We start from the raw sequence: 115,343 nt of genomic DNA on the forward strand, positions 1-115,343 counted from the left end.
GGACATGTTCATCTTTTGATATATCTTTATTCATAGTAGTTTTCCCCTTTGAAATGTTAACTTGATGAAATTATTGTAAGTATTCTTATTGTTTATTTCAATACATTTAAATGTATTAGATGATATTTTTATTTGAACATAAATGTTTCCTTAGTGCAAATTATATGTCTTTATACAATGAATGGTGTGGCATTATTAAAAATTGGGAGTTTATGGTGTGATGAGGCGGGGAAACATAATGAATTAAAGGGCTATTTTTGAAATTTATGTGAACATAAAGCCGATAATACAGCATATTAATTGATGGAATTGCATTTGTATGATATATAATATATTGGGATTACAACATAACCACAGTGTTTTGGTGTGTAATCTTGTTTTTTATTTTTGTTAACTGATAGAAAATAGTATAAAGAGAAGGAAATGGGATTCATTTTCTTATTATATATGTTTTGATATGAACGTTAACTTATACATGATTTTAAAAATTAGATAGGTGGTAGAAATACATTGGCAACTACAAAACCATACAGAGTATTACTATATTACATGTACACAACAATTGAAAACCCAGAAGAATTCGCGGCAGAGCATTTAGCATTTTGTAATTCACTTGAATTAAAAGGAAGAATCCTTGTAGCTAAAGAAGGTATTAACGGAACTTGTTCTGGTACTGTAGAACAAACAGAGAAATACATGGAAGCAATGAACAATGATCCACGTTTTGACGGTATCGTATTTAAAATAGATGAAGCTGATGGTCATGCATTCAAGAAAATGCACGTGCGTCCTCGTCCAGAGTTAGTTACACTTCGTCTAGAAGATGACATTAACCCACACGAAATAACTGGGAAGTATTTAGAGCCAAAAGATTTTTATGAAGCAATGAAACAAGAAGATACAGTTATCATTGATGCGCGAAATGATTATGAATTTGATTTAGGTCACTTCAAAGGTGCGATCAAACCTGATATCGAATCATTCCGTGAATTACCAGATTGGATTCGTGAAAATAAAGAAATACTTGAAGGCAAAAAGATTTTAACTTATTGTACAGGTGGAATTCGTTGCGAGAAGTTTTCTGGTTGGTTAGTTCGTGAAGGCTATGAAGATGTAAGTCAGCTTCACGGCGGTATTGTAACGTACGGAAAAGACCCAGAAGTACAAGGTGAGCTTTGGGATGGACAATGTTATGTGTTCGATGAGCGTATCGCTGTACCAGTAAACCAAAAAGAACATGTTATCGTTGGTAAAGACCACTTTACAGGTGAACCTTGTGAGCGCTATGTAAACTGTGCAAATCCAGAATGTAACAAGAAAATTTTATGTTCTGAAGAAAACGAGGCGAAATATTTACGTGCATGTTCTCACGAATGCCGTGTAAGCCCACGTAACCGCTACGTAATACAACATGAATTAACGGAAGAACAAGTAGCTGCTGCATTAGAGAAAATCGAAGCAGAGAAGTAAGAGGGAAAAGGCTAATCTAAATTTTTGGATTAGCCTTTTTTATATTTGATTTTTTGGCGTTTTTTGTCGGTAAGTCGATATATTTAAATAATCGCTGATATATTTTGAGTTGCGCCGATATAATTTGAAAATCGCTGATATATTTCGAGTTGCGCCGATATAATTTGAAAATCGCTGATAAAAATTTCAATTACTGTAGCGTACCACATACTTCAATGTAAAAATACTCTTCTTTACTTCTTATCATCTTTCTCTCTCACAGCAGAAAGTACAGTTTGTTTTACCCATGCTTTTCTTCGTTTATGTTGTAGACTCCATTGGTATAAACTTTGCGCACCTAAAATAAGTGAAATGACTATGCCGCTAATTGCTATTAACAGCGCGAAAAATTCAAGTGGCGATGATATTTTGTTTGAATCGGTGTTTCTTAACAGATCAATCATAGTAAACCCTAACATTTGGCCTACTACAGAGTAGAGCGTTAAAATTAATAGTAAAAGGCTATCTTTTTTTGAAGCAACATTTTCTTGATATTTAAACAAACTATCAAGATTTTGTTTTGCATTCGAGTATAGTATCTCGATGTTAAAAAGCTTTCTTAAGCGGAAGAAAATATCTTCACTCTGTGATTGGGATACTAGCTCTAAAGAAAAGTAATTCGCCGTAAACGAATTGATTGAATAAATTAATTTCTCTATTTCATTTGTATCTTGTTCAATGTTTAATTCAGCATAAGCGTTTGCCATTTTCAATAAAACAATTTTATGAAATAGATTTAATAATAAAGCGTAATAAAACTCCCCATACATTTGACTCGCAAGTTTAGTAAATTCGCGTTCTCCTTCATTTGTTACACATGTGAATATATGTTCTTCCATTATGAAATAGCGATTCGGAGCCCATCTTTGGTAAGCGTGTTGTTTTAAATAATCATGAATATAAGGCAGATTATTTGCACTCACATATGCCTTGCCATCACTTGTTAACCCGGAAAGACTAGAAGTACGATAAACATCCACTTCATTCAGTTCCATATCTTCTTTTATAGATAATAAAGTTTGTACGTACATTCGCTGATCTTCAAAGAAAGGAAAGGTTTGAAAGTAAGAACTTCTTAATCTCTTCTTCTCAAAGAAATCTGTTACGCCATGAAATAAATAACCAAAAATGAATCTTTCCACTTGGGAATACTTTTTTCCATTACATTCAATACAAATAGTCTCGTTTGTATCATTTTTAGTTTCAAGTACACGGAAACGGGCCGCAAATTCAATTGCTTCTGATAATGTTATGTTTGGAGCGGTTTCTACTTCTGTCCGAATTGTTAAGAAGCCAAGCTCATAAGGACAAAGTGTTACGTCAATAGAATGAATGTTGAATGGAACGGAAATAAGATTTGTTGTTAAATGTCCAGTTAAGTTAAGATCTTTAGAATAGCGCTGCAATCCTTTTTGATGCTCTGAGTGAGGAAAGAGTATTTTATTTGTAAATGAAAGATAATATGCTTCCATATTTTGATGTGAAACTTGAAACTTTCCGTAGTATGTATTTTCATTTTCAAGATGATCGAGTCGAAAAGGACGAAAGTCATTTTTCTGTAAGAAAGGGAACATATTTTGTTCATAACCAGTTTTAAAAGAAAACGGGAATATAAATTGAAATATAGCTGTTGTTACATCTTTTTCCTCGATTGTATGTATTGCCTCCATTTACATTGTTTCCTTTCCAAATATGCTATAAAAACAACATGCCCAAATTCATTTGAAAATAACCACTGTTTTATACTTGAGTAAGAATGAAAATTCAGCTTATTTAGTAGGGGACATGTATAATGTTATGTATACTGAATGTTATAAAATTGTATTTTGAAAAGGGGGATGTTGTATGCGTATTTTAGTATTAGGAGCGGGAGGCGTTGGAGGATTTTTTGGGGGACGCTTAGTAGAAAAAGGAGAAGATGTTACTTTTCTTGTTCGTAGTAAACGGAAAAAACAATTGGAGGAAAGGGGACTTGTAATCCGAAGTGTTAACGGAGATTTTTCCTTTCAACCGAAATTAATAACGAAAGAAGATCAAACTGCTCCATTTGATGTGATTCTATTTTCAACAAAAGCGTATCACTTAAACGAGGCAATTCAAGATTTGAAGCCGTTTGTAGGTGAAAGTACTGTAATCATTCCGTTGCTAAATGGTATTGCTCATGTATCGCTATTACAAAAGGAATTCGGTGAGGAAAAAGTAATTGGTGGTTTATGTTTTATCGAGACGACGTTAAACGATCAAGGAGAAATTGTACAAACTAGCGCTGCAAATAGACTTATGTTTGGAGAAATGAAGTCTCAAGATTCAGAGAGAATAAAGCATATTTCTAAAGCATTTGCAGGTACGAAATCTAGTTTTATTTTAAGTGAAAACATTACGCAAGATATGTGGCATAAATATTTATTTATCACTGTAATGTCAGGTGTGACAACATTAATGAGTGCACCGATAGGACCGATTCGTGAAAGCGAAGGTGGACGCGATTTTATCCAAAACTTATTTGAAGAATGTATGGAAATTATGAGATGTGTAGGAGCACCAATTAAAGATAATATTGTCCAAGAACATATGAAAATAATTGATAAAATTTCGTATAATATGAAGTCATCGATGCAGCGTGATATGGAAAAAGGTTCGTCTATTGAAGCGAAGCACTTACAAGGATACTTACTAGATGTAGCGGAACAATTTTCTATAGAAGCACCATTATTAGGAGCAGTATATCAAAATTTGAAAGTGTATGAAGAAATGACCTTTAACAAATCAGCAATACAATTGGATGTATGAAAAAATAAAAAAGAAAGCAATATATAAGTGTATTGCTTTCTTTTTTTATGACAAATCATTTATTTCTTTTTGTTCTATCTGTCAAATTTATTTCCTGTTCACGTTTACCGTATAATTGATTAATTTCATTTGCTAATGCATCTAAATAGGAATCGGAAAAAATAGGCTTCTTTTCTTTAGACATATAGATCTCCTTTATTGATTTTTTAGTATTCATTATGTATATTTACCAGCGGATTATGCGCCATCATTTTAATTTTTTCTTTTTAAAAATTTTTGTTTACATTTTGAAAATAAAGGAGTATTATAATCCACAGTTTCAATTTTCTAAATCGCTGAAACCGCATGGTGCGGGGGACCCGTTCTTATGGATTAGTTCTTAATCCAATGGGGTGAATCCTTGAAAAAGGTAGGGCTACTCATAGGCCCGAATCCGACAGCTAACCTCGTAAGCGTTATATTGAGAAGGAAGGTGGAGCTTGTGCGACAAAAAAAATAATGTCTACAAGTCTATTTCGTTATGGCTTGTAGACATTTTTTGTTTTCTGAAGAAATCGTTTATCCGCTATAACTAGCAGAAAAGTTCGTACAAAATTATTGGAGAGTGGACAGCAGTGGTTTCATCTATTAAAAGATTTTTAATTGGAAGACCGTTAAAATCAACAGAGCTTGGAGAACAGAAGCTTAATAAAACGAAAGCTTTAGCTATTTTATCTTCTGACGCATTGTCATCAGTTGCTTACGGTCCAGAGCAAATTTTAATTGCTTTAGCAGGTGTTGGAGCGATCGCTTATTGGTATTCCATTCCGATCGCTGTTGGGGTATTAGTGTTATTGACGGCCCTTATTTTATCTTATCGTCAAATTATTTTTGCTTATCCGCATGGCGGGGGCGCGTATGTTGTATCAAAAGAAAATTTAGGGATGAATCCAGGCTTAATTGCTGGAGGATCTTTATTAGTTGACTATATTTTAACTGTTGCAGTAAGTGTGTCTGCAGGTACAGATGCGCTCACATCTGCTTTTCCTAGTTTACATGCACATAATGTAATCATTGCGATTATATTTGTTATATTTATTACCATCTTAAATTTAAGAGGTGTAACGGAATCAGCTTCCGTTTTAGCATATCCTGTTTATTTATTCGTTTTGGCACTATTTATATTAATTGGTGTAGGGATATACAATATTTTAACGGGGCACGTTTCGCAGGCTTTACACACGCCGATTGGAACACCAGTTGCAGGGATTAGTTTATTTTTATTACTAAGAGCATTTGCATCAGGTAGTTCTGCTTTAACAGGTGTTGAAGCAATTTCAAATGCAATTCCGAACTTTAAAGATCCTGCGCCAAACAATGCAGCGAAAACATTGCTTGCAATGGGTGCATTACTTGCAGTTTTATTTTCAGGAATTGTGTTCTTAGCTTATTATTACGGAATTTCTCCAAGTAAAGAAGTAACAGTTGTTTCACAAATTGCTGAACAAACATTTGGACGTAATTTCATGTACTATTTCATACAAGGTACAACAGCTTTAATATTAATCCTTGCTGCTAACACAGGATATTCTGCGTTTCCGTTATTAGCAGTAAACCTTGCAAAAGATAAGTTTATACCAAGAATGTTTACGATTAGAGGAGACCGCCTAGGTTACTCAAATGGAATTATTATACTTGGAATCGCATCGATTATTTTAATTGTAGCTTTCCAAGGGCAAACAGAGCATTTAATTCCGTTATATGCAGTAGGTGTATTTATTCCATTTACCCTTTCTCAAAGTGGTATGGTATTAAAATGGCTTCGTGAAAAACCGGAAGGATGGGCTTTACGATTAACGGTCAATTTAATTGGTGCAGTCATTAGTTTTATCGTAATGAGTATGTTCTTTTTAACTAAATTTGCACAAGTTTGGTCAATCCTTATTTTCTTACCTGTAATTATCTTCTTATTCCACCGAATTAAGAAGCATTATGATGCAGTAGGAGACCAACTAAGTTTAAAAACTTGTGAACGGATTGTTCCGATTGAAGGAAATGTAATTGTCGTTCCAGTAGCTGGTATGACACATGTGGTAGAAAACTCATTGAACTATGCAAAGTCTCTTTCAGCAGATCAAGTTATTGCTGTATATGTCGCTTTTGACAGAGAAGAGGAAAAGAAATTTGAAGAGAAATGGAAGAAGTGGCAACCTGAAGTAAGGCTTGTTACTTTACATTCTCATTATAGAAGTATTATTCAACCGCTAACAAAGTTCATTGATACAGTACAGTATAAAGCGAGTGAATCAAATTACCGAGTTACGGTCGTTATACCACAATTCATTCCGAAAAAAGGTTGGCATAACATTCTTCATAATCAGTCTAGTTTACTCATTCGTGCGTATTTACTCTATAAAAGAAATGTTGTTATTACAACAGTACCATATCATTTGAAAAAATAAGAAGGTTTTTTAAGGATAGCTTTACGAAAGTGAAGCTATCCTTTTTGTGTATACGCTATGCATAATTGCATACGAATCCGAAAGATATATTGATATAATTTTTACATCTGTGAGTAAGTAGAGGTTTTTGTTGTGATATATGGATATTTCAATTGAAAAAGTAAAGTGGATTATATTTTAAAATAAAGACATGAAAGCTTGAAAATAAAGGGAATGAAAATACTTCTTTACGTTATATAAATAGCTGTGTTTAAATGACCTTACAGTATAAAACTTATATGAAAACAAAACGGAATTTCATATTTACGTACGTTATTTAGTTTAATATGAATAATATTTTTATGTAATATATTCACTGTGTGAATGTGGAAATTGCTATAAAATAGAAATTTTATACAATGTTATTCATACTAATCACATATGAAAAAATAATAAAATGTTTTGTGAAGATAAGTAAGTACTGTAGCAATACGAGAGAGGTGGTTCATACATGGATTGCGGTGAGAACGTTCTCTATTTTAACCATCTCAAATTATGGGGAAGAAAATAGAATAATAAAATGCGATAGTAATAGTTGCTAATACATAGGAGGAGTTAAAGTGAAAAAGACTTTAATTACAGGGTTATTGGTTACAGCAGTATCTACGAGTTGTTTTATTCCTGTAAGCGCTTACGCTAAGGAGGGGCAAACAGAAGTGAAAACAGTATATGCACAAAATGTAATTGCTCCAAATACATTATCGAATTCAATTAGAATGTTAGGATCACAATCACCACTTATACAAGCATATGGATTAGTTATTTTACAACAGCCAGACATTAAGGTGAACGCGATGAGTAGTTTGACGAATCATCAAAAATTTGCAAAGGCAAATGTAAGAGAGTGGATTGATGAATATAATCCGAAGTTAATCGACTTAAATCAAGAGATGATGAGGTATAGTACTAGATTTAATAGCTATTATAGTAAGCTCTATGAACTAGCAGAAAACGTAAATGAAAATGAACAGGCAAAAGCAGATTTTACAGGCGCATATGGAAAATTACAATTGCAAGTACAAAGCATCCAAGAGAGTATGGAGCAAGATTTATTAGAACTAAATCGATTTAAAGCAGTATTAGACAAAGATAGTAATAACTTATCGATAAAGGCTGATGAAGCAATAAAAACACTACAAGGATCAAGTGGAGATATTGTGAAGTTAAGAGAAGATATTAAAAGAATTCAAGGGGAAATTCAAGCTGAACTAACTACTATATTGAATAGACCTCAAGAAATTATTAAAGGTTCTATTAATATCGGTAAACAAGTATTTACAATTACAAATCAAACTGCACAAACGAAAACAATTGATTTTGTTTCTATCGGTACTTTAAGTAATGAAATTGTAAATGCTGCCGATAGTCAAACGAGGGAAGCGGCTCTTCGTATTCAGCAAAAACAAAAAGAGCTTCTACCACTTATTCAAAAATTATCACAAACTGAAGCAGAGGCGACACAAATTACATTCGTTGAAGATCAAGTAAGTAGCTTTACAGAACTAATTGACCGTCAAATTACAACTTTAGAAACGTTGTTAACGGATTGGAAAGTTTTAAACAATAATATGATCCAAATTCAAAAAAATGTTGAAGAAGGCACATATACAGATAGTAGTTTACTACAAAAACATTTCAACCAAATTAAAAAAGTAAGTGATGAAATGAATAAACAAACGAATCAATTTGAAGATTACGTTACAAACGTTGAAGTACATTAAAAATAAGTAACGATATAGGGAGAGAAGAAAAATGACAAAAAAACCTTATAAAGTAATGGCTCTATCAGCACTTATGGCAGTATTTGCAGCAGGAAACATTATGCCAGCGCATACGTATGCAGCTGAAAGTACAGTGAAACAAGCTCCAGTTCATGCGGTAGCAAAAGCTTATAATGACTATGAGGAATACTCATTAGGACCAGAAGGCCTAAAAGATGCAATGGAAAGAACAGGTTCAAACGCTTTAGTAATGGATCTGTACGCTTTAACAATTATTAAACAAGGTAATGTTAACTTTGGAAATGTATCGTCTGTTGATGCTGCTTTAAAAGGAAAAGTGATTCAGCACCAGGATACAGCTAGAGGAAATGCGAAGCAATGGTTAGATGTATTGAAGCCACAGCTTATTTCAACAAATCAAAATATCATTAATTACAATACGAAATTCCAAAACTATTATGATACTTTAGTTGCTGCGGTTGATGCAAAAGATAAAGCGACGCTTACGAAAGGGTTAACTAGATTATCAAGTAGTATTAATGAAAATAAAGCGCAAGTAGATCAGTTAGTAGAAGACTTAAAGAAATTCCGAAATAAAATGACGTCGGATACGCAAAACTTTAAGGGTGATGCAAATCAAATTACATCTATTTTAGCTAGTCAAGACGCTGGAATTCCGCTATTGCAAAATCAAATTACAACGTACAATGAAGCAATTAGTAAATATAATGCAATTATTATCGGTTCATCAGTTGCGACAGCTCTAGGGCCAATTGCAATTATCGGTGGTGCAGTAGTTATTGCTACAGGTGCAGGAACGCCGTTAGGAGTGGCGTTAATTGCAGGTGGTACAGCAGCTGTAGGCGGTGGTACAGCTGGAATCGTATTAGCAAAAAAGGAGCTTGATAATGCACAAGCTGAAATTCAAAAAATAACAGGACAAGTTACAACTGCTCAATTAGAGGTAGCAGGATTAACAAACATTAAAATACAAACGGAGTATTTAACAAATACAATTGATACTGCAATTACAGCGTTGCAAAACATTTCAAACCAATGGTACACAATGGGGTCAAAATACAATTCTTTACTTCAAAATGTAGATTCAATTAGTCCGAATGACCTTGTTTTTATTAAAGAAGATTTAAACATTGCGAAAGATAGCTGGAAAAACATTAAAGACTATGCAGAAAAGATTTATGCTGAAGACATTAAAGTAGTAGACACAAAAAAAGCATAATCGAATACGAATCGTTAGAGCGTTAAGTGTTGATGAATGATTTGAAGCTCCTGTTCAGTTGTGAGCAGGAGCTTTTTATACTCTTATAAAGAAACTAGGTGAAAAGTATGCAGAAACGATTTTATAAGAAATGTCTTTTAACATTAATGATTGCTGGGGTGGCAACGAGTAACGCATTTCCTTTACATACTTTTGCAGCAGAACAAAACGTAAAAATACAACAAGAAAATGCGAATGATTACTCTCTTGGCCCAGCAGGATTCCAAGATGTAATGGCACAAACAACATCGAGCATATTCGCGATGGATTCATATGCAAAATTAATTCAAAATCAGCAAGAAACGGATTTAAGCAAAATAAGTTCGATTAATGGTGAGCTTAAAGGGAATATGATTCAGCATCAAAGAGATGCAAAAATGAATGCGGCGTATTGGTTAAATAGTATGAAGCCTCAAATTATGAAAACGGATCAAAATATTATTAATTACAATAATACTTTTCAATCGTATTATAATGACATGTTAATAGCGATTGATCAAAAGGATAGCGGAAAATTAAAAGCGGATTTAGAAAAGTTGTATGCGGATATTGTAAAGAATCAAAATGAGGTAGATGGATTATTAGGAAATTTGAAAGCTTTTCGCGATAGAATGGCGAAAGATACAAATAGTTTCAAAGAGGATACAAATCAGTTAACAGCGATATTGGCAAGTACGAATGCAGGTATTCCAGCTCTAGAGCAACAAATAAATACATATAACGATTCGATTAAAAAGAGTAATGATATGGTTATTGCTGGTGGCGTACTTTGCGTAGCTCTAATAACATGTCTTGCTGGCGGACCGATGATTGCCGTCGCGAAAAAAGATATCGCAAATGCAGAACGAGAAATCGCTAATTTAAAAGATAGAATTTCTGGAGCGCAAGCAGAAGTCGCAATTTTGACAGATGTAAAAAATAAAACAACAAATATGACTGAAACGATTGATGCAGCAATTACAGCACTGCAAAACATATCAAATCAATGGTATACAGTAGGGGCAAAATATAATAACTTATTACAAAACGTAAAAGGAATTACTCCTGAAGAGTTTACGTTTATAAAAGAAGATTTACATACAGCAAAAGATAGCTGGAAAGACGTAAAAGATTATACAGAAAAATTACATGAAGGCGTAGCGAAGTAAACAGTGGACTAGTTCTGCTGTTTATTTTTTTATCCTGTTTTTGTGAGAGGTGGACTTGTAATTTGATATATAAATTTCTGATCAAGTCTTTTATATTTAATGTTTTAATGAAAAAAGCTATACTGTAAGCAAAACTAAAAATTGGAAAGGAAATACTAGAACATGGAAAATTATCTATTATTTATCCTTACAGCAATGTTAATCATAATGATGCCTGGTCCTGGTTTTGCACTAGTTACAAAAAATACTATCTCGCATGGTAAAAGTGGTGGGATAAAGACAGTTTTAGGAACGATATCTGGAATGATGATTCATACAATAATGGCTACGTTAGGACTCTCTGCTATTCTAATGAAATTTGCTATGTTATTTACATTTATAAAATGTGCTGGGGCTTTTTATTTAATTTACTTAGCTGTAAAGTCAATTAAAAGTGCCTTACATAAAAAAGAAGATATGTCAGGTCCAATAGAAATGGACTCTAAGAATATTGGGGCAATTAAAAGCTTTAGACAAGGATTTACTACGGCAATTTTAAATCCAAAAACTGCTGTGTTCTTCCTTAGTTTTTTACCTCAATTTATTGTAAGTAATCAAAATCATTTCCTCCAATTTCTTTTATTAGGAGTCACATTTACGACTTTGACCGCAATATGGTATTTGCTTTATATCTCGCTAATACGTCAATTAAGAACTTTTTTAAGAAAAGAACGAGTGAACCGTATAATGGAGGGTATTACGGGCGCAGTATTATTAGTATTTGGGGTTAGATTATTTTTCCAAAAATAAATATGTATATGAAAAGAGAAATAATCAATAGTGGTTATTTCTCTTATTTATTCTAATACTATTTCACACTTACATACTAATTTGAGTTTTAAAAATGAGTTTCTTAATAATCCGACCTGTTTGCTTAATAAAAAGATTCTACATTATGGGAGATAAGTCGCCCGTAAACGCCTAATTTGTGAGGGATGATAATCAGTAGGGGAGGGACAAACTCCCCATTGATTAAATTTCATTGTATATACTAAGCGGAGTAGAAGTTCAGGTATATAAAATTCAGTAGTCGAAATTTCTTGCATAAAGCTGTATAATGCTTGTAACGAAAAGGAAATACAGGAAAGGATTTGTATTGAGTTACTATGGATAAAGATAAACAACAATTAAGTGTTGAAGTTGCAAGATTATATTATCAATCAGATTATAGTCAGCAAGAAATTGCTAACAAATTAAATATTTCAAGACCGACAATTTCTAGACTATTAAAGTACGCGAAAGAAAAAGGATTTGTTCAAATTAGTATAGCCGATCCATTTGCTGATTTAGATAATGTCGGCAATTTACTGAAAGAAAAATATAACTTGTTAGAAGCACATGTTGTATTTTCCCCAGTGCCAGAATATGCAACGATTACAGAGTATATAAGTAAATATGCAGCTGAGTATATGGAAAAGACGGTTAAAAACGGTGATATCGTTGGTGTAAGCTGGGGAATGACGATGTATGAAATCGCTAGAAAAATCGTACCACAACATGTAAAAGGTGTAGAAGTTGTCCAGCTAAAAGGTGGTATTAGCCATTCGAGTGTAAATACATATGCAAATGAAACCATTGCATTATTTGCAGATGCTTTTCAAACGACGCCAAGAAATCTACCTCTTCCAGTTATATTTGATAATGCAGTGACAAAAGAATTAGTAGAGCAGGATCGACATATTCATCACATTATCGAAATGGGGAAACAAGCGAATATTGCAATTTTCACTGTAGGAACAGTGCGAGACGAAGCGCTATTATTCCGATTAGGTTATTTCGATAAGGATGAAACGAGTTTACTCAAAAAACAATCGGTCGGTGACATTTGTTCACGTTTCTTTGATGGAGACGGAAATATTAGTAGTGAAGAAATTAATAAGCGAACCATCGGAATTGAGTTAGAAGAACTAAAATTAAAGAAACGCTCTATTTTAGTTGCAGGTGGTAATAGAAAAATAAAAGCAATTGATGGTGCGTTACGTGGCGGATATGCAAATGTATTAATTATCGATCAGCATACGGCGAAAGAATTGTTACATTATCAAAAAGAAGATTAGAAATAAAAGGCTTTCTCAAGATATTCATTTTGAGAAAGCCTTTTATTTTGTTATGTATGAATTATGGGATTATTTTTGAATACAAATTGCCTTTTTTAAAATAATTATGGATATTGAGATACATACTACCATTGTTAATATAAAAAATTTGAATTTATATATGAAGTATTTCTTAGTTAGAATGCGCTTTATTTACTAGAAGGAAATTCCTTTTTAAAAAGAATGAACAAAATTTCAAAAGTATATTTACATTTGTTCAACTAAGAGTTAGAATGAAGTTGTTAAAAGATATGAGGAGTGAAGATAATGAATATTGCAAAGTTAATTGACCATACAATTTTAAAAGCTAATGCTACAAAAGAAGATGTTATGAAAGTAATCGAAGAAGCAAAGGAATATAAATTCGCTTCTGTTTGTATTAACCCAACATGGGTAAAGCTAGCTGCTGAGGAACTAGCTGGACATGATGTAGATGTTTGTACTGTAATCGGTTTCCCATTAGGAGCAAGCACGACTGAAACAAAAGCATTTGAAACAAAAGATGCTATCGCAAAAGGTGCAACTGAAGTTGACATGGTAATCAACGTAGGCGCTTTAAAAGATGGCGACGACGAACTTGTTGAAAAAGACATTTATGAAGTAGTACAAGCAGCAAAAGGAAAAGCTCTTGTAAAAGTAATCATTGAAACTTGTCTATTAACAGATGAAGAGAAAGTACGCGCTTGTGAATTATCAGTAAAAGCTGGTGCTGACTTCGTAAAAACTTCAACTGGATTCTCAACTGGCGGAGCAACTGCTGAAGATATCGCATTAATGCGTAAAACAGTAGGACCAAACGTTGGTGTAAAAGCATCTGGTGGTGTTCGTACACGTGAAGATGCAGACAAAATGGTAGCTGCTGGAGCTTCTCGTATTGGAGCAAGTGCTAGTGTTGCAATCGTATTAAATGATGCAAAAGGTGCTACAGATAACTACTAATCATTAGTGAAGTCAAGGGCAATAGATACACAAAGTAAAGTGTATCTATTGCTTTAACAATTGAAAGAAATGTAAGCGGATACGAACACGGGAGGAGATGGCTTATGAAATACTTAATCGGTGTTTTTGGCCTCGTATTGATTTTAGGTATCGCTTGGCTTGCTAGTAATGATAGAAAGAAAGTCAAATATCGTCCAATCATAACGATGGTTATATTACAATTCATTTTGGGGTTTCTATTATTAAATACAAGTGTAGGGAATATATTAATTAGCGGAATAGCAGATGGTTTTGGAGAGCTATTAAAATATGCCGCTGACGGTGTAAATTTCGTATTTGGTGGATTAGTAAATCAAAAAGAGTTTTCATTCTTTTTAAGTGTATTAATGCCAATCGTATTTATATCAGCTTTAATCGGTATTTTGCAACATATTAAAGTGTTACCTATTATTGTGAAATCTATCGGTCTAGCATTAAGTAAAGTAAATGGAATGGGGAAACTAGAATCATATAACGCTGTTGCTTCTGCGATTTTAGGACAATCTGAAGTGTTTATTTCAGTTAAGAAACAATTAGGATTATTGCCAGAGAAAAGAATGTACACATTATGTGCATCTGCAATGTCTACCGTTTCCATGTCTATCGTTGGATCGTATATGGTGTTATTAAAACCCCAATATGTTGTAACCGCTTTAGTGCTTAACTTATTCGGGGGCTTTATTATTGCTTCTATTATTAATCCTTATGAAGTTACTGATGAAGAAGATATGTTAGAAGTACAAGAAGAAGAAAAAAAGACTTTCTTTGAAGTATTAGGGGAATACATTATTGATGGATTTAAAGTTGCGATTACAGTAGCAGCTATGTTAATTGGTTTCGTTGCTCTTATCGCATTCATTAATGCAGTATTTAAAGGTGTAATCGGTATTTCATTCCAAGAAATTCTCGGTTATGCATTTGCACCATTTGCATTTATTATGGGTGTACCTTGGCATGAAGCAGTTAATGCCGGAAATATTATGGCAACAAAATTAGTATCAAATGAATTTGTCGCTATGACAGATTTAGCACAAGGAAACTTTAATTTCTCAGATAGAACGACAGCGATTATATCTGTATTCTTAGTTTCATTTGCAAACTTCTCTTCAATTGGAATTATTGCAGGGGCAGTTAAGAGCTTAAATGAAAAGCAAGGGAATGTAGTCGCAAGATTTGGTTTGAAATTACTTTTCGGTGCAACATTAGTAAGCTTCTTATCAGCAACAATCGTAGGCTTATTATTTTAATAGATTCATATCATATAAAAAGGAATGGTGATTGTAATGAGAATGGTAGATATTATTGCGAAAAAACGTGACGGCAAAGAATTAACAACTGAAGAAATCAAATTCTTTATTAATGGTTATACAGACGGAAGTATACCTGATTATCAAGTAAGTGCACTTGCAATGGCAATCTTCTTTAAAGATATGACAGATCGCGAACGTGCAGATTTAACGATGGCAATGGTGGAGTCTGGAGAAACAATCGACTTATCTGCAATTGAAGGAATTAAAGTAGACAAACATTCAACTGGTGGTGTTGGTGATACAACAACATTAGTATTAGGGCCATTAGTAGCTGCTTTAGATGTACCAGTAGCAAAAATGTCTGGTCGTGGTTTAGGACATACGGGCGGAACAATTGATAAATTAGAAGCAGTAGAAGGATTCCACGTTGAAATTACGAAAGAGCAGTTCATTGATATTGTAAACCGTGACAAAGTAGCTGTTATCGGACAAACAGGAAACTTAACACCTGCAGATAAAAAGATTTATGCATTACGCGATGTAACAGGAACTGTTAACTCAATTCCTCTAATTGCAAGTTCAATTATGAGTAAAAAAATTGCAGCTGGAGCTGACGCAATCGTACTTGATGTAAAAACAGGTGCTGGCGCGTTTATGAAAACAGAAGAAGATGCAAAAGAATTAGCACATGCAATGGTACGTATCGGAAATAATGTAGGACGTCAAACAATGGCTGTTATTTCTGATATGTCACAACCACTTGGTTTTGCAATCGGTAATGCTCTAGAAGTGAAAGAAGCAATTGATACATTAAAAGGTGAAGGTCCAGAAGATTTAACAGAATTAGTACTCGTATTAGGAAGTCAGATGGTTGTACTTGCGAAAAAAGCTAATACATTAGAAGAAGCGCGTGAAATGTTAATTGAAGTGATGAAGAACGGAAAAGCAACTGAGAAGTTTAAAGAGTTCTTAAGCAATCAAGGTGGAGATAGCTCGATTGTAGACAATCCAGAAAAAATGCCACAAGCGAAATATGTAATTGATGTACCTGCTAAAACTTCAGGTGTTATTTCTAACATTGTTGCTGATGAAATCGGTATCGCAGCTATGCTACTTGGTGCTGGTCGTGCAACAAAAGAAGATGAAATCGATTTAGCAGTAGGATTAATGTTACGTAAAAAAGTTGGAGATGCAGTAAAAGAAGGCGAGCCATTCGTAACGATTTATGCAAATCGCGAAAATGTAGAAGATGTAAAAGCGAAAATTTATGAGAACATTTCTATCGCTGAAACAGCAGTGGCTCCTAAATTAGTTCATACAGTTATTACTGACTAATCATAATTACACTTACTTTGAGGGGGAAATAATATGGATAAGAAAAAATATATTGAAGAAGCAAATAAGATGTTAGAAAAAGCATATATTCCGTATTCAAAATTTCCTGTTGGGGCAGCATTAGTTACGAAAGAAGGTAAAATTTATACTGGTTGTAATATAGAAAATGCTTCTTATGGTTTATGTAACTGTGCAGAAAGAACAGCAATCTTTAAAGCAGTATCAGAAGGTGAGCGCGACTTTAGTTACTTAGTTATTACAGGAGAAACGGACGGACCAATTTCACCATGTGGTGCTTGTAGACAAGTAATTGCTGAATTTTGTGATCCGAAAATGCCTGTATTACTAACGAATGTAAAAGGCGATGAAAAAGAAGTGACTGTTGAGCAATTACTTCCAGGTGCTTTTACAAATGACGATTTAAAATAAGTTAAAAGCCATTTTGCAATATTAATTGCAAAATGGCTTTTTTGTTTGAAAATTGAATGTAATATTTTGTTCATATTCCGTTCATAAACTTTGCGTAAAATGATTGCAGCGAATATGGAAAGTTTACAGCAGGAGGGATATAATGAAGAAATTCTATAATGGTGCTTGTAGTTACTTATTAATTTATGATTTTGCTCAAAAAGTCATTTAAATAGATAGGAGTGGAAAGTATGATAGCACTTTTATCAAGTATTGTAGCAGTCTGTATGGCTGTTGGTGTCATGTTTCTTCGCTTTAAAGCAGCGAAAAAACCGGTAACGAAAAAGAAAATTATATTGCCCCCATTTTTTATGAGTACTGGTGCTATGATGTACTTCTTACCAGCGTTTCGGTTAACGTCATTAGAAATAGTAGAAGCAATTACTGTAGGACTTATTTTCTCTATATTCCTTATTAAAACAACGAAGTTTGAAATAAGAAATGAACAAATATATATGAAACCGTCAAAAGCATTTATATTTATTTTAGTTGGATTATTAGCAGTGCGAGTAGTAATGAAATCGTATTTAAGTCAATCGATTGACTTAGCAGAGTTAAGTGGAATGTTTTTCTTACTCGCTTTTGCAATGATTGTATCGTGGAGAATTGCTATGTATCGCTCGTATGCTAAATTAGAAAAAACAATAAAAAGAGCTGGAATTTCTAAATAGGAAATCCAGCTCTTTTTATGTTTTATTGAAATTCTTTTGCGCGGAACTCATTTGCTTAATTTTAAACGTATTTGAGCATCTTGTAATGCGGCTGGTGTCACGTTAAGACCATTTTGATCAACAATTTTTGTGTTTAATAAAATGGAATCTAAGCTTCCACGAAATGTTTGTGTATAGTTTTGACGTAGCATTTGTTGTTCTTGTTTTTCATCAACTGTTAATCCAGTTGCTTTTTCTTTTTTTGATAATTCGTTAATACGTAATAAAATGTTTTTCATTTGTTTCACCTCTAATTTAATTTAATTACATTAGTTGCTTACTAATGTATAGTTATTTTAACGTGTAATTTTAATTATGTCAACACCATCAAAAAAGGTTAAAAATTGACGAAAAATTGTAACAATAATAAAATGAATTGATTAGATAATTATTTTTTAATCATACATAGAACGCTAGGGGGATTATTATGAAATCAACATTTTTTGCTCAAAATAGAGAACGATTAGTAAACACATTACCAGATGAATCGATTACAATTTTATTTGCTGGTCAAGCACCTCATATGTCAGCGGATGCACATTATAAGTTTGTGCCGAATCGGAATTTTTATTATGTAACAGGAATCGATGAACCAAATGTTATTTTTATGCTGAAAAAGTTTGGGAATTGTGTAGAAGAGACACTTTTCATTGAAAAATCAGATCCAGTAATGGAAAAATGGGTCGGTAAAACAGTTTCTAAAGAAGAAGCAGAGAAAATTTCTGGTATAAAGAAAGTTGTATATTTAGATAGTTTTGAGAAGACAATGTCAAATATACTCTTCACAGAAAATGTGAAGCATCTATATTTAGATTTAGAGCGTCGTGAGTGGAATGGTACAGAGACAAAAACGCTAGCATTTGCTAAACATGTAAGAGAACAATATCCACACGTAACAATTGGTAATGTATATCCGAATATTTGTGAATTGCGAGTGTTTAAAACAGAAGAAGAAATTGAAATTATGAAAGAAGCGATTGCTGTAACGAAAGACGGTATTTACAATGTACTTAAGCATGCAAAAGCAGACATAATGGAATATGAATTAGAAGCTCAGTTTGATTTCACACTGAAGTCATCTGGCATTAAGCATCATGCGTTCAATACAATTTTGGCAAGTGGGAAAAATGCTACAGTTCTTCATTATGAAGATAATGATGCGCAAATTCAAAATGGTGATTTAGTATTACTAGATTTAGGCGCTCAAAAAGACTACTATAACGCTGATATTAGTTATACATTCCCAGCAAATGGAACATTCTCTAGTCGCCAAAAACAAATTTATAATATCGTATTAAAAGCATTGAAAGAAACAACAGAGATTATTAAGCCAGGCTTAAAGTTCGCTGCATTAAATGAGCATGCTAAAAAAGTACTTGCAGAAGGGTGTAAAGCGGTTGGTTTAATTCAAGAAGATGAAGAGTTATCAAAATATTATTATCATGGTGTCAGCCATTTCCTTGGTTTAGATACGCATGATGTAGGGACATACAAAGATAGAGTATTAGAAGAAGGCATGGTTATTACAATTGAACCTGGTCTTTATATTGAAGAAGAATCGATTGGAATTCGTATTGAAGATGATATTCTTGTAACGAAAGACGGATACGAAAACTTGTCAAAAGATATCATTAGAGAAGTTGAAGAGATTGAAGCGTTTATGAGTGTAAATAATGAACATGTCAAAGGAAAACAAGCTGTAGTTAAATAATAAGAAAGTCATCACTAATTTATTTGAACTTTATCTCGAATCGTGGACAATTAAAAAATCCATGATTCGGGATAGGGTTCTTTTTATCTTCGAAATACTAATCTTTAATTATTAATCCTAATAAAGTCGCAAACTGAACAGCTTGATATGTAGATACTTTACATCCCCTTAAATCGCTCACTGAAACTGTCAGAGTATTAAAATTAGAAGAGCTAATATCGATCCCCTTCAGTGATGTCTGGTCAAAATTAGCTTCGTCAAGGCTACATAATTGGAATTCAACTTTTTTTAGTTTACAGTCAAAAAAATCTGCACTATTTAATGAAGTTTCATTAAATACAATCTTTTCTAGTTTAGAATTTCCAAATGCAGCTAAGTTCAAAATAGAATTCTCAAATTTAACATTTCCTAAGCTAGATTCTGTAAAATTAACCCCGATTAATTTACTGTTTTTAAATTCAACTCTGTGAACAGAAGAATTGCTTAAATTAACATTTGATAAATCACAGTTTTCAAAACAAACATCTGTAATATCAATATTGCTAAAGTCTGTATTCGTGAACTTACAATTCTTTATCACGGCATCATATAATCGTACTCTATCCACAGATTCATTTTCGAAAGTGGAATCGATAATTTCACACATTTCTAGTGTAGGATCTTCTTCATAAAAAATATCTTGAAAATTTTTTGAAGATAACTCTGGTGAAATTTTGGGTCTATCAATTTTCATGGTATATCAATCCTCTTCTATTTGATATATAAGTGTAATTTAGGTTTAGTGAATCCCCGAAAGGAACATTAGTTCTTATTATACACAATCATACGTTTTTTTGTGAAGAGGATTTTGGTTACCTTTTTCTAATTTAATAATCACAGTGTTATTGTTTCTTAAGAAATAAAGCCCTAATAAATAGGAGAACTGCTAATACATTCGTTACAGAGAAATCCTCTTGCATACCTAAAAGTATGGCTTCTTCTAAGGTTTCTGATTTAATAATTTTGTTTTAAGTGTTAGTGCATATGTTGTTTATACTCGTGTGAAGTTGAAGGAGTAAAATCGGGGAATGTTATGAATACCGAAACAATAATTACAACACTAATTGAAAGCAATAACAAAAAGCATCGGTGGATCACAGTAGAAAACCTTTCTGATAAAATTTGAATTATAAATGACATAGTAATCGTTATAGTAAATAAAAGGCTGATAAACAGTATACTATGAGCTTGTTGCGCATTTAGCATTTCTGTAATCATTGCTCCCATCATACTTGCCATTACCCCAGAGAACATTCCTTCTAAAGCAGTATATAGATGAAAACGTAGACCAACTAAAAAGCCGATACAACCACTAATTAAAATCGCAAGCAAAGTAGAATATAGCAATTCTCCTTTAAATAGAATACCTAAATAAAAACCTATACTTAAACCGATACTCATACTAAAAGACATAATAAATACCATATACTCCATTAGGGTACCACTACGTTTCGAAATATATGATGTAATAATAATTGAGATACAGCAAAGCATTAAGGCAGTTAATGTATAAGCAAACATCATGATACCTCCCTGTCCTATCATTCACTTCATCATATGTTCATATAGAGAGTACTTATGCTTATTTATATCTGCATATTATCTGCACAATTTCATAAATGAAAGCAAGGTGGCGTTTGATTTTTTTACGTGTGAACATGTGAAAGAAAGTGTTATATAATGAGTTTCTATTGTGAAGCAATAAAGAATAAGCGTATAATATTATAGTTATCCCATTACTTGGGACAACCCGCGAATGATAAATAAGATTGTTGTTTTATCATCGCTTCTAAACAGATAGACAATGAAAGTAACAGTGGAATACAGATAGGGAGTTATAAAATGAAATTAATTATTGCCGAGAAACCAGATCAAGGTTTGGCTCTTGTTTCACAATTTAAATATCGCCGGAAAGATGGATATTTAGAAGTAGAAGCGAATGAGTTATTTCCAAATGGAGCGTACTGTACATGGGCAATTGGTCATTTGACGCAGTTATGTAATCCAGAACATTATCATGCAGAGTGGAAAAAATGGTCACTTGATACGTTACCGATGATTCCAGAGCGTTTTCAATTTGAAGTAACAAAGTCGAAGTATAAGCAATTTAACGTTGTGAAACAGCTGTTACATAATCCACAGGTAACAGAAATTATTCACGCGGGCGATGCTGGGCGTGAAGGGGAATTGATTGTACGAAATATTATTAACCTTTGCAACGTGCAAAAGCCAATGAAGCGTCTTTGGATTTCCTCTTTAACGAAGCAAGCTATTTACCAAGGATTTAAAAACTTGCTTGATGAATCAGACACGATTAATACGTATTACGAAGCATACACAAGATCTTGTGCTGACTGGGTTGTTGGTATGAATGCATCGCGTGTGTTTAGTATTTTGCTAAAGAAAAAAGGAATGAATGATGTATTTTCAGCTGGTCGTGTACAAACACCGACACTCGCGTTAATCGTAAAGCGTGAAAAGGAAATAGAAAACTTTAAGTCAGAGCCGTTCTGGGAAGTGTTCGCAACCTTTAATATAGAAGGAAAGAAGTATGAGGGGAAATGGGAGAAGGATAGTGAATCCCGCTTAAAAGACCCTGATATGGCGAATAAAATTGCGGCATTTTGCCAAGGTAAAACGGCAGTAGTGAAGGAAATGAAAACGGAGCGTAAAGAATTTCAGCCGCCGCTTTTATTTAACTTATCATCACTGCAAGCAACGGCAAATAAAGCCTTTAAGTTTTCACCGAAAAAGACGCTTGATATAACGCAAGCACTATATCAAAAAGGGATTGTTTCTTATCCTCGTTCGGATTCCAACTATGTTACACAAGGTGAAGCGGCAACATTCCCTGATATTTTACAGAAGTTAAGTCAGTTTGATGAATATAAAGGTTTATTACCAGCTCCGGTTGAATCGATTATGAATAATAAGCGTTATGTGAATGAAAAGAAAGTAACAGATCACTACGCCATTATTCCGACAGAGCAAGTTACAAACCCAAGCAGATTATCAGGTGATGAAAAGAAAATTTACGATATGATCGTAAGAAGGCTTATTGCAGCTCATTATGAAGTTGCAATCTTTGACTATACAACAATTGTAACGCTTGTAGATGAACGTGCTGAATTCATTTCAAAAGGAAAACAGCAAATTCAAGAAGGATGGCGTAAAGTTATTTTCCAAGACGATAAAGATGACGAAACCATTCTTCCAATTGTAGCTGAAGGTGAAGAAGGAAAAGTTGTAAAGGTGAAAGTGAAAGAGGGAAAAACACAACCACCGAAGCGTTATACAGAAGGACAACTTATTACGTTAATGAAAACAGCTGGTAAGTATTTAGAGAATGAAGAGCTGGAGAAAGTATTAAAGAAAACAGAAGGTTTAGGTACAGAAGCGACCCGTGCAGGTATTATTACGATGCTAAAAGACCGTAAATATATAGATGTGAAGAAGAACCAAGTGTATGCGACCGATAAAGGGAAAGTATTAATTACCGCAATCGGTGACAAAATACTAGCTTCACCAGAAATGACCGCAAAATGGGAGCAACGTCTTGCGGAAATTGGGGAAGGTACAGCATCACCAGCAACTTTTATGGAACAAACGAAAAAATTATCAGCTAAAATTATTGAAGATGCGGTTGAAATGTCTGAGAAGTGGGATTTCACTGGATTACATGTTGAATCGATTGAGCGAAAAGGATCGAAATTTACAACAGGTAAAAAGGTTGGTAGCTGTAAAAAATGTGATGGCGATGTAATTGATAAGTCAACGTTTTACGGCTGTTCTAATTACAACACGACACAATGTGACTTTACCATCTCGAAGAAGATATTAAGTAAAACAATTTCGCAAAAGAATATGACAAAGCTCTTAAAAGGTGAGAAAACCGATTTAATTAAAGGCTTTAAAAAGGGCGAGAAAACATTTGATGCGAAATTAGAGTGGAAAGATAATAAGATTAATTTTGTATTTGAGAATTAATTTGTTAAAAGAGCATGACATAAAACTGTCATGCTCTTTTGTTTTTCTTTTATATAAAATTTAACGATAAAAAAAAATCTTTAAATAATAATTTTTTATTGTAAAACGATAAAACTTGTATTAAAATCAAAATCATAATAAATGAGTGAGGTGCTTTTGTTAAAAGGTAACAACCTTATTTTTAAAATTAGAGGAGGTATAACTATGAACATTAACAATTTGATTGTTAAAAATATGGATAACCCCCATGAGTTGGAGAAGATGTATAGAAAAGATCCGAAAGCTTTTAAAAAAGCATTCTCACAAGCATGGGACCAAAACCCTGATTCTCAAGTTCTAGGTGCTTGGTATGAAAGGTTGCATTTCAAGGAGAAAGTAAATAAAGAAAAAACATCTTTGTTTCAAAAAGGTTTCTTATTCATGGGCCTTTTAGCTATTCTGGCCGGCATAAGCACCAGGATCATTTTCCACTTTGTAGAGCAGGAAGCAATTGCTCCAATTAACCTAGCTTTTGGTGTAATTCCCTTTATCGCTGCTTATTTTGTTTACAATAATACCCCGAAAAAAAGTATTATTTATTTCCTTGCAGCGTTGTTCCTAATTGCCGGGTTGTATCTTAATATGTTGCCATTAAATTATAAAGACAGCAGTATCCTTGCGTATTTACATCTTCCTATATTGTTATGGGTCTTATTGGGACTTGCATTTACAGGAAATGAATATTCAAAAGGTAATACAAGATTAGCTTATATTAAATTTAATTTAGAATATGGTCTTCTCTACGCGAGCATGGCAGTGAGTGGAATGATACTAGCAGTATTCACCATGCGATTATTTAGTTTTGTTGACTTGGATATAGGAGAGTTCTATTTTAGTAATGTTGTTTTATTTGGAGCTGCCGCTCTCGCTGTAGTGGCTGCATACTTAGTATCATTGAATCTTAAACTTGCTAAAAATATTACACCATACATATCTAAAATTTTTAGTCCACTTGTCTTGATTACGTTGCTAATCTATCTTATAACGGTTATATGGGTCGGGAAAAATCCTTTCTTGGACCGCAATTTCTTAATGGCCTTCAACGGAATACTCCTTGGCGTGTTGGCCGTTACCATATTTTCTATCGTTGAGAGTGATTCGGATGAGAAAAAGAACATTTCAGATTATATAAATTTTGCCTTAATTGTTCTGGCGCTTATTATTGACACTGTCGCTTTATCAGCCATTGTATTCAGACTTTCTTCTTACGGGATTACACCTAATAGACTTGCTGTTTTAGGGGTAAACATACTGATCTGGGCAAATTTAATTTGGATTATGTTTTCCTATATGCGTTTCTTGCAAAGCAAATCAGGACCGACAGCTATCCAAGATGCCGTTACGAAGTATTTACCAATTTACGGACTTTGGGCAGCTTTCGTTATATTTACGTTTCCTATCATTTTTAATTAGAAAGGTCTTGTTAACGTAACGACAAAATTGTTAAAAGAAGATGATAGATGTCATCTTCTTTTAACTGTATAAAAAAACATATTGAAATTATTTTGATGTAAAATATAATGAATTTAGATAATTAAATAAAAACTTCTTATTAAGAGAGGTGGAGGGACTGGCCCTTCGAAGCCTCAGCAACCTTATGTGATATAAAGGTGCTAAATCCTGTAGGATCTAAAATTCCTAATAGATAAGATGCGGTTATAAGTAAACCTTCTTCTTATTTTGAAGAAGGTTTTTTCTCATTTAAATAGAGGTTTTGAAAGGTGGTGAGGAAGAATTAAAGAAAATATACAAGAGGAAAATGGAGGATGCAGTGAATAATGAAATTGAGGATTTAAAAGAGAATAGCACAAGTATTTGGAGCAATAAAATTTTTTCGTATTTTTTCTTAGCAAGTTGCATTTCTTTAATAGGTAATTCTATGGTTACGCTCGTTTTACCGTTATGGGTAATGAAATTAACGAACTCTCCATTACTTGTTTCTGGAGTAAACGTTGCAATTGCGACGACGGCGATTTTATTTGCACCTGTAACAGGAACGTTAGCAGATCGAATGTCAAGAAGAAAGCTTATGATAATTGCGGATGTTATGAGATGTATCGTCATGATTTTAATTGCAGTTATAGCATTTTATAATAAAATGCTATACATTCCGTTACTAATTTTACTTATAATACGCTCAATTGGGAGTGCTTTATTTACTCCGGCTTCAAATGCAGCATTAGTAACATATGTGGAAGAAAAGCATGTTCAACAGGCGATTACGCTGAGGCAAATATCAATACAAACCATATCGGTAGCCATTCCTTTAATGGCTAGCCTTTTAATTAGTATTTTTAATTTTCATGGAGTATTTTTGTTAGATGCAATTACATTTTTTATATCATTTTTAATTTTAATGAAAATTAAATTTCCACGTGAATTAAAAGTAGAAAAGAAAAAGCCTTTTTACGAAGACTTTAAAGAGGGTTTCTCCATATTTAATAGTAATCAATCATTGAAAACATTGCTTATGAGCGCTGCGCTTATTAATTTACTTGGAGCGGCGTGTATGCTTTCGCTACAAGTAATAGTTGTTAGAGAAATGGACCTTTCTACGGGATGGTATAGTATAGTTTTTGCGGCATCACCGATAGGGATTTTAATAGGAGCATTTATTACGAAAAAGATTCGTACATATAAAACGATTACGACTGCTTTTATATTTACAGCTATTATGGGGGTTTTTAATGCTGCAATGGGTACGACGTTAAATCCGGTATTATTTTCAGTTTATTATTTTCTGTCAGGAATTGCATTTGGGGTAAGTAATATATATTTTGGAGTGTTGTATAGAAAGTTAATTCCAAATGAAGTGCAAGGAAGATTTTTTGGTTTTTTAAATTCGTTATTATTAGTATCAACCCCGGTTGGAATTGCAATAACGGGATATTCCTTAGAGTTAATTTCAGCTTCTATTGTATTTATTATAATTGGTATTATTACGTTTCTAGTTTCGGTTATTTCATTTGTAATGATAAATAAGAAATAAGTGTTGTATGAGATTTTTCAAAAATAAAAAACGTCCTGCTATAGGACGTTTTTTATTATATATATTGCCGTCTTTTCTTAATAAGTAACAACACTTGTGAAACACAAGCAAGTACTGGCAGTTCAATTAACGGTCCAATAACGAGTGCAAGTGCAATAAGAGGCTCGTCAGGGAAAGCAGTCACAGCAATAGCAAGAGCAACAGGTGAGTTTCTTGCTAACGTTGTTAAATTTAGACTTACTGTATCTTTATAAGATAAACGCATAACGCGCCCGATAAATTGTCCTAGTACAAAATTAATGATGAAGAACAATAGAACAGGAATGAGTAATAATAAAACGACACTCATATTTTGTAGTAAATATTTACCTTGTGATGCAAACATCGCTACGATTGCTAAACTTAAAAATACAATTTGGGCAGAGCTGAAAAACGGAATGAGTTTATTCTCGAGCGTTTCAGCTTTTTTCAGTTTATTCATAATGAATTTTGTAGCGTGTGCAAGTAAAAATGGTAAGACGATTACGATAACAATACTTTCTACTAAAACAGAAACCGCTACAGTCTTCATAACACCAGCGAATAAAAATAAATAAATGGGAAGTAGTAGTACTTGCAAAATTAAATTTACTGGTAAAATCGCTGTAGAAAGTGCTACATTACCTTTTGCTATTTCAGTAAAGATTAAGTACCAATCTGTACATGGAGTAACCATTAGCATTATAAATCCAATCCACAGTGCTGGGTGATCTGAAAGAAATAGTGCTCCTAATCCCCAAGCGAGTAAAGGTGTCCATAAAAAGTTAATAGTAAGACTTGTTCCAGCAAATTTTAGATTGTGAAATCCGTTTTTTATTTCTTTTAATGGGATGCTGAGGAATAATCCATATAGCATGAAAAATAAGAAGGGGACAATAAATCGCTCTGAATACATATGTATGAAATTAAATTGCCCGAGTATGATGCCGCATGTAACAGCAAAAAGAATAATAAAAGTTTGAATCTTTTCTATCGTGCTCATGAATGAATCCTTTCTAAATATGAATTTTCCTCTCTAATTTTATTATACAAGTAATAAGGCTGTAATTTGGTGTTCAATTGTATTTTAGTAAATGTTTTTAATTTGAGATTTATTTTTTTATTAAAAGTTACTTGACTAAAGTAAGTGACTATATTACAATCACTTACATAAGGTAATTAAATAACAAAAAGTTTTAATTAACTTTCCTTAAGGTATCAATTGGAACTTTTTATTAGAATAAGAATTTTTATGATGATGAATAATGAATATGATAAGAAAGTTTAGGTGAAGAAAATGGGATTATTTAGCTCGTTATTTGGTAAAAAAGAAGAAAATCAAAAAGTAGAGGAGAATAAAACAATGTCAAAAGTATTATTTGTAAAAGCAAACGATCGCCCAGCGGAGCAAGCAGTTAGTTCAAAAATGTATGAAACATTTGTAAGTACTTATAAAGAAGCAAATCCGAATACAGAAATTACAGAGTTAGATTTATTTGCATTAGATCTTCCTTATTACGGAAATATTGCTATTTCAGGTGGATACAAACGTAGTCAAGGTATGGAATTAACAGCAGAAGAAGAGAAGGCAGTTGCTACAGTAGATCAATATTTAAATCAGTTTTTAGAAGCTGATAAAGTTGTATTTGCATTCCCATTATGGAACTTTACTGTACCAGCACCATTAATCACATATATTTCATATTTATCTCAAGCTGGAAAAACGTTTAAATATACAGCTAATGGTCCAGAAGGCTTAGCTGGTGGTAAAAAAGTAGTTGTGTTAGGTGCTCGTGGTTCAGATTACTCTTCAGAACAAATGGCTCCTATGGAAATGGCAGTTAATTACGTAACAACTGTACTTGGGTTCTGGGGAATTACAAATCCAGAAACTGTTGTAATTGAAGGACACAACCAATATCCAGATCGCTCACAACAAATTGTTGAAGAAGGTTTAGAGAACGTTAAGAAAGTAGCGGCGAAATTTTAATTAATTGATAGTAAAAATGGAAAAACCAACATGGATGACCATGTTGGTTTTTTAGTCTATTTCTATGTTAAAAAATGTATATTTATAAAATGAATGAAAAGTTCGAAAATAGTATTGCAAAATATTATGTATCAAACTATAATGAGTTCAAGAATAGTTGATACTTAAGTTAAATATTCAGAAAATTCAATTAGTTAAAAATGGAAATGACATAGGTTATATTGAATGGAGGTTATATTATGACGAATAAAGTACCGTTTTCGTTCATAGTTGTTATTGGTTTAATGTTATTTGCACTATTTTTCGGGGCAGGAAATTTAATATTCCCAGCAATGCTTGGTCAATCGGCAGGAGAGAATGTATGGATTGCTAACGCTGGATTTTTAGTAACAGGTGTAGGTTTACCGTTGCTAGGGGTATTAGCATTTGGAATTTCAGGTAAAGAAGATTTACAATCGTTAGCAAGTCGTGTACATCCAGTGTTCGGCATTGTATTTACGACAGTTTTATATTTAGCGATTGGTCCACTATTCGCTATTCCGAGAACAGGCAGCGTTTCTTATGAAATTGGTATGAAGCCTTTTGTACCAGAAGCTATGGGTTCTTCAGCACTCATTCTTTTTACAATTATATTCTTTAGCATTACTTGTTTTTTTTCGCTAAATCCCGCGAAAATTGTCGATATTGTAGGAAAAATCTTAACGCCAATTAAATTAACGTTTATTGGGATTTTAGTAGTATTTGCTTTTATTCATCCAATGGGAGAAATGCAAGCACCTGCAGAGGCATATACATCACATGCGTTCTTTAAAGGATTCCAAGAAGGTTACTTAACAATGGATACGTTGGCATCATTCGTATTCGGTATTATCATCATCAATGCGATTAAAGAAAAGGGCGCAAAAACAAAAAAAGACATTATGATTGTTTGTGCAAAAGCAACATTGATTGCTGCATCTATTTTAGCAATGATCTATTCAGCACTTTCATTTATGGGAGCTTCAAGTGTTGCAAAACTTGGTCATTTAGATAATGGTGGTGCAGTATTAGCAAAAGTTTCAAACTATTATTTTGGGTCATACGGCGGAATTATATTAGGGATTATGGTTACAGCAGCATGTTTAACGACTAGTGTAGGACTTGTTTCAGCGTGTTCTTCATTCTTCCATAAACTATTCCCGAATGTTTCGTATAAAAAGATAGCAATCATCTTATCAGTGTTCAGTGCAGTTGTTGCGAACGTAGGTTTAACGCAATTAATTGCAATTTCTGTTCCTGTATTAATCGCGATTTATCCATTAGCAATCGTCTTAATTTTCCTAACGCTCCTTCATCCATTGTTTAAAGGACGAGCAGAGGTGTATCAAGGTAGCTTATTAATTACATTTATTGTAAGTGTGTTCGATGGATTGAATGCAGCTGGTATGAAGTTAGCAGTAGTAAATGATTTTCTTACTAAAATACTTCCAATGCATGAAGTTGGGTTAGGGTGGATTTTACCAGCACTTATTGGCGGATTGATCGGGTATGTCATTAGCATTGTGAAAGCAAAAAATCAAGTTCAACCAGCAGCTAATGTGGATAAGAAAATAGGTTAAATAAAAAAGTTATAGAACTTGTTTCTATAGCTTTTTTTGTTACTATTAATAATGAAAGAAAATAAAGTAGTAGGGGAAATAAAATGAAAAAAACAATTGATCATATCGGCATCGCAGTTCGAGATATAGATAGTACGATACGTTTTTATGAAAAAGTGTTGTCAGGAACTTTAATAGATCGTTACGTAAGTGAAGCGCCTGGTGTTGAAAGTGAAGTAGCCATTCTTGAAGTGGATGGAGATAGAATTGAATTGCTTGCGCCGACAAATAACACCACTTCACCAATTGCCCGATTTATAAAACAAAAAGGTAAAGGTGTTCATCATGTTGCATATCGAGTAGATGATTTAGATGTAGCTTTAGAGGAATTGAAAAAACAAGACATTCGAACGTTAGACCATACGCTTCGAATGAATAAACACGGCAGAAGATTAATCTATCTTAACCCAGCGGATACAGAGGGAACAATTATAGAGTATTGTGATTATCCGGAAGAGAAGTAGAAGAAAGATATTTTTAAGAAGGTATTACGTAATAACGTAATACCTTTTTATTTATGCATTTCACACTTTCTTCACAAATGATTCACGATAACTTTTCCTCTTCAAGAACTTACATAAATATATTTTATGATATAATAACAATCGACTTTAAAAATGTAAGTTATATCTATCAAGGTAGTTACTATTGTATTGGAAGTTTAGAGGTGAGAGAGAAATAAATAGTTATACTGTATAGAAGATTATATTTAATCAGGTTAATATTTCGTCCAAGAATCCAACTCGGGAAGTAAAAATAATGAAAATATAGCGATGAGGAAGAAAGAAGTGAAATGAGTGTGAAAGTAATGAAAAGGTTAGGGACATTGTTATTTATTGTATGTGTGCTTATCGTATTGATACCGAAAAGTGCATCTGCTCATGCATACGTTGTGAAATCAAACCCTACTGAAAATGAAACATTGAAGAAAGCACCGTCTGTTGTGAAAATCGAGTTCGATGAGGACATACAAGTTTCAAGTTTTAATACATTGTACGTGAGAGATACATCAGGTAAAAGGGTCGATTTAAAAGATGCTCATATTGATAAAAATAATAAAAAGCTATTAGAAGCCGGATTAAAAGAGAATCTCAAAAACGGTCTCTATTCTATTCAGTGGAAAGTAATTTCAGCTGATGGACATCCAATTCAAGGAGTTATTCCATTCCGTATTGGATTAGCGGAAGCTGGAGCAGATGATATACAAGTAGAAGAGGTGGGATATGTTCCGCAAATTGATATGATCATGGAACGTGGAATTTTATATACAAGTTTCTCATTATTTATAGGAGTGCTATTCTTTAATCTTATTATGTATAAAGGGAATGCAACTTCGGTCCGATCAAGGAGTAAGAACATAATATGGATCTCCTTATTTGGTATATTGATTAGCTTGTTATTTAATCTACCATTGCAAGCGAAAATAAATGCGGATGTTTCATGGCTAGAAGCATTCAATCCTTTACTATTAAAAGAAACGTTACAGCTTTCTGTTTTTAGTTATGTATGGATTACTCAAATGGCTCTAATTAGTTCGCTTATAATCGTTACGTATTTTGCGATGAAGCGTGAGAAGCTTTCGTCGTTTAAAGTGTGGAGTATTCCAATAATATTGTTTATCGGGATACTTGTTATGAAAGCATGTAATAGTCACGCATATGGTTTAAAGTTTAAAGATATTGCTGTTGTTATGGATTTTTTACATTTATTCGCAGCTTCATTATGGATTGGTGGTTTATCGTCCATTATTCTTCTGTTACGTAATGAGGATAACAAGTGGAATATGTATTGGGATATGATTAAGCGTTTTTCACCGTGGGCAATATGTGCTGTCATTGTGATTTTCATAACAGGTCTTTTTAACAGTACATTTTTTATTCCAACAATCCACTCGTTATTTGATACGAAGTATGGATTAGCTTTATTAGCAAAGATACTTTTATTCATTTTCATGGGGATATTAGGAATTATTCATTATGTGAAAGGGAAAATGAGAGCGGAGCAAGGATTAGGTGCTACGGTGAAAGTAGAGTTTATCATTGGAATTATCATTTTCGTAATCGTAGCTTTTATGACAAACGTACAAACACCACCGATGCCTCCTACTGGACCTTTTACAGAGAGTAAACAATTGGATAATGGATATGAAATGACGCTAAATGTAAGTCCTAATAGAGTAGGACAAAATATATTCCATATTACTTTAAAGGATGAGAACGGACAACCTGTTACTGATATGGAACAAATCATATTAACAACTCAATCGTTAGATATGAATATGGGAAAGGGATCATTTAAAGTTTCGGCAGTTTCACCGGGAGAATATGAAGCAGAAGGTATGTATATTAACATGACAGGCAACTGGAATATACAAGTACATGGATTAACGAAATCGCTTGATAGCTTCGATACGGATTATAAATTTATTGTAGGTGGTAGATAAAGTGAAACTTTAAGCAGCCCTCATCAATTGGGCTGCCCGGCGAATAGCGGGATAAAGAGTAGGTATAGATAAAAAGGAGCTAATTGAAAATGAAACGCATAAAAAAATTAGGAACAACAATGATCGCAACAGTAATTGCAATGGGAATTTTTTCGTTACCTGTTAGTGCGCACGTCACTGTGAAGCCAGCAACTTCTGACATCGGCTCTTGGGAGACTTACACGATAAAAGTACCAGTTGAAAAGAATGTAGCAACAACAAAAGTTACACTGAAAATACCGTCTGGTGTGGAATTCCAACAGTATGAACCAGTGCCAGGGTGGAAAATGGAAGAGCAAAAAGATAGTGCCGGAAAAGTGAAAACTGTAGTATGGGAAGCAACAGGAGAAGGGATTTTACCTGGCCAATTCCAGCGGTTTACTTTCGTCGCTAAAAATCCGGATAAAGAACAAAAAATAGCTTGGGATGCATATCAACAATATAAAGACGGAGAAATTGTTGAATGGACAGGCGATGAGAAAGCTGAAAAACCGCATTCACTTACTACAATTGCAAAAGGTACGTCATTAACAGGAGAACATGGTGAAGTATCTAATGTAGAAAAGAATGAAGGTACTAGTAATATGCAATTGATAGCAATTGTTTTATCTATTTTGGCGATTGTATCTTCGGTAGGTACGTGTGTTTTTATGGTACGTCGTAAAAAATAAGTAATTAAGTAATATTGAAAGGTCTCATTGAAAATAATGAGACCTTTTTATTAATATTAGGGATTAGTAAAATGAGCATAGCAATATTGTTATAGTCACTATATAACAAAAAGGATTGATTCATGGAAATCAATTGATGGTCATTACGTCTTCTGGCAAGGAATCATGTTCTAGCCAGTTTTCAATTAAAGTATTAAATAGCTTAGGGTTCGCTAAAGAAATTCCATGACCAATTTTAGAAATAATAACACCTGTGCAATGGGGATTACTTTCAAGGATTTTAGTCAACGAGTCTTTCATTATTCTTTTTTCGTTTTCTCCAACAGTTACTAATATATTACTATTAGCATTCTCAAAGTTTTTTGGTATTGTAAACGACATGTTTTCTTCTAGTATCCTTATGAAGGTATTTTTACTTATTTGACAACTATCATAATAATAGTGGTCAAAGTATTCTTTATCTATGTACATTGATTTGGCTTGTATTTTCGAAAACGTCCTACTCTTTATAAGAGGGTAGGTTAACGCGATAGATTTTATAAATTTGCTAGCAAAAGAAATGGGTTTGACTAAAGCACTATTTATCATGGCATATTGGATTAAGTTGGGTTTCATGCTAAGCATCGTAATTAACACTTGAGCACCTAATGAAAACCCAATTACTATAACAGTTTTATTTTGTCCTTTTTCTTCAATTAGTTCTATGATTTTTTCAGCACTAAAGTTTATTGAGAAATGCTCTTTACTTCTGTTTTTTCCTTGCGCAGGTAAATCAGGAACAAGGCAGTGAAAGTTAGTAAAATGTTTAATTTGTTTGTCCCACATCCATCCACTGACTCCACCCCCATGAATAAAAACCATAAGTGGAGAGTTTGTATCTCCAAATTCGTTATAATGTAAAACCATATAACTCCCCCTTATAATTGGAATTGCAAATTCATCCATCTGTACTAGAGATAATATTTTTACTACTTAATTATCATCATACAATAAAAAAATTCGGTTTGTTAAAATTCTAAGTACCTTTACTCATGAAACGATAAGAAGGAGCCTACAATCAGTAGGCTCCTTCTTATGTCAATTTATTTCACTTCAACCTGCTGCCTTACAGCAAGTGTTTTCGGCTTTATATTTACGAAACAAATACTCACTACAATAAATAATAGTCCGATGAATAAGCTAATAGTAATGGCTTCATGTAAGAAAATTGAACTTACAATAATAGCGATTAGAGGAATGAGAAATGTATAAGCCCCAACTTTACTTGCTTCACCAGCTCCAACGAGTGTGAAGTATGCAAGCCACCCCATTGCAATAACAAAGAATGAAATAAAGAGTAGTACACTAACAAACGGCATACTCCAAGCGATACTAGACCACCTTTCAAACTCTGATCCAAATCCAATTAAGCAAAGTCCGCCAATAATAAGTTGCAGTGTTACCATCCAAATGGAATTAACGCGATGCCCAGTCTTCTTAATAAATACGGTTCCAAGTGCCCAGCCAATAGCGCATCCTATCGCGAGAAGAATCCCGATAATAGAAATATGTCCAGTTAAACTGCTTGAGCTAATAACACCTACGCCAATAAATCCGAGTATAAGCCCGAAAATTTTTAAACCGTACATTGATTCTTCAAGCCATATCCACGAGAAAATACCAAGTAAAACGGGTTGTAGAAATACGATGGCGGAAAATAGACCAGCGGGCATATATTGAAGGCCGACAGTTTGTAATCCGTAAAATATAATGATATTAAGTAAAGAAGAAATAACGTATAAATGCCAAGTTTCTTTTAAGTGTAACTCTTTGTATTTCGGTAATGCGAACAGGAGTAAAATGAATCCTCCAATTAAAGTTCGAACGCCTGCAAATAAAACGGGTGGTGTATAATGCAGGGCAAACTTAGATAAAGGCCAATTGATTCCCCACATGAAAACGAGAAAGGTAAGGATGATGGCCGTCTTAGTTCGAGAAAGCTGTGTCACTGTAAGACCTCCTTGATGTTATTCATTTCACTATGATATGATATCGACTGTAATAAATAAAATGAATCTTTTTTATGAGGAGTATAAGCGATTAGTTATGACCATTACACAACTACAAGTATTAATAAAAACTGTTGAGTTAGGTAGTTTTACGAAGGCTGCTCGGGTGTTAAATATGACGCAGCCAGCAGTAAGTCATGCGATTTCAAGTATTGAGTCAGAGTTAGGAGTTACGATTCTTATACGTGATAAACGACAAGGATTACTCGTTACGGATGTAGGAAACAGAATTCTTGTACATATTAGAGAGATTTTGAACGGTGTAGAGAAGATTGAACAAGAAGTTGCGATGGAGAAAGGACACGAAGTGGGGACGATTCGAATTGGGAGTTTTCCGAGTGCTTCTGCACATTTCTTACCGAAAATGATAAACCATTTTAAGGAGAAGTATCCGAACTTAGAAGTCGTTCTTTGTGAAGGAACGATTAAAGAAGTTGAAGATTGGTTAGTATCGAGGGTTGTTGATATAGGGATTGTTATTTTACCTAATAAAGAGATGGAGATTGTTCCATTAACGAAGGGGAAAATGGTTGTTATTTTAAGAGAGGATCATCCTCTTTGCAAGAAGGACGCTATTACAATTCGTGATTTGGAGAATGAACCGATCATATTATGTAAGGGCGGATACGAACCACCCATCATTGATATGTTTAAACAAGCCAACGTACCACTTCGGGCTGAGTATGTAATTTCGACAGTTACGACAGCTTTAAATATGATTCAAGAAGGATTAGGCATTGCAATATTAGCTGAATTATCTTTAACGAATTTACCAAAAAATGTGCAAACGAGAGAATTGGAACCGCAAGTATGGAGAGAAATTGCTTTAGCTGTTCCTTCATTAAAGGATTCTTCAATCGCTGTGCAGCTATTTATTGAAGAATTTCAGGCGCTATTTGCAGAATAAAAAGAGGTGTCTCGTATATTATAATGGGACACTTTTTAATTTACTTATAAAAAATATGTGAAAAGGATTGACTTATTTTTTGGTTGTAACTATAATGATTACATCGAGGTGGTGATTACGATGAAAATTAGTAGCCGCTTTTCCATAGCTGTTCATATTTTATCTATTTTGAAAAACAATCCATCTTCACTTTGTACTTCAGACTATATGGCTGAGAGTGTCAATACAAATCCAGTAGTCATTCGTAAAATGATGTCGTACTTGAAACAAGCTGGCTTTGTTTACGTAAATCGTGGACCGGGTGGCGCAGGTTTACTAAAGGATTTACATGAAATCACATTGTTAGATGTGTATCATGCAGTGAATGTAGTGGAAGAGGATAAATTATTTCACATTCATGAGCAACCGAATCCAGATTGTCCAATTGGGGCGAATATTCAAGCGGTGTTAGAAATTATTTTAATTCAAGCACAATCCGCAATGGAAGAAGTTTTGAGAAATATTACGATGGGGCAGCTGTTTGAAACTTTGCAAGAAAAAATGAATGCTTAAATCATATTTATATTTTTTTAATATTAATGTAACTTATATAGTTACAACTATAAAGGTAAGGTGTAAAAGTTATGACTGTAAAAATGAAAGTATACTCAGATTTTATATGTCCATTTTGTTTTTTAGCAAAAGGTCCATTAGATGAAGTAGCGAAAGAGAAAGATGTAGAAATTGAATGGATGCCATTTGAATTACGTCCAAGTCCATATTCAAAAATAGATCCATGGAATGAGCCAGAAAAATTAGGTTCATGGGATGCTTTCATTCTTCCGACAGCGAAGAAGTTAGGAATTGATATGCGTTTGCCACGTGTTTCTCCGCATCCATATACACATTTAGCTTTCGAAGGGTGTCAATTTGCGAAAGAACGTGGACTAGGTAATGAGTATCATCACCGCGTATTCACAGCATTTTTCCAAGAAGAGCAAAACATTGAAGATATTGATGTGTTAACAAAATTAGCGGTAGAAGTGGGACTTCCTGAGGCGGAATTTAAAGATGCTTTAGTAACTCGTAAATATAAGGAAAAGCATCAAGAAGCAATTCAGCACGCATATGATGAAGCGAATATTATGGCTGTTCCAACTGTCATGATTGGAGATGAAATCATTCAAGGGCTTGCTAGTAAAGAAACGCTACAAAGGGTCATTGATAAAGAAATTGAAAAGGATAAAACAAATTCATTTGAAGGTATGCAATGTAATACCGATGGATATTGCTAATTCGCTTGTTATGAAATAACAAAATAAATTATAAAACAAACATTTGGAGGAATTAAAATGTCAGCAACTACAACAAACTTAAAAGAAGCAATCGTGAACCGCCGTTCCATTCGTAAAGTAACAAAAAATGATGCAATTACGAAAGAAAGAATTGAAGAAGTGCTAAAAACAGCTTTACACGCACCAACATCTTTCAACATGCAAAGTGGTCGTATGGTTGTATTAATGGATGGGGAGCATGAAAAGTTTTGGGATATTGTGAAAGAAACATTAAGAGCCCGCGTACCAGCAGAAAACTTTGAAGCGACTGTTGAAAGACTAAAAGGTTTTCATGCAGGTGTAGGGACTGTACTATTCTTTGAAGATCAAGCAACTGTAGAAAAAATGCAAGAAAACGCACCATTATATAAAGATCAGTTCCCATTCTGGTCTCATCAAGGAAATGCAATGTTACAACATACTGTGTGGATGTTATTATCTGCTGAAGGAATTGGGGCATCATTACAACATTACAACCCAATCGTAGATGCTGAAGTGAAAGAAACTTGGAATATTCCAGCAGAGTGGAGCTTAGTAGGTCAAATGCCATTTGGTGAACCAAACGAACAACCAGCAGAAAGAACGTTCTTGCCTACTGAAGATGTAGTGAAATTTTATTAAGAAATACAATATGTAATGAGAAGGAAGCTGTGCTTAAAAACAGCTTCCTTTTTTGTAGTGGTGTTAATTTATGCGCATTTAGGGAAGAAATATAAGAAATAATCCGGTGAGAAGGGAGCTAGAAAAATGAATGGTGAGAAAAAATATACAGTGGTAGGTACTGATGTCGAGGAAGTAAAGCGTTTAAATAAAAATTCAGGGTTAACGTATAATCAAGTGAAAGAAATGTTAGCGAAGCAAATGCAAAAAAAGAAGTAATTAGATTGAAATCTTTCATTTTTTCATTTGGCATTTCGATTGGAGAGAGTTAAGTAAAAAGTAACTCTCTTTTTCGTATAACGAAGCACCTTATAGAGTGGAGGAAGCAACATGAAGAAATGGGTAAAGGGAACGCTGTCTATCGCTGGAGGCGTTGTCTTATTAGCGTGTGCCGGCGGATATTACATGTATAAAAATTATTTTCCAAAGGAACCTGAGCGTATTGTATATGATAAAGAAAGAGTGCTACAACCGATACATAATCAGCTTAAAGGAATTAATATAGAAAATGTAAAGATGAAAGAAAAAGAAGTCGTAAATGCGACTGTAGATGAGCTTCAAAAAATGATTGATGATGGAAAGTTGTCATATGAAGAATTAACGAGTATTTATCTCTTTAGAATACAAGAACATGATCAAAATGGAATAACATTAAATGCTGTTACAGAGATAAATCCTAATGCGATGGAAGAAGCAAGAAAGTTAGATCAAGAGCGAGGTAGAAACAAAAAGTCGAATTTATATGGTATTCCTGTCGTTGTAAAAGATAATGTACAGACGGAAAAAGTGATGCCGACTAGTGCAGGAACATATGTGTTAAAAGATTGGGTTGCAGATGAGGATGCGACGATTGTGAAAAAGTTGAAAGAAGAAGGTGCTTTTGTTTTAGGAAAAGCGAATATGTCTGAGTGGGCAAATTATTTATCCTTTACAATGCCTAGCGGATATAGCGGGAAAAAAGGACAAAATTTGAATCCGTATGGTCCGATTACGTTTGATACATCAGGATCAAGCTCTGGATCTGCTACAGTAGTTGCGGCAGATTTTGCACCGCTTGCAATCGGGACAGAAACGACTGGATCAATTGTAGCACCAGCGACGCAGCAATCAGTAGTTGGGTTACGTCCATCACTAGGTATGGTGAGTAGATCAGGCATTATTCCGTTAGCTGAAACGCTTGATACAGCAGGGCCGATGGCAAGAACGGTAAAGGATGCGGCAACGTTATTTAACATAATGGTAAGTTATGATGAAAAAGATGCTATGACAGAAAAAATGAAAGATAAAGAAAGAATGGATTATACGAAGGACTTATCAATAGACGGTTTGAAAGGGAAAAAAGTAGGAGTACTATTTTCAATAGATCGACAAGATGACAATAGAAAAGAAGTAGCACAAAAGATAAGAAAAGACCTTCAAGATGCAGGTGCAATAGTGACTGATGATATTCAGTTAAACGCTGAGGGTGTAGATAATCTACAAACATTAGAATATGAATTCAAACATAATGTTAACGATTTTCTTTCAAAGCAAAAAAATGTACCGGTAAAATCGTTAGAAGAGATTATAGCGTTTAATAAAAAGGATAGTAATAGACGAATAAAATATGGACAAACATTAATTGAGGGATCTGAAAAATCTGCTACAACGAAAGATGAGTTTGAAAAAGTAGTGCAAACGAGTCAAAAAAATGCAAGAAAAGAGCTAGATAGATATTTAGTAGAAAAAGGTTTGGATGCTCTAGTTATGATTAATAACGATGAAGTTCTTCTATCCGCTGTAGCTGGTTATCCGGAATTAGCGGTTCCTGCTGGATATGATAAAAATGGAGAACCAATCGGTGTAGTGTTTGTAGGGAAACAGTTTGGTGAAAAAGAGCTTTTCAATATTGGATATGCGTATGAGCAGCAGTCTAAAAATAGAAAACCACCTAAATTGTAAAAGGTTAAACGAAAAAAAGAGCTCAACTGAAGTAAGTAGGTGGGCTAATATAAATAGAATCTAACAATATAAAAAGAAAAAAAGGATTCTTTCTAATTAGTAAGAAAGATTGTCTATAGAAGTTCATAAAATGTAATATATTCAATTTCCATCCATTGAAGGGGGAGGTTAAATCTTAATGAATGAAGTGAAAAATTTTTTTCGAAGTAGAGGGTTTCAACGGTTTCTCGTTTTAATAATAGTAGCGCTTGTATTATATGGATTAAAAAGTATGATCAACTTAATATTAATTACGTTTATACTGACATTTTTAATGGATCGATTTCAACGTTTTATTTCAAAAAAATTGAAAGTGAACCGGAAAATTGTTATCGCCTGTTTGTATATCATATTAGTTTCCTTTATTGGCACGACATTGTATAAATATTTACCTGTGTTAACGATACAAATTTCGCAATTGATTTATCAATTTAAATTGTTCTTTCAAAACCCGCCTGATAATGAAATCATTAAATATGCACTTTCGACAATTAACGGAATGGAAGTATCAAAGTATATAGAACAAGGTGTAGATGTCATCTATCAATCGATAGCAAATATAGGGAAGGTAAGTTTACAAATATTATTGTCTCTCATATTAAGCTTATTTTTCTTATTAGAGAAGGAGCGTATTATTACCTTTACTTCTAAATTTAAAGAGAGTAAGCTAAAGATTTTTTATGAGGAAATCGCATATTTTGGCGAAAGGTTTGCAAGATCGTTCGGTAAAGTAATTGAAGCACAGTTTTTAATTGCGGTTGTAAATTGTATTCTTACTGTTATTGCATTAATTGTTTTAGGATTTCCGCAGCTTCTCGTATTAGCTGTTATGATTTTTCTACTAGGGTTGATTCCAGTTGCAGGTGTGATTATTTCTTTATTTCCACTTAGTATCATTGCTTATAACGTAGGCGGAGTTATGTACGTTGTATACATACTTATTTTCATTACAGTCATCCATGCTCTTGAAAGTTATTTTTTAAACCCGAAGTTTATGTCTGCGAAAACGAATTTACCAATCTTTTATACATTTATAATTCTCATCTTTTCAGAACATTTCCTTGGAATATGGGGGCTTATTATCGGGATACCAATCTTTATCTTTTTCTTAGATGTACTTGATGTAAATAATGAGGAATCGATTAAAAAATAGAAAATAAAGTAAAAAGCAATCCGAAATAATTTGGATTGCTTTTTGCTATACATATTAAAGAACAGGAGCCATTGTTTCTTTCAACACTTGAACTGAGTGATCGAATTTTAATTCTTCGTCTTCACTTAATTCTACTTCTAAAATTTCACGAACCCCGCCGCGATTTAAAACAGCAGGTACACCAATATACACATCTTTTTGACCATATTGACCTTCTAAGTAAGCCGATACAGTTAATACACTATTTTCATCATTTAAAATCGCTTTAGTAACACGTAGAAGTGACATACCGATACCGTAGTAAGTTGCACCTTTTCGCTCAATAATATGGTAAGCTGCATCACGAACGTTTATGAAGATTTTGTCTAAATCTTCTTGATTATACGTATTGTCTTTTTCAAGCAGTGTTTGTAGTTTTTGAATACCAACTGATACGTGACTCCAAACAGGAAGTTCCGTATCACCATGTTCTCCGATAATATAAGCATGAATGTTGTGTGGACCAATATTGAAGTACTCACCTAACATATAGCGGAAACGAGCAGAATCAAGTGTTGTGCCAGAACCAATTACGCGTTCTTTCGGTAAACCAGATTCTTTCCAAGTTACGTAAGTTAAAATATCGACAGGGTTAGTTGCGATTAAGAAGATACCATCAAATCCGCTATCCATAATACTGCGCACGATTTGTTTAAAGATTTTTGCATTTTTCTCAACTAAATCTAAACGTGTTTCGCCTGGCTTTTGTGGTAATCCAGCCGTAATGACTACAAGGTCAGCATCTTTACAATCTTCGTAGCTACCTTTCCATACTCTAGTTGGAGCTGGAGCAAATGGAACGGCATGACTTAAATCCATCGCTTCTCCTTCAGCTTTTGCTTCGTTTACATCAACTAAAACAAATTCTTCAGCTACAGCTTGGTTAATCATGCAGTAAGCATAACTACATCCAACTGCTCCTGTTCCGACTAATACAACACGGTTAATACCTTTTTTCATTTCAAAATTCCTCGCAATTTCATTGATTTTATTATGTAAGATAATACGTCTTACTTCTATAGATTCATATCTAGTTTATTACATTTTATAAAAGATATTCAAGTATTTGAAAATGTATCCGTGCAATTTCTTGCATAAAACATAGGAAGTAAGTTAACCGAATATAATGCAATAAAATCCTTTATTGAAGGGGAAAAGGCCATGATGCAGCCATTAACGATGGAAAGAATGCTCCATATTATTCATGTGGGGCTCGTTAAAACGAAGGAGCCAAAACAGATTATTATTGTTGGTGCAGGAATTTCAGGATTAGTTGCAGCATCGTTATTGAAAGAAGCAGGTCATAACATAACAATTTTAGAAGCGAATAATCGAATAGGCGGAAGAATATATACGATACGTGAACCGTTTAGCAGAGGTTTATATTTTAATGCAGGACCAATGCGAATTCCTGATACACACAAGTTAACTTTAGCTTACATTCGTAAATTTAAATTACCGTTAAATCTTTTTATAAATAAAACCGCTTCAGATATTATTTATACGAATAATATTAAAACGAGATTAAGCATATTCGAAAAAAATCCAAGTATACTTGGATATCCTATTTTAGAGAGGGAAAAAGGTAAAACGGCAGAAGAGTTAATGTTAGAGGTATTAGAACCGATTCTAAATTATATTAAGAAAGATCCTAATAAGAATTGGAGTATTGTTGAGAAAAAGTATAAAGCATATTCGCTCGGCACATTTTTAACTGAATATTATTCAGACGGTGCAATAGATATGATTGGTGTACTTCTTGATATGGAAGCGTATATGGGAATGTCTTTAATTGAAGTATTACGAGAAATGGTCTTCTTTACTTCAACGACGAAATATTATGAAATAACGGGCGGGATGGATGCATTACCAAAAGCATTTTTATCGCAGTTAAATGAGAATATATTTATGCGGTATAAGGTTGAAAAAATTATACAAGAAAATAGCAAAGTGATGATGCAAGTAAACTATGAACAAACTATTGAGAGATTTATGGTTACAGGTGATGTTGCAATTGTTACGATCCCATTTTCAGCTTTACGTTTTGTTGAAATTCAGCCTTACAATCTATTCTCTTATTATAAAAGACGAGCAATTCGTGAATTAAATTATATTGCTGCAACTAAAATTGCGATAGAGTTTAAAAGTAGATTTTGGGAGAAAGCGGGACAGTGTGGAGGTAAATCTATTACAGATTTACCGATACGGTTTACATATTATCCGAGTTATGGCATTCATACACCAGGGGCAGCTATCGTTTTAGCGAGTTATACGTGGGCAGATGAGGCGTTAACATGGGATAGTTTACCGGATAGAGAACGCATTCGTTACGCATTAAAAAATTTAGCAGAAATATACGGTGATATCGTCTATAGTGAGTTTGTTACGGGAACATCTTTTAGCTGGAGTCAAAATCCGTATTCTTGCGGTGCATTTACAGCTTTTGAACCAGGTCAAGAGCTCGAGTTATTTCCGTATATTACACCACCATCTGGAAAAGTGCACTTTGCAGGAGAGCATACGACATTAACACATGGGTGGATGCAAGGAGCAATAGAGTCTGGAATTCGAGTTGCATATGAAGTAAATGAACAGTGAAGATATATTTACAAATCACGACTCTTTTAATAAAATAATAAATATAAATCGTAATTATTACGCTTTGAATGCGTTTTGAAATAAAGAAATGGATGGTAGATCAAATGAATAAAGTAGAAATTCATATATTAGGTGGCTTTTTAGGTAGCGGAAAATCAACATTATTACAAAATTTATTGTTAGCGGAGAAAAAGAAGAATAGAAAAGTTGCAGTGTTAATGAATGAAATTGGTGAATACTCAGTAGATACAGATATTATTGGAAAAGAGAATGTTTTAAGGGAACTTCTTAAAGGGTGTATTTGTTGTACGTTAAAAGAAGAGCTTGAAATACAATTACATTCGTTATATCAGCAAGAAAGACCAGATGTCATTTATATAGAAACGACAGGTGTTGCGCATCCAATTGAAGTGTTAGATGCATGTGTATCACCAATTTTAGCACCTTTCTTAGAAGTGAAATCAATAGTAGTCGTTTTAGATGCAGTAAGGTGGTTAAATCGAAGTATATTAAGTGCAAATGTGCAACAGCTACTGCATGAGCAAATGAAATTTGGTAGCCATATTTTAATTAATAAATCAGATTTACTAACATTTGCGGATAAGAACAAAGTAATTGAAGACGTGAAAGCAATAAATAATCATGCAAAATTGTTTGAAACAAAATATTGTAATATATCTTTAGAAGATATAGAAGAAGCTGAATTTATGAATGATGGGGAACATGAGACACTACATGTCAAACAGCATTTACATATACAAACGATGACATATCAATTTACGAAATCGATTGATCAAGACAATTTATATGAATGGCTTTCAAATTTACCAGATAGTATTTATCGTGTAAAAGGATTTGTGAAATTCCATGGAGATAAATACCCGCACCTATTCCAATATTCATTTGGGGTACCAACTTTACTGGAACAAGACTTCGGTTTCCCGACGAACTTAGTAGTAATAGGGGAAGGGCTAGATAAGAAACAATTGGCTGAAGGATTAGAGAAAGTAGAAAATAATTCTAATTAAGATGAAAGGCCTAACTTATTTTTAAGTTAGGCCTTTTGTATGTAGAAAAACACTTGCAGATTTTGTCTAACGGTAATAATTGTAAAATTCAGAAATTTATTTATAATCAAATCTAAGAGGTGATTCAGGTGTCAGAAAAAATAATAATGGATGTAAAAAATCTAACAACAAAAGGGTTAGAAACGAGAGAGAAATTATTGTGTGCTGCAGAAGAGATATTTGGTAGTAAAGGATATTACGAGGCTTCTATCGTGAATATTACACAAGAAGCAAAGGTAGCACACGGAACTTTCTATAATTACTTTCCATCTAAAAAAGATATATTTGATGAATTGATTCGCAGATTGAACCGTGAGTTACGCTTAATTATTAAAGAAGAAATGAAGGGAATATCAAGTTATGAAGAGGCACAAAGAAGAGGTTTTCAGGCTTTTTTTCGGTGGGTGAAAGATCGACCTAATCTATATAATATTGTACAACAGGCAGTAGTTGTTGATGATAACTTATATAGATGGTACTATGCAAAGCTCGCAAATGGATTTTTAAAAAGTTTATCGGCTGGTATGGAAGCGGGAGAGTTTAAACAACTTGATAAAGAAACAATTGCGTATTGTCTTATGTCAATTGGGCAATTTCTAGGAATGCGATGGGGTTATTGGGAAGAGAAAGATGTTCCGGAAGATGTATTTGAAGCAGCGATGTCATTAATATTTGAAGGATTGAGAAAGAGATAAAGGAGTGGGGGAAATATGCAGGGCATTGCTTATTGGATTGAAAAACGGTCCTATTTACATCCAGATCGCATTGCCATTATTACAGAAGAGGAGGAAATGACATATAAACAGTTACATGAGTATGTAAGTAAAGTAGCAGCCTATCTAATTTATGACTTGAATGTGCAAAAAGGAGAAAGGATAGCCATTTTATCACAAAATAGCTTGGAATATATTGTACTTTTGTTTGCTATAGCAAAAGTAGAATGTATTGCTGTTCCACTTAATATACGGTTAACAGAAAATGAACTTATCTTTCAGTTAAAAGATAGTGGAACTACAGTTTTATTTGTAGAGGAAACCTTTCAAAATATGGCACTGTCAATGCATAAGGTATCGTATGTTCAAAGAGTTATTTTGATTAAAAGTTTAAAAGAAATAGAAGATAGAAAAAGTGACAACCTTGAAGAGATAAATGAAAGCGCATCCTTTATTATATGTTATACCTCAGGGACAACGGGAAAACCGAAAGGAGCTGTACTTACACAAGACAATATGTTTTGGAATGCGCTTAATAATACATTTGCGATTGACTTAACTATGCACGACCGCTCTATTGTATTATTACCTTTATTTCATATTGGTGGAATTGGTTTATTTGCATTTCCAACTTTATTTGCAGGCGGTGTAATCATTATTCCAAGAAAATTCGAACCAACCACAGCTCTTTCCATGATAGAAAAACATAAAGTGACCGTAGTGATGGGAGTACCTACAATTCATCAAGCATTAATGAATTGCGAAAAGTTTGAGACTACAAATTTACAATCAGTTCGCTGGTTTTATAACGGTGGTGCCCCTTGTCCAGAAGAGTTGATGAGGGAATTTATAGATAGAGGATTTTTATTTGGTCAAGGCTTCGGTATGACTGAAACATCACCAACCGTATTTATGCTTTCAGAAGAAGATGCAAGACGGAAAGTAGGCTCGATTGGGAAACCTGTTCTGTTTTGTGAGTATGAACTTATTGATGAAAACAAAAATAAAGTTGAGGTTGGTGAAGTTGGGGAGTTACTAATAAGAGGACCGAATGTAATGAAAGAGTATTGGAACCGGCCAGATGCAACAAAAGAAGCGATTCAAGATGGTTGGTTATATACGGGTGATTTAGCTAGAGTTGATGAAGATGGTTTTGTATACATTGTCGGTAGAAAAAAAGAAATGATAATTTCCGGTGGTGAAAATATTTATCCACTTGAAGTAGAGCAAGTCATTAATAAGCTTTCGGACGTATATGAGGTAGCGGTCGTTGGTAGGCAACATGTAAAGTGGGGAGAGACTCCAATCGCCTTTATTGTGAAAAAGAGTAGCAGTGTATTAACTGAAAAAGAAGTCATTGAGCATTGTCGTTTATTTCTAGCAAAATATAAAATACCGAAAGAAATTGTTTTTCTAGAGGAATTGCCAAAAAATGCAACTGGTAAAATTCAAAAAGCACAGTTAGCAAATCAATTGAAAAGCAGGTGAAGAGATGACGGTATATATCACTGGTCAACAGGCGTCATGTAGTAAAACAATTACAGAAACAGATTTTGTATTATTTGCAGGTTTAAGTGGGGATTTTAACCCAATCCATATTGATCATGAGTATGCGAAACAAACTAGATTTAATCAAAGAATAGCACATGGTTTACTAACTTCTAGTTTATTATCGCAATTGCTTGGTATTCATTTACCTGGAAAAGGATCCGTTTACATGGAGCAAACTATTAAATTTACAGCACCAGTTTTTATAGGAGATACAATTACAGCAACGGCTACAGTACAAGAATTTATGATGGAAAAGAGAGTTTTGAAATTGTTAACAGAGTGTCATAACCAAAAAGGAGATTTAGTATTAACAGGTGTAGCTACAATGATGGTGCCAAAAGAAGGAGGGGTATTCTAATGAATATTGGGATTGAAGCGACTGGTGTTTTCTTCCCAAAAGACGTAGAGACGGCTGCAGACCTATCTAAAAAAACAGGTATTCCTGAGCATATTATTATAGAAAAGTTTGGATTATATGAAAAACATGTCGCAGATGAAACGATGCATGCATCAGATTTAGCTATTGCTGCTGCAAAACCAATATTATCACAAGTAGATCCTCAATCTATTGATGTAGTCATTTATTTTGGCAGTCCACATAAAGATTACCACGTATGGTCAAGTGCCCCAAAAATTCAGCATGAACTTGGATTGAAAAATGCTTATGCTTTTGAAATTATGAATGTTAGTTCTTGCTTTCCTATTGCTCTCAAAGTCGCAAAAGATATGCTCTACTCCGATAACTCAATTGAAAATATATTATTAGTAGGTGGATGTAAAGAATCTCAAATTGTAGATTATGATAATCCACGTTCGCGTTTTATGTTTAATTTCGCTGATGGCGGAAGTGCAGCTTTAGTGAAAAAAGACGCTAGAACCGGTGAAATATTAGGAAGTGCGATTATAACAGATGGTTCATTTCATGAAGATGTTCGTATTCCAGCAGGTGGATCGAAGCAGGTTGCGAGCTACGATACAGTTGAGAATCGACAGCATTATATTGATGTAATAGATCCTATTAGTATGAAAGAACGTCTAGATCGGGTTTCAATCCCTAATTTTGACAAGGTGATTCGGGAGGCGTTAAGAAAAAGTGGGTTAACTCCTAAAGATATTAAAGTATTGTTACCACTGCATACAAAACGTTCTATGTTAATAGAATTGATACAGGGGCTAGGGCTAGCAGAAGAACAAGTTGTATATTTAGATCATTATGGACATATGTCAGCGCTTGATCCTTGCATTGGTCTTCACTTTGCAAATGAACAGGGGAAATTACAGGCCGGAGATATTGCAGTAGTAGTTAGTGCAGGGACTGGGTATACGTGGGCAGCTACTGTGATTAGGTGGTGAAAAATACTAAATGAATATATGGGAAATGGAGGTATTTGGAAAGGGGCGGCGAATGTAATGGTACTTCATTAATTTTTTAATAAATTTGTTTGTATGATTCAAAGAAAAAGTCATAATTACGGATGGGGAATTTTGGCGTGTTTGATTCTATCAGAAAGAAAAGTATGGGGAGGATCACAATGTCGATGAAAAAACGTAAATGGCTAAAAATGATGGCTACTGGTTGTGTTTTAGGATCGTTATTCATAACGGCAGCTTGTTCAGGAAAGAAAACAAGTACAGAGGATGAAAAGACGATTAAGGTAGGGGTTCTTGCATCATTAACAGGTCCGTTAGAATCATATGGAAAACAAACAGTGAACGGATTTGAATTAGGGTTAGACTATGCGACGGATGGAACTGGGAAAGTGGAAGGAAAGAAGATTAAGTTTGTTGTAGAAGATACAGAAACAAAAGCTGATGTAGCGGTTAAAAAAGCTACGAAGTTATTAGAAGAAGAGAAAGTTGATTTTTTAGTCGGATCGTCTAGTTCAAGTGATACATTAGCGGTTTTACCACTAGCTGAAGAATATGAAAAAATAATGGTTGTAGAACCGGCGGTAGCTGATAGTATTACCGGTAAGAACTGGAATAAATATATTTTTAGAACAGGTAGAAATTCATCTCAAGATGCAGTCGCTGGTGCTGCAGCAATTGCTAAAAAAGATGTGAAAATAGCAACGTTGGCACAAGATAACGCATACGGCCGTGAAGGAATTGCGGCGTTTAAAGCTGGAGCAAAGAAATTAGGTGCGAACATTGTAAACGAGCAATATGCAGATACAAATTCGACTGACTTCACAGCTAATATTCAAAATATCATTAGCTCAAAACCAGATTATTTATTTATCGTTTGGGCAGGGGCGAATTCACCTTGGAAACAGTTGAAAGATATGAATGTGGAAGCGCAAGGTATTAAAATTTCTACAGGTGCACCAGATATACCAGCATTAAAAACGATGGATGCATTAGTAGGAATGCAAGGTTTTTCTGTTTATTATCATACACTCCCGAAAAATAAGGTGAATGATTGGTTAGTGGAAGAACATAAAAAACGATTTAATGGTGCGGTGCCAGATTTATTTACAGCAGGAGGAATGTCAGCGGCAATTTCAATTGTAGAAGCTTTAAAGAAAACAAAAGGTGATACAGATGTAGATACATTAATTAAGAAAATGGAAGGAATGGAATTTGATACACCGAAAGGAAAGATGAAATTTAGAGAGAAGGATCATCAAGCGATGCAGACGCTGTATTCTATCACATTGAAAAAACAAGATGGTGTTGATTATCCGGTGCCAGTGTTAGAGCGAGAATTAACGATGAAAGAAACAGAACCACCAGTTCAAAATAAATAGACTGAATTTTCTGTTGTTTACGTATAAAGAGGGGTACACCCTCTTTATACGTATTTCTTTCATACTGAAAGTTTTAAAGGGAGGGATTTCGTGACACATTTGCTAGAAACGAAAAATCTTAGTGTATCTTTTGGCGAGCATCATGTTATTAAAGATGTAAATTTAACTGTACAAAAAGGAAAACTCATTTCTATTATCGGGCCAAATGGTGCGGGTAAGACAACATTATTTAATTTACTAAGTGGACAGATTTCACCCACAACAGGTGAAGTGTATTTTAAAGGGCAAGATATTACAAAACTATCGATTTCAGATCGAACACGCTTAGGAATCGGTCGCTCTTTTCAGCTTACAAACATATTCCCAGAATTAACGGTACTTGAAAATGTCCGTTTAAGTGTTCAATCATTCGTACAAGATTACTATAGTTTTTTCCCGAGTCCAGCAAAATTAAAGCAACAAGTTGGAGAGGCGAGACGTTTCTTAAAAACAGTATTACTTCAGGAGAAAGAGAATGTATTAGCGAAAGATTTGGCACATGGAGAGAAAAGAAAGCTAGAACTTGCGATGTTATTAGCTTTAAAAACAGATGTGTTATTACTTGATGAGCCGACGGCAGGTATTTCGGTCGAGGAAGTCCCAGCTATACTACAAGTGATTGAAAATATTAAGAAACATCCAGAGAGTACAATTGTACTTATTGAACACAAAATGGATATGGTACTAGGTTTGTCAGACCATCTAATCGTTTTATTTCATGGAGAGTTATTGGCTGAAGGTTTACCCGAAGAAATTATGAAAGATGAGCGTGTACAAAGTGCTTATTTAGGGGGATTATATAGTGGCACTATTACAAGTGAATAATATAGAGACGTATTTAGATCAGTTTCATATTTTACAAGGGGTATCTCTTACTGTCGAGAAAGGAACGATTACTGTACTGTTTGGAAGAAATGGGGCAGGGAAGACTACGACGTTACGTTCGGTTATGGGGTTTCACCATATCGCACATGGTGAAATTTATTATGATCGTACACAAGTAAATGGATTATCTACACATTTAATTTCAAGGAAAGGGATAGGGTATGTACCAGAAAATCAAGGTATTTTTCACGATCTGACAGTAGAAGAAACATTCGCTCTTGCTAGAGGTAAGGGTGAAGAAGCGGAAGAAAAAATAGAATGGATGCTTGAACTATTTCCAGATTTAAAGCAATTTTGGCACAAAAAAAGCGGACTCTTAAGCGGGGGACAAAAGCAAATGTTAGCAATTTCAAGAGCATTTATTAATAGTGATGGTTTATTACTTATTGATGAGCCGAGTAAAGGCTTGTCTCCTATTATGATAGAAAAGTTAATGATAGCTATTTTGAAAATGAAGGAAAAAACAACAGTTTTACTCGTTGAACAAAATTTTATGATGGCTAGTCAAATTGGTGATTATTTTTATATTATGGATAACGGAAAAATTGTTCATAACGGTTTTATGCATGAATTAAAAGAGGATAAGGAAATGTGTCACAAATATTTAGGAATCTCTTAACATGAATCCGGGGTGAGAAGGATGGATGTGTTAATCAATTTATTTGTAAATGGGATTTCAACAGGGATGCTCATTTTTTTATTAGCATCAGGTCTTTCACTTATTTTCGGTTTAATGAGTGTTCTAAACTTCGCACATGGTGGTTTATTTGCGTGGGGAGCATTTACAGGTGTTTGGCTATTTAATATGACAGGGAGTTATGTGTTAGCTTTAATTGGAGCAATAGCTATGGGAATGTTCCTTGGATTTATTTTAGAAAGATTCCTTATTAGACCGGTATATGGAAATCATGTTCGACAGCTTCTTGTTACGCTTGGAGGAATGCTTGTACTTAGTGAATGTATTAAAGTATTTTGGGGACCAAATCCAATTGGGGCAAAGTTACCGTTATGGCTACAAGGAAGTTTTACATTTGGAGGCGTTATATTAATTAAATACCGTCTATTCGTTATCATAATTGGGGTTATCATATACATTGCATTATTATTATTGCTCAAAAAAACAAAGATAGGTCTTATGATACGCGCAGGCGTAATGGATAAAGAGATGGTTCAAGCGCTCGGTATTAACGTAAAAGCGATATTTTCTTTCGTCTTTTTATTAGGCGCAGGAATGGCAGCGTTGGGAGGCTTCTTATTAGCACCGTATTCAGGCGTTATTTTCGCCGAGATGGGTATGCAGTATGCGATTTTGGCTTTCATAGTAGTAATCATTGGAGGGTTAGGAAGCGTACAAGGTTCAGCAATCGCTTCTTTAATTGTCGGATTGGCGGGTGCTTTTACAGCGTATTTTATACCGGATTTATCACTTGCAATCAATATGTTAATGCTACTGTTTTTCTTAATCGTGAAGCCAAATGGACTTGTTGGTGAAAAGGGGTGAAATGGTGAACAGCACATCAAATCGAATTAAAGTATACTTCGGAGTATGTATGCTCATTTGTTTAAGTGTATTTCCATTCGTAAATGATTCACGGAGCTTGTTAATTTTGTTCACTCAAATCTTCATCTTTGCTATTTTTGCAATGAGTTTTGATGTATTGCTTGGATATACAGGAATTGTATCATTCGGCCATTGTATGTTCTTTGGAATCGGAGCATATGGCGTAGCACTTTTATTTGATCGACAAGGAGTATCCATAACGAACTTTTTAATAGGGATAGTAGCTGCAATTATCATTTCAGCCATTGTTAGTTATATAATTGGTTTGCTTTCTTTACGGCTGAAAAGTCATTTTTATGCAATGTTAACACTTGCTATTTCACAGTTGTTTTTCGTACTTGCTGAAAAATGGCGTGGGCTCACTCACGGAGGAGATGGTTTTACATTTGGTGTACCAGACGTATTTCGTGAGCGTTTTACGTTTTATTATGTAACACTTATATGTTTACTTATCATTTTTGTTCTGTTACGTCTTTTTACCAAATCTTCTATTGGAAAAGTATTAAAGGCAATTTCACAAAACGAGCAACGTGTTGAAGCACTAGGATATAAAGTTCTTCATTATAAAATTATTGCTAGCATTGTTGCAGGAGTAGTAGCTGCAATTAGCGGTGGTTTATTTGTTATTACACTGCGCTTTGTTAATACAACTGTATTTTCAATTGAAATGACATTAAATGCATTATTGATGACGATGATTGGAGGCGTTGGAACGTTAATTGGAGCCATTGCAGGAGCTGGAATTATTGAATCCCTAAAATATTATTTATCAGAACTAGCTACAGAGTATCCGATCTTTGAACGATGGACGATTATTCTTGGTGTATTGTACATTATCGTATTGCTAGTTTTCCCGAAAGGATTAGTTGGCACGGTTAAGGGACTGAAGAATATGAAACGGAATAAGAAGGAGAAAAGTGCAGAAGTGGAGCAAAATGTGTGAAAAATCAATTGTATAGAATATGAAAATCCCTCTTTTAGATTCGGAAAGGAGGGATTTTTATTGCTGTATGTAAATTTAGTTCTTTTATAAATATTATATTAATTAAATAGTTCATCAGGGATTTGTTTGATAGAATTTTGGTTCGTAAAGAAATGAACAGCTAATTTCTCAATTGGAACATCTTCAATTGGTACTAATTTATCATTTTTAATTGGTAAAAAGGCTATTCCTTTTCCGTCCTGAATAAACTCTTCTATAAGCGAATAAGAATCTAATTGTTGAAGTTGGCGCTGAGATAAATTATTTTCTTTTAGAAATTGTATCGTCTTATTCCTAAAAGGGCACTTTTTGTCATTACTAACGAAGAAGAGTTCCTTTGAAAATTCAATGGTACACTTTTCTTTCGGTTTTAATAAGCCGATAGAAATTGAAGTGGAAAATACTTTTTTAAACGATATGTCTGGGTAATCCTCATAAGTAATGACCATATCAACTTTTTGTTGCTGCAGTAATTTTTGCAAATGACTACTATTTTCTACATATATTTGATAACTCCTAAAATTTTCTTTAATGCGCTTGCTTACATAATTAGTCAAAATAGATTGTGACGTTGCGATTATATAAGAAGACCCACTTGTTTTAATTTTATTTTTTGCTTCTTCTACTAGCGTTAATATTTGATTTGTGTAGTCTAATAAAATGTCACCAGAAGGTAATAAAGAAACGCCTTTGTTATCTCTATGTAGTAAAGGTGTTTCTAACTCTTGTTCTAATTTTTTAATTCGCTCAGTTACGTTCGGTTGAACATACCCTAACTCTTTCGCAGCTTTACTAATAGAACCTTCGCTAGCCACAGTTTTGAATATAATAAGATCATTTATTTCCATTTATCACAGCCCCTTATACGATATCATTATAAATGATACCAAACATAATTTATACCTATTTTACGTTAGTCAATCATCGGTTTATCATTGTGTATATAAGATGGAAAGTGAGTGATAAACATGATTGGAATGCAATATAAGGTCATTTTGCCGAAATATTATGATATGGAGATTATTAAGAAAAGGGTAAAGGATAATGGGTATAAAACGGATGGTTTTCAAGACTTGAATTTTAAAGCTTATTTAATTACTGAGGCAGATAAGGACGGAAATTTCTATAACTGTTATGCACCTTTATATATTTGGAATGGTCATGAAGGAATGAACAAATTTATCTTTGAAGGGTATTACGATAATATTTTACAATCTTTTGGGTGGCAACAAATAAATATAGGTGTTCCATTAGTTGTTAATTTAAAAAATGATTTTAAGAAATGTAGATATGTTGTTGAATATGAAGGAAGTATTTCTCAAAGTGAATCATTGATTGGGACTCAATCTACCATTGTGGATCAAAAGGTAGAGAATTGTTTAGGCAATGTAATAGTATATAATCCAGATAAATGGGGATATAGTAAGTTTAATTTTTATGAAGAAAAGCCTGATATGATAACGAATAAAGGTACTACAGTATATGAGGTTTTGTACATTTCACGATGAAAATATGTTGAAGTTAAATTAAGAAAAAGGAATGAAAATATATGCCTTTTGTGAACGTTTATTATCATGAAAATATATTAAATGAAGAAGAATTGAAAAAGATAGGTGAATGTATTCATCTTTCATTAATTAAACATTTTAACATCCCTGAAAATGATTTTTTTGAAATGTTTTTACCTTATCAACAAAATCATTTTTTATATGATCCATATTATTTATTAGAAAGGGGAGAAAAGAGAACAGAGAATATGATTTATGTTTCTATTACATGTGGACCGGGAAGAACGATAAAACAGAAACGCGATCTGTATCAGTCAATATCTTTGAGGGTTTCTGAATGTTCTAGTATAAAAAGTGCAGACATTTTTATTACACTTAACGAGACAGCCGCTGAAAATTGGTCGTTTGGTCAAGGATTGGCGCAATTGGTAAAAGTGAAGGGGGAGTGAAATAATGAATGAATCCATTGAATATTGTATTCAAGAGAAAATGAGAGAAAAGGCACCTGCATTTGCTCATTATAGTGAAAAAATATTGTTCGAGGAAGTGTGGCGAGATGACACTTTAACATTAAGAGAAAGGAGTTTATGTACAGTGTCGGTATTAATCAGTCTTGGTAATACAGAACAATTACCATTTCATTTGCGACTGGCCAAACAAAATGGAATTAAAGAAAATGAAATGATTGCATTAATAACACATATGGCTTTTTATGTTGGTTGGCCCAAAGCAGTAGGCGCTTTACATATAGCAATGAATGATATGGAAAGTTAAGAATAACGATAAGAAAGAATTCATTTAAACATGAATTCTTTCTTATCGTTATTTATGTAATACTTTAATGAGATATTTTTCACGTTTTCTCTTGCTTTTTTATCACTTGCGTAGTAAAGTGATAGTAAGATTCACGATAGGAAGTGATCAAACATGCGTGATAATACGATAGGATCATTAATATGGTTACGTTTAATACGATTTACGAACCAAAGTAATCAGATGTCAAATGAGTTTTTAAAACGTTTTGATTTAACAACTGCTCAATTTGATGTGCTTTTGCAAATACGTACGTATCAACCACTAACACAAATGGAGTTAGCTGAAAAGGTAACTGTTACACAAGGCGGTATTTCTCGAATGTTAGCGCGTCTTGAAAAAGAAGGATATATTGTACGAAAACAAGATTGGAAAACGAAAACAATTAGTCTGACAGAGCAAGGGGAAGCTGCCTTAGAGAAAGCATTGCCAGAGCAACTTGCATTTCAATCATCGTTTTTTGATGACGTATTAAATGAAGAGGAACAGAAAATGTTATACGAGCTAATGACAAAGGTTCATAAGCATAGTGAAAAAAAAGAATTACCGCAAGAGTAATTTTTTTTACACTATCAATTGACTAATCAAGTGAAGTTATAGACAATAGGAAAATACATTTGACTTACAAACGTTTTTAAAAGAGAAACTAATAACACTTTATTAAAGGAGAGAGTAATGATGGAAAAATACCGTATGGATACAAGTAAAGGGATGGAGTTTGGATTATATTCGATTGGGGATCATGTTTTAAATCCGCATAATGGAGAGAAAATTAGTGCAGAACAAAGAATTCATGAATTAATTGAAACAGCAAAGTTAGCGGATGAAGCTGGACTTGATGTATTTGCTGTCGGTGAAAGTCATCAAACGCACTTTACAACGCAAGCTCATACAGTTATTTTAGGAGCGATTGCGCAAGCAACGAAAAATATAAAAATTGCAAGTTCAGCAACGATAATAAGTACATCTGATCCGGTACGAGTATACGAGGACTTTGCTACACTTGATTTGATTTCTAATGGACGTGCAGAAATTGTGGCTGGTCGTGGATCTCGTATTGGGGGATATAGTTTACTTGGTTATGATGTGAATGATTATGAAGAGTTATTTGAAGAGAAGATGGATCTTTTATTAAAAATTAATAAAGAGGAACATGTAACATGGAATGGACAGTTCAGAGCACCGCTTGCGCATGCATCGGTTATTCCAAGAGCTAAAAATAATAACTTACCAATTTGGCGTGCAGTTGGTGGCCCACCAGCTAGTGCGATTAAAGCAGGACGTGCAGGTGTACCAATGATGATAACAACACTAGGTGGTCCAGCTATTAACTTTAAAGGATCAGTAGATGCTTACCGTGAGGCGGCTGAGCAAAGTGGATTTAATCCAGCGAGTTTGCCAGTTGCAACAACGAGTTTATTTTATACAGCGAAAAATTCACAAGATGCACTTAGTGAATACTACCCTCACATTAATGCTGGTATGCTTACGCTACGCGGTGGTGGGTATCCGAAACAACAATTTACAAATGCAATAGATTACCGTGACGCGTTAATGGTTGGTAGCCCACAACAAATTATTGAAAAAATGCTTTACCAATATGAATTGTTTGGGCAACAACGCTTTATGGCAGAAATTGATTTTGGTGGCGTACCATATGATAAAATTGAGAAAAATATCGAGCTAATTGCTACTGAAATTTTACCGGCTATTAGAAAACATACAGCAAAATAAATAAAAAAATACCGAGAGTCCAATGGATTCTCGGTATTTTTTTATTTATTTTAGTTTGAAAAAATGACAAAAAAGTGAATTTTTAATCTGAAAAGAGGAGGTTATTTCCTATTTTTGAATAACAATATTTCATGTTTGAATTTTAGAAATACATTTTTCTCTTGACAAAAAAATAACGAAATTATCCATTGGTTAATAGGACATTTTTTCGTAGAAAAGTCAAGTGTATAAAGAGAGAAACGATTATTTTATTGATGCAAAGATAAGTCTCATATTAAAAAAACACATTTTATCGATGAGAAAAATCTAATTCAAAAAAATACCAAAAGACATATTTCAGACAAAATGATGTCAATAATACGTCAAAAATCAGCTGAATTTACTATGCAGGTATATTATACAATTCGATTAACGAATAAAACACTACAGAAATAGTGAAAAGGTAAAAAATAGCATTACAATAGTTTGAAAAACTGAAACTTCGTATTTTTCGACAATACATACAAAATGTTTTTGTCTTTTCGTATTTCTTAATAATTGAGCTTGATAAGATTGCTCAATTAACTTTTATTATAAAAACTATGAAGGAAGTGATTGTAGTATGGAAACGCTCGAATTGGCACGAATACAATTCGCATCAACAACGATTTTCCATTACTTTTTTGTTCCGCTGTCTATTGGTTTAGCTTTTATCATTGCGTTAATGCAAACGTTATATGTGGTAAAGGGACAAGAAATTTATAAGAAGATGACGAAGTTTTGGACACAAATATTCCTTGTTAACTTTGCGGTAGGTGTAGTAACTGGTATTTTACAAGAATTCCAGTTTGGTATGAACTGGTCAACCTATTCACGTTTCGTAGGTGATGTGTTTGGTCCATCACTTGCGATTGAAGGTTTATTAGCATTTTTCATTGAGTCTACATTTTTAGGTTTATGGGTATTCGGTGAGGATAAATTACCGAAGCGCATTCACCTTTTATGTATTTGGCTCCTTTCAATTGGAACAATGTTATCAGCATTTTGGATTTTAACTGCAAGTGCATTTATGCAATCGCCAGTAGGATATGAAATGGCAGCAGATGGACGTGCACAAATGAATGATTTCTTAGCAATTATTCAAAATCCACAATTATGGGTACAATTCCCGCATACCATTACAGCGGCAATTGCAACGGGTGCATTCTTTATTGCAGGTGTGAGTGCATGGAAAATAACGAAAGCCCAAGAAACGGAAGTGTTTAAAAAATCATTCCGCATTTCTATCATTGTTGGAACACTTACAACGGCGCTAGTATTATTCTTCGGTCATGCGCAAGCGCAACAATTAATCAAAACACACCCAATGAAAATGGCGGCTGCTGAAGCGTTATGGAATACGAGTGAAGATCCAGCGCCATTTACTGTATTTGCGAAAATTGATGCAGAGAAGAAAGAAAATTCGTTTGAAATTCAAATCCCTTATATGCTAAGCCTATTATCATTTGATAAATTTAGCGGTCAAGTAGAAGGGATGAATCAAATTCAAAAGCAATATGAAGAAAAATATGGGCCTGGAGATTATATTCCGCCAGTACACACGATGTTTTGGAGTTTTAGAGCGATGGTAATGAGTGGAACATTTATGCTTCTTCTAGGAGCGTACGGTTGGTTCTTATCCAAAAAGGACCGTTTAGCTGAAAAAACTTGGTATTTAAAATTAATGGTGTATGCAATTTCACTACCGTTTATCGGTAATACAGTAGGATGGATTATGACTGAAATGGGACGTCAGCCTTGGGTAGTCTTCGGTGTTATGAAAACGGAAGATGCTGTATCTCCAAATGTTACGTTCGGAGAAGTGTTATTCTCTTTAGTTTCATTCACATCACTATATTTAATTATAGGTGGAATTACCATTTACTTATTCGTTCGTATCATTAAAGGACATGAGAATAAGAAAGCGAAACAGGATTCTCAAAGCCATGATCCATTTGATAAGGAGGATGAGTATGTTATCTCTTAATGAGTTGTGGTTTATCATTATTGCAATTTTATTCGTAGGCTTCTTTGTACTTGAAGGTTTCGATTTCGGTGTAGGTATAGTTTCAAGGTTTTTAGGAGAAAACGATTTAGAGAAAAGGATTTACTTAAATACAATTGGCCCATTTTGGCATGCGAATGAAGTATGGCTTGTTTGTGCAGGTGGCGCTATGTTCGCAGCATTCCCGCACTGGTATGCAACTTTATTTAGTGGGTTTTACATTCCTTTTGTATTTATGCTTCTTGCTTTAATTATAAGAGGTGTTTCCTTTAAATTCCGTGCGAAAATAGACAATCATAAATGGAAAGGTTTTTGGGATTGGGGTATGTTTTTAGGAAGTTTATTACCACCTATCCTTTGGGGAGTTGCCATTGCTAACTTTATGGTAGGTATTCCAATTGATGAGACGAAAAATGCTGTAGGTGGATTCCTACAATTACTTCATCCCTTTGCATTACTTGGAGGAGTTATGTTCCTTCTGCTATGTATTGTTCACGGCTTGCAATTCCTTACAATACGTACAACTGGTAAGTTAAGAGAACGTGCACGTATTGCTGCATTGAAAATTGCACCACTTGCAATTATAGCGCTTCTTATTTTTGCTAGTGTAGGGTTATGGAAAACAGATATTTTCACTGGTCATGGTACAGAATGGATTATGGTTCCGATTGGAGCTTTTGTAGCATTATGTGTGTCAACATTATTAAATAAAAGAAGAAGAGATGGTTGGGCTTTCTTTATGACAAGTTTAACAATCATTTTACTAAGTGCGAGTGTGTTTGCCGGCATGTTCCCACGTGTCTTAATTAGTTCGTTAGGGTCAATATACGATTTGACAATTTATAATGCAGCATCAGGAGATTATGCACTAAAACTGATGACGTATTTTTCAATTGCTATATTGCCATTTGTATTGGGAAGTCAAATATGGAGTTTCTATGTGTTTAGACAACCTGTTAAGTCAGATAAAGATTTGGAGTACTAATGAAAAGAAAAAGAGGACTTCCGTCGTATCCTGGTAGCCGAGTTTTATATGTAGTGCTAACAATCATTAGCATGTTAGAAGCTTTTAGTATTATTGCACAAACAGTGTTTTTAGCGCGGGCTATTACGTTTTTATTTCAGGGAGAAGCAGTGCAATCTATGTTAAATGAAACTGTTTATTTTGGAATCACGTTTGCAGTACGTCATTTGCTAGTTCGAATGTCACAAATATTAGTGGAACGTTTCGCTGAAAAAACAGGATCGCTACTGAGAAAACAATTAATAGAGGCGTATTTCACATTAGGTCCACGGTATGTTCAAACTGTTGGAACAGGTCATCTGGTTACCTTATCGATAGAGGGTATTGAGAAATTTAAAACATATATTGAATTAACAATTCCTAAAATGATTAGAAGTAGTATCGTACCAGGACTAATTGTACTATATGTTTTTACACTAGATATTGAGTCAGGAATCATTTTAGTTGTAACGATTCCTATCGTAATTATTTTTATGATCCTACTAGGATTAGCAGCGCAGAAAATGGCGGATAGCCAATATGAAACATATCGTGTTCTTTCTAATCATTTTGTAGATACGTTAAAAGGATTAGAAACATTAAAGTATTTAGGTCAAAGTAAACAACACGAAGGAAAGATTGAAAAAGTAAGTAAAAGATATAGAAAAGCAACGATGCGTACTTTGCGAGTTGCTTTTCTTTCTTCATTTGCATTAGATTTCTTTACGAGTTTATCAATTGCATTTGTAGCGGTCGGATTAGGGATACGTTTAATAGATGGAACAATTGTACTATTGCCAGCCCTTACGATTTTAATTTTAGCTCCGGAATACTTCTTGCCGATTAAACAAGTTGGAGCAAATTATCATGCTACGTTAGATGGACAACTTGCAATGGAGCAAATAGAAGAGATTTTACAGCGACAAAAAGAAATAGGGAAGAAAGAATCTAATGTAGACTTAATATGGAATTCAACTAGTAATTTGAAATTACAAGATGTAAAAGTAAAGAATGATGAATCTGAAAAAGCTATATTAGAGGAAATTGATTTTACTTGGAAAGGCACTGGCGCTATAGGTGTAATTGGTGAAAGTGGAGCAGGGAAATCAACGTTAATCGACGTATTAGCAGGGTTTTTAACTCCTTCAGCTGGAAAGATGATTGTAAACGGTGTGGAAATTGACGGGGCTACTCGTGAAGAGTGGCAAAAGAATATTGCTTATATTCCGCAGCAACCTTATATTTTCCCGCTTTCATTAAAAGATAACATTTGTTTCTATGAAACAAATACAACGGATGAAGAAGTGGAAAGAGTTATGAATGAAGTTGGTCTTCGTTCACTCGTTACATCGCTTCCAAATGGAATGTATGAAAGAATTGGAGAAGGTGGGCGTATGCTGAGTGGCGGACAAGAACAACGTGTCGCAATGGCACGAGCCCTTTTAAGCAAAAAGCCAATTATTTTATTAGACGAGCCTACAGCACATCTTGATATTGAAACTGAATTTGAAATAAAGCAAGCGATGTTACGTCTGTTTGAAGGTAAGTTAGTATTTCTTGCAACACATCGTCTTCATTGGATGAAACAGATGGATCATATTCTTATTTTAAATAAAGGGAAAATGATAGAAAGCGGAACGTATGAAGAACTTGTAAAGAATGAAGCATTACATTTTCGCAGGAAAGAGAGGGGATAGAGATGAGTAACTGGATTAAACCGTATATACAGCAAAATAAAGGTAGAATGACTGTAACTATTTTCCTTGGTCTTCTTGGAGTTAGTTCAGGTGCGATGCTACTTTTCATTTCAGGTTATTTAATCTCTAAATCTGCTCTTAGACCAGAAAATGTAATGGCTGTATATGTTCCTATCGTTGCAACACGTGCGTTTAGTATAGGACAAGCGGTATTTCATTATGTAGAGCGTTTAGTTGGACACGATGTTGTATTACGCATATTAGAAAAGATGAGAACGAAACTATATGGGATAGTAGAACCACAGGCGTTATTTTTCCGTTCACGATTTCAAACGGGCGATATGTTAGGCGTATTATCCGAAGATATAGAGCATTTACAAAACCTATATTTACGTACAATATTTCCTAGCATATTAGCATTAGTTGTATATAGCATATTCGTACTTGTTATCGGTACATTTGACGTAGTGTTTGCACTTATTGCAGCATGTATGTTGGCTATTATCGTTTTTCTTCTTCCATTTATATCATTACTTTTAATGAAGAAACATCATGTTACTTTAAAGCAAGGAAGAAACCGTTTGTACCAACAACTAACAGATGCTGTTTTTGGATTATCTGATTGGCAAGCAAGTGGTAGAAAAGATGAATTCATTGATAAGTATGTAGATCAAAATGCTCAGTTGTTAAAAACGGAAAAAAGAATGAAGCGCTGGAATCATATTCGGGACAGTATTATTCAATTAGTAGTGGGTATTGTAGTTATTTCAATGATTATATGGACTGGAAATGAGGCGGCGAGTGAACAGATTGCTCCTACCGTTATTGCGGCTTTCGTCTTAATGACGTTATCTGTCACAAACGCGTTAATTCCTCTGTCAGATGCTATCGATCGAATTCCATCATATGTAGAATCCGCTCATCGTCTCAATCAAGTAGAAGGTAATGGTGTTTTACAGGATGAAAAGGAATTACCTAGAGATAAAGATTATGTTGCACCAAAACATATAGACATTGAATTAAATCATGTATCGTATCGTTACCCAGATAGCAATGAATTTGTATTGAAAGACGTATCATTACAAATAAAAGCAGGAAAAAAAATCGCCATTTTAGGAAGAAGCGGAACTGGAAAATCTACTTTGTTAAAATTGTTAACAGGTGCACTAAGCCCATTACAGGGTGAAGTTTTATTGAATAGTGAACATGCTCACACGAATCTTTTATCAAAATATATTTCTGTATTGAATCAAAAGCCGCATTTATTCGATACGACAATTGGGAATAATGTGCGAATCGGCAAACCAGAGGCAACAGATGAAGAGATATGGAATGCTTTAGAGAAAGCACAATTAGCTTCGCATGTTGCTTCTCTTCCAGATAGATTACAAACAAAAATGCATGAGATGGGGAAAAGGTTTTCTGGCGGGGAAAGACAGCGGGTTGCTTTTGCTAGAACGCTAATGCAAGAAGCACCAATCATTGTACTAGATGAACCTACAATCGGCTTAGATCCAAAGACAGAATTATCTTTAATAGAAACAATGTTTTCTGCAACGGAAGAAAAGACAGTAATTTGGATTACGCACCATCTTGTAGGAATTGAGCATGTTGATGAAGTTATCTTCCTTGATCGTGGTAAAATTGTGATGCAAGGAAGTCATGAACAACTTCTGAAAGAAAATGAGAAGTATCGAAAGCTTTATGAGTTAGATAAAGGAATATAGTTTGAATAAGTAATAATAGTGAAAATAGCTACGCCTAATGGTGGAGCTATTTTTTGTTTTGAAATAAATATTCTATTCTTTTTTTGATGGATGGCAAATGTATATGATCGTTACGAATGAAAAATGAATTTCATATTATACATATAATGGAGGGGATATACGTGAAGGAGCAGTGTAAAATTATTGTTTTAAGTGATGAATTATCAAGGGAGAAGATTCAAAATACATTAGACAAAAATAAATGTAAAACAATCGTTCATGTTGTAGACGTTTCAGCTATTGTTCGTATAGAGAGTTCTTTTCAATATATAGTTATTTGGAGAGTGGACGCAGAAAAACTTGTAAATGAATTAATAAACAGGGGCGTGCAAAGTACAAAAATTATTAATTTAACAAAATACATGTATGAATGGAGGAATAAATTAATTTCTATCTATCAAATAAATCCGGATCTTATGTCTTTATACATTTCTATGAAAAAAGCAAAGGGTGATCCGACGTATGAATTGTTTGCGACAGGCTTGTCTTATCCGCATTGTGGCATAAGTACAGAGCTCCTCTCAAAAAAGTCAATAAAACTAACACTTCCATCGCAAGATTTATACTATGATTATTTAATAGCATCACAACTTCTATCAAACGATCATTCTTTTCAATATTGTTTGATAGGAATAGCTTATTTCTCGTTTTACTTTGACATGTCGTTATCATCTGAATCATATAGAATTCACAAAGTATATTATCCATTGTTTCAAGACGGCCATCATACTGTAGTTCATTCTCCTCTATCCACTGATGGATTCTCACATCTAGATACCCCGAAACCACTTTTTTCTATTTTTAATTTGCATTTTGAATATATTTTATTAGACGAACTAACAGATGAATCATTGATATTGCCCTGGATAAATGCTGAATGGAATATCACTCCTCTTCACATTCCTTTTGAAGAACACGGAAAAATAAGAGCAGCTTCACATGCTAAATTGTCATATCCTCATACTTTAGTTGAAAATAAAACAATTTTTAAAACATATTTAGAATTACTTTTAAAACATGATATAAAACCACTAATTGTTGTATTCCCTGTTACTTCACATTATTTCAATTGTAGTAGTAAGAAATTAAAAGAAGATTTTTATAAAGTTATAAACGATTTTCAAGCTCAATATTCTTTTCAAATTATAGATTTATTTGATTCGCCATTATTTTGTGATGAAGATTTTTATGATAGTGATCATATGAATAAAAAAGGTGCAAATAAAATGTCCGTGTTATTAAATATGTTTATTCAGGAACGAAAAGTATGATATTTCGTTTCATTTCTGCATAAAAGTATATAGGCTCCATTCGGTTACAGTAATGTGATTTTTGTGTCGCGTATATAAATAATATGCGAAGAGGTGAGAGAGTAAAATGAGAACTCGTATTGAAAGAAATGAAGAGGTGGTAGATCAACTTCCGTTGGTAAGTGTATTAATTCCTACATATAATCGTCCTCGCTACTTTGAAGAGGCGTTACGTAGTGTGCTGGAACAAACGTACTCTAATATAGAAATTATAGTTGGAGATGATAGTACGAATGATGAAACAGAAAAGGTGTTACAAAAATACTTATGTGATCATTCAAATATTACTTATATAAAAAACAGGTCAACTCTCGGACAGTTTGAAAATGCTCTAATGTTATTTAATAAAGCGAGCGGTGAATATATAAATTTTTTAATGGACGATGATATCTTTCATGTGGATAAAATTGAAAAAATGATGAAGTATTTTTTCAATGATTTAGATAATGAAATTAAGCTTGTAACATCCCATCGTCAAGTAATTGATGAAAAAGGGAAAGAACTACGACATATTTATTCAACTGTCCGTTTATTTAAAGAGGATACGATTATAGAGGGAACAGAATTAGCAAATAGGGTAATTGTCGATCAAAAAAATTATATTGGAGAACCGACAACAGTTTTATTTCGTAAAAATGATTTACAAGAACCGTATGGGATTTTTGATAAGAGGAGGTATCTTTGTAACGTAGATATAGCTTCATGGTTATCTTTATTAAGTAAAGGAAAAGCGGTATATATAGCAGAGACACTGAGTTACTTTCGATTACATCCAGATCAACAGTTAAATGAATCTAATAAAATGATGGATGGATTAGAAGATTTTTCACATAGTATTATAGCTGGAGAAAAATATGGTTTCTTATCTAACGAAAAAGAGTTAGATGAAGCGATAACTAATTTTCTAGAATATGCAAGAAGGATAGTTCCATCATCAATATTATATACATTAGACTATTATCAAAAAATTAAAGAAAAGAAAATAAACATAGAAAAGAAAAAACAATATATAAATAATAATTCTCCTTTACCGAAAGTAAGTATACTTATTCCTGCGTACAATAGACCGTATTACTTGGAATTGGCGCTTAATAGTGCTCTGAATCAAACATATGAAAATATTGAAATTATTATTTCTGACGACAGTACAAATAATGAAGTCAATGCGATGATTCAACCGTATTTACGTGAATATGAGTGTATTACATATGTTAAAAATGAAACGCCGTTAGTTGCTGAAAACTTTAATAAGTGTATAGAACTTGCGAACGGGGATTATATAAACTTTTTATTAGATGATGACTTATTTCATCATGAAAAGATCGAGAGAATGATGAAATACTTTTTGACGTTAGAAAATATTTCATTTGTGACGTCTTATCGTGAACTGATTGATGAGAACGGAGAGATATTACCAGCCTCAACATTGAATATGGAAATTGCGAAAGAAACTACACTTTTTGAAGGAAAAGAGTTAGGGAATTACATATTGAAAAATTTAAAAAATATAGTGGGTGAGCCGACAACTGTTCTATTTAATCGAGATATGTTTGAAGGGAAGTTTGGGTATTTTAAAGGGAAGGCTTATTCTGCTATTAATGACATTGCAACTTGGCTAGACATGATGAGGAAAGGAAAAGTAGTTTATATACAAGAACCTCTTAGTTATTTTAGACAACATAGTGGACAAAATCAAAAACAAATGCATTTTATTTTAATGACAATTGACGAGTGGATTGAATTAATTATAGATGCATATAATAGTGGTTTTTTAAGTTCTGAAAGAGATTATAAAGAGAGCTTATCCTATTGTTTAGAGAATGCGGGATTTATAGTTAAGGATGCAGTAAGAAATGGAGAACTAGATCAAATTTATAATGAAAAGATTAAAAAGGGGTTAAACAAACTAGTTGCCCATATGTTTGAGAAAGAATGTTGTTATTGTCAATATTGCAATCAACAATTTGAAAAATTTTCACCTTGGCCAGCACATTATGATTTTCCAAAATATAAATTTGAGATGTGGAATAAAGATACAGGGATATGTCCAGTTTGTAGTTCGATGGATCGTGAAAGATTGTATCGTGTGTACATTGAAACGGAAACGGACTTGTTAAGTAGAAAATATACTATGCTTCATATTGCACCTGAAGCGAATGTAAGAGATTGGTTTAACGAGTATAAAAATATTACGTATGTATGTGGGGATTTAGAGCCAAAGGATCCATTAATGAAGGAAATTGATGTTACAAGCATTACATATGATAGTAATACTTTTGATGTAATTTTATGTAGCCACGTATTAGAACATGTTCTTGATGATGGCAAAGCAATGCGAGAGTTATATAGGGTTCTAAAACCAGGTGGATGGGGAATTATTCAAGTACCCATCGTAATGAATGTGGATTCTATTATAGAGAATGAATTAATTGTAACTCCACAATTGAGGAAATTAGCTTTTGGTCAAGAAGATCATGTGAGAATTTATAATCAATCAGGGTTCATTCAACGATTAATGAATGCGGGATTTAAGGTGGAATTATATAACCTAGCTGAAAAACAAGGGATGAAAAGTGCTAGGAAATTTGGCTTATCTGAAACAGATATGCTCTATATTGTCCGAAAATGATAGGAAGGAATAGATAGATATGGAGAATATTCCTTTTTTACGTGCTTCAACTGTACCTGTAATTGAGTATTTGGATGAATTGAAGGAAATTGATACATCTCACATATATACGAATTACGGACCTATAAATCAACGTTTTGAACAAACAATTATGTCGGGATTTTTTCAGAACAGGGGAGCTGTTACAACAGTAGCAAACGCAACGTTAGGGTTAATGGCGGCCATTCAACTTAAGAAAAGAAAAAAAGGAAAATATGCTCTCATGCCTAGTTTTACATTCCCAGCGACTCCATTAGCAGCTATTTGGTGTGGATTGGAACCTTATTTTATTGATATTTCAATAGATGATTGGTATATGGATAAAACAGTACTTTTGGATAAGATTGAAGAATTAAAAGAAGAGGTTGCGATTGTTGTCCCGTACGCAACTTTTGGATCATGGATGAACTTAGAAGAATATGAAGAATTAGAGAAGAGGGGTGTTCCGGTTGTCGTAGATGCGGCACCGGGATTCGGATTGATGAATGGAAGTGTGCATTATGGACAGGATTTTAGTGGAATGATCGTATATAGTTTTCATGCAACAAAGCCTTTTGGAATTGGTGAAGGAGGGCTCATATATAGTAAAAATGAAGAAGATATACAACGTATTAAAAGAATGGGGAATTTCGGATTTGATACAAATCGTGAATGTACGATGATGGGGTTTAATTGTAAAATGTCTGAATATGCAGCCGCTATTGGGATTGCAACTATGAAAAAATGGGATGACAAATTAAAAGAACGCACCCGTATTTCTGAATGGTATAAACAATTGTTACAAAGTAATGGATTAATGAAAAAAGGGTGGCAACTCCAAAAGACAGAAGTAGTTATTCAGCAATTTATGCCTATTCTTTGTCCGGAAGAAGTTCGCAACAAACAAGTAATAGAAGACCTGAAAAAACAGAAAATAGAAGCTAGATTATACTTTTCGCCCTCTTGCCACCAACAAGTTCTTTTTAGAAACTATAAGTCTACAGATTTAACAAGAACAAATAAAATAGCAAAACGAATAGTAAGTTTGCCTTTATGGGAAGGAATGACGAAAGAAATAGTAGAACAAATTGTAAGATGTTTAGGTCAGAGGGCGGTGTTGGCAGATGAATAGTTTTTATAGTCAAGAAGAGCTAAAGAAAATTGGATTTTTATCAATTGGGAAGAATGTATTGATTAGTAAAAAAGCAAGTATATATAATCCAGGTGTTATATCAGTAGGTAATCATGTAAGGATTGATGATTTTTGCATTTTAAGTGGCAAAATTACAATTGGAAGTTATTCGCATATATCAGCGTATACAGCGTTATATGGAGGGGAAGTTGGGATTGAAATGCATGACTTTGCAAATATCTCAGCTAAAACAATCGTATATGCAGTACTAGATGATTTCAGTGGGAATACATTAATGGGACCAACTGTTCCGAGTCAATATAGGAATGTGAAAACAGAAAAAGTTATTTTAAAAAAACATGCGATTATTGGTGCTAATTCTATTATTTTTCCAAATGTAACTATAGGAGAAGGTACGGCAGTCGGTGCGATGAGTATGGTAAAAGAGAGTTTAGATGATTGGTATATTTATGCGGGAGTTCCCGTAAGAAAAGTAAAACCTCGTCAAAGAAAGATGCTAGAGTTAGAAATTGATTTTTTAAAAAACATTCATTCTTAACAAAAAGAAGGAATGTTTTTTATTTTTATGGTGCAGCATAGTGTGTATATAAACGTATTATGTTTTAAATTTTGCTGACCAAGGCAATACTGAGCCATAGTGAATGTAAAGTTGGAGGGCGAGCGTATATGTTTGATGAGGATGGGATTGTTTTAATTATGGAACCGGCTGATGAAAGAAATCTGAGGAGATTTATTTTTTCAGTACCAAAGTCAGTGTATGAAAAGAAGGGGCTTACATTACACTATGGAACAGCTATAGGACAAGGATATACGGATATAATTGAAGATATTATTAGCGTACATATAGAAGTAGATGTTGTAACAGTAATCGGGCATGTAAGAGGGTAAATAGCTATTTGAAAAAAGGTTATAAGTAATGTAGCTAGAAGTTAGGATAGAGAAACTTACAGACAATTATAAAGACGAAGGGAGCCTAAAATGAAAATAAAATCAACTTTAGTAGTATTTATAGTTACAATTGGCTTAATGGGATGTTCACTAGTAGAACAAGGAAAGAACTCCATAGATTATGCTCAAAAAGCGACAGACTATATAAATGAAATAAGTGCGTTTGCAAATGATGCACCAGCATTAGCTGAAAAGGCTGTTAATGATAGTGAAGCTCGAAAAGAATTAGAAGCGAAGCTTAGTGAAATTAAACAAGATATACCCGCTTTTAATGAATTAACACCGCCTGATGTAGCAAAGGATCTTCATCAGCAAATCGTCGGATATAACGAAAAGTTAAATACGTTAATTGATACGGCGATGACAAAGATAGAAGAAGGGAAAGTGAATGTAGAAGAGTTTAAAAACTCGGAGCTTATGCAGACGGTAGATCAAGTTCGAGATTTGAAAGAGAAGGTGCAAAATTTAGGTCAATAGTAAAAGGCTCCGTTTGTGATAAACGGAGCCTTTTACTATTGGATACAATAAACGATTACACCAACGATAATAATCATGTTGCCGATGAGTTTACGTTTCGTTATTTTTTCTCCTAGGAAATACCAACCGAAAATTAATATGATGATATAACTTAAGGATTCTAATGCTGATGCTTGTTTTAATGCCATGCCCTTCATGGCGATAACATTTAATCCAGCGTTAATTACAAATAAAGAGTAGCCGATAATAACATAAGGATTCACATATTCTTTTATTCTAGAATCGTATTGTTGCAAAGTAGCTTTTTTTAATAATATTTGTGAGTAATTAGCTAAAATTATCCCGAAAATAAATAATAACATATAACTATTCATCTTTTGTCACCACCACAATTCCGACGATAATAATAGCTGCACCAAGTAAATGATTCCACTGAATCGTATCTCCAAATAGAAATACTGACCAAAGCATTGACCATAGTATAATAATCCCGCGATGTGAATATGCTTTTGATATTTCGAAATGTTTAATTACTTGTTGCCATAAAATTGCATATCCAAATAAAAGTATAACTAGTCCGAAATAAGCCATAAAAAATGAGATGGAAGCAATGGGGAATTTAGCCGCCCATTTCATGTAAACCATAATGATAGAATATATCAAAAAAGCTACATGTAAAAATAAGTAATTTTTAATAGTTGGTTTCATTTATTCACTCTCTTTTGCATATAAATATATATTTATACCTAATTTTTCTAATGATAGATATTGGAACGTATTTAGTTTAATCTTTCACATTCCAAATTATATAGTATCATGGCTTTTATTGTAAAACAATAAAAGCCATGTATTCATTTTTTCCAAGGTTCTACAATATGTATCGTTTTATTTGTTGCATCCAACTCTACTTGAACACCGATAGGTATGGTAATCATTGGATGTGTATGGCAACAATCGAAGTCTGCTAGAAAAGGAATTCTTTGATTTTGAAGTACTTCTAATAGTATTTCAAAAGGTTTTCGATTTGTACCACAATGATCAAATTGCTCATGTTTTCCAAGAATGATACCTGAAATTTTATCAAATACACCGTTAATTTTAAGGAATGAAAAGCTTCTTTCAATAGTAGCTGCATCTTTTGAGCTATCCTCAATAAATAGAATATCGCCTTCTTGAATACATGGCATAAAAGAGCTGCCCCAAATTCCTTGTATTGTATTTAAGTTGCCGCCAATTATCCGTCCGGTAGCTTGTCCATTTGTTACAGAAATCCAATTATTTGGTCTAAGTTCTTTTTCTTTCGTTTTCTCTTCCCAATTAATAAATTCGTCTGACCAAAATAAAGGTTGTTTTATGTTGTATGGAAGCGCTTGATCATGCAGTAATGTTTCTACAAAATATTTGTATGTATCATCTACAAAAGGCTCAAATTCTCCAAAGGAGGGAACGAGTGCCGGGCCGTAAAATGTAGGGAGTCCTGTTTTTGCATAAATCCCTAGTAATAAAGCTGTTGCATCTGAATACCCAATCATTATTTTAGGGTTATTTAGAAAAGCATTATAATCAATATAAGGCAATAAGGAATTTGAATTCATGCCACCAATTGTTGACATGATACAAGAAACATTCGGGTTTCTTATTAAAGCATTTAGTTCCTCAGCACGCTCTTGTATACTACCCGAACGATAATAATCATATCGACCTGTTAGTGAACCTTCTAATATATGAAATCCTTTCTGTTGTAAGTAAGATTTCGCTCGTTCAAATCTTTTAGGAGAAGTGTAGGTTACTGGAGAAGAAGGGGAGTAAATCCCAATTGTATCTCCGTATTTTAATGATTTTGGAAGTGGCATTTGTATGAATCCCTTCTATTAATAGTTTTATTCATAAGGTTTATCATTGAATATTCTTATATTTCGGTATTGTCATTGTAACATACATGCATTGAAATAATAATTGCTGTAGATGAATAAATATGCTTTTTACCTTGACGATATAAAGGGAAAGTTGTTATGGTTAAATGTGAGTGTATAAAAGGTTTGTTAAAGGAGTTTTGAAATGAAGCGGTTAAAATGGGGAAGGCTGACAGTCCTATTAGTCATTGTTTTAGGGATATGTTGGTTCTTATTCCAAGGAACTCAAAAGAGTGCAACAAGTATAGAGGGACAACCTTTACAAGTGGCAGAACTACCTAAAACAGGATTAGTTGAAAAAGTAGTCCCACCAAAGTACATACCACCGGAAATTGATGCAAAAGCAGCTATGATTATTGATGCGAGTAATGGAGATGTTATTTATCAACATAATGAAAATGAGGCTTTTGCGCCAGCAAGTATGTCTAAGATGATGACAGCATATCTTCTATTAGAAAATGTACATAATGGGAAAGTTCGCTGGGAAGATCCGGTGAAAATGAGTGCGAAAGCGGCACAAACAGAGGGAGCGAGAATCCCAGTACAAGTTAATGACACATTAACTGTTAAAGATTTATATCATGCATTAATGATTGAGTCAGCTAATAATTCAGCTGTGGCTTTAGCAGAACATATAGCAAAATCGGAGAAAGATTTCGTTCAGCTTATGGATGCAAAAGCGAAACAGTTCAAAATGTCGGAACATGCTAAATTTGCAAATGCTTCTGGATTACAAGAGCCCGATGGAAGTGAAACAAAAATGACGGCTGGTGATGTAGCAAACTTGGCGTATCATCTTATAAAAGATTACCCAGAAATATTAGAAGTGACTCACTTACGTCAAAGTCAGTTAGCATTTAATAATATTAATGTTATAAGTACAAATGATATGTTAAACAAAAATAATAAAGCTTTATATATAGAAGGAATAGACGGATTAAAAACAGGATTTACAGATAGCGCAGGGTATTGTTTTACGGGTACAGCAAAACAAGGTGATACTCGTATTATTACAGTTGTTATGGGGACAAAAGGTAAAACAAAGCGTTTTACAGAGACGAATAAGCTAATGTCTTATGCATTTGGCTTAGTTAATTAAGTGAAATACTGAGTTAGATCATCATATAAAAAAGGCAATTTGTTGTTACGTACTATCGGTAACAGCAAATTGCCTTTTATTTTTTAGCACTAATAAAGTAAAAAGGTAAAAAATGTGAGTGTTATTATTTGAGTTTATTATTGTTTGTTTATATTATAAAGTTAGAAACTTATTAATGATAAGTTTTGAGGGGCATATGATGTGTACATAGGAAAAAGCCTCAAATGAAAATTGGAGGGAATTATGATGGCAAAAGATTTTTACTCAGCGATTGAAGACAGAAGATCTATTTACGCAATTAGTAAAGAACAAGTAGTTTCTGATGAAAAAATTCAAGAAGTGATTTATCATGCTGTAAAACATACACCTTCAGCTTTTAACTCTCAGAGTGCTCGCGTTGTCGTCTTGCTTGGAGAACAACACGATAAGTTATGGGATATTACGAAAGAAACGTTACGAAAAATTGTACCTGAAAATAACTTCGCTTCTACGGAAGAAAAAATGAATGCATTTAAAAGTGGTTATGGAACAGTTCTATACTTCGAAGATAGTGAAGTGGTGGAAGAACTGCAAGAAAAATTTGCATTATACAAAGAGAACTTTCCAATTTGGTCTCAGCAATCCTCTGGAATGTTACAATTTGCAATTTGGACAGCTTTGGAAATTGAAGGGTTTGGTGCTACATTGCAACATTACAATCCATTAATTGATGAAGAAGTGAGAAAAGAATGGGGAGTTCCAGAAAATTGGAAGCTTATTGCGCAAATGCCGTTTGGTAAACCGGTTGTACCTGCAGGTGAAAAAGAATACCAGCCTTTAGAAAACCGTGTAAAAATTTATAAATAATGTAGGAACGAGTGGGGGAATTGTTTATCCCCCACTAATTATTATTTGAACCAATCGGGGTTTTGCTACTTATAAAAAGGTGAACAGGGATACAACCTGTTCACCTTTTTATAAGTAGTAAGGATTTTTTTGATAGGAATTTTTCATCTGATTTTTTAATTCGTTTTTACGTGTTTCAATAGTTGATATTTTTTGTAAGGTAATAATTGAAACGAATTGAAAAAAAGCATAGTACAGTTCTATATTTTTATTTATAGGATCATCTATTATGTTATTCATAAATATACCTCCCTTTTGATTCCACTATTTGCAAGCAATAAAACGCTCATCTTAAAATTCAATTGCTTTCCGTGTAGGGTAAATAAAATGTGTATAGATTAAGACGCTACTATATATATGATAATATAAATACCCTATAAATTCCATAGACAGTTAAAAATGGGTAGCGGAATGTGTACTTTCGTCAAATTAGAACAGAATTTTTGAAGTTAAATCTTACAAATCGTCAAATCTTTTAAAAGTGATAGATAGTATCAAAAATAGTTTTCTAAAAATATTATACTATTGATAAAAAAAGTGTTTTTTGTCATGATAAGAGTATGCTTCATGGGAGGAACTATACTAAGTAATACATTCTTTGCATTGTGTTAGATGAATAGAATTTTTAAAAGTGGATAGAAAAATATTTACTAAGATAATGAATGGTATGTCGAATTTTCAATGAAATACATAAGAAATATGAAAAAAGCATTGCAAAAAGAGTGAGTTTAATGGTAAAGTTCACATGAAGTTCACACGGATTTCACTTCATTCATTTAAAATGAACTCTGTGTGAAAAATAAAACTCTTGCTAAAAAATGGAACTTAATGAATATTTTACTTTGATAATATTGTAAAGTATTAAGTTTATAAGTTTTTTTAAAGAGGATAGTAGGGAAAGGAAGTAAAGACAACTTATGAAAAAAGTAATTGCAGGTTTAGCAGCAGCTTCTGTAGTAGGTGTTGCAGTTCCAGGTATGGATTCTGCTCAAGCACAAGTTTCAAACGAAGCGCTAAAAGAAATTAATGGACAAACTCAAACTCAAACGACTGTAACTGAAACAAAAACTGTAGAAACAAAATCTGACTTAAAATACACAGTAACTGCTGATGTATTAAATGTTCGTTCAGGTGCTGGTACAGGACATAGCGTTATTTCTAAAGTAAAACAAGGTCAAGTACTACAAGTAATTGGACAAGAAAACGGTTGGTTCAAAGTAACTGTAAACGGTCAAACTGGTTATGTAAGTGGTGACTTCGTAACGACTGGTGGTAAAACAGGAACTACTGTTCAACAAGGAACTGGTACTTACACAGTAAACGTTTCTTCACTTAACGTACGTACAGGCCCAAGTACATCTCATACAGTATTAGGCTCTGTAAATAAAGGTAAAACAGTACAAGTTGTTGGTGAAGTACAAGATTGGTTTAAAATCAACTTCAATGGTGGAACTGGATACGTAAGCAAAGACTTCGTAACAAAAGGTGGTTCTGCTGTATCTAACCAAACACAACAACCAACTACAAACAACAATACTACTACAGTTCAAACTGATGGTTCTTATGTTGTTAACACTGGTGCTCTAAAAGTACGTACAGGCCCAGCTACATACAACGCTGTAATTGGTGGCGTAACAAACGGTACAGTATTAAACGTTACTGGCGCTGAAAATGGTTGGTACAAAATTAACCATAACGGCCGTGCAGGTTACGTAAGTGCAGACTTCGTTAAGTTTGTAAAAGGCGGAGTAAACAACGTTACAAATAACGTTCAACAACCAGGTAAAGACGTACAAAAACCAACAACAGGTGGAAATACATCTTCAATCGCTGGTTTCGCTAGATCTTTAAATGGTTCACCGTACAGAACTGCTGGTACAACACCTGCTGGTTTTGACTGCAGTGGATTCATTCACTACGTATTAAATCAAACTGGTCATAAAGGCGCTCGTCAAACAGTTGCTGGATACTGGAGCTCTAAAACAAAAACTAGCAATCCACAACCAGGTGATTTAGTATACTTCCAAAACACTTATAAATCAGGTCCTTCTCACATGGGTGTTTACTTAGGAAACGGTCAGTTCATTAGTGCAGAAACTGATGCAACTGGCGTACGTATTAGTTCAGTAAGCAACTCTTACTGGAGCAAGCACCTTTTAGGTTACACAAAAGCATACTAAGAAAAAGTAGTTTATATACTTTTCGAATAGAGAAAAGGCTTTCCAGGGAAACTTGGGAAGCCTTTTTATAGTTGAATAAATTGGGAGTATAGTAGTTTTTACTTTAACTTCCCGTTTAAAAATCGATCGTATAGGTCATGGAAATAGTTAGGGCGAAATAAATTTGCTGCATGTCCTGCTAACGGTATTTCTTTATATAAAACGTTAGGAAGAATGGACTTTAAATCAAAAAGACAAGATTTATAGAGATGATCATGTTCACCCATTACCCATAGTATAGGGTGGGGAAGTGATTTTAATTTAGATTTTAAATCGAATTCTAACCGATGTCGTAATGATTGGACAATAATTGATGAATGTAATTGCAATCCGAAACGGTAATAAATATTTCTTGAAATGACTGCAAATGGGTTTGCTTTTAGTATGCCACTTGGAAAAATGGTATTTGCGTATTGAGAGAGCCATTTAGAGTAATCGTCTCCTCGTTTCTCCCAAAATTTTTGAAATACGCTATATAAAAGAGAAGGATTATTATAATGGCCGCCAATATGACAAATGCTTAATACTTTTTCTGGGTGCATTTGTGCAAAAATGGTAGAGATATAACAGCCATAGCTTAAGGCGCAAATATGAGCTTTTTGAATGCCTTCTTTTTCGTATAAATTCAATAATTGATCAACGAGGCGTTGTAATGAAAATTCGATAGCTTCACCTTTATCATCGCCGTGACCTAATAAATCATACGTAATAATGTTGTAGGAGGTTGAAAATCGTTTATGCTCTTTTTTGAAGGCACGACGATTGCCAACTAATCCATGAATAAAAATAATTGTTTCCTTTTCGGAATGTATATTTGTTTGCAAAAAGGATACTCCTTTCAATAACGGGAGATTTATATAGTATTGTAAATTGATTATTTATCATTCGCATAGAATAATATTTAGCACTAGGTAATAATATCAGATATTTATATCTGTTGTAAAGGTGAGTTTTTATGTATATTTTGTAAAAATAGAAAAAGTGTGTTTACATTCAGTTTACATTCGTATTGTATTCTATTTTTAGAAAGAACAGTTTGGTTTAACACGAGGAGATGACAGAAATGGAAGTTAAAAATGAAATGAAGAAAAAAGGGAGCTGGAGGCAGTTTTTACGCCTTATTCAAGATACAAATCCTCCGAAAGGGATATTAATTTTTGCGTTATTCATGAGTTTACTTTCTACAGGAGCGAGTTTATTTATTCCGATGTTAACAAAAGGATTAGTAGATAATTTTTCACTTTCGTCAATTAGTACAGGACAAATTGTTGGGCTAGTTGCCTTCTTTATTATGCAAACTATAGCTGCAGGATTATCTATATATTTATTAAATTATATAGGACAGAAGATTGTAGCTGGATTAAGAGAACGTTTGTGGAAAAAGGTACTTATATTGCCAGTATCTTATTATGATCAAAATAGAACAGGCGATACAATTAGCCGAATGACAAATGATACAGGTGTTGTGAAGACATTAATTTCTGAGCATTTGTCAAATTTATTAACAGGCGGTATTTCAATTGTCGGATCATTAATCGTATTATTTGTTTTAGATTGGAAAATGACACTTTTACTTTTAACGGTTATTCCATTATCAGTACTTATTTTAGTTCCACTTGGACGAAAAATGTATAAGATTTCAAAAGCACTTCAAGATGAAACGGCTTCTTTTACAAGTGTGCTAACGCAAGTATTATCAGAAATTCGTTTAGTAAAATCTTCGAACACAGAAAAAAGAGAATATGAAACTGGAAATAAAGGTATCGAAAAGTTATTGCAATTTGGTTTGAAAGAAGGGAAAGTGCAAGCGTTAATTTCACCAGTTATGTCGTTTGTTTTAATGGCATTGCTTGTTATTATCGTAGGGTATGGTGGGATGCGTGTTTCTAGCGGTGCATTAACTACAGGTGAACTTGTAGCGTTTATTTTATATTTAGTTCAAATTATAATGCCGATGAGTCAATTATCTATGTTCTTTACACAATTCCAAAAGGCAATTGGTGCAACGGAAAGAATTAATACAATTTTAGAATATGAAGTAGAAGATCATGAAACAGGTGTGAAAGTCACAAATGCTAAGCAGCCAATCGTTCTTGAAAATGTACATTTCGAGTATAACGAAGAAGAGCAAGTGTTAAAGAATATTGATTTCACAATTGAATCAGGAAAAGTAACAGCAATCGTAGGACCAAGTGGTAGCGGGAAAACGACGTTATTCTCATTATTAGAACGTTTTTATGAGCCAACTAGCGGTGCTATTAAATTAGGGAAAGATACAATTACGAACTATTCGTTACAGTCATGGCGACGTCAAATTGGTTACGTTTCACAAGATAGTCCGTTAATTGATGGAACGATTCGGGATAATATTTGTTACGGCGTTGAGGGAGAAGTGACAGATGAAGAAATTGAAAAAGTAGCGGCGATGGCATATGTGGATGCATTTATTCATGATTTGCCAAATGGATATGCAACAGAAGTTGGAGAACGTGGTGTGAAACTTTCTGGAGGACAAAGACAGCGAATTGCCATTGCCCGAGCGTTACTTCGAAATCCACAAATTCTTATGTTAGATGAAGCAACTTCTAGTTTAGATAGTAAATCAGAGTCTGTCGTTCAAAAGGCATTAAATAACTTAATGAAAGGCAGAACAACGTTAGTTATTGCACATAGACTTTCTACTGTAGTAGATGCAGATAAAATTATCTTTATAGAAAAAGGGAATCTTACAGGAAGTGGTACACATGATGAATTGTTACGCACACATGACATGTATCGTGAATTTGCAACGCAACAATTGAAAATTAAAGAGGGCGTATTATAAAATGAATCATCAGTGGGGCTTATACTCCGCTGGTGATTCATTTTTAAAAGTTATATAAAAGATGCTACGTAGAAAGGAGAGGTTTTCTTTGCTACCAAAAATTTTAATAGTAGATGACGATCCACATATTAGAGAACTTGTTTCTGTATTTTTAGAGCGGGAAGGATTTCAAACATATGAAGCAATTGATGGTCTAGATGCACTTCAAAAAATAGATGAAGTGAAAGTTGATATGGTTATTCTTGATATCATGATGCCGAATATGGATGGATTTGATGTATGTTTTGAATTAAGGAAATACTATGATATTCCGATTTTGATGTTAACTGCTAAAGGAGAAACGTCTCAAAAAGTAAAAGGATTTCATCTTGGAACGGATGATTATCTTGTAAAACCATTTGATCCGATAGAACTAGTAGTGAGAGTTAAGGCGTTATTGAAACGTTACCAAATTACAGTATCGCAATCAATTCAAGTTGGAAATGTACTGTTAAATCGTAAAACATTTGAAGTTACAATTGGAGAACAAACAGTTACGTTACCACTAAAAGAATTCGAATTGCTATTTACTTTAGGCTCTAAAGCGGGAAGAACTTGTTCGAGAGAGCAATTAATTGAAGATGTATGGGGATATGATTTTGAAGGAAATGAGCGAACATTAGATGTTCATATGAATCGGTTACGTGAGAAGTTCCAAGAAGAGAAATCGAGATTTAGTATTAAAACGATAAGAGGCTTAGGATATCGCTTAGAGGTAAGTAAATGAGAAGAAGAGAGCGAATGAGTAAATTCAAGATGCTAAAAGTAACGGGAGCGATAATAGCACTCTTTTCTTTTCTTACTATTATTTGGTCTACAGCATTTTATGTATCATCTAGTATATTGGATGCACTTGCAATACATTTATCTCCTTTTGTTACCTACCTCATTAGTGACATACTCAGTTTTATATTTATGATTCTTCTTTGGATATTAATTGCAGTATTAATGAGACCGAAGCGAGAGGCGATGATTTGGACTATTATTGAACCGATACAAAAAATTGCAAAAGGGGACTTCTCCGTAAAAATACGAAATGAAGAGAAATATGATGGAGAAATTGGTGTGCTCGTAAAAAGTATAAATGATATGACAGATGAACTAAATGCGATGGAGAAAATGCGCCAGGAATTTGTATCGAATGTTTCTCATGAAATACAGTCACCATTAACTTCTATAAAAGGATTTGCTAGAGCGCTACAAGATAACAATCTTTCCGAGGAAAAGAGAGAGCATTACCTTACCATTATTGAAACGGAAACGACGAGATTATCTAAACTAAGTCAAAATTTACTGAAGCTTACCCTTTTAGAGTCGGAAGAATATACACCAGAAAGAGTAACTTATCGATTAGATCAACAGTTAAAGCAAATTGTGTTAAATAGTGAACCGCTCTGGGCTGAAAAAGAAATTGAATTGGAACTTAATTTAGGGAAAGTGCACATTACTGCTGACCAAGAAAGTATGAGTCAAGTTTGGATTAATTTAATTCATAATAGTATTAAATTTACTCCAAGTGTTGGCACAATTACAATCCAGTTAAAAGAATATGAGAAAGTAGTGGAAGTGCGTATTCGCGATTCGGGAATTGGAATATCTGAAGAACAGAAGCAACATATTTTTGAGCGTTTTTATAAAGCGGATTCTTCACGAAATCGTGCTTATGGAGGGAGTGGCTTAGGTTTGGCTATCGTAAAAAAAGTACTCGACCTTCATCAAGGAGAAATAAAAGTCGAGAGTGAGGAAGGCAGTGGTACGGAATTTATTGTACGTATTTCGAATCATGAAGAGAAATAGTGTTAGAAGGGGAACATTCTAACACTATTTTTCTTTAAAAATACATTTCCCATTACTGCAACTATATTGATAAGCTTTTCCTTCATTATTCATACGGTATGAATAATCTGATTTTTCATCTTTCTTAAAGTCAACGTATGCTTCTGCATCGTTTTTATCATCATCTATATCAATGAAATGAATGTGTCGTATAGAATAATCCTTTTTTTCACTTAAACCTCTTTCTTGTAAGTTCGTATGAATCCCTTGTATTAGTTGATCGAACAGTGAACAATTTAAATTAAGATGCTCAAATGATTCAGTATGTCTTCCTAAAATGCCATTGTCTTGTATTATTTTTTTATTATTATCGTATGTATAAGAGTATGTAAAATAAGGTTCGTCTTTATATACTACCTCTGCATAATAGCCAATATTATAAAGGGAAGTATATTTTCCGGTTATGCTTTGTATTTCTTTTTGCTTATATCCTTTTATAGTATGGAGATATTCGTTAGTTTCTTTTTCTATTACTTTATAATATAGTGGATTACCAAATATAAAGTACATAGCCAAAAATATGCTAAATAGTCCGACTGCAGATAGTGACAAGAACCATTTTTTCTTTTCATACGCATATGCTCTCCTTTATGGAATTTATTTCTATTTTACATGAATTATGGAAAAAAGATGAGAATTATAAATAAGAACTTTCTATAGTTACCTACAAGTAACCTACGCACATGAAAGTGCATCATTGCCTTTTTACATAAACATAGATACAATTTTAATATAATACATAACTGAGATGATTAAGGAGTGTTATACTTGGCAGAATTATTACAAGGCAAAAATGCTTTAATTACAGGAGCAGGTAGAGGGATTGGTCGCGCTGTAGCGATCGCATTAGCGAAAGAGGGCGTAAATGTAGGTCTTTTAGCTCGCTCAGAAGAAAACTTAAAAGCTGTAGCGAAAGAAGTAGAAGCAGAAGGCGTAAAAGCTGTTATTGCGACTGCTGATGTTTCTTCATATGAAGAAGTGACTACTGCAATTGAGACGTTAAAAAACGGTTTAGGATCTATCGATATTTTAATTAATAACGCTGGTATTTCTAAGTTCGGTAAGTTTTTAGAACTAGACGTTGCTGATTGGGAAAAAATCATTCAAGTAAACTTAATGGGTGTATACTATGCAACTCGTGCAGCTTTACCAAGCATGATTGAACAACAATCTGGTGATATCATTAACATTTCATCTACAGCAGGACAAAAAGGTGCACCTGTAACAAGTGCATATAGTGCTTCTAAATTTGGTGTTCTTGGCTTAACAGAATCGTTAGCGATGGAAGTTCGTAAACATAACATTCGCGTAACTGCTTTAACTCCAAGTACAGTAGCAACAGATATGGCTGTAGATTTAGGGCTAACTGATGGAAATCCTGATAAAGTTATGCAAGCAGAAGATATTGCAGAGTTTATCGTAGCGCAGCTGAAATTAAATAAACGTACATTTATTAAATCAGCAGGACTTTGGTCTACTAATCCGTAAGGGATACATGTATAAACAAAAGAAGGGATATCTATTTTGTAATGAAGTAGATGTCCCTTCTTTATTTTTTGTATATAAGATAAAATTTTCTGTATAATTGAAAGTGAATAGTAGAAAAGTATTGAAAGCGATGGTATTTCCATGAGTATGATTGAGAAGTGGACGGCTGTTGATCAATATATGAGTGATGTATGAATACCGAAAGATTTTACATTTTCGTAAAAGAATAACGAAAGGAGATAAATAGAATGAAAAAGATGTTTGAAAAATTATAACTTGTATCGTATACAACGCAGTTAGCTCGTGGACCTCCTATATACATATCACTATATTTTATATAAAAAATTGGAGGTTGTGAGTAGATGAGAACAGAAAAAGAAATGATAGACTTAATTATGAATACAGCAAAAGAGGATGAAAGAATTCGAGCTGTCATCATGAATGGATCGCGTGTAAATCCAAATGTGAAAAGAGATTGTTTTCAAGACTACGATATTATATATGTTGTAAAAGATATACGCTCTTTTACGTCTAATCATAATTGGATTCATAGGTTTGGAGAAATAATGATTGTACAAATGCCAGAAGAAATGTCATTAGTTCCACCAGATGGAGACGGGAAGTTTCCGTATTTAATGCAGTTCATGGATGGAAATCGGATTGATTTAACATTAGTTCCGGTTGATTTAATAAAAAAGTTCGTTGGACAAGATAGTTTAAGTAAATTACTTCTCGATAAAGATAATTGTATGGAAGAATTCCCGCCAGCAAGCGATAAAGATTACTTAATAAAAAAGCCTACAGAAAAAGAGTTTTTAGGTTGCTGTAATGAATTTTGGTGGTGTAGTACGAATGTGGCAAAAGGGTTATGGAGAGAAGAGCTTTCTTATGCAAAAGGAATGCTTGAAGGACCAGTGCGAGATATGTTCATAGTAATGCTAGAATGGCATATTGGTATGAAAACAGACTTTACAGTTAATGCAGGTAAATTTGGAAAGCATTTCGAGAAATATATTGAAAAAGATATGTGGGTGCAATTTAAGAGGACATTTTCTAATGCGGAATATGAAAACATATGGGAGTCATTCTTTGTCATGGGTAATTTATTTAGGGAAGTGGCGAACGAAATTGCTAACGCTTATGGATATCCGTACCCGCAAGGTGATGACGACAGAGTGACAAGTTATTTAAAACATGTGAAAGCTTTACCGAAAGATAGTACATCAATTTATTAATAATAGTCAGCAGTAAGACTGTCCAAATGACGGACAGTCTTATTTTTGTTTATGAATAACAATTTCTCTAACAAAGTGCAGAGGAATCACATATGAAAATTTAGGGAGGTTTTTATCATGTATTATTTTTATTCGCCACAAATGTTTACTCCATATCAATGGGGACTAGAACGAAATGTTTCGTATGCTTATATGCCATATAACTCATTTTATTATGGAGACTATATAAACTCATTGCCATACGCATATACCCCTCAAAATTATGAAGTACAAATGAAAGCAGATGAGCGTGGATCGTGGACGCCATTTTCTTGGGTTGAAAAATATGCGTACGCATTTTCAGGACCGTACAATAAAGCGGAAGTCGCACTTACATTCGATGATGGACCGGATTTAGAATTCACGCCAAAAATATTAGATAAGTTAAAACAACATAATGTAAAAGCGACTTTTTTCCTGCTTGGTGAAAATGCAGAAAAGTTTCCAAATGTAGTAAAGCGTATTGCGAATGAAGGGCATGTAATTGGTAATCATACGTATAGTCATCCTAATTTAGCGAAAGTAAATGAGGATGAGTACCGTAATCAAATTATAAAAACGGAAGAAATATTAAAACGTATAGCCGGCTATGCTCCTAAATTTATACGCCCGCCGTATGGTGAAATACTTGAAAATCAATTGCATTGGGCAACTGAGCAAAACTTTATGATTGTACAGTGGAGTGTGGATACAGTTGATTGGAAAGGTGTAAGTGCTGATACGATTACAAATAATGTGTTAGGGAACTCATTCCCTGGTAGTATCATACTTCAACATTCAACTCCAGGTGGACGCCTGCAAGGATCTGTAGAGGCGCTAGACAAAATGATTCCGCAGTTAAAAACGAAAGGGGCGCGCTTTGTAACGCTGCCAAGTATGTTCCAAACATCGAAAGAGCGGAAGTGAATGTGTTGTTAAATTAGAAAAAAAAGGATTTTGTCGTATAATGAAGCTGTAGGTTGTTAGGAGGGAATATAATTGATGTATGCACTAATAAACATAGGAATGAGTATTTTAATAGGTATTATATTTATACTTGCGGCGATTGTCCTTCAAAAAAATCCACCGACCGATATTAATGCGGCATATGGTTATCGTACGAAACGATCTATGAAAAATAAAGAATTATGGGATGTAGGTAATAGGTATAGTGCAGAAGTGATGAAGCAAAACGGATTCATTATGATGTTAATTGGAAGTGTTGTTAGTATACTGTTTAGATATCCACATACAATGATAGCGATTATGGTGATTATGCTGTTATTAATCATTCGTTTATTTATACGAGTAGAGAGTAGATTAAAAATGCTTGAACAATAATGAAAAAATAGGACTTCATGCAATATAATGCTAGGAGTCCTATTTTATTTATAAACTATTATTTTCTAGTAAGTCTTTTCCTTGTTCAACAACAAATTCATAGTATGCAAGATCATATGGATAGATATCATCAAAAGTTATCGTTAGCGGTTTATTGCTCAAAACAGAAGTAGCTGTAAAAGATGGAATCTCTCTTTTTAATAGCTGTAGAAAAGAAGTTGCATGTATTTTCATCACATCGTCTACTTCTTCACCTGGTGCGAATGGAAGTGGATTGATGACATTGTGGAAATACATATGACAAAACTCGCGATCCGTAAGATTTGAAATTTCATAATCTATTTTAAAGATGCCCTTATATGCTAAATCAGTCGTTTGAAAAGAAAGCCCCAATTCTTCTTCAATTTCACGAAGACCACCACTTTGTACATCTTCATCATGCATAATATGTCCAGCTGAAGTAATATCCCAAATGTTCGGAGCTTCTTTTTTATTTTTAGAGCGTAATTGGAAATATAAAAACATATCTTCATCATCTTTTTCTACAAACCAACAATGAAATGTTTCGTGCCAATCACCGTCACGGTGCACTTCATCACGTAATTTCTTCCCAAGTGTATTTCTTTCAGAATCAAATATCGTTAACCACTCTGTCATTTTAATTCCCCTTTCTGCAAATTTTATTATACAATATTTGTAATGGATTTTGGGAAAATAAAGAAAAAAGGAGAGGGTATAAGTGGGTATAGAGAGGACGGAAATAAAATCGATTATTTCAACTGAGGTAGAATTACGGAAAATATTAGGGGAACCAAGTGAGCGAGCTTTGAAAAAGGTTATTTCATCATTAGACCACCATTGCGTAGATTTTCTGTCTAAATCTCCTTTTCTAGTATTATCTACAGCAAATAAATTAGGAGAGTGTGATGCTTCACCGAGAGGAGATGCACCTGGATTTGTTTACGTATTAAACCATAATAAAATTATCATTCCAGAAAGACCAGGCAACCGCCGTATAGACTCCATTTTGAATATTATTTCCAATCCACGTGTAGGATTAATCTTTTTCATCCCAGGTCTTGGGGAGACACTCAGAATAAATGGCCGAGCGTATATAACAAACGACGAAGAAATTTTGCAAGAAATGCAGGTAAATGGACGCAATCCGCTACTTGGAATTGTTGTTGAAATAGAAGAGTGTTATATTCATTGTGCAAAAGCTTTTATTCGTTCTAAAATGTGGGATCCGGAATCTTGGTTACATAAAAAAGAGTTACCTTCAGCAGCAAAAATGTTGTTGGAGCATGCGAAAGTGAATGCTTCAGAAGAAGATGTTGCACGTTCTTTAGAAGAAAGTTATAGGGAAAGATTATATTGAAAAAATACTTTTTTAAATATAGTGTTGAGGTGTGAAACTCTAAACGTTTTAGAATGAGACTTTAATATCAATCTTGTTAGTTTGTAAGTGATGAATACATGTGCAAGAGTAGAAATCTATATTAGATGATTTGTTATTTTAAAATAAAATGATTCGTATTTTTAAAAATAATGAACAAAAATAGGCTTGCTTTTTAAAAGATTGATAACTATAATAAGTTAACAAATAGACATGAACGAAAAAGTAATGATAAGGACACGAAATCATTTTTACGGTTTACAGAGAGGGAAGTCAAGGGTGTGAGCTTCCTAACACGAGAAATGATTTTACCACCTTTGAACTTCAATAGTGAACGAGTAATCTAGTAATTATTGACGGTATCAGCCGTTATCTGAGCTTGAGCAATCTAGGAGGAAATATGTCTGGATTGGAACAAGGGTGGAACCACGAAAACACATTCGTCCCTTTCCTAGGGATGAGTGTGTTTTTTTTATGGGTTACAGATTGAAAATTGAAAATAATTAAAAAATAGTATTGATTTTGTTTTTTATGCGAGTATAATGAGTTAACAAATAAACATGAACGAAAAGTAACGATAAGGACACGGAATCATTTTTACGGTTTACAGAGAGGGAAGTCAAGGGTGTGAGCTTCCTAACACGAGAAATGATTTTACCACCTTTGAACTTCAATAGTGAACGAGTAATCTAGTAATTATTGACGGAATCAGCCGTTATCTGAACTTGAGCAATCTAGAGAGAAATACGTCTAGGTTGGAACAAGGGTGGAACCACGAAAACACATTCGTCCCTTTCCTAGGGATGAGTGTGTTTTTTTATTACTTTGAAAGGAGGTGCTGTAACATGAAACGATTTGTACGTACGGAAATAACCACCACCTGCATGATTGAAAAGCAGAGTAAGGTGATTGATAAAAAATAAAATTGTAGGAGGAGATTAGAAGATGAATAATGTTGTTAATGTAGGGGTGTTAGGATTAGGTACGGTCGGAAGTGGTGTTGTCCATATTTTGAAAGAACATTATAAAAAAATTGCACTTGATACAGGGTATGAAGTGAAAGTGAAGACAGTCGCTGTACGTGATTTAGAAAAAGAACGTGATGTTTGTATTGATGGAATCGTAGTAACAAGTCATGTTGATGAAGTTCTAAATGATTCAAATATTGATATTGTAGTAGAGGTAATGGGCGGAATTGAAGAAGCGAAGCAGCATATTGTTAAAGCTTTACGAAATAAGAAACATGTCGTAACAGCAAATAAAGATTTAATGGCTGTATACGGTGCAGAACTTCTCCAACTGGCGAACGATAATGATTGTGATTTATGTTATGAGGCAAGTGTAGCGGGCGGTATTCCGGTGTTAAGGGGGTTAACAGACGGATTAGCATCAGATCAAATTGAAAAAATAATGGGGATTGTAAATGGTACAACAAATTACATGTTAACAAAGATGAGTCAAAATGGATGGTCGTATGAAGAGGCTTTACAGGAAGCACAAAAATTAGGTTTCGCAGAATCAGATCCGACAGCGGATGTAGATGGGCTAGATGCGGCGAGAAAGGTAGCGATTCTTGCAAACTTAGGTTTTTCGATGAATGTTTCTTTAGATGATGTGCAAGTAAGAGGGATTCGAAAGGTCGAAAAAGAAGATTTACAAATGGCTGAAAAGTTAGGGTTTACAATGAAATTAATTGGTAAAGCAGAGAAACAAGGATCAGCCATTCATTTAAGTGTAGAACCGACTCTTTTACCTAGTCATCATCCATTATCGAATGTAAATAATGAATTTAATGCAGTATATGTTCACGGGCAAGCGGTAGGAGAAGTAATGTTTTACGGACCTGGAGCTGGGAAGTTACCGACTGGTTCTGCTGTAGTAAGTGATATTATTTCAATCGTTAAAAATATGAATCAAGTTCAGAAAAATAAAAGTGCGTTAAAAGAACCGGAACCGTATGAATTACAAGGGGATGAAGAAGTCGTTTCGAAATATTTCTTACGTATCTCATTACGAGATGAACCTGGGATGTTGCAAAAAATAACAGAATGTTTCGTTAATTATTCTGTAAGTTTAAAAGAAGTGATTCAATTACCTTTAAATCGTGAACTTGCAGAAGTCGTTGTTGTGACACATCAAACTTCAAAGTATCAATTCGAACGAGTTTTAGGAGCGATAGAAGATGTCGCAAGTGAAATAAACAGTTACTACATTATTGAGGAGGAAAAACAATATGTATAAAGGACTATTAAACCAATATGCTTCTTATTTACCGGTAAACGAAAACACACCTGATGTGAGCTTAATGGAAGGAAATACACCCCTTATTCCGTTATTAAATATATCAAAACAATTAGGGATTCAGTTATATGGTAAGTACGAAGGAGCGAATCCGACAGGTTCCTTTAAAGATCGTGGTATGGTAATGGCAGTCGCAAAGGCAAAAGAAGAAGGTTCAGAGGCCATTATTTGTGCGTCAACAGGTAATACATCAGCATCGGCCGCAGCATACGCGGCACGTCTTGGAATGAAATGTATTATCGTAATCCCAGAAGGGAAAATTGCACATGGAAAATTAGCGCAAGCAGTTGCCTATGGTGCTGAAATTATTTCAATAGAAGGAAATTTTGATGATGCACTAAAGGCTGTAAGAAATATTGCTGCAGAAGAGCCAATCACATTAGTTAACTCGGTAAATCCTTATCGAATTGAAGGGCAAAAAACAGCAGCATTTGAAATTTGTGACCAATTGCAAAGTGCACCAGATGTTTTAGCGATTCCTGTTGGGAATGCTGGGAATATTACAGCGTACTGGAAGGGTTTCTGTGAATATGAGAAAGAAAAAGGATATAAGAAGCCAAGAATTCATGGATTTGAAGCGGAAGGAGCAGCTGCTATTGTAAAAGGGCATGTAATTGACGAGCCAGAAACAATTGCAACAGCGATTCGCATCGGTAACCCAGCAAGTTGGTCATATGCAGTAGAGGCTGCTGAGCAATCTCACGGTGAAATAGATATGGTATCAGATGAAGAAATTTTACATGCGTATAGATTATTAGCAAAATCGGAAGGGGTTTTCGCTGAGCCAGGATCGAATGCTTCATTAGCTGGCGTAATGAAACATGTTCAATCTGGAAAAATCAAAAAAGGAGAAACAGTTGTTGCAGTTTTAACTGGAAACGGCTTGAAAGATCCTGATATCGCAATCTCTTCTAATACATTAGATATTGCAAGTGTTTCAAATAATATAGAACAAATTAAAGAGCATATTAAAGGGGTGATTATGTCGTGATACCATTAAGTATTCGTGTTCCTGCTAGTACAGCGAATGTTGGACCTGGATTCGATTCAGTAGGAATAGCTTTGTCATTATATTTACATGTAGTAGTTAAAGAAAAAGCTGATAAATGGCAAGTAATCCATTCCTTTGAAGATTCAATTCCGACAGACGATAAAAATTTAATTGTTAGCACGGCATGTAAAGTATGTCCTTCTTTATCACCCTATATAATAGAAGTTACTAGTAACATTCCGCTAACAAGAGGTCTAGGAAGTAGTGCATCAGCAATTGTAGCTGGGATAGAGCTTGCGAATCAACTCGGAAAATTGAACTTAACGACTGATCAAAGAGTTCAAATTGCTACAAATTTTGAAGGTCATCCTGATAATGTTGCTGCTTCTATATTAGGAGGAACTGTAATCGGAGCACTTGATGGAAAGAATGTTTCGGTTGTAAGAATTGAAAGTAAGGAATTAGGTGTTATTTCTCTTATTCCAAATGAAGAGCTAAATACAGATGAAAGTCGATCTGTATTACCAGATGTATTCCCGTTTCATGAAGCTGTTAAGGCTAGTGCAATAAGTAATGTATTAGTAGCTGCTTTATGTCAAAAGAAATGGAAAGTTGTAGGCGAAATGATGGAAAGGGATCATTTTCACGAGCCGTATCGTTTAGAGCTTGTACCGTTATTACCATCTATTCGTAAATGTGCAAAAGAATTCGGTGCATACGGTACAGCGCTTAGCGGTGCAGGACCATCTATTTTTATATTAACGCCGTATGAGAAACGTCAAGAAATTGCTGAGCAATTAGCGAGAGTATTTACGTCTATGAAAGTGTGTGAGCTAGAAATTGATCATAGAGGGATTACTGTAAATAAAGAAGAACATATTGGATTATAAAGAAAGCTAGTATCGCTAGCTTTCTTTATGTTGTAAATATGTTTGCATATAAAAGAAAAATATGAATGTATAATTTAGTAAAGAGTATATTAACTTGGAGGTGAACGGATCATATGAAGAAAGAGTTACCGGAAGAAAAAAGAGAACGTATAAGGCAAAGTGAATTGAAAAACAATTCTACCGGTTCTTTACATGATGGGCTCAACAGAGCTGAAACGGGTAGTCCAGTTGATATGGCGGGTGGTATGAATTGGAAAGGTACAGCGCTAGTAATTTTAGTGCTAGTTTTAGCGTATATTATATACACTTATTTTTTTAGTTAAGAAATGCATGTTAAAGCTTTGAATGATTTGCTTTTATAATTAGTGAGGATGAAAAAACACGGTTATTGTACTATATATATTAAGCAGATTATAGTTGCCCATATATATATTTATTTTTAATCCCAAAAATAGAGCTAGCATTATGCTGGTTCTATTTTTTTGCCACATTCCTGTAACAAAGCCTCTGTATATTCAGTGGTGGAGGTGCAGAAGATGAAAAAAATGATAGCAATATGTCTTCTTACAACGATGCCATTTTCGACTTTAGTCGGGTGTGATGTAAAAGGTAGCAATACTGTTCAAGAGTCTAAAATAAAGAAAGCAACGTATAAAGAATTTACTTATGATGTCAATCCAGAGACTTTCACGTTAATTGTAGAACATGATGGCGTAAAGGAACTGGCATCACAGCCCTTGCCGAAAATGAAGGTGTTGAATGTAAAAAAAGAAAAGGATCGTACATCTTGGGAATATCCAGATCAAAAAGTAAAAGTGAGTCTAGAGAAGAAAAAAGATCACTTAAATATTGAAGTAGAATCGACTGGTGCAGAAAGCTTTACTTGGCCGAAAGTACAAGCTGAAAATTATACACTTCCGTTATGGGAAGGGAAGCAAATTTCGAGTAATGATGAAAATTGGAAGAAGTTTTTAAAGGATGATGCATATTCATTTGCTGAATCATTTTCTATGAAGTTTTTCGCATTAAATGGTTTGAAATATTCAATTGTATATATCGCGAACAATATGTTTAATAATGAGGTGAAATTTCATTCGGATCCGAAAATCGGGTTTGATTTTATACATGAATTTCCGCGTATAAATAAAAATAAAACATATGGATTTCAAGTATATGTGACAAATAATGATGTAGTAAGTATTGCTAAACTGTATAAAGACAATATCGCTCGAAAAGGTGAATTTAAAACGTTAAAAGAAAAGGCTAGAAAAAATAAAGAGATAGAAAAGCTTTACGGTGCAGCTCATTTTTATTTTTGGAATCAAAATGGCTTATCAGAAAGTAATGTAAATTGGCCAAAGCTAAGAGAGAAAATAAATAGCCCTTTGTTTAGCCATATAAAAGAGCTTATTCAAAAATATAGTTCAGAGCCTGGGGAATTGAATGTATTAGATCAAGTAAGTAAACAAGATTTCATTGATAAGTATCAAAAAAATGTTATTTTACGTTATATAAACGAAGTGTTATCAATGAAAGAATTTTATAAAGATGATATTTTTCAAAACGTTAATCAGGAAGCTAGTGTGCTATTAAAGAAAGGTGTAGGTCACTTAACGAATACAGAATTGTATAGCTTAAATAAGCATTTATTAAAGTCGTTACTTGGTGATGCGGTTGAAGAGGTAAGTAAATGGGGTAATGCAGATGGAACGGACATACTAAAGGAAATGAAAGAGGCAGGAATAGAAAAAGCGTGGATTGGTCTGCCAAACTGGGAACAAGGATTTATGCAACCTAATTTCGTGACAGAAGCTAAGGAAATGGGGTATTTAGTTGGTCCGTATGACTCATATCATTCCATTCACGAAAAAAGTGATAAAAATTGGAACACAGCATCCTTTAATGACCCATCATTATACGAAGAGGCTACTGTAACGAAGAAAAATGGAGAAAAGGTGCAAGGGTTTTTAGGTAGAGGGCGAAAATTAAATCCAACTTTATCTCTTCCTAGTGTAAAAGAACGAATGAACGATATATTACAAAATGGACCTAAATATAATTCATGGTTTATTGATTGTGATGCGACAGGTGAAATTTACGATGACTATTCAGCGAAACATATAACGACACAAGAGCAAGATTTAAAAGCACGTTTAAAACGAATGGACTACATTGCGCAAGAAAAGGGTATGGTCGTTGGTTCTGAAGGCGGAAATGATTTTGCTAGTAGTACGATTGCATTTGCTCATGGTATTGAAACGCCTGTAATTAAATGGGACGATGAAGATATGAGGAAAAATAAAACAAGTCCGTATTATGTAGGTGGATATTGGTCACCGAATCAAAATGTTCCAGAAAAATATGCGAAACAAGTACCGTTAAAAGAAGAGTATAAACAAGTATATTTAAATCCTGCATATTCAGTACCATTATATAAATTAGTATACAATGATTCTGTAATTACAACGCACCACTGGGAATGGGGAAGCTTGAAAGTAAAAGATGAGGTTAGAAACCGTATGTTATACGAATTATTGTATAACGTTCCTCCGTTGTACCATTTAGATAAAGTAGAGTGGAATAAGCATAAACAAGAAATTACGCAGCACCTGAAAGTTTGGAATGAAGTTCATGAAAAGGCAGTAAAAGAAGAAATGACGAACTTTGCATATTTGTCAGAAGATAAGTTAGTACAATCAGCTTCGTATGGAAAAAATATTGAAATTATTGTGAATTTCTCAAATGAAGAGATAGAAATACAAAAGACGAAAATAAAAGCAAAATCAGCTTTCATTATTAATAATGGAAAGCAAACTATGTATACACCAAACTAATAAAATTATAATATATGAATTTAAAAAATAATTTTATATAAATAGTGACTTGCCAAAAATAAGCACGAGAGTATAATGTGAAATGGAGTACATATTGGATTTGCGCAGTAACCTTACAAAATTGTAAGGTAATTGAAAGGAAATTCAATATGAAGGTTAATAGACTTGCATTATAATTGGGAAAGAGAAAGAGAGGCGAATGGATATGAGCTCTGAATTAGAACAGAATACGAGAAGCAGTAAAAAACGTTCTAAAAGAAAATCAATAAAATGGTTCATTATAATTCCATTGTTCTTACTTATTTTTGGTGGAGTAGGATATGGATCGTTAATATATAATAAAGCAAAAGCAGTAGTAAGTGATGCATATGCACAAATTGATAAATCATCGAAGCGTGATAAAGAAGTTGAACCTTTAAAGGATAACATTTCAATTCTAATTATGGGTGTTGATGGTAGTGAAATGAGAAAAAGCCAATACGGAGAAGCTGTTCGAACAGATGCACTTTTATTAGCAACAATTAATAAAGATGATAAATCAGTTAAATTAGTAAGTATTCCGCGTGATTCACGTGTATATATTCCATCTAGAAAGAAATTAGATAAAATTACACATGCACACGTATTTGGTGGTGTTGAAAGTACACGCGATACAGTGGAAAGATTTTTAAATGTTCCTGTTGATTATTATGTGAAGTTTAACTTTGAATCATTCGTACAAATTGTCGATTCACTTGGTGGTATTGATATTGATGTACCAGTTACTTTCACTGAACAAGATAGTAAAGACCAAGCAGGTATGATTCATTTAGAGAAAGGCTACCAACATTTAAATGGAGAACAAGCACTTGCGCTTGCAAGAACGCGTAAAATTGACAGTGATGCAATGCGTGGTCAAAGACAACAACTTGTAATTGAAGCAATTGCTAAAAAAGCGATGTCTGTTCAATCTATTAGCAAAATGGGCTCTTTACTTGATGCGGTTGATAAAAATATGAAAACGAACTTAACTTTCGATGATATGCTTGCTATTACGAAAAATATGGCAGGATCTAATTTGGAAATGGAAAAAATGCAAGTGGAAGGTACGGATAAACGTATCGGAGGCATTTATTATTACATTCCAAATGAAAAAAATGTGAAAGATATTTCGAAAAAATTAAATGAACATTTAGGTGTAACACCAAAGCCAGTTCGAAATGAATAATAAAAAAAGATTGGCCTTTGCCAATCTTTTTTTATCGAGATGGATTTGTAACTTTTCTGTAACGATTTTTTATACTTAAATCATTTCAATTTATATAAACAAAAGGTGCAATTATACGATATACTAGAGGAGAAGATTTGGCAATTAACTCCTAATGCTGAAGAGAAGCAAATGCAATTCATCAAAACTATAGAAAGAATCGAATTGATAGGAGATCGAAATAGACTAAAGCAAATTTTCTTGAATATTGTTTAAAATGCCATTAAATATTCACATAAAAATGGTAAAGTATATATTGAAGTGACTAAAAATAAAGGACAAGCAGTGATAAAGGTGAAAGACGAAGGGATTGGAATTGCTAAAGAGCATTTACCGTATATAGAACAGTCATTTTACCAGATTAATAATTATGCTACAGGTGCGGGTCTTGGTTTAGCCATCGTTAAAAAAATGGTGGAGCTTCATGGAGGTACAATAAATATTATAAGTAAAGAAGGAATAGGAACGACCATTTTGATAAAACTCCCATTATAATACATATAAAATCTGTTTATATAGTGTAATAAAATAAATAGATGTATAATTATATTGGGTGATTTATATATAAGATTAATAGGGAGAGGAATTCGATAGAATGGAAAAAGCTTTTAAAATTAAACGAGTAGTATTCGTTTTAATAGCGATTGCAGCAGTAGCTATTGGGTATTTCATGTTTCAATCCATTACTTCACCAGCAAAGGCTGTTGCAAAACAAGAAAATGTAGTACAACTCGCAAGTGAACAACCGAAAGTAGAAATGAATAAAACGGCACCAAGTCGTTTTAATGGCAAGGAAAGAAAAGTTGCTTATCTTACATTTGATGATGGCCCGGGGAAATATACGGCTGAATTATTAAATACGTTAAAACAACATGATGCGAAGGCGACATTCTTTTTAATTGGAGCGAATGTAAAAGAGTTTCCAGATTTAGTGAAACGAGAAAATGCAGAAGGTCATTATGTAGGAATGCATAGTATGACGCATAATTTTGCAAAGTTATATAAAAATGGCGAGTATGTAAATGAGATGAAAGAAGATCAAAGCTTAATCGCCAATATTATTGGGAAATCACCTAAATTAACACGTCCACCATACGGTTCAATGCCTGGATTAAATGAAAGTCTTCGAAATAAAGTGGTAGAGGGCGGCTTTAAAGTGTGGGATTGGACAATTGATTCATTAGATTGGAAATATAATAAAATGCAAGTTGATGCAGCTGCAGCACAAATTGCTCAAAATGTATTAACAAATGCAACAAAAACACAAGAAGTCATTTTAATGCATGATATTCATCCGCAATCAGTTGCTGCTGTGCCAGCAATTTTAAAAGGGTTAAAAGAAAAGGGTTATGAGTTTGAAGCTTATCATGAAGAGAGTCACTTCCCAGTGAATTTCTGGCATGATAACCGTATGTAATGGAGGAATGAACGTTGAAGTATGGAAAAGTAGCAGTAGTTGGAGCACTATCAGTAGGACTATTAACAGGTTGTTTCGGTGAAAAACCAGAAGAAAACCTATATACAGCTTTTGAAACAGCGGCGACACAAGAGAAATCATTAGTTGATGAAGCGAAAAAATTAGAGAAGTTAGAGAAGGAAGGCCAAGAACTATATTCTCAAATTTTACAAGAAGGTAAAGATCATAATGACGCTGTTATGAAGAAAATAGAGCAGGCTACTGCCAATGTAGATGATCGTGAAAAAGCTTTGAAAAATGAGAAAGAAATGCTAGAAAAAGCTCAGAAAGAAACGAAATCTGTTCAAGGAAATATAGAGAAGCTTGAAGATAAAAAGTTACAAAAACAAGCGAAAGCAGTAGAAGAGTCGTATAAAAATCGTTATGATGCATTCCAAAAGATGAATGAAAATTATACGAAGGCGTTAGCGACCGAAAAAGAATTGTATGAAAAATTAAAAGTAAAAGAAACGAAATTAAAAGAGATTGGTGAAAAAGTTAAGGCTGTTAATGAATTAACTATGGAAGCACAAAAATCAAAAGAGCAATTTAACAATTTTACAAAAGAGTATAATGACAGTAAATTAGCATTCTACAAAGATGCAGAGATTAAGATTAAAGATAAGAAATAAAGAAGAGTTTTAAGCGTAATAAAAAGCCGGAGAAACATCGTCACAAATGTTTTTTCGGTTTTTTACGTTAAATGAATAGAAAAGACTGGAATTGATATCATAAAAGAGTTATAGTGAATTATTCCAAGGGAAACATTGTAAAGTAAGGAGACTGGAAATATGTCATATGAATTTTTACTCAAATTAGGTTTAGCACTCTTTTTAGGATTATTCATCGGGATAGATAGGCAGCTAAAGAATAAACCACTTGGTGTGAAAACAAGTATGGTTATTTCTGTAGCAAGTTGTTTAATTACGATGGTTTCAATTGAATCTGTACATGTATATTCTGTTCCAGGGCATACAAATATGGATCCCATGCGTTTAGCTGCTCAAATTGTGAGTGGAATTGGTTTTCTTGGAGCAGGTGTTATTTTACGAAGAAGTAATGACGTTATTTCTGGATTAACGACCGCCTCTATGGTGTGGGCTGCTTCAGCTTTAGGTATTGCGATTGGAGCAGGATTTTATTTACAAGCGACGGTTGCTATGATTTTAATTATTTTAGCAATTAATGTACTTCCGCAACTTGTGAAAATTGCAGGACCGTATTCATTAAGACAAAAGGACTTGTCTATTAAAATTACTGTAAAAGAGCATCATGAGTTAGATGGTATATTTAAGCAGATTAAAAATTTAGGAATGCATGTAAAACGCGTGAAGATTAAAGATATAGATAGTGGAGCATTTCAGCAATTAGAGATGGTTATTTTAGCTCCAGAAGATTTATATACAACTGAGTTATATAGCTCACTAAAAGAGATAGATCGTGTTGTTTCAGTTGAAGTGGAAAGTAGATAATTGTAACAAAAAAGAGTGAAGTGAATTCACTCTTTTTTGTTTGGATTTTTAAGGAAGTAAATTGATATAATGATGAGTAAACGAGGGGGAGAAATGATGGAAATACATATTAGAAGAGCGATAAAAGATGATATACCAGGTATAGCAAAGGTCCACGCTGATAGTTGGAAAACGACATATCAAGGCATATTCCCTAACGAGATTTTAGAAAATATAACATATGAGAAACGGGAAAAACAATGGGAAAACATTTTTCAAAAAGAAAGTAACCATCAATTTAGATTTGTAGCAGAGACGTTAAATGGAGAAATAGTGGGATTCATCGATGGAGGAGTAGAAAGAACTGGTACATACAATTGTGAGGGAGAATTATATGCGATTTACCTTTTACAAGAGTATCAAGGAATGAAAATAGGACAAAAGTTATTTCAAGCTTTCTTATCGGATTGTAAAAACAATGATATGCAATCGCTATTAGTTTGGGTTGTTACGAATAATCCTTCTAAAAAGTTTTATGAAAAATTTAATCCAGAAAAAATGGATACGAAATTTTTAGAACGAGTACAGGTGGAAGAGACAGCGTATTATTGGAAAGATATTAATAATATTATTATGTAAAGTGTATGTTTGAAAGAGGTATACCAATTAAAGTATACCTCTTTTGTTTTACTCGAATGGTTGGGACATAATGCGAAAGATATATGAAAAGAAGAAATGAAAGTACTAACAAATAGAAATTTAGAAGTAGTAACTTCTTAGTATAAAATGATGTAAGAGTCTCTCATTGTAGAGACTCTTTTTTTAAAATGAAAATAACCAAAAATTACCATGTATTTAAATTAATATTTAACACAATTTATATATAAATAAGGAGGTGATTGGTAATGGCTAGAAATCGTAATTCTAATCAATTAGCATCACATGGAGCACAAGCGGCTTTAGATCAAATGAAATATGAAATTGCACAAGAGTTTGGTGTACAACTTGGCGCTGATACTTCTTCACGTGCAAACGGTTCTGTAGGCGGTGAAATTACAAAACGCCTTGTAGCGATGGCAGAACAACAACTTGGTGGCGGATATACTCGCTAATTGTAGAAGGTTATAGGAGAAAGGAAGGATTCTTCCTTTCTTTTTTTTTCAATTAATTGGTATGGATATATTGTGAACTGGATTCAAAGAATAGGAATAATACTATATTTTCCCCAATTTCTTTTGTTGTGAATGGGAAGTAGTAAAAATGTAATAGCCCTGGTGGAATGAAAAGTTACGTTCCAGCAGGGCTATTATATGGTAAGAAATATATGATGAAAGGTTTCGAAGCCAACATGTTAAAAAAAGAAAACTGTTGTTTGATTGCGCTTGCATCAGTTCCACTTGTTATGACATTAGGGAATTCAATGCTCATTCCAATTCTGCCGACTATTGAAAAGAAATTACATATTTCATCGTTTCAAGTATCCATGATTATTACCATTTATTCTATCGTAGCCATTCTACTTATACCGATTGCTGGTTATTTATCAGATAGATGGGGACGAAAGATGGTAATGGTTCCGAGTTTGCTGATTGCGGCTATAGGAGGAGCGATAACTGGTTGGGTATCTTGGAAAGTTGATAATCCCTACACTTGGATATTGATCGGTAGAGCGATTCAAGGTATTGGTGCTGCTGGTGCAATGCCAGTTGTTATACCGTGTGTTGGTGATTTATACAAAGATGAAAAACAAGTTAGTACAGGTTTAGGAATCATCGAAACATCCAATACATTTGGGAAAGTGTTGAGCCCTATTTTAGGGTCTGCTCTGGCTGCCATTGTATGGTTCTTGCCGTTTTGGGCGATTCCAGTTTTATGCGTAGTATCAATTGTTTTATTACTTGTTCTAGTAAAGGCAAAGAAACAAGAAGGAGAAGTACCACCGCTTAAAGAGTTTATAAAATCAATTCTTGCTACGTTTCGAGAAAAAGGAAGATGGTTAATTGCCATTTTTGCATTAGGTGCAATTATTATGCTTATTTTATTCGGAATTCTCTTTTATTTGTCAACTATATTGGAATCAAAGTATGACATTCATGGTATTTGGAAAGGGTGTGTACTTGCAATCCCGTTACTTGTACTCTCACTTAGTTCATATATGGCTGGCAAAAAAATTGGAGATAACCAAAATGTGATGAAGAAGTGTATTTACATTGGTTTTTTAATGGCTGCTGCATCAGTCATCATTCCTTTATTTATAAAAGGAATTTATTTACTACTTCTTTGTCTCGTTATTATGGGGGTAGGAATTGGTATGGCACTCCCATGTTTAGATGCTCTCATTACACAAGGAATTGAAAAGGAGCAAAGGGGGACGGTTACGTCATTTTATAGTTCTATGCGATTTATCGGTGTAGCAGCTGGACCACCTCTATACTCTTTTTTCATGAAAGGTGCTGACCATGAAGTGTTTTATGTAACAAGTATTCTCGCTGGGATTGGTGCTGCTATAGCAATCATTTGGATTAAACCAGCAAAAGATGCAAAGAACGTAAAAAAGAAACCAGAACCTACTTCATAATTTGTAAGAGAATTGCATGATGTTTTCAGTAACATGCAATTCTCTTTCGTTCATTAGGAATAAATAACTTGTTTTAACATATAAAGTGCGACACTCCATATGATGAGACCAGAAAATTTATTTAATAATACGATTGTCTTTCCGGTTGAGTCTAGCCTTTTTAGAAATTTCCCCGCTAAAGCTAAGCTTATAAACCAAATCCAAGAAACGATAATAGTTGCAAGTGTGAAAGCCCATTTTTCATTTCCTATGTATTGAATCGAATTTGTTCCAATTACACCGATTGTATCTAAAATTGCATGTGGATTTAATAATGAAACCGATGCAGCGAAAAGTATTTGTTTTTTTACTGGCATACTTTTTTCTTGTTTTACATCGTTGGAAGGGGTACTTCTCCAAATAACAAAGCCCATGTATAGGAGAAAGAAAAATCCAATTATATATAACGAGTTAGTTAGCCAAGAAAAAGTAAGGAGTACAAGGGAAACACCTTGTACCGCTATCAATATGAGTAACGTATCACATATAGAGGCAGTTAATACGACAGGGGCTGCCCTCCAAATGTTTGGTTGGCTCGCACCTTGGTTAAAGACGAAAACATTTTGAACACCTAATGGAATGATAAGACCAAATGCAAGAATGATCCCATGAATAATTGCTTCACTCATCATATTTCCTCCTATTTAAATTTATTATGATAGTGTATATTGTATAGAAGAAATGAAAATTTGTATCCATATTCATACGCAACATTAGAAGAAATTGAAATAGGTATAAAAAAACTTGCACAACTAATGAAAAAGTAAGAGGAGAAAGTAATGAAACAATATGTAATTTGCCAAATTATCAATGGAGAAAAATATTTAGCTGCTTATGCGGAGACGAAGCAGGAAGCAATTGAAAAAGCAGAATTGTTAGGATTACGAACGGGAAATCGATACACCGTTATTACTGCAGAGGAAGCAGAAGGGTTAACTTATCCTTAAACAACGTATAATAATGATACAGAAAGTAAATAAGCTTAGTAATATATTATATTACTAGGCTTATTTTTTGAAAGCGTTACGTGTTCTCGTATAAAAGATAATAATATTATGAGTCAAGTTGACGGAAATAACGATTTGATTTTCGATCCTGATTTCCGTTTCTATAGTTATCAATATATTGTCTGAAATTCCACGATTGTAAAAACTTATTTGCGGCGTTATAACCAGAATTGTATAGCCACTCTTTTTCTTCCATTGTTAACTCAAAGTTTGTACTAGTAATGGATCCTGTTGGGATTGTAATTGTTCTTGCTTTTGATTCCTTGTCTAAATGACGTAAATCATGGGCTTGCATCATTGTTTTAAAAAGTCCTTTGAACATGGAGATAGGCTCGTTGTAGTGGGCTGGGTCAGCTTGAATCTCATCTTTTACGAAATGAAACCCAAAAGTCGGCCAGCGGGGAGAGGTAGGGGAGTCGAAAATCCAAATTGGATAATTGCTTAAAATTCCTCCATCAACCATATAACAAGGCTGCTTCCATTTTGGGGTTCTCCATTTTACCGGTTCAAAAAAGAAGGGGATTGTACTACTCATTCGTACAGCTTTAGCAATAGAGAAGCGATAATTTAAAAATCCGTAGTTCGGTAAGTCATCAGGAAAGATAACCATTTTACCATTACTTATATCAGAAGCGATAATTTTAAGCTTATTTAAATCAGGTAAATCTGTAAATAAGTGAACTCCTTTTTTTCGAAGTAATTCTTCAATCCATTCTTCGATAAAAATATTAGAGTAAATACCAAGAGTAGTCCATGCGCTTAATCCTTTTCCAATAAACGGGATTCTGTCAATAAAGGTTCTCTTCGTAAATTTATCATAATCAATATTTGTTATAATCGTTTTTAGCTCTGAGCAAGAGTATCCTGCTGCTAGGAGCGCAGCGATAATCGAACCAGCTGATGTTCCAGCTACACGTTCCCATTCATAGCCTTTTTCAGCTAACGCGCAAATTGCCCCTACATGCGCAATTCCGCGTACACCGCCTCCTTCAAAAACACCATCAATCTTCATAAAGTCATACTTCCTTTCACATAAAATATTTGAAAATGGCAAAAAAGCACGTATTATACGTGCTTTTTTACAATAGTTTTTAAATTTACTAGCAGCCTACAAAGCCACCCCAACAGCTAGCTCCGATGATGATTAGAAGGATAAATAAAACGATTAATAAAGCGAAGCCTCCATAACCACATCCACCACAACTACCGCCGTAACCGCCGTAACCGTAACCGCCGCAACTATATCCGTAACCCATGTGGAATTCCTCCTTAAATTAAAAATAAAAATGAACGAGGGGAAAATGTACTGGAAGAAATAATGAACTATCGTGTTTGTAGGAACAATGTATACTATGCTTTTTTTAACTTGTTCGCGTATGAAGGAAGAGCCCGTTTTTTTGGAGGCTTGTTGTTTTTATAAAGAATGGAGTATAATTTTTGTGCGATGATACAAATAAGTATGTAAATATAAGGAGAATGTATGAATAAACAAATTGAAGTATTAATTGATAAATATGGGCTGACGCATTTAAAAGAGGAACTTATGAATACTGTATTTCCTTGTATAAAAGTTGTGCCAAAGCAGGAGGAAACAGTAGCGATAGGTAGTTCGAAAATGGGAGGGGTTCCTGACTTGCCATTTACATTTGAATATCCAACGCATAAAGGAAATACGTTACAGTTTATTGCACAATTTAATTTAAAGGATTTACAAAATATTGGTATGAATCACGATCTTCCTAAGACGGGGATGTTATATTTCTTTACCGTGGAAAATTACTTTGAAGAAGATGTGAATCCAACTGGAGCGGGGCGTGTGCTTTATTATGATGTTCCTGTAGAGCAATTACGAAGAGGAGATGAATTGCAAACGAATTATAACCAGTGTGCAATTACTTTTGAATTAACGTATAAATTGCCAGAGCTTTTCATTGAAGATGAGGCTGATTCGGACCGTTTCTTGCAATTACTTGAAGAGCTAATCCCAGACAACTATGATAACCATCAAATATTTGGTGAGCCATTTTCTGTACAAGATGAGGTATTATACGAGACTGGACAATATATGGACATAGATCCGCAGCAAATGACGCTTTTATTCCAAATTGATTCAGATACTAAAAATTGTAATATGATGTGGGGAGATTTAGGGATGCTTTATTTCTGTATAGGAAATGAAGACTTGAAAAATCGACGTTTTGAAAATGCATGTTGTGTATTACAAACTTGTTAATGAAAAGGGTTGTTCTTGTAAAAAGAACAACCCTTTTACAATGTTAAATATGCATAATCTCATATGACCTATACGAAAAAGTATTGTATACTCTGAAACTATACGATACTTTTTCGTATAGTTATAGAATGTAAGGAGTGACATGATGGGAAAGACAAGTAAGTATGTGACAGCTGCCGCACTTTGTTCAACTATAGTAATGGGGGGCTTACACGCGTCATCTGTATCTTATGCAGCTACAAATCAAACTGTAGCGACATCGCAATCAGATACAAAGTTGTTAAATGATTTCAAAAAAGAATTAAAAAAACAGGTTGATAATCGAGAAGAAAATATTACAATCACATATAAAACAAAAGATAGAAATGCTAGAAGTATTATGGATGAATTGTATGGCGAGTTTAATAAAATTGTAGATGCAGATGAGTATGTAAAATATAATGTAGCGTCTACTAGATATTCCATTAAAGGGTTACCAGGAAACTATACATTTACACTGCAAGTGAAGTACCGTGAATCGAAAGAGCAAACACAATATGTAAAATCTCAGGCAAAAGCGATTATCGGCTCGATTGTAAAACCAGGGATGGATGATCATGAGAAAGTAAAAGCTATTCATGATTACGTTGTAAAACATGTATCATATGATACGTCTTATCAAGCATATACAGCATATGAAGCATTAGCGAATCGCTCTGCTGTTTGCCAAGGATATACGTTATTAACATATGAATTGCTAAAAGGAGCAGGTATCCAAAACCATATTGTAACAGGTACAGGAAATGGACAAGCTCACGCATGGAATTTAGTGAACATTGAAAACAAATGGTATCATCTTGATACAACATTCGATGATCCAGTACCAGATAAAGCTGGGCGCGTAACATATTCATATTTTAATATGTCTGATGAACAATTAAGTAAAGACCACGATTGGGATCGTAGCAAATATCCAGCAGCAACTACAAGCTACTTTAATGAATTAACAAACAAAATAAAAGCGGGTAGTTCAAAGACTGTGGCGTATGAACAAATGTTAAAAGAAACAAATTTAAAATATATGTCTACACAATACGGAGCAGAGAATTATAGTGATTTTAAGAAGAAATTACAGCAACAATTTGCTTCTAAGCCAGAAAAGGTAGAAGTACGATATAAGCAGTCTATGGATGGGACGATGCAAGATATAAAGAAAGCATTAAATGAAATAAATTGGCCAAAGGGTGCAAAGCGTGTATCTTATCAAGTAGCACCTTATAGTGCGATGGCAGATTATTCATTAGCGACAATTACATTTACGTATTAATCGGTGAAAGAGAGCATCTGTAAAGGATGCTCTTTTCCTTATGTATTACTACAAAAATCAGAATTATATGATAAAATGAAAGGAGGAAGGATGTGGAATCTAAATGAATTTGTTCGAGAGTGATATTTTTACATTGATATATACTTGTTTAGTAATCGGACTTATCGTTTTGTTTTTCCTATCATTTACTTTGTTTATTAGAAGAGTATTTCTAAACAGCGCTGCAAAAAAACAACAAGTGATGCATATGAATCAGAAGCTAGATCGAATTATTGAATTGCTTGAAAAAGATAAGGAATAGCGATAAAAGAAGTATGAAAAGGGGAAAGAGAATGGCCAATTATATAAAAGAATTACGCGAAAAAGTAGGGCATGATTATGTTTTCTTAAACTTTGCCGGTGGTTTTGTATTTAATAAAGAAGGAGAAGTATTACTGCAAAAAAGAGGTGACTTTAACGCTTGGGGCTTTCCAGGGGGGGCAATGGAGATAGGAGAATCGGCTGCGGAAACTGCAATTCGAGAAATAAAAGAAGAAACCGGGTATGATGTAGAAATAAATGAACTTATTGGAGTGTATACAAAATATTTTCAATCATATCCAAATGGAGACAAGGCGCAGTCAATTGTGATGTGTTTTTCATGCTCAATAGTTGGAGGCGACAAAAAAGTAGATGGTGATGAAACGTTGGATTTGAAGTTTTTCCCGTTAGACAACATGCCACCGTTATTTTGTAAACAGCATGAAGATTGCCTGCAAGATTTATTGGAGAAAAGGGTAGGGGTATATCGTTAACATATAAAAAAGAAGCTAAATGAGATTAGCTTCTTTTTTATGTTTTATTTATTTCCACCAATCATCAAACATTGATGCTGGTACTTGTCTTTTATGCTCACTCACTGTGTAACGTTTTTCAATCTTTTCTGCAACGTCAGCTGGAACTGTTTTACCTTCTAAATAGTCATCAAGTTGATCATACGTAATACCTAACTCTGTTTCATCAGCTTGACCTGGCTTTTCATCTAATAAATCAGCTGTTGGCATTTTTAAGTAAAGTCGCTCGTCCGCACCTAATTCTTGTAATAGAGCGCGTCCTTGGCGTTTCGTTAATCCCGTTAATGGTAATAGGTCTGCACCACCATCTCCGAATTTTGTAAAGAATCCTGTTACAGCTTCTGCAGCGTGATCTGTTCCGATAACAAGGAGCCCTTTTTGTCCACCGATTGCATATTGTGTAACCATGCGGATACGTGCTTTTACGTTACCTTTATTGAAATCTGTTAACGATTCATCTAATAAGTTTTCGTATTGATTTGAGAAAGCATCAACAGTTGAAGCGATATCAAATGCAACAGATTGATCAGCTTGAATAAATTGTAATGCTAATTGCGCATCATCTTCATCTTTTTGCACTTTATAAGGAAGGCGCACGGCGATAAACGTTGCATTACCACCTTCATTACGAATTTCCTCCACTGCAAGCTGAGCTAAACGTCCAGCTAATGTAGAGTCTTGTCCGCCACTAATTCCAAGTACAAATCCTTTCGCACCTGTTTTTTTTACATAATCTTTTAAGAAATCAACACGTTTACGGATTTCTGCTTTCGGATCAATTACAGGTTGAACGTGTAATGCTTTCATAATCTGTTCTTGCAATGTCATTATGTTTTCCTCCTATTCATATTAAAGCGGTAAATAAGTTTATATGTATATTGGTACATACTTCTATCCTTTATTATTTCGCAAAATTAACGAATATACAATAGGATGTGTGTATGAATATGAATGTAGTCATTATAATGAAACTGCATCGTTTAAGCAATTTTTTTGAAACCTTTCAATAATGTAAGGTTTTTGTCATTTGAATCGATGGAAGGGATTTCCGTACTTTACTAATATAAGAACATAGTTACTAGAAGGGCGGAGAAGTAATATGAATATTAGAGAACTCGCATATCGGAATGTGACGCGAAATAGACGAACATATTCAGCATATTTTTTAAGTAGTGCATTTGCTATTATGGCCTTTTTTGTTTATTCGTTTTTTGCGTTTCATCCGGCATTAAGTGCTGGAGAATTGGGACGATATGTGTTCGTAAGTATGTCTTTTGCACAGTCCATTATTTACTTATTTACATTTTTCTTTATTTTATATTCGATGGGAATGTTTTTAAAAACGAGAAAGCGTGAACTAGGAATTTTAATGATGTTAGGTATGACGAAATATCAATTAAAGCGTCTTATCTTTTTTGAAAATATTATGATTGGAATAGGGGCAATTATTTTTGGGATACTTGCTGGAATGCTATTTTCCGGAATATTACTATTTATAGCTCCAATGATATTAAAGTTAGATATTTCCTTACCTTATTACATTCCAATGAAAGCCATTGTTGTAACGAGTATTATGTTTTTCGTATTATTTATGATCATTTCATTGTTTAGTGCAGGAATGATTCGAAAAAATAAAATTATGAAATTGTTTAGAGGATCGGCAGAAGCGAAGCCGGAACCGAAAGCATCCATTATTTCTTCTATATTAGCAGTTATATTGCTTAGTGCCGGATATGCAGGAGCGCTTATGTCACACGGTGCAATGGTATTTATCATGATGATTCCTGTTACAACGGTAGTCATTATTGGTACGTATTTGCTGTACAAGCAGTTGAGTGTTTTTATTATTAGACTATGTAAAAAAAGTAAACGTTTTTATTGGACACAGACAAATATTATTACGTTGTCAGATTTAGCTTACCGTATGAGAGATAACGCAAGAATGTTCTTTATTGTAACGATAATTTCAACTGTAGCATTTTCAGCAATAGGTACATTAGTTGGCTTTACATCAATGACAAAGGCGGTTATGGAGAGACCAATTGCGTTTCACTATCATTCTAAGCAAGGAAATAGTAATGAATCACAGCATTTGAAGATGATTGACGAAGGGTTAAAGAAACATAGTATAGCAGCTTCAAAAACTAATATTTCAACAAAGAAAACGGAGGAGCAGTCGTTAAGAAGCGCCACGTTTATAAAGGAATCAGACTATAAGGAATATGCGAAGTTAACAGGAGAACCCTTTCATGAGGGATCCAAAAAAGAAGTTTTATTTTTGGCAGTTGATATACCAGGACCACCGATGAAAGAAAGAAAAGAAATTACGTTGCCACATTTGAATGAACCTTTAAAAGTGAAAAAAATTAATACGTCTTCATTAAGTAAAATAATAAGAGGTAACGTTTATGTAATCTCTAACAAGCAGTATGATGCATTACAAGATGGATTTAAAGAGGAAAAAAATTATGTATACAAAACAGAGGGAACGAAAGATGAAATTGAGGTTGGGAAAGAACTAACGCATCAGATGAAACCTTATGAAGAACATGCAACGTTTAGTGCAGAAGAGTACGCACAAAACCAAAGTTTACAAATTGCAGGACCAATTCTATTTGTAGGTTTCTTTATCGGTATTGTATTTTTCGTATGTGCAGGAAGCTTCCTTTATTTCCGTTTGTTTTCTGATTTGGAGGATGATACTCGTTTGTTTGAAATGATTCGAAAAGTAGGTTTAACGAGTAGAGAATTATCGAAAGTAGTTACAATTCGATTGGCGCTTTTATTCTTTGTTCCAATAGGTGTTGCAACATTACACGGGGCAGTAGCGTTAACTGCACTCGGGCAGATGTTTGAGTACCCACTATTTAAAGAAAATACGATTGTATTAAGTATTTTCGTAGGAATTCAAGTTGTATATTTCTTACTGATTCGATCTCGTTATTTAAAACAATTGAAAGAGAGATTATATATTCGTTAAATGTGTTTTTTTAACTTGAGTACAAAATTTTCTAAAAAGAGGCAGGTATTACCAAAAAGTGATAAAATGGAAAAAGCGAGGTGAAAAAATTAATAAAAAGTAAGGGAGGAAGTAATATGAAAGCAACAGGAGTTATTCGAAAAGTAGACGAATTAGGACGAATTGTAATTCCTAAAGAATTACGTGATGTATTGGGAATACAAATTAAATCACCGCTTGAAATTTTCGTAGAAGAAGACAAAGTCATTTTACAAAAATATCAACCTTACAATGCTTGTCAAATAACAGGTGATGTTTCAAATCAAAACATATCATTAGCAAATGGAAACATTACTGTTAGTATAGATGGAGCGAAATATTTAATAAAAGAAATAGAGAAGTTTTTAAACAAGAGTGAGGCTTAGTCTTAATTTATATTATTTTAAAAATTTCATATCATTCTTGAAAGACAGTAAAAGGACCAATTTAGTGGTCCTTTTATTTTGGTTATTGGTTGTACCAATCGGATTTTTGATGTCTACAAATTACGAGATAAATAAAAGAGTAGTATAAATTTCGTAAGCCTTATTGAGAAATATTTTTAAGGAAGGAAAACGAAACAACTAAAACGAATGTTACATGTAAGCATTTTCAAAAGTGGTCTGAAATGAAAATAATATATTTTCAGGAGGGATTACGATGAACAGTAGTACAGCGAATAAACAAAAAGGTATACAATTGATTCCTTTTACAGTAGATAAGGTAGTTGAACAAGTAAATGAAATTCCACCAGGTGTACAACTCATTCATGCTCCGCAAGTATGGGAGAAGAGTGCAAAAGGAAAAGATATTGTTGTTGCCGTATTAGATACAGGGTGTGATATGAATCATATAGATTTAAAGGATCGTATTATCGGCGGAAGAAATTTCACGAAAGATTACGAAGGAGATCCAAATATTTATCTTGATAATAACGGACATGGTACTCATGTAGCTGGGACAATTGCAGCGACTGAAAATGGAGTTGGTGTTTTAGGAGTCGCACCACTTGCTAAAATGTTAGTGTTAAAGGTTTTAGCAGGAGATGGTTCTGGAAGTTATGAGCAAATTATTGAGGCGATACATTATGCTGTAAATTGGAGAGGGCCTAATAAAGAAAGAGTTAGAGTCATTTCCATGTCACTTGGTGGCCCGCAAGATGTTCCAGAATTACATGAAGCAATTCAAAATGCAGTAAAGCAAGATGTTCTCGTCGTATGTGCTGCTGGAAATAATGGAGATTGTAATGATAATACGGAGGAACTAGATTTCCCAGGTGCATACTCAGAAGTAATTGAAGTGGGTGCCGTCAATTTAGAGCGGAAAATCGCATGTTTTAGTAATTCAAATCAAGAAATTGATTTAGTGGCGCCAGGCGATGAAATATTATCTACGTATCCTGAAGGGAAATATGCGGTATTAAGTGGAACTTCTATGGCCACACCGCATGTCGCTGGAGCACTGGCATTGCTCATAAAGCAGTGTGAAAGGGAATATGGTAGAAAGTTATCAGAACCAGAAATATATGCACAACTTATTAAAAGAACTGTACCTTTAGGATATGAACGTACATCTGAAGGGAATGGTTTATTAGATTTATTAAAAGAATAGAAAAACTAAACAACATCTCATATTCCTATGAGATGTTGTTTAGTATGGTTCTGTCGCATGTATTATGACATCTAATAAACCGGGGAATCTAGCATTTAAGTCATCTTCACGAATTGAAATGAAACGTTGAGTTCCTTCAAGGCGTGTATACATAACACCGGATTCACGTAAAACTTTGAAATGGTGTGATAAAGTTGATTTCGCGATTGGAATGTTTAACGCGCCACAAGATTGTTCGTTTTTTTCTAGTAGCATAGTTACAATTTGTAAACGAATTTGATCGCTAAGTGCATATAGAACAGAAGAGAATTGAATTTCTTCTCGATTTGGATGATAGAGAGTACGCATTTTTTCACCTGCTCGTGTAAGTAATATATTTGCACTATAACATATAAAGTGGTATATTTCTATTGTTCGAATATATTCGAACAATAGAAATATAGGGGGAGAAAAAAATGAAGTATACAAAATTGCAAAAGGCAGGACTAAATATTTCAAAGTTGGGGTTAGGAACAAACGCTGTAGGGGGACATAATTTATATGCTGATGTGAATGAGGAAGAAGGAAAACGATTAATAGAAGAAGCTATGGGGCAAGGGATTACCTTTATTGATACAGCAGATTCATACGGTTTCGGCAGATCAGAAGAATTGGTAGGGGAAGTATTGAAGGGAAAACGCCACGAAGCTGTACTTGCTACCAAAGGTGGAATACAACCGTTATTAAATGGAGAGGTTTATATGAATAATGAACCGAGCTATTTAAGAAAAGCTGTAGAAAATAGCTTAAGAAGATTACAAACTGATTATATTGATTTATATTATTTACATTTTACAAACCCAGAAACAAGTTACATAGATTCAATTGGAGAACTTACTCGCCTAAAAGAAGAAGGGAAAATTCGTTCAATTGGAATATCTAACGTAAACGTAGAGCAATTAAAAGAAGCAAATCAGTATGGGCACATAGATGTTGTACAATCACCGTATAATATGTTAGATCGTACTGCTGGGCAAGAACTTTTGCCATATTGTATAGAATCAGGTATTTCATTTATTCCTTACGGGCCTCTTGCTTTTGGGATACTAGGTGGTAAATATACAGAAGATTTCAAATTGAATAAAGGAGATTGGCGTCAAAGTGTAAATCTATTTGAAGAGAATACATATAAGAGCAACTTTAAGAAAGTTGAAAAGTTAAAAGACATAGCTAAAGAAAAGGATCTCGAATTATCGCATTTAGCTTTAGCGTGGTTATTAAACCAAAAAGGAATTGATACTGTTATTCCTGGTGGGAAACGAGCGGAGCAAATAAGAGAAAGTGTAAGAGCGGTGGAAGTTTCATTGAATGAAAATGTCATGAAAGAGATTGAATCTATTTTAGAAGATTAGTTGAAAGGAGGGATAATTCCCTCTTTTTATATAAAAGGAGAAGATTTAAATGAAAAGAGTACTAGCTGTATTCTTTACAATCATGTTTATGATCGGTACAGATACTTTCTTAATTTCACCACTTTTACCCACATTACAACAGGTGTATCATATTTCAACTGAGTTGTCAGGGTGGATGGTGAGTTCATATGCTTTGGGATATGCTGCATTTGCACTTATCGCTGGTCCTATATCAGATAGTTTAAACAGAAAAAAAGTGATGGTAATAGGGATGAGTTTTTTTGCGTTAAGTACGTTTTTATGTGGAATTGCACCGAGTTTTCTATGGATGTTAATATTGAGATTTTTAGCAGGTGTAAGTGCAGCCTTTGTATCTCCACAAGTGTGGGCATCTATTCCGCTCCTTATAGAGAAGGAACAAATTGTAAAGGCAATTGGGATTGCAACAGCAGGATTGTCACTCTCTCAAATTTTAGGACTGCCAGTTGGATCATATTTAGCAATGATACACTATACAACACCATTCTTCATCATTGGTATATTATCAGCACTACTTGTTATTCTTATTTATGCAGTATTACCAGAAATACAACCGGGTTATATAAATGGAAATAAAACAAATATCTTAAGGCGTTATAAACAATTACTTTCAGATTCTAAGGTTTCACTTTCTTTTTTTGCATATTTTGTTTTTCAAACTGGTAATTTTGCTGCATTTTCATTCTTCGGTGTGTGGCTGTCTATTCAATTTGGCTTGCAAATTCATGAAATAGGAACAGCTATGCTCGTATTAGGATTAGGAAATTTAACTGGTAATATTTTTGGACCTAGAATCGTAAATAAAATTGGTTATAACCTTTCATTCTATGGTGGAATTATATTTACAGCAGTTCTATATGCATTACTTCCTCATGTAAACAACATTATAATTGTGGAGTTATTATTTTTTGTTTTGTTTTTTGTGACAGGAATTTTGTTTGTATTAATGATGAGGCACTTACAAAACATATCTATCGTAGCAAGAGGAACAGGAGCGGCTCTAGCTAATGCTTCTATGTATATTGGTCAAATGATTGGAGCGGCAATGGCAGGAATGTTATTTGCCGCATCTCACAATTTTATATTTGTAGGTAGTTTTACTGCAATATTATATATTATAGCTGTATTTCTGTTTAGAAAAAGTGAAAAGCTTACTGAAAATAGTGAAACAGGAATTGCGTCATAAAGTCCTTACAAATAAAAAAAGCCCAAAAATAAAAATCCCTATAGAGATAGGGATTCATATATCGGCATATAGCTCCTTGGAAAAGGATATACTGAGTATAACATATAGGACTACTTATAATTGTGAAATAGTTGTGAAAGTAATGTGAAAAATAACATAATAAAAAGCACTGTTTTAGCTAATGAACTAAAACAGTGCTTTTCTCTTTGATTGAACAGTTGCTGCATTTTCATCATGTATGCCTGCATCTTTAATAATTCGTTGTTTAGCTTTATTTAATAGATGGTTTACTGCTTCTCCAAAATAGTTAGCTTCGCTTTTTGTGCGGGCTTCTCGTAAACATTTATAGTTTTCTAGCAGTTCCTCTTTTTCAGTGTCTGTTAAGAAATCTTCTATTTTCTTTTTTGTCATACGAAACACCCTTTCTTCTGACAAACGACGCAATAGAAAATATTTATTGTTTATTATAGCAATAATTTTCAAAAAAAGTATAGACTAACGTCGCAATAATTTGTCAATTTCTTGAATCTTCTCATCAGCTTTCCCGATTTGCGTATTTTTAGCCTGTTCGCCACCAAGAGCTTGATGTAGTAAAAAAGTCTGACCGGAAATAGCAGTCACAATGGATACTTTAATAATTTCTTTGATTAAGGTGACATCAAATAAAACGAGTCCAAGAAGTGCAGCTAGACTACCAGTGAAAATATCAGTCAAAAACCCAAAGTGAAAAAAAGTCTTCAAACGGCGTGGAAGCAATAACTTACCTTGGTTATTGATTAGATGGGAAACGAAACCGGTAATGCCACCAACGAGTATAGCGGTTAGCCATTGATACATTTCCATCGAATCCACTCCTTTTAGTGAATAAGATTCGATTATTTTATATTGATTCCTTTTAATATTTCATAGAAGCATATTGAGAAAGTTTGTTTGGGGGTATTACGTATTCAATTTAATTATAACAGAAAAATCTGATATATTTCAGTCTATTATATGAAGCTGTTATTCCTTAATATGAATACAGAAAAGGGTGCGTGATATGAATATAGATTACCGAATAAGAAGTGTGGCTGGTTATACAAAAAATATAGGGGAATTAGTAAGCATGCTGGAGCATACAAGGGCTGTAACATTCCTTGAAATAAGAGATCTATCGGTTGAGCAATTAGATTTAATGATACCGAGTGGAGGGAATTCCATTGGAGCGTTACTAAAGCATATAGCAGCTATTGAAAAAGCACATCAGCTTATTTCATTTCAAGAGCGTGACTTTACAAAGGAAGAATTAGAAATATGGAAAGACGCACTCTATTTAGGAGAATCGAGGAAAACGATTCGTGGTCATGAAATAAAGTATTATGTACAGCTTCTACAAAGTGTTCGAGAAGAATCACTGAAGTATTTGAGTGAACAAGGTGATGAATGGCTTATGTCAGAAAGAAAGTGGCCTAACGGTGTAGCTCATAACCAGTACTATTTGTGGTTTCACGTGCTAGAAGATGAGATTAGTCACCGTGGGCAAATTAGAATGATGAAAAATAAAATGTTTGAAAATTACGTTAAATAAGGTAGCTTTTTAAATGAATATTCCATATAATGAGAGTAATTAAAATGAGAACGGGGTGATGTATTATGGCGAAAATAACTTATATGAATAATAAACCAAATACAAAGGTGGATGGAAAGGGCGAGACTATATAAGGGAGCGCACGATCCTTCCGCTTAGCTTAAACTAGGGAGGATATCAATTTGAATCAAAATATTTTAGAATCGTTCGGCTGGGATTCTTTTTTTGAGGAACAAGCTGTTGAGAACTTTGAAGTAGGACGAATTTTACTTGAGCATAAGCATATATATCGAATTATTTGTAATGATGGTGAATATATGGCAGAGCTGTCTGGAAAGTTTCGACATGAAGCAGTAACGAAGGGAGATTATCCAGCAGTTGGTGATTGGGTGTATATAAAGA

General features: G+C 33.8%; 115 protein-coding genes, 1 pseudogene, 2 riboswitches and 2 other annotated features (2 of these 120 running past the window's edge). Of the genes and pseudogenes, 91 read left to right on the forward strand and 25 right to left on the reverse strand.

Annotated features, from left to right (window positions below):
* A protein-coding gene (locus tag PQF83_RS03930) for an Nramp family divalent metal transporter (RefSeq protein WP_001030647.1) crosses the window boundary here: on the reverse strand, positions 1–34 show its beginning. It extends 1,262 nt beyond the left edge of the window; the window shows 34 of its 1,296 coding nt (coding positions 1–34); it begins with the start codon at positions 32–34; its stop codon lies beyond the left edge, outside the window.
* Between the two features lie 476 nt (positions 35–510).
* Between PQF83_RS03930 and trhO the strand changes: the two genes are divergently transcribed.
* Positions 511–1,470, forward strand: coding sequence for an oxygen-dependent tRNA uridine(34) hydroxylase TrhO (trhO, locus tag PQF83_RS03935; RefSeq protein ID WP_000246210.1), 960 nt, complete (start codon positions 511–513; stop codon positions 1,468–1,470).
* A 233-nt stretch (positions 1,471–1,703) separates the two neighbouring features.
* On the opposite strand, the gene PQF83_RS03940 is transcribed toward trhO, so the two are convergent.
* Positions 1,704–3,179 carry a hypothetical protein gene (locus PQF83_RS03940; protein WP_000387306.1) on the reverse strand — a complete coding sequence of 492 codons (1,476 nt, stop codon included), beginning with the start codon at positions 3,177–3,179 and terminating at the stop codon, positions 1,704–1,706.
* A 175-nt stretch (positions 3,180–3,354) separates the two neighbouring features.
* Here PQF83_RS03940 and panE point away from each other — a divergent pair, with 175 nt between their 5' ends.
* A complete protein-coding gene (gene panE, locus PQF83_RS03945; RefSeq protein WP_001221877.1) occupies positions 3,355–4,299 on the forward strand; it encodes a 2-dehydropantoate 2-reductase in 945 nt (314 codons plus the stop codon).
* A gap of 55 nt (positions 4,300–4,354) precedes the next feature.
* On the opposite strand, the gene PQF83_RS03950 is transcribed toward panE, so the two are convergent.
* Positions 4,355–4,483, reverse strand: coding sequence for a hypothetical protein (locus PQF83_RS03950; protein WP_000031869.1), 129 nt, complete (start codon positions 4,481–4,483; stop codon positions 4,355–4,357).
* Positions 4,484–4,622: 139 nt separating this feature from the next.
* Positions 4,623–4,769: riboswitch (cyclic di-AMP (ydaO/yuaA leader) on the forward strand.
* Positions 4,770–4,913: 144 nt separating this feature from the next.
* On the opposite strand from PQF83_RS03950, the gene PQF83_RS03955 reads away from it, so the two are divergent.
* The 11 genes from PQF83_RS03955 (at position 4,914) to PQF83_RS04005 (ending at position 17,764) form a co-directional block, all read left to right on the forward strand.
* On the forward strand, positions 4,914–6,740 hold the full coding sequence (locus PQF83_RS03955; RefSeq protein ID WP_000254902.1) for an APC family permease: 1,827 nt from the start codon (positions 4,914–4,916) through the stop codon (positions 6,738–6,740).
* Positions 6,741–7,339: 599 nt separating this feature from the next.
* The gene (nheA, locus tag PQF83_RS03960; protein WP_000751839.1) at positions 7,340–8,500 is read left to right on the forward strand and encodes a non-hemolytic enterotoxin NHE subunit A; all 1,161 of its coding nucleotides are present in this window, start codon (positions 7,340–7,342) and stop codon (positions 8,498–8,500) included.
* Between the two features lie 31 nt (positions 8,501–8,531).
* Positions 8,532–9,740: a non-hemolytic enterotoxin NHE subunit B gene (nheB, locus tag PQF83_RS03965; protein ID WP_000162969.1), complete on the forward strand. Its 1,209-nt coding sequence runs from the start codon at positions 8,532–8,534 to the stop codon at positions 9,738–9,740.
* Positions 9,741–9,847: 107 nt separating this feature from the next.
* A complete protein-coding gene (gene nheC, locus PQF83_RS03970) occupies positions 9,848–10,927 on the forward strand; it encodes a non-hemolytic enterotoxin subunit C (RefSeq protein ID WP_001172007.1) in 1,080 nt (359 codons plus the stop codon).
* Between the two features lie 162 nt (positions 10,928–11,089).
* The gene (locus PQF83_RS03975) at positions 11,090–11,716 is read left to right on the forward strand and encodes a LysE family translocator (RefSeq protein WP_000433004.1); all 627 of its coding nucleotides are present in this window, start codon (positions 11,090–11,092) and stop codon (positions 11,714–11,716) included.
* Positions 11,717–12,072: 356 nt separating this feature from the next.
* On the forward strand, positions 12,073–13,023 hold the full coding sequence (locus PQF83_RS03980) for a sugar-binding transcriptional regulator (RefSeq protein WP_000356563.1): 951 nt from the start codon (positions 12,073–12,075) through the stop codon (positions 13,021–13,023).
* Between the two features lie 306 nt (positions 13,024–13,329).
* Entirely contained in the window at positions 13,330–14,001 is a 672-nt protein-coding gene (gene deoC, locus PQF83_RS03985; RefSeq protein WP_001017431.1) for a deoxyribose-phosphate aldolase, read from the forward strand.
* Between the two features lie 104 nt (positions 14,002–14,105).
* Positions 14,106–15,287 (forward strand): NupC/NupG family nucleoside CNT transporter, encoded by a 1,182-nt coding sequence (locus PQF83_RS03990; protein WP_000876184.1) that lies wholly within the window; start codon positions 14,106–14,108, stop codon positions 15,285–15,287.
* Between the two features lie 36 nt (positions 15,288–15,323).
* Positions 15,324–16,625, forward strand: a complete 1,302-nt coding sequence (locus PQF83_RS03995; protein ID WP_001983022.1) for a pyrimidine-nucleoside phosphorylase — start codon at positions 15,324–15,326, stop codon at positions 16,623–16,625.
* Between the two features lie 33 nt (positions 16,626–16,658).
* Positions 16,659–17,054 carry a cytidine deaminase gene (locus tag PQF83_RS04000; RefSeq protein ID WP_000358525.1) on the forward strand — a complete coding sequence of 132 codons (396 nt, stop codon included), beginning with the start codon at positions 16,659–16,661 and terminating at the stop codon, positions 17,052–17,054.
* Positions 17,055–17,284: 230 nt separating this feature from the next.
* Positions 17,285–17,764 carry a CcdC family protein gene (locus tag PQF83_RS04005; RefSeq protein ID WP_000561052.1) on the forward strand — a complete coding sequence of 160 codons (480 nt, stop codon included), beginning with the start codon at positions 17,285–17,287 and terminating at the stop codon, positions 17,762–17,764.
* Between the two features lie 47 nt (positions 17,765–17,811).
* On the opposite strand, the gene PQF83_RS04010 is transcribed toward PQF83_RS04005, so the two are convergent.
* The gene (locus PQF83_RS04010; RefSeq protein ID WP_000789848.1) at positions 17,812–18,042 is read right to left on the reverse strand and encodes a DUF896 domain-containing protein; all 231 of its coding nucleotides are present in this window, start codon (positions 18,040–18,042) and stop codon (positions 17,812–17,814) included.
* Between the two features lie 188 nt (positions 18,043–18,230).
* Here PQF83_RS04010 and PQF83_RS04015 point away from each other — a divergent pair, with 188 nt between their 5' ends.
* Positions 18,231–19,514, forward strand: a complete 1,284-nt coding sequence (locus PQF83_RS04015) for an aminopeptidase P family protein (protein ID WP_000842993.1) — start codon at positions 18,231–18,233, stop codon at positions 19,512–19,514.
* A gap of 97 nt (positions 19,515–19,611) precedes the next feature.
* Here PQF83_RS04015 and PQF83_RS04020 read toward each other — a convergent pair whose 3' ends face one another.
* Together PQF83_RS04020 and PQF83_RS04025 are read right to left on the reverse strand one after the other, a co-directional pair.
* Complete coding sequence (locus tag PQF83_RS04020) at positions 19,612–20,247, reverse strand: pentapeptide repeat-containing protein (protein WP_000687264.1); 636 nt, start codon at positions 20,245–20,247, stop codon at positions 19,612–19,614.
* A 281-nt stretch (positions 20,248–20,528) separates the two neighbouring features.
* On the reverse strand, positions 20,529–21,074 hold the full coding sequence (locus tag PQF83_RS04025; protein ID WP_000458505.1) for a hypothetical protein: 546 nt from the start codon (positions 21,072–21,074) through the stop codon (positions 20,529–20,531).
* 321 nt (positions 21,075–21,395) lie between these two features.
* Here PQF83_RS04025 and topB point away from each other — a divergent pair, with 321 nt between their 5' ends.
* From topB to PQF83_RS04040, 3 genes are all read left to right on the forward strand, one after another.
* Positions 21,396–23,540, forward strand: coding sequence for a DNA topoisomerase III (gene topB, locus PQF83_RS04030; protein ID WP_000766745.1), 2,145 nt, complete (start codon positions 21,396–21,398; stop codon positions 23,538–23,540).
* A gap of 204 nt (positions 23,541–23,744) precedes the next feature.
* Positions 23,745–24,992, forward strand: coding sequence for a DUF4153 domain-containing protein (locus tag PQF83_RS04035; protein ID WP_001024717.1), 1,248 nt, complete (start codon positions 23,745–23,747; stop codon positions 24,990–24,992).
* A 133-nt stretch (positions 24,993–25,125) separates the two neighbouring features.
* Positions 25,126–25,231, forward strand: a riboswitch (SAM riboswitch).
* 107 nt (positions 25,232–25,338) lie between these two features.
* The gene (locus PQF83_RS04040) at positions 25,339–26,568 is read left to right on the forward strand and encodes an MFS transporter (RefSeq protein WP_000389107.1); all 1,230 of its coding nucleotides are present in this window, start codon (positions 25,339–25,341) and stop codon (positions 26,566–26,568) included.
* Between the two features lie 55 nt (positions 26,569–26,623).
* Here PQF83_RS04040 and PQF83_RS04045 read toward each other — a convergent pair whose 3' ends face one another.
* Complete coding sequence (locus PQF83_RS04045; protein WP_000103770.1) at positions 26,624–27,589, reverse strand: arsenic resistance protein; 966 nt, start codon at positions 27,587–27,589, stop codon at positions 26,624–26,626.
* A gap of 294 nt (positions 27,590–27,883) precedes the next feature.
* Between PQF83_RS04045 and PQF83_RS04050 the strand changes: the two genes are divergently transcribed.
* From PQF83_RS04050 to PQF83_RS04070, 5 genes are all read left to right on the forward strand, one after another.
* A complete protein-coding gene (locus PQF83_RS04050) occupies positions 27,884–28,576 on the forward strand; it encodes an FMN-dependent NADH-azoreductase (RefSeq protein ID WP_000522508.1) in 693 nt (230 codons plus the stop codon).
* A 239-nt stretch (positions 28,577–28,815) separates the two neighbouring features.
* Positions 28,816–30,174 carry a branched-chain amino acid transport system II carrier protein gene (brnQ, locus tag PQF83_RS04055; protein ID WP_000182720.1) on the forward strand — a complete coding sequence of 453 codons (1,359 nt, stop codon included), beginning with the start codon at positions 28,816–28,818 and terminating at the stop codon, positions 30,172–30,174.
* A gap of 83 nt (positions 30,175–30,257) precedes the next feature.
* Positions 30,258–30,677, forward strand: a complete 420-nt coding sequence (locus tag PQF83_RS04060; RefSeq protein ID WP_000750840.1) for a VOC family protein — start codon at positions 30,258–30,260, stop codon at positions 30,675–30,677.
* Positions 30,678–31,006: 329 nt separating this feature from the next.
* Positions 31,007–32,656 carry a copper resistance CopC/CopD family protein gene (locus tag PQF83_RS04065; RefSeq protein ID WP_000114299.1) on the forward strand — a complete coding sequence of 550 codons (1,650 nt, stop codon included), beginning with the start codon at positions 31,007–31,009 and terminating at the stop codon, positions 32,654–32,656.
* Positions 32,657–32,745: 89 nt separating this feature from the next.
* Positions 32,746–33,366 carry a YcnI family copper-binding membrane protein gene (locus tag PQF83_RS04070; protein ID WP_000821410.1) on the forward strand — a complete coding sequence of 207 codons (621 nt, stop codon included), beginning with the start codon at positions 32,746–32,748 and terminating at the stop codon, positions 33,364–33,366.
* 129 nt (positions 33,367–33,495) lie between these two features.
* Here PQF83_RS04070 and PQF83_RS04075 read toward each other — a convergent pair whose 3' ends face one another.
* Together PQF83_RS04075 and PQF83_RS04080 are read right to left on the reverse strand one after the other, a co-directional pair.
* Positions 33,496–34,272 (reverse strand): alpha/beta fold hydrolase, encoded by a 777-nt coding sequence (locus PQF83_RS04075; RefSeq protein ID WP_000242885.1) that lies wholly within the window; start codon positions 34,270–34,272, stop codon positions 33,496–33,498.
* A gap of 176 nt (positions 34,273–34,448) precedes the next feature.
* Positions 34,449–35,354, reverse strand: coding sequence for a DMT family transporter (locus tag PQF83_RS04080; protein WP_000192795.1), 906 nt, complete (start codon positions 35,352–35,354; stop codon positions 34,449–34,451).
* A 97-nt stretch (positions 35,355–35,451) separates the two neighbouring features.
* Here PQF83_RS04080 and PQF83_RS04085 point away from each other — a divergent pair, with 97 nt between their 5' ends.
* The 7 genes from PQF83_RS04085 (at position 35,452) to PQF83_RS04115 (ending at position 41,427) form a co-directional block, all read left to right on the forward strand.
* Positions 35,452–36,321 carry a LysR family transcriptional regulator gene (locus PQF83_RS04085; RefSeq protein WP_000156778.1) on the forward strand — a complete coding sequence of 290 codons (870 nt, stop codon included), beginning with the start codon at positions 35,452–35,454 and terminating at the stop codon, positions 36,319–36,321.
* 120 nt (positions 36,322–36,441) lie between these two features.
* Entirely contained in the window at positions 36,442–36,873 is a 432-nt protein-coding gene (locus tag PQF83_RS04090; protein ID WP_000704088.1) for an Rrf2 family transcriptional regulator, read from the forward strand.
* A 71-nt stretch (positions 36,874–36,944) separates the two neighbouring features.
* Positions 36,945–37,595, forward strand: coding sequence for a DsbA family oxidoreductase (locus PQF83_RS04095; RefSeq protein ID WP_000216672.1), 651 nt, complete (start codon positions 36,945–36,947; stop codon positions 37,593–37,595).
* Positions 37,596–37,652: 57 nt separating this feature from the next.
* Positions 37,653–38,255 carry a nitroreductase family protein gene (locus tag PQF83_RS04100; protein ID WP_001277021.1) on the forward strand — a complete coding sequence of 201 codons (603 nt, stop codon included), beginning with the start codon at positions 37,653–37,655 and terminating at the stop codon, positions 38,253–38,255.
* Between the two features lie 126 nt (positions 38,256–38,381).
* Positions 38,382–38,513, forward strand: coding sequence for a hypothetical protein (locus PQF83_RS04105; RefSeq protein WP_001012837.1), 132 nt, complete (start codon positions 38,382–38,384; stop codon positions 38,511–38,513).
* Positions 38,514–38,624: 111 nt separating this feature from the next.
* Positions 38,625–40,235: an amidase family protein gene (locus PQF83_RS04110; RefSeq protein WP_000759429.1), complete on the forward strand. Its 1,611-nt coding sequence runs from the start codon at positions 38,625–38,627 to the stop codon at positions 40,233–40,235.
* Between the two features lie 178 nt (positions 40,236–40,413).
* Complete coding sequence (locus PQF83_RS04115; RefSeq protein ID WP_001006585.1) at positions 40,414–41,427, forward strand: AI-2E family transporter; 1,014 nt, start codon at positions 40,414–40,416, stop codon at positions 41,425–41,427.
* Positions 41,428–41,481: 54 nt separating this feature from the next.
* On the opposite strand, the gene PQF83_RS04120 is transcribed toward PQF83_RS04115, so the two are convergent.
* Positions 41,482–42,426, reverse strand: coding sequence for an L-lactate dehydrogenase (locus tag PQF83_RS04120; RefSeq protein WP_000715326.1), 945 nt, complete (start codon positions 42,424–42,426; stop codon positions 41,482–41,484).
* Between the two features lie 201 nt (positions 42,427–42,627).
* Between PQF83_RS04120 and PQF83_RS04125 the strand changes: the two genes are divergently transcribed.
* From PQF83_RS04125 to PQF83_RS04175, 11 genes are all read left to right on the forward strand, one after another.
* A complete protein-coding gene (locus tag PQF83_RS04125; protein ID WP_000983545.1) occupies positions 42,628–44,064 on the forward strand; it encodes a flavin monoamine oxidase family protein in 1,437 nt (478 codons plus the stop codon).
* A 104-nt stretch (positions 44,065–44,168) separates the two neighbouring features.
* The gene (locus tag PQF83_RS04130; RefSeq protein WP_001044949.1) at positions 44,169–45,092 is read left to right on the forward strand and encodes a CobW family GTP-binding protein; all 924 of its coding nucleotides are present in this window, start codon (positions 44,169–44,171) and stop codon (positions 45,090–45,092) included.
* Positions 45,093–45,220: 128 nt separating this feature from the next.
* Positions 45,221–45,826, forward strand: a complete 606-nt coding sequence (locus PQF83_RS04135; protein ID WP_001290794.1) for a TetR/AcrR family transcriptional regulator — start codon at positions 45,221–45,223, stop codon at positions 45,824–45,826.
* Between the two features lie 15 nt (positions 45,827–45,841).
* Positions 45,842–47,332: an o-succinylbenzoate--CoA ligase gene (locus tag PQF83_RS04140; protein WP_001161515.1), complete on the forward strand. Its 1,491-nt coding sequence runs from the start codon at positions 45,842–45,844 to the stop codon at positions 47,330–47,332.
* A 4-nt stretch (positions 47,333–47,336) separates the two neighbouring features.
* Positions 47,337–47,753: a MaoC family dehydratase gene (locus PQF83_RS04145; protein ID WP_000219483.1), complete on the forward strand. Its 417-nt coding sequence runs from the start codon at positions 47,337–47,339 to the stop codon at positions 47,751–47,753.
* Positions 47,753–48,748: a 3-oxoacyl-ACP synthase gene (locus PQF83_RS04150; RefSeq protein ID WP_001020496.1), complete on the forward strand. Its 996-nt coding sequence runs from the start codon at positions 47,753–47,755 to the stop codon at positions 48,746–48,748. The genes PQF83_RS04145 and PQF83_RS04150 overlap by 1 nt, the downstream gene beginning before the upstream one ends.
* A gap of 179 nt (positions 48,749–48,927) precedes the next feature.
* Positions 48,928–50,145, forward strand: a complete 1,218-nt coding sequence (locus PQF83_RS04155) for a substrate-binding domain-containing protein (RefSeq protein ID WP_000061985.1) — start codon at positions 48,928–48,930, stop codon at positions 50,143–50,145.
* Between the two features lie 90 nt (positions 50,146–50,235).
* Positions 50,236–51,009, forward strand: coding sequence for an ABC transporter ATP-binding protein (locus tag PQF83_RS04160; RefSeq protein WP_000149327.1), 774 nt, complete (start codon positions 50,236–50,238; stop codon positions 51,007–51,009).
* Positions 50,987–51,688: a branched-chain amino acid ABC transporter ATP-binding protein gene (locus tag PQF83_RS04165; protein WP_001196704.1), complete on the forward strand. Its 702-nt coding sequence runs from the start codon at positions 50,987–50,989 to the stop codon at positions 51,686–51,688. The genes PQF83_RS04160 and PQF83_RS04165 overlap by 23 nt, the downstream gene beginning before the upstream one ends.
* A gap of 21 nt (positions 51,689–51,709) precedes the next feature.
* Positions 51,710–52,570: a branched-chain amino acid ABC transporter permease gene (locus PQF83_RS04170; protein WP_000382789.1), complete on the forward strand. Its 861-nt coding sequence runs from the start codon at positions 51,710–51,712 to the stop codon at positions 52,568–52,570.
* A gap of 49 nt (positions 52,571–52,619) precedes the next feature.
* Positions 52,620–53,573, forward strand: coding sequence for a branched-chain amino acid ABC transporter permease (locus PQF83_RS04175; RefSeq protein WP_001997236.1), 954 nt, complete (start codon positions 52,620–52,622; stop codon positions 53,571–53,573).
* 98 nt (positions 53,574–53,671) lie between these two features.
* Here PQF83_RS04175 and PQF83_RS04180 read toward each other — a convergent pair whose 3' ends face one another.
* On the reverse strand, positions 53,672–54,460 hold the full coding sequence (locus PQF83_RS04180) for a LysR family transcriptional regulator (protein WP_000405016.1): 789 nt from the start codon (positions 54,458–54,460) through the stop codon (positions 53,672–53,674).
* A gap of 120 nt (positions 54,461–54,580) precedes the next feature.
* Between PQF83_RS04180 and PQF83_RS04185 the strand changes: the two genes are divergently transcribed.
* From PQF83_RS04185 to PQF83_RS04255, 15 genes are all read left to right on the forward strand, one after another.
* Complete coding sequence (locus tag PQF83_RS04185) at positions 54,581–55,120, forward strand: DUF4865 family protein (protein ID WP_000579921.1); 540 nt, start codon at positions 54,581–54,583, stop codon at positions 55,118–55,120.
* A gap of 41 nt (positions 55,121–55,161) precedes the next feature.
* Positions 55,162–55,569: a tautomerase family protein gene (locus PQF83_RS04190; RefSeq protein WP_001117244.1), complete on the forward strand. Its 408-nt coding sequence runs from the start codon at positions 55,162–55,164 to the stop codon at positions 55,567–55,569.
* A 1-nt stretch (position 55,570) separates the two neighbouring features.
* The gene (locus PQF83_RS04195) at positions 55,571–55,894 is read left to right on the forward strand and encodes a carboxymuconolactone decarboxylase family protein (protein WP_000980847.1); all 324 of its coding nucleotides are present in this window, start codon (positions 55,571–55,573) and stop codon (positions 55,892–55,894) included.
* A gap of 153 nt (positions 55,895–56,047) precedes the next feature.
* Positions 56,048–56,491: a MarR family winged helix-turn-helix transcriptional regulator gene (locus PQF83_RS04200; protein WP_001205511.1), complete on the forward strand. Its 444-nt coding sequence runs from the start codon at positions 56,048–56,050 to the stop codon at positions 56,489–56,491.
* A 120-nt stretch (positions 56,492–56,611) separates the two neighbouring features.
* Positions 56,612–57,667, forward strand: a complete 1,056-nt coding sequence (locus PQF83_RS04205; RefSeq protein ID WP_000417578.1) for an LLM class flavin-dependent oxidoreductase — start codon at positions 56,612–56,614, stop codon at positions 57,665–57,667.
* Between the two features lie 601 nt (positions 57,668–58,268).
* On the forward strand, positions 58,269–59,672 hold the full coding sequence (gene cydA, locus PQF83_RS04210; protein ID WP_000448876.1) for a cytochrome ubiquinol oxidase subunit I: 1,404 nt from the start codon (positions 58,269–58,271) through the stop codon (positions 59,670–59,672).
* The gene (gene cydB / locus PQF83_RS04215) at positions 59,659–60,675 is read left to right on the forward strand and encodes a cytochrome d ubiquinol oxidase subunit II (protein WP_000950063.1); all 1,017 of its coding nucleotides are present in this window, start codon (positions 59,659–59,661) and stop codon (positions 60,673–60,675) included. The genes cydA and cydB overlap by 14 nt, the downstream gene beginning before the upstream one ends.
* Entirely contained in the window at positions 60,675–62,390 is a 1,716-nt protein-coding gene (cydD, locus tag PQF83_RS04220) for a thiol reductant ABC exporter subunit CydD (RefSeq protein ID WP_000824083.1), read from the forward strand. The genes cydB and cydD overlap by 1 nt, the downstream gene beginning before the upstream one ends.
* 2 nt (positions 62,391–62,392) lie before the next feature.
* Positions 62,393–64,117, forward strand: a complete 1,725-nt coding sequence (cydC, locus tag PQF83_RS04225) for a thiol reductant ABC exporter subunit CydC (protein WP_000073479.1) — start codon at positions 62,393–62,395, stop codon at positions 64,115–64,117.
* A 161-nt stretch (positions 64,118–64,278) separates the two neighbouring features.
* A complete protein-coding gene (locus tag PQF83_RS04230; RefSeq protein ID WP_000662729.1) occupies positions 64,279–65,427 on the forward strand; it encodes a hypothetical protein in 1,149 nt (382 codons plus the stop codon).
* Between the two features lie 106 nt (positions 65,428–65,533).
* Positions 65,534–68,095: a glycosyltransferase gene (locus tag PQF83_RS04235; protein WP_001260402.1), complete on the forward strand. Its 2,562-nt coding sequence runs from the start codon at positions 65,534–65,536 to the stop codon at positions 68,093–68,095.
* A 19-nt stretch (positions 68,096–68,114) separates the two neighbouring features.
* Positions 68,115–69,245 carry a DegT/DnrJ/EryC1/StrS aminotransferase family protein gene (locus PQF83_RS04240; protein WP_000427955.1) on the forward strand — a complete coding sequence of 377 codons (1,131 nt, stop codon included), beginning with the start codon at positions 68,115–68,117 and terminating at the stop codon, positions 69,243–69,245.
* Positions 69,238–69,804, forward strand: a complete 567-nt coding sequence (locus PQF83_RS04245) for an acyltransferase (RefSeq protein WP_001084169.1) — start codon at positions 69,238–69,240, stop codon at positions 69,802–69,804. Before PQF83_RS04240 ends, PQF83_RS04245 begins: the two co-directional genes overlap by 8 nt.
* A gap of 128 nt (positions 69,805–69,932) precedes the next feature.
* Positions 69,933–70,154 carry a hypothetical protein gene (locus PQF83_RS04250; protein WP_000459104.1) on the forward strand — a complete coding sequence of 74 codons (222 nt, stop codon included), beginning with the start codon at positions 69,933–69,935 and terminating at the stop codon, positions 70,152–70,154.
* Between the two features lie 90 nt (positions 70,155–70,244).
* Entirely contained in the window at positions 70,245–70,691 is a 447-nt protein-coding gene (locus PQF83_RS04255) for a DUF6376 family protein (protein ID WP_000695301.1), read from the forward strand.
* Positions 70,692–70,726: 35 nt separating this feature from the next.
* Here PQF83_RS04255 and PQF83_RS04260 read toward each other — a convergent pair whose 3' ends face one another.
* From PQF83_RS04260 to PQF83_RS04270, 3 genes are all read right to left on the reverse strand, one after another.
* Positions 70,727–71,065 (reverse strand): EamA family transporter, encoded by a 339-nt coding sequence (locus PQF83_RS04260; RefSeq protein WP_001089868.1) that lies wholly within the window; start codon positions 71,063–71,065, stop codon positions 70,727–70,729.
* Positions 71,058–71,399, reverse strand: coding sequence for an EamA family transporter (locus PQF83_RS04265; RefSeq protein ID WP_000805123.1), 342 nt, complete (start codon positions 71,397–71,399; stop codon positions 71,058–71,060). Before PQF83_RS04265 ends, PQF83_RS04260 begins: the two co-directional genes overlap by 8 nt.
* Positions 71,400–71,542: 143 nt before the next feature.
* A complete protein-coding gene (locus tag PQF83_RS04270) occupies positions 71,543–72,544 on the reverse strand; it encodes a S66 family peptidase (RefSeq protein ID WP_001130821.1) in 1,002 nt (333 codons plus the stop codon).
* A gap of 205 nt (positions 72,545–72,749) precedes the next feature.
* On the opposite strand from PQF83_RS04270, the gene PQF83_RS04275 reads away from it, so the two are divergent.
* Positions 72,750–73,703, forward strand: coding sequence for a D-alanyl-D-alanine carboxypeptidase family protein (locus tag PQF83_RS04275; protein ID WP_000825887.1), 954 nt, complete (start codon positions 72,750–72,752; stop codon positions 73,701–73,703).
* 243 nt (positions 73,704–73,946) lie between these two features.
* Positions 73,947–74,549: a nitroreductase family protein gene (locus tag PQF83_RS04280; protein ID WP_001993708.1), complete on the forward strand. Its 603-nt coding sequence runs from the start codon at positions 73,947–73,949 to the stop codon at positions 74,547–74,549.
* Positions 74,550–74,657: 108 nt separating this feature from the next.
* Here PQF83_RS04280 and PQF83_RS04285 read toward each other — a convergent pair whose 3' ends face one another.
* Entirely contained in the window at positions 74,658–74,828 is a 171-nt protein-coding gene (locus PQF83_RS04285; RefSeq protein WP_001059583.1) for a hypothetical protein, read from the reverse strand.
* Between the two features lie 677 nt (positions 74,829–75,505).
* Here PQF83_RS04285 and entFM point away from each other — a divergent pair.
* The gene (gene entFM / locus PQF83_RS04290; protein WP_000755544.1) at positions 75,506–76,768 is read left to right on the forward strand and encodes an enterotoxin EntFM; all 1,263 of its coding nucleotides are present in this window, start codon (positions 75,506–75,508) and stop codon (positions 76,766–76,768) included.
* Positions 76,769–76,866: 98 nt separating this feature from the next.
* On the opposite strand, the gene PQF83_RS04295 is transcribed toward entFM, so the two are convergent.
* Complete coding sequence (locus tag PQF83_RS04295) at positions 76,867–77,631, reverse strand: alpha/beta fold hydrolase (RefSeq protein ID WP_001194298.1); 765 nt, start codon at positions 77,629–77,631, stop codon at positions 76,867–76,869.
* A gap of 239 nt (positions 77,632–77,870) precedes the next feature.
* On the opposite strand from PQF83_RS04295, the gene PQF83_RS04300 reads away from it, so the two are divergent.
* The 3 genes from PQF83_RS04300 (at position 77,871) to hitS (ending at position 81,467) form a co-directional block, all read left to right on the forward strand.
* Complete coding sequence (locus PQF83_RS04300; protein ID WP_000453240.1) at positions 77,871–79,631, forward strand: ABC transporter ATP-binding protein; 1,761 nt, start codon at positions 77,871–77,873, stop codon at positions 79,629–79,631.
* An 88-nt stretch (positions 79,632–79,719) separates the two neighbouring features.
* Positions 79,720–80,397, forward strand: a complete 678-nt coding sequence (gene hitR, locus PQF83_RS04305) for an envelope stress response regulator transcription factor HitR (RefSeq protein WP_000937025.1) — start codon at positions 79,720–79,722, stop codon at positions 80,395–80,397.
* Entirely contained in the window at positions 80,394–81,467 is a 1,074-nt protein-coding gene (gene hitS / locus PQF83_RS04310) for an envelope stress sensor histidine kinase HitS (RefSeq protein ID WP_001254319.1), read from the forward strand. Before hitR ends, hitS begins: the two co-directional genes overlap by 4 nt.
* A gap of 24 nt (positions 81,468–81,491) precedes the next feature.
* Here hitS and PQF83_RS04315 read toward each other — a convergent pair whose 3' ends face one another.
* Positions 81,492–82,016 carry a DUF3139 domain-containing protein gene (locus tag PQF83_RS04315; RefSeq protein ID WP_001997270.1) on the reverse strand — a complete coding sequence of 175 codons (525 nt, stop codon included), beginning with the start codon at positions 82,014–82,016 and terminating at the stop codon, positions 81,492–81,494.
* A 258-nt stretch (positions 82,017–82,274) separates the two neighbouring features.
* Here PQF83_RS04315 and PQF83_RS04320 point away from each other — a divergent pair, with 258 nt between their 5' ends.
* The 4 genes from PQF83_RS04320 (at position 82,275) to PQF83_RS04335 (ending at position 85,588) form a co-directional block, all read left to right on the forward strand.
* Positions 82,275–82,994 (forward strand): 3-ketoacyl-ACP reductase, encoded by a 720-nt coding sequence (locus PQF83_RS04320; protein WP_000818985.1) that lies wholly within the window; start codon positions 82,275–82,277, stop codon positions 82,992–82,994.
* Between the two features lie 362 nt (positions 82,995–83,356).
* Positions 83,357–84,229 (forward strand): aminoglycoside 6-adenylyltransferase, encoded by an 873-nt coding sequence (locus tag PQF83_RS04325; protein WP_001258495.1) that lies wholly within the window; start codon positions 83,357–83,359, stop codon positions 84,227–84,229.
* 117 nt (positions 84,230–84,346) lie between these two features.
* Positions 84,347–85,174, forward strand: a complete 828-nt coding sequence (locus PQF83_RS04330) for a peptidoglycan-N-acetylglucosamine deacetylase (RefSeq protein ID WP_000291229.1) — start codon at positions 84,347–84,349, stop codon at positions 85,172–85,174.
* A 75-nt stretch (positions 85,175–85,249) separates the two neighbouring features.
* On the forward strand, positions 85,250–85,588 hold the full coding sequence (locus PQF83_RS04335) for an SdpI family protein (RefSeq protein WP_000271090.1): 339 nt from the start codon (positions 85,250–85,252) through the stop codon (positions 85,586–85,588).
* Positions 85,589–85,636: 48 nt separating this feature from the next.
* On the opposite strand, the gene PQF83_RS04340 is transcribed toward PQF83_RS04335, so the two are convergent.
* On the reverse strand, positions 85,637–86,245 hold the full coding sequence (locus PQF83_RS04340) for an NUDIX hydrolase (protein ID WP_000141389.1): 609 nt from the start codon (positions 86,243–86,245) through the stop codon (positions 85,637–85,639).
* Positions 86,246–86,327: 82 nt separating this feature from the next.
* Between PQF83_RS04340 and PQF83_RS04345 the strand changes: the two genes are divergently transcribed.
* The 14 genes and pseudogenes from PQF83_RS04345 to PQF83_RS04410 all read left to right on the forward strand — a co-directional run bounded on the left by PQF83_RS04345 (position 86,328) and on the right by PQF83_RS04410 (position 100,731).
* Positions 86,328–86,966 (forward strand): pyridoxamine 5'-phosphate oxidase family protein, encoded by a 639-nt coding sequence (locus tag PQF83_RS04345; RefSeq protein ID WP_000510734.1) that lies wholly within the window; start codon positions 86,328–86,330, stop codon positions 86,964–86,966.
* Positions 86,967–87,203: 237 nt separating this feature from the next.
* Positions 87,204–87,435: a binding site (T-box leader), on the forward strand.
* A gap of 114 nt (positions 87,436–87,549) precedes the next feature.
* Positions 87,550–87,781, forward strand: a binding site (T-box leader).
* A 148-nt stretch (positions 87,782–87,929) separates the two neighbouring features.
* Positions 87,930–89,225, forward strand: coding sequence for a homoserine dehydrogenase (locus PQF83_RS04350; RefSeq protein ID WP_001067138.1), 1,296 nt, complete (start codon positions 87,930–87,932; stop codon positions 89,223–89,225).
* Positions 89,218–90,276 (forward strand): threonine synthase, encoded by a 1,059-nt coding sequence (gene thrC / locus PQF83_RS04355; RefSeq protein WP_000276454.1) that lies wholly within the window; start codon positions 89,218–89,220, stop codon positions 90,274–90,276. Before PQF83_RS04350 ends, thrC begins: the two co-directional genes overlap by 8 nt.
* Positions 90,273–91,166 carry a homoserine kinase gene (gene thrB, locus PQF83_RS04360; RefSeq protein WP_000612668.1) on the forward strand — a complete coding sequence of 298 codons (894 nt, stop codon included), beginning with the start codon at positions 90,273–90,275 and terminating at the stop codon, positions 91,164–91,166. Before thrC ends, thrB begins: the two co-directional genes overlap by 4 nt.
* 113 nt (positions 91,167–91,279) lie before the next feature.
* Positions 91,280–91,489, forward strand: coding sequence for a DUF6366 family protein (locus PQF83_RS04365; RefSeq protein ID WP_000711909.1), 210 nt, complete (start codon positions 91,280–91,282; stop codon positions 91,487–91,489).
* Between the two features lie 213 nt (positions 91,490–91,702).
* On the forward strand, positions 91,703–94,000 hold the full coding sequence (locus PQF83_RS04370) for a glycoside hydrolase (RefSeq protein ID WP_000738114.1): 2,298 nt from the start codon (positions 91,703–91,705) through the stop codon (positions 93,998–94,000).
* A gap of 205 nt (positions 94,001–94,205) precedes the next feature.
* The gene (locus tag PQF83_RS04375) at positions 94,206–95,207 is read left to right on the forward strand and encodes an LCP family protein (RefSeq protein WP_002163688.1); all 1,002 of its coding nucleotides are present in this window, start codon (positions 94,206–94,208) and stop codon (positions 95,205–95,207) included.
* A 69-nt stretch (positions 95,208–95,276) separates the two neighbouring features.
* Positions 95,277–95,741: pseudogene (locus tag PQF83_RS04380) on the forward strand (sensor histidine kinase); the annotation flags it as partial.
* Positions 95,742–95,841: 100 nt separating this feature from the next.
* Complete coding sequence (locus PQF83_RS04385) at positions 95,842–96,663, forward strand: peptidoglycan-N-acetylglucosamine deacetylase (protein ID WP_000409388.1); 822 nt, start codon at positions 95,842–95,844, stop codon at positions 96,661–96,663.
* 14 nt (positions 96,664–96,677) lie between these two features.
* On the forward strand, positions 96,678–97,334 hold the full coding sequence (locus PQF83_RS04390; protein ID WP_000873552.1) for a YkyA family protein: 657 nt from the start codon (positions 96,678–96,680) through the stop codon (positions 97,332–97,334).
* Positions 97,335–97,493: 159 nt separating this feature from the next.
* Positions 97,494–98,174, forward strand: coding sequence for an MgtC/SapB family protein (locus PQF83_RS04395; RefSeq protein ID WP_000119508.1), 681 nt, complete (start codon positions 97,494–97,496; stop codon positions 98,172–98,174).
* Positions 98,175–98,267: 93 nt separating this feature from the next.
* A complete protein-coding gene (locus PQF83_RS04400) occupies positions 98,268–98,792 on the forward strand; it encodes a GNAT family N-acetyltransferase (RefSeq protein WP_048520149.1) in 525 nt (174 codons plus the stop codon).
* Between the two features lie 266 nt (positions 98,793–99,058).
* Positions 99,059–99,265: an alpha/beta-type small acid-soluble spore protein gene (locus PQF83_RS04405; protein WP_000113545.1), complete on the forward strand. Its 207-nt coding sequence runs from the start codon at positions 99,059–99,061 to the stop codon at positions 99,263–99,265.
* 236 nt (positions 99,266–99,501) lie between these two features.
* Positions 99,502–100,731 carry an MFS transporter gene (locus tag PQF83_RS04410; RefSeq protein ID WP_033670231.1) on the forward strand — a complete coding sequence of 410 codons (1,230 nt, stop codon included), beginning with the start codon at positions 99,502–99,504 and terminating at the stop codon, positions 100,729–100,731.
* Between the two features lie 53 nt (positions 100,732–100,784).
* On the opposite strand, the gene PQF83_RS04415 is transcribed toward PQF83_RS04410, so the two are convergent.
* Positions 100,785–101,399 carry a LysE/ArgO family amino acid transporter gene (locus tag PQF83_RS04415; RefSeq protein ID WP_001287306.1) on the reverse strand — a complete coding sequence of 205 codons (615 nt, stop codon included), beginning with the start codon at positions 101,397–101,399 and terminating at the stop codon, positions 100,785–100,787.
* 150 nt (positions 101,400–101,549) lie between these two features.
* On the opposite strand from PQF83_RS04415, the gene PQF83_RS04420 reads away from it, so the two are divergent.
* Entirely contained in the window at positions 101,550–101,717 is a 168-nt protein-coding gene (locus PQF83_RS04420) for a DUF3933 family protein (protein ID WP_000816383.1), read from the forward strand.
* A 106-nt stretch (positions 101,718–101,823) separates the two neighbouring features.
* On the opposite strand, the gene PQF83_RS04425 is transcribed toward PQF83_RS04420, so the two are convergent.
* On the reverse strand, positions 101,824–102,789 hold the full coding sequence (locus tag PQF83_RS04425) for a patatin-like phospholipase family protein (RefSeq protein ID WP_000686816.1): 966 nt from the start codon (positions 102,787–102,789) through the stop codon (positions 101,824–101,826).
* A gap of 88 nt (positions 102,790–102,877) precedes the next feature.
* Positions 102,878–103,033 carry a YjcZ family sporulation protein gene (locus PQF83_RS04430; protein WP_000540426.1) on the reverse strand — a complete coding sequence of 52 codons (156 nt, stop codon included), beginning with the start codon at positions 103,031–103,033 and terminating at the stop codon, positions 102,878–102,880.
* Positions 103,034–103,257: 224 nt separating this feature from the next.
* Between PQF83_RS04430 and PQF83_RS04435 the strand changes: the two genes are divergently transcribed.
* The 4 genes from PQF83_RS04435 to PQF83_RS04450 all read left to right on the forward strand — a co-directional run bounded on the left by PQF83_RS04435 (position 103,258) and on the right by PQF83_RS04450 (position 106,110).
* Positions 103,258–104,010, forward strand: a complete 753-nt coding sequence (locus PQF83_RS04435; RefSeq protein ID WP_001041265.1) for a YwqG family protein — start codon at positions 103,258–103,260, stop codon at positions 104,008–104,010.
* Positions 104,011–104,155: 145 nt separating this feature from the next.
* The gene (locus tag PQF83_RS04440) at positions 104,156–105,316 is read left to right on the forward strand and encodes a transglutaminase domain-containing protein (RefSeq protein WP_000520842.1); all 1,161 of its coding nucleotides are present in this window, start codon (positions 104,156–104,158) and stop codon (positions 105,314–105,316) included.
* 103 nt (positions 105,317–105,419) lie between these two features.
* Positions 105,420–105,617 carry a DUF4083 domain-containing protein gene (locus PQF83_RS04445; RefSeq protein WP_001048096.1) on the forward strand — a complete coding sequence of 66 codons (198 nt, stop codon included), beginning with the start codon at positions 105,420–105,422 and terminating at the stop codon, positions 105,615–105,617.
* A gap of 31 nt (positions 105,618–105,648) precedes the next feature.
* On the forward strand, positions 105,649–106,110 hold the full coding sequence (locus PQF83_RS04450) for an NUDIX hydrolase (protein ID WP_000035006.1): 462 nt from the start codon (positions 105,649–105,651) through the stop codon (positions 106,108–106,110).
* A gap of 48 nt (positions 106,111–106,158) precedes the next feature.
* On the opposite strand, the gene nadE is transcribed toward PQF83_RS04450, so the two are convergent.
* Entirely contained in the window at positions 106,159–106,977 is an 819-nt protein-coding gene (gene nadE / locus PQF83_RS04455) for an ammonia-dependent NAD(+) synthetase (protein ID WP_000174879.1), read from the reverse strand.
* A 271-nt stretch (positions 106,978–107,248) separates the two neighbouring features.
* Between nadE and PQF83_RS04460 the strand changes: the two genes are divergently transcribed.
* The 3 genes from PQF83_RS04460 to PQF83_RS04470 all read left to right on the forward strand — a co-directional run bounded on the left by PQF83_RS04460 (position 107,249) and on the right by PQF83_RS04470 (position 110,758).
* Positions 107,249–109,129: an FtsX-like permease family protein gene (locus tag PQF83_RS04460; protein ID WP_001026021.1), complete on the forward strand. Its 1,881-nt coding sequence runs from the start codon at positions 107,249–107,251 to the stop codon at positions 109,127–109,129.
* Between the two features lie 116 nt (positions 109,130–109,245).
* Positions 109,246–109,533 (forward strand): AbrB/MazE/SpoVT family DNA-binding domain-containing protein, encoded by a 288-nt coding sequence (locus PQF83_RS04465; protein ID WP_000648330.1) that lies wholly within the window; start codon positions 109,246–109,248, stop codon positions 109,531–109,533.
* A gap of 274 nt (positions 109,534–109,807) precedes the next feature.
* Positions 109,808–110,758, forward strand: coding sequence for a serine protease (locus PQF83_RS04470; RefSeq protein ID WP_001089036.1), 951 nt, complete (start codon positions 109,808–109,810; stop codon positions 110,756–110,758).
* A 39-nt stretch (positions 110,759–110,797) separates the two neighbouring features.
* Here PQF83_RS04470 and PQF83_RS04475 read toward each other — a convergent pair whose 3' ends face one another.
* Positions 110,798–111,106, reverse strand: coding sequence for an ArsR/SmtB family transcription factor (locus PQF83_RS04475; RefSeq protein WP_001259915.1), 309 nt, complete (start codon positions 111,104–111,106; stop codon positions 110,798–110,800).
* 107 nt (positions 111,107–111,213) lie between these two features.
* On the opposite strand from PQF83_RS04475, the gene PQF83_RS04480 reads away from it, so the two are divergent.
* Both PQF83_RS04480 and PQF83_RS04485 read left to right on the forward strand, forming a co-directional pair.
* The gene (locus PQF83_RS04480) at positions 111,214–112,149 is read left to right on the forward strand and encodes an aldo/keto reductase (protein ID WP_000877956.1); all 936 of its coding nucleotides are present in this window, start codon (positions 111,214–111,216) and stop codon (positions 112,147–112,149) included.
* A 49-nt stretch (positions 112,150–112,198) separates the two neighbouring features.
* On the forward strand, positions 112,199–113,374 hold the full coding sequence (locus PQF83_RS04485; RefSeq protein WP_000832291.1) for an MFS transporter: 1,176 nt from the start codon (positions 112,199–112,201) through the stop codon (positions 113,372–113,374).
* A 186-nt stretch (positions 113,375–113,560) separates the two neighbouring features.
* Here the strand turns inward: PQF83_RS04485 and PQF83_RS04490 are convergent, their stop codons facing one another.
* Both PQF83_RS04490 and PQF83_RS04495 read right to left on the reverse strand, forming a co-directional pair.
* Positions 113,561–113,785 carry a hypothetical protein gene (locus tag PQF83_RS04490; protein ID WP_000162601.1) on the reverse strand — a complete coding sequence of 75 codons (225 nt, stop codon included), beginning with the start codon at positions 113,783–113,785 and terminating at the stop codon, positions 113,561–113,563.
* 84 nt (positions 113,786–113,869) lie between these two features.
* A complete protein-coding gene (locus PQF83_RS04495; RefSeq protein WP_000426313.1) occupies positions 113,870–114,217 on the reverse strand; it encodes a DUF4257 domain-containing protein in 348 nt (115 codons plus the stop codon).
* 196 nt (positions 114,218–114,413) lie between these two features.
* Between PQF83_RS04495 and PQF83_RS04500 the strand changes: the two genes are divergently transcribed.
* Together PQF83_RS04500 and rsgA are read left to right on the forward strand one after the other, a co-directional pair.
* The gene (locus PQF83_RS04500) at positions 114,414–114,941 is read left to right on the forward strand and encodes a DinB family protein (protein WP_001018091.1); all 528 of its coding nucleotides are present in this window, start codon (positions 114,414–114,416) and stop codon (positions 114,939–114,941) included.
* Between the two features lie 182 nt (positions 114,942–115,123).
* A protein-coding gene (gene rsgA / locus PQF83_RS04505; protein WP_001073059.1) for a ribosome small subunit-dependent GTPase A crosses the window boundary here: on the forward strand, positions 115,124–115,343 show its 5' portion. It continues 830 nt past the right edge of the window; 220 of the gene's 1,050 nt are visible here — the first part of the coding sequence; it begins with the start codon at positions 115,124–115,126; its stop codon lies off the right edge, out of view.

The sequence above is a fragment of the Bacillus sp. FF-1 genome (genome assembly GCF_028548245.1).
GTDB classification, from domain to species: Bacteria; Bacillota; Bacilli; order Bacillales; family Bacillaceae_G; genus Bacillus_A; species Bacillus_A paranthracis.

What these genes read in the sequence shown, in the direction of transcription:
- PQF83_RS03940 (WP_000387306.1), bottom strand. Translation starts at nt 3,179, where the DNA reads ATGGAGGCAATACATACAATCGAGGAAAAAGATGTAACAACAGCTATA.
- panE (WP_001221877.1), top strand. Translation starts at nt 3,355, where the DNA reads ATGCGTATTTTAGTATTAGGAGCGGGAGGCGTTGGAGGATTTTTTGGG.
- PQF83_RS03950 (WP_000031869.1), bottom strand. Translation starts at nt 4,483, where the DNA reads ATGTCTAAAGAAAAGAAGCCTATTTTTTCCGATTCCTATTTAGATGCA.
- nheB (WP_000162969.1), top strand. Translation starts at nt 8,532, where the DNA reads ATGACAAAAAAACCTTATAAAGTAATGGCTCTATCAGCACTTATGGCA.
- nheC (WP_001172007.1), top strand. Translation starts at nt 9,848, where the DNA reads ATGCAGAAACGATTTTATAAGAAATGTCTTTTAACATTAATGATTGCT.
- PQF83_RS03975 (WP_000433004.1), top strand. Translation starts at nt 11,090, where the DNA reads ATGGAAAATTATCTATTATTTATCCTTACAGCAATGTTAATCATAATG.
- PQF83_RS03980 (WP_000356563.1), top strand. Translation starts at nt 12,073, where the DNA reads ATGGATAAAGATAAACAACAATTAAGTGTTGAAGTTGCAAGATTATAT.
- deoC (WP_001017431.1), top strand. Translation starts at nt 13,330, where the DNA reads ATGAATATTGCAAAGTTAATTGACCATACAATTTTAAAAGCTAATGCT.
- PQF83_RS03990 (WP_000876184.1), top strand. Translation starts at nt 14,106, where the DNA reads ATGAAATACTTAATCGGTGTTTTTGGCCTCGTATTGATTTTAGGTATC.
- PQF83_RS03995 (WP_001983022.1), top strand. Translation starts at nt 15,324, where the DNA reads ATGAGAATGGTAGATATTATTGCGAAAAAACGTGACGGCAAAGAATTA.
- PQF83_RS04000 (WP_000358525.1), top strand. Translation starts at nt 16,659, where the DNA reads ATGGATAAGAAAAAATATATTGAAGAAGCAAATAAGATGTTAGAAAAA.
- PQF83_RS04005 (WP_000561052.1), top strand. Translation starts at nt 17,285, where the DNA reads ATGATAGCACTTTTATCAAGTATTGTAGCAGTCTGTATGGCTGTTGGT.
- PQF83_RS04010 (WP_000789848.1), bottom strand. Translation starts at nt 18,042, where the DNA reads ATGAAAAACATTTTATTACGTATTAACGAATTATCAAAAAAAGAAAAA.
- PQF83_RS04015 (WP_000842993.1), top strand. Translation starts at nt 18,231, where the DNA reads ATGAAATCAACATTTTTTGCTCAAAATAGAGAACGATTAGTAAACACA.
- PQF83_RS04020 (WP_000687264.1), bottom strand. Translation starts at nt 20,247, where the DNA reads ATGAAAATTGATAGACCCAAAATTTCACCAGAGTTATCTTCAAAAAAT.
- PQF83_RS04025 (WP_000458505.1), bottom strand. Translation starts at nt 21,074, where the DNA reads ATGTTTGCTTATACATTAACTGCCTTAATGCTTTGCTGTATCTCAATT.
- topB (WP_000766745.1), top strand. Translation starts at nt 21,396, where the DNA reads ATGAAATTAATTATTGCCGAGAAACCAGATCAAGGTTTGGCTCTTGTT.
- PQF83_RS04035 (WP_001024717.1), top strand. Translation starts at nt 23,745, where the DNA reads ATGAACATTAACAATTTGATTGTTAAAAATATGGATAACCCCCATGAG.
- PQF83_RS04040 (WP_000389107.1), top strand. Translation starts at nt 25,339, where the DNA reads ATGGAGGATGCAGTGAATAATGAAATTGAGGATTTAAAAGAGAATAGC.
- PQF83_RS04045 (WP_000103770.1), bottom strand. Translation starts at nt 27,589, where the DNA reads ATGAGCACGATAGAAAAGATTCAAACTTTTATTATTCTTTTTGCTGTT.
- PQF83_RS04050 (WP_000522508.1), top strand. Translation starts at nt 27,884, where the DNA reads ATGGGATTATTTAGCTCGTTATTTGGTAAAAAAGAAGAAAATCAAAAA.
- brnQ (WP_000182720.1), top strand. Translation starts at nt 28,816, where the DNA reads ATGACGAATAAAGTACCGTTTTCGTTCATAGTTGTTATTGGTTTAATG.
- PQF83_RS04060 (WP_000750840.1), top strand. Translation starts at nt 30,258, where the DNA reads ATGAAAAAAACAATTGATCATATCGGCATCGCAGTTCGAGATATAGAT.
- PQF83_RS04065 (WP_000114299.1), top strand. Translation starts at nt 31,007, where the DNA reads ATGAGTGTGAAAGTAATGAAAAGGTTAGGGACATTGTTATTTATTGTA.
- PQF83_RS04070 (WP_000821410.1), top strand. Translation starts at nt 32,746, where the DNA reads ATGAAACGCATAAAAAAATTAGGAACAACAATGATCGCAACAGTAATT.
- PQF83_RS04075 (WP_000242885.1), bottom strand. Translation starts at nt 34,272, where the DNA reads ATGGTTTTACATTATAACGAATTTGGAGATACAAACTCTCCACTTATG.
- PQF83_RS04085 (WP_000156778.1), top strand. Translation starts at nt 35,452, where the DNA reads ATGACCATTACACAACTACAAGTATTAATAAAAACTGTTGAGTTAGGT.
- PQF83_RS04090 (WP_000704088.1), top strand. Translation starts at nt 36,442, where the DNA reads ATGAAAATTAGTAGCCGCTTTTCCATAGCTGTTCATATTTTATCTATT.
- PQF83_RS04095 (WP_000216672.1), top strand. Translation starts at nt 36,945, where the DNA reads ATGACTGTAAAAATGAAAGTATACTCAGATTTTATATGTCCATTTTGT.
- PQF83_RS04100 (WP_001277021.1), top strand. Translation starts at nt 37,653, where the DNA reads ATGTCAGCAACTACAACAAACTTAAAAGAAGCAATCGTGAACCGCCGT.
- PQF83_RS04105 (WP_001012837.1), top strand. Translation starts at nt 38,382, where the DNA reads ATGAATGGTGAGAAAAAATATACAGTGGTAGGTACTGATGTCGAGGAA.
- PQF83_RS04110 (WP_000759429.1), top strand. Translation starts at nt 38,625, where the DNA reads ATGAAGAAATGGGTAAAGGGAACGCTGTCTATCGCTGGAGGCGTTGTC.
- PQF83_RS04115 (WP_001006585.1), top strand. Translation starts at nt 40,414, where the DNA reads ATGAATGAAGTGAAAAATTTTTTTCGAAGTAGAGGGTTTCAACGGTTT.
- PQF83_RS04120 (WP_000715326.1), bottom strand. Translation starts at nt 42,426, where the DNA reads ATGAAAAAAGGTATTAACCGTGTTGTATTAGTCGGAACAGGAGCAGTT.
- PQF83_RS04125 (WP_000983545.1), top strand. Translation starts at nt 42,628, where the DNA reads ATGATGCAGCCATTAACGATGGAAAGAATGCTCCATATTATTCATGTG.
- PQF83_RS04130 (WP_001044949.1), top strand. Translation starts at nt 44,169, where the DNA reads ATGAATAAAGTAGAAATTCATATATTAGGTGGCTTTTTAGGTAGCGGA.
- PQF83_RS04140 (WP_001161515.1), top strand. Translation starts at nt 45,842, where the DNA reads ATGCAGGGCATTGCTTATTGGATTGAAAAACGGTCCTATTTACATCCA.
- PQF83_RS04145 (WP_000219483.1), top strand. Translation starts at nt 47,337, where the DNA reads ATGACGGTATATATCACTGGTCAACAGGCGTCATGTAGTAAAACAATT.
- PQF83_RS04150 (WP_001020496.1), top strand. Translation starts at nt 47,753, where the DNA reads ATGAATATTGGGATTGAAGCGACTGGTGTTTTCTTCCCAAAAGACGTA.
- PQF83_RS04155 (WP_000061985.1), top strand. Translation starts at nt 48,928, where the DNA reads ATGTCGATGAAAAAACGTAAATGGCTAAAAATGATGGCTACTGGTTGT.
- PQF83_RS04170 (WP_000382789.1), top strand. Translation starts at nt 51,710, where the DNA reads ATGGATGTGTTAATCAATTTATTTGTAAATGGGATTTCAACAGGGATG.
- PQF83_RS04175 (WP_001997236.1), top strand. Translation starts at nt 52,620, where the DNA reads ATGCTCATTTGTTTAAGTGTATTTCCATTCGTAAATGATTCACGGAGC.
- PQF83_RS04180 (WP_000405016.1), bottom strand. Translation starts at nt 54,460, where the DNA reads ATGGAAATAAATGATCTTATTATATTCAAAACTGTGGCTAGCGAAGGT.
- PQF83_RS04185 (WP_000579921.1), top strand. Translation starts at nt 54,581, where the DNA reads ATGATTGGAATGCAATATAAGGTCATTTTGCCGAAATATTATGATATG.
- PQF83_RS04190 (WP_001117244.1), top strand. Translation starts at nt 55,162, where the DNA reads ATGCCTTTTGTGAACGTTTATTATCATGAAAATATATTAAATGAAGAA.
- PQF83_RS04200 (WP_001205511.1), top strand. Translation starts at nt 56,048, where the DNA reads ATGCGTGATAATACGATAGGATCATTAATATGGTTACGTTTAATACGA.
- PQF83_RS04205 (WP_000417578.1), top strand. Translation starts at nt 56,612, where the DNA reads ATGGAAAAATACCGTATGGATACAAGTAAAGGGATGGAGTTTGGATTA.
- cydA (WP_000448876.1), top strand. Translation starts at nt 58,269, where the DNA reads ATGGAAACGCTCGAATTGGCACGAATACAATTCGCATCAACAACGATT.
- cydB (WP_000950063.1), top strand. Translation starts at nt 59,659, where the DNA reads ATGTTATCTCTTAATGAGTTGTGGTTTATCATTATTGCAATTTTATTC.
- cydD (WP_000824083.1), top strand. Translation starts at nt 60,675, where the DNA reads ATGAAAAGAAAAAGAGGACTTCCGTCGTATCCTGGTAGCCGAGTTTTA.
- cydC (WP_000073479.1), top strand. Translation starts at nt 62,393, where the DNA reads ATGAGTAACTGGATTAAACCGTATATACAGCAAAATAAAGGTAGAATG.
- PQF83_RS04235 (WP_001260402.1), top strand. Translation starts at nt 65,534, where the DNA reads ATGAGAACTCGTATTGAAAGAAATGAAGAGGTGGTAGATCAACTTCCG.
- PQF83_RS04240 (WP_000427955.1), top strand. Translation starts at nt 68,115, where the DNA reads ATGGAGAATATTCCTTTTTTACGTGCTTCAACTGTACCTGTAATTGAG.
- PQF83_RS04245 (WP_001084169.1), top strand. Translation starts at nt 69,238, where the DNA reads ATGAATAGTTTTTATAGTCAAGAAGAGCTAAAGAAAATTGGATTTTTA.
- PQF83_RS04250 (WP_000459104.1), top strand. Translation starts at nt 69,933, where the DNA reads ATGTTTGATGAGGATGGGATTGTTTTAATTATGGAACCGGCTGATGAA.
- PQF83_RS04255 (WP_000695301.1), top strand. Translation starts at nt 70,245, where the DNA reads ATGAAAATAAAATCAACTTTAGTAGTATTTATAGTTACAATTGGCTTA.
- PQF83_RS04260 (WP_001089868.1), bottom strand. Translation starts at nt 71,065, where the DNA reads ATGAATAGTTATATGTTATTATTTATTTTCGGGATAATTTTAGCTAAT.
- PQF83_RS04265 (WP_000805123.1), bottom strand. Translation starts at nt 71,399, where the DNA reads ATGAAACCAACTATTAAAAATTACTTATTTTTACATGTAGCTTTTTTG.
- PQF83_RS04270 (WP_001130821.1), bottom strand. Translation starts at nt 72,544, where the DNA reads ATGCCACTTCCAAAATCATTAAAATACGGAGATACAATTGGGATTTAC.
- PQF83_RS04275 (WP_000825887.1), top strand. Translation starts at nt 72,750, where the DNA reads ATGAAGCGGTTAAAATGGGGAAGGCTGACAGTCCTATTAGTCATTGTT.
- PQF83_RS04280 (WP_001993708.1), top strand. Translation starts at nt 73,947, where the DNA reads ATGATGGCAAAAGATTTTTACTCAGCGATTGAAGACAGAAGATCTATT.
- PQF83_RS04285 (WP_001059583.1), bottom strand. Translation starts at nt 74,828, where the DNA reads ATGAATAACATAATAGATGATCCTATAAATAAAAATATAGAACTGTAC.
- entFM (WP_000755544.1), top strand. Translation starts at nt 75,506, where the DNA reads ATGAAAAAAGTAATTGCAGGTTTAGCAGCAGCTTCTGTAGTAGGTGTT.
- PQF83_RS04300 (WP_000453240.1), top strand. Translation starts at nt 77,871, where the DNA reads ATGGAAGTTAAAAATGAAATGAAGAAAAAAGGGAGCTGGAGGCAGTTT.
- hitS (WP_001254319.1), top strand. Translation starts at nt 80,394, where the DNA reads ATGAGAAGAAGAGAGCGAATGAGTAAATTCAAGATGCTAAAAGTAACG.
- PQF83_RS04315 (WP_001997270.1), bottom strand. Translation starts at nt 82,016, where the DNA reads ATGTACTTTATATTTGGTAATCCACTATATTATAAAGTAATAGAAAAA.
- PQF83_RS04325 (WP_001258495.1), top strand. Translation starts at nt 83,357, where the DNA reads ATGAGAACAGAAAAAGAAATGATAGACTTAATTATGAATACAGCAAAA.
- PQF83_RS04330 (WP_000291229.1), top strand. Translation starts at nt 84,347, where the DNA reads ATGTATTATTTTTATTCGCCACAAATGTTTACTCCATATCAATGGGGA.
- PQF83_RS04335 (WP_000271090.1), top strand. Translation starts at nt 85,250, where the DNA reads ATGTATGCACTAATAAACATAGGAATGAGTATTTTAATAGGTATTATA.
- PQF83_RS04340 (WP_000141389.1), bottom strand. Translation starts at nt 86,245, where the DNA reads ATGACAGAGTGGTTAACGATATTTGATTCTGAAAGAAATACACTTGGG.
- PQF83_RS04350 (WP_001067138.1), top strand. Translation starts at nt 87,930, where the DNA reads ATGAATAATGTTGTTAATGTAGGGGTGTTAGGATTAGGTACGGTCGGA.
- thrC (WP_000276454.1), top strand. Translation starts at nt 89,218, where the DNA reads ATGTATAAAGGACTATTAAACCAATATGCTTCTTATTTACCGGTAAAC.
- PQF83_RS04365 (WP_000711909.1), top strand. Translation starts at nt 91,280, where the DNA reads ATGAAGAAAGAGTTACCGGAAGAAAAAAGAGAACGTATAAGGCAAAGT.
- PQF83_RS04370 (WP_000738114.1), top strand. Translation starts at nt 91,703, where the DNA reads ATGAAAAAAATGATAGCAATATGTCTTCTTACAACGATGCCATTTTCG.
- PQF83_RS04375 (WP_002163688.1), top strand. Translation starts at nt 94,206, where the DNA reads ATGAGCTCTGAATTAGAACAGAATACGAGAAGCAGTAAAAAACGTTCT.
- PQF83_RS04385 (WP_000409388.1), top strand. Translation starts at nt 95,842, where the DNA reads ATGGAAAAAGCTTTTAAAATTAAACGAGTAGTATTCGTTTTAATAGCG.
- PQF83_RS04395 (WP_000119508.1), top strand. Translation starts at nt 97,494, where the DNA reads ATGTCATATGAATTTTTACTCAAATTAGGTTTAGCACTCTTTTTAGGA.
- PQF83_RS04400 (WP_048520149.1), top strand. Translation starts at nt 98,268, where the DNA reads ATGATGGAAATACATATTAGAAGAGCGATAAAAGATGATATACCAGGT.
- PQF83_RS04405 (WP_000113545.1), top strand. Translation starts at nt 99,059, where the DNA reads ATGGCTAGAAATCGTAATTCTAATCAATTAGCATCACATGGAGCACAA.
- PQF83_RS04410 (WP_033670231.1), top strand. Translation starts at nt 99,502, where the DNA reads ATGTTAAAAAAAGAAAACTGTTGTTTGATTGCGCTTGCATCAGTTCCA.
- PQF83_RS04415 (WP_001287306.1), bottom strand. Translation starts at nt 101,399, where the DNA reads ATGAGTGAAGCAATTATTCATGGGATCATTCTTGCATTTGGTCTTATC.
- PQF83_RS04420 (WP_000816383.1), top strand. Translation starts at nt 101,550, where the DNA reads ATGAAACAATATGTAATTTGCCAAATTATCAATGGAGAAAAATATTTA.
- PQF83_RS04425 (WP_000686816.1), bottom strand. Translation starts at nt 102,789, where the DNA reads ATGAAGATTGATGGTGTTTTTGAAGGAGGCGGTGTACGCGGAATTGCG.
- PQF83_RS04430 (WP_000540426.1), bottom strand. Translation starts at nt 103,033, where the DNA reads ATGGGTTACGGATATAGTTGCGGCGGTTACGGTTACGGCGGTTACGGC.
- PQF83_RS04435 (WP_001041265.1), top strand. Translation starts at nt 103,258, where the DNA reads ATGAATAAACAAATTGAAGTATTAATTGATAAATATGGGCTGACGCAT.
- PQF83_RS04440 (WP_000520842.1), top strand. Translation starts at nt 104,156, where the DNA reads ATGGGAAAGACAAGTAAGTATGTGACAGCTGCCGCACTTTGTTCAACT.
- PQF83_RS04445 (WP_001048096.1), top strand. Translation starts at nt 105,420, where the DNA reads ATGAATTTGTTCGAGAGTGATATTTTTACATTGATATATACTTGTTTA.
- PQF83_RS04450 (WP_000035006.1), top strand. Translation starts at nt 105,649, where the DNA reads ATGGCCAATTATATAAAAGAATTACGCGAAAAAGTAGGGCATGATTAT.
- nadE (WP_000174879.1), bottom strand. Translation starts at nt 106,977, where the DNA reads ATGACATTGCAAGAACAGATTATGAAAGCATTACACGTTCAACCTGTA.
- PQF83_RS04460 (WP_001026021.1), top strand. Translation starts at nt 107,249, where the DNA reads ATGAATATTAGAGAACTCGCATATCGGAATGTGACGCGAAATAGACGA.
- PQF83_RS04465 (WP_000648330.1), top strand. Translation starts at nt 109,246, where the DNA reads ATGAAAGCAACAGGAGTTATTCGAAAAGTAGACGAATTAGGACGAATT.
- PQF83_RS04470 (WP_001089036.1), top strand. Translation starts at nt 109,808, where the DNA reads ATGAACAGTAGTACAGCGAATAAACAAAAAGGTATACAATTGATTCCT.
- PQF83_RS04475 (WP_001259915.1), bottom strand. Translation starts at nt 111,106, where the DNA reads ATGCGTACTCTCTATCATCCAAATCGAGAAGAAATTCAATTCTCTTCT.
- PQF83_RS04480 (WP_000877956.1), top strand. Translation starts at nt 111,214, where the DNA reads ATGAAGTATACAAAATTGCAAAAGGCAGGACTAAATATTTCAAAGTTG.
- PQF83_RS04485 (WP_000832291.1), top strand. Translation starts at nt 112,199, where the DNA reads ATGAAAAGAGTACTAGCTGTATTCTTTACAATCATGTTTATGATCGGT.
- PQF83_RS04490 (WP_000162601.1), bottom strand. Translation starts at nt 113,785, where the DNA reads ATGACAAAAAAGAAAATAGAAGATTTCTTAACAGACACTGAAAAAGAG.
- PQF83_RS04495 (WP_000426313.1), bottom strand. Translation starts at nt 114,217, where the DNA reads ATGGAAATGTATCAATGGCTAACCGCTATACTCGTTGGTGGCATTACC.
- PQF83_RS04500 (WP_001018091.1), top strand. Translation starts at nt 114,414, where the DNA reads ATGAATATAGATTACCGAATAAGAAGTGTGGCTGGTTATACAAAAAAT.